This window comes from Flavobacterium sp. N3904 (assembly GCF_025947305.1).
Classification (GTDB): domain Bacteria; phylum Bacteroidota; class Bacteroidia; order Flavobacteriales; family Flavobacteriaceae; genus Flavobacterium.
On the sequence record NZ_CP110009.1, the window covers coordinates 1,614,804 to 1,730,146 of the forward strand.

The window sequence follows — 115,343 nt, forward strand, 5'->3', positions numbered from 1 at the left end:
CAAACAGGGTTACGAAAACGTGATAGTGTTGAAAACTTTGCTTTTTATATTTTTTTTTATGCGAATAATTACAATAAATAAAAAATTATGTTACCTTTATTAAGAATTGAATAGTACAACTTTAGGAATGCCATTATGAAGAAAAAAATTACCCTGAAACAGATTGCAAAAGAATTAGATGTCTCTATATCGACAGTTTCCAAATCACTCCGTAACAGCCCGGAAATAGGAGAAGAGACCAGATTAAAAGTTCAAGCGTTTGCCAAATTTTACCATTACAAACCCAACAATATTGCACTAAGCCTTAAAAACAGAAAAACCAAAACGATAGGCATCATTATCCCTGAAATAGTACATCATTTTTTCTCAACAGTCATAAACGGAATTGAACAAATCGCCAACGAAAATGGTTATAGTGTAGTTATCTGTTTATCGGATGATTCTTTTGATAAAGAAGTTTTAAATATGGAGCTTTTGGCCAATGGAAGTATCGACGGATTTATAATGTCTTTGTCTAAAGAAACACAGTTTAAAGGAGATTTTCATCATATTACCGAAGTGATAAATCAAGGAATGCCAGTGGTTATGTTTGATAGAATAACTAATGAAGTACTTTGCGATAAAGTGATTATCGACGATAAATTGGCGGCTTATGAAGCGGTCCAGAATTTAATCGACAAAGGGCGCAAGAAAATAGCGCTTGTCACTACGGTAGATTATGTAAGCGTTGGTAAACTGAGAACTGATGGTTATATCAAAGCTTTACTCGATAATGGATTGACATTTGATGAAAACTTAATTATAAAGATTGAAAATATCGATACCTGTGAAATCATAATTGGAAAGTTACTGGAAGATAAAGCGATAGACGCAGTTTTGGCTGTAAACGAAATTTTCGCAGTAACCTGTATTAAAACGGCAAATAAAATTGATTTAAACGTTCCAAAAGATTTAGCCGTAATTGCGTTTACCGATGGTATGATTTCAAAATATTCTACGCCAACCATTACTACAGTTAGCCAGAGTGGAGTAAAAATGGGAAATAGAGCGGCAAAAATTCTGATAGACAGATTAGAATCTGAAGAGGAAGATGGTGAAGAAAATTATAGTACCGAGGTGATTGAAACTTATCTTGTAGAACGAGAATCTACAGATTAATATATTTATTGATTTATAAAATTTTAAACTGGGTAGCTATAAACTATCCAGTTTTTTCATTTGAAACACATTTATAGATTAGTAGTAAAATGTAAATAAATAGCCTTATTTTATTCATAACTACAACCTTGTAGTTAAAAAAGTTGCTCATATTTTGATTTTTTTGTAAAAAAATTAAAAATTAAATTATACATTTACTCCTCGTTTACAACTTTTCTTTTACTTCGAAAACAAGATGAGTTTTTTTAAAACGATATTTTTTAAAACAGTTTATTGAAAAGTATATGGATGAAAATTCATATAACTAAAAAAATCATAATTTTTACGTTTGCTATATTAATGAATTTTGGAAAAATAATTTCATTTGATATTAATTTTAAACGATTCAATAAATTTAATCAAATTTGAATTTTATCGAAACAATTAAAAAAAATACCAGCTACGCTTTTGTCTGTCGGGTATTGGATTATAAAAAATTGTTTTTGCTTTTTAAAGTCTATTATTTTTAAAAGAAGATAGATTTAAAACTAAACTTCATTTTGTTATTTTGTATCAATTTTATTTTTTTAAATCATTAATCATTTGATAAACAGTGTGTTTGTCAAGCATAAATGCATAAATTTATTATAATGGAAAAACCGAAATTAAGCTTTTGGCAAATTTGGAATTTAAGTTTTGGATTCCTCGGAGTTCAAATTGGCTATTCTTTGCAAAATGGGAATACAAGTAGAATATTAGAAGCTTTAGGAGCAGATGTTCATAGCATTGGTTATTTTTGGTTAGCAGCACCGCTGGCAGGTTTGGTTGTTCAACCCATTATTGGTCTTTCAAGTGACAAAACTTGGACAAAATTAGGAAGACGCATCCCATTTATATTTTTTGGAGCAATTGTATCGGCATTGGCAATGTTTTTTATGCCAAATGCAGAATATTTTACCTTTTTATTGCCGCCATTATTGTTTGGAGCTGTTATGTTGTTGTTAATGGATACTTCCTTTAATGTAACAATGCAACCATTTAGAGCTCTTGTAGGAGACATGGTCAATGATGAACAACGCAATTTAGGATATTCATTGCAAAGTGCACTTATCAATTTTGGAGCAGTATTTGGTTCTTTATTGCCTTGGATTCTTGTGAAAATCGGAATGTCCAATGTTCCTGCAGCAGGCGAAAAAGTAGCAGAATCGGTTATTTGGTCTTTTTATATAGGAGGGGCAATATTATTGGGAACTGTGCTTTGGACAGTTTTTAGAACCAAAGAATACGCACCAAAAGAGCATGCTGAATACAATAAAATTGACCTTGACAGTTCTGAGAAAAAAGAAAAAACAAGTATTTTTAAATTAATCGGGAATGCACCTACAATCTTTTGGCAATTGGGAATCGTTCAGTTTTTCTCATGGTTTGCTTTGTTTTTGATGTGGGTTTATACCACAAGAGCTATTGCCAATCAAGTTTGGGGGCATGGAGTTGCTCTGGATGCAAAATCAATTGGATTTAACGAAGCAGGCGATTGGACTGGAGTAATGTTTGCGTTTTATAGTGGAGTGGCTGCAGTCTTCTCTTTATTGATCCCATCGATTGCAAAAGCAATTGGAAGAAAAAAAACATACAGTTTTTCACTCGTTTTAGGAGGATTAGGATTGATTTCTATGTTTATGGTTGAAGATAAAAACCTTTTATTACTGTCTATTTCCGGAGTAGGATTGGCATGGGCTGCTATTTTAGCAATGCCATATGCAATGTTATCTGGTTCATTGCCAGCAGACAAAATGGGAGTATATATGGGTCTTTTTAATGCAACAATAACAATACCTCAAATTGCAGCGGGTATATTAGGTAGCACATTAATTGCACTTTTTGGAGGTAATCCAATGGCAATTATCGTGATAGCCGGTGTATCAATGCTAATAGCTGGTACAGCCGTGTTTTTTGTAAAGGAAAAAACAGCTTCGATAAAATAATAACAGTAGAATTATAATGAAAAAGAGTAAAGGATTTATATTTGATTTGGACGGTGTAATTGTAGATACCGCCAAATATCATTTCTTGGCATGGAAAAAAATTGCCAATGAATTAGGAATTGATTTTACATTAGAACATAATGAATTATTAAAAGGAGTGAGTCGTGTTCGTTCCTTGGATATAATATTAGAATTGGGAAAAGTTGAGGCTTCACAAGAAGACAAAAACAAATGGCTGATTCAAAAAAACGAGGATTATCTTTCGTATTTGGTTGACATGGATGAAAGTGAAATTCTTCCCGGGGTTATGACTGTTTTGAAATTTTTAAAAGAAAATAATCAACCAATTGCTTTAGGATCGGCTAGCAAAAATGCTAGACCTATTCTGGAGAAAACAGGAACATTGCCTTATTTTGATGCCATAGTTGATGGGAATGATGTTGTCAATGCAAAACCAGATCCCGAAGTTTTTCTTCATGCTGCACGTTTATTGAATGTAGCTAATGAAGATTCAATTGTTTTTGAAGATTCTGTTGCAGGGATTCAAGCCGCAAATATCGCTAATATGGTAAGTGTTGGTATTGGTGAAGAAGCTACACTTAATGAAGCACAATATATTTTTAAAGATTTCACACACATTGACTCAGATTTTTTGGAGTCACTTATTAATAAATAACTATAAAAACAAAAAGATAGGGTTAAAAAGAGGAATGAAGCAAAGAGGTGTTTTATTCTTTTACTTCAAACCTTATACCTTAAATTTTAATAAAAAAAAATGAATCAAGATTATATAAAACCAGATAATTGGTCTATCATCGAAGAAGGATTTGATAGAGAAAGTGTTAAATCTTCCGAAAGTCTTTTCAGCATCGGAAATGGTGCGATGGGACAAAGAGCCAATTTTGAAGAAAACTATACCGGAGAAACTTTCCAGGGAAGCTATATTGCAGGAATTTATTACCCAGACAAAACCAAAGTGGGTTGGTGGAAAAACGGATATCCGGAATATTTTGCCAAAGTATTGAATGCACCAAACTGGATTGGAATCAATATCGAAATTAACGGTGAGGATTTTGATTTAAATACATGTACCGAAGTCAAAAACTTTCGTCGTGAATTGAATATGAAAGAAGGTTGGTACCATCGTTCTTTTCAGGCGACTTTAAAAAACGGTACTGAAGTTGAAGTCGATATTCGTCGTTTTTTATCTCTGGATTTAGATGAAGTTGGGGTGATTAATTATGAAATTACACCTTTAAATAAAGATGCAAAAATCATTTACAAACCTTATATTGATGCTGGTGTAACCAATGAAGATGCAAACTGGGAAGAAAAATTCTGGGAGCCTTTAGACGTTAAAAAATCAGGAAATGAAGCTTTTGTTACGGCTCAAACTTTTAAAACGCACTTTAAGGTAACGACCTTTATGCAAAATACCATTTGGGCAAAAGGCGAAAAACAAAACCTTTCTCCAATATCGGTAGATACAATAGCAGATAAAATTTTATTTTACTATGATGTAATTGTTGCCAAAGGAGAAAAATCAGCCATTCAAAAAATTGGTGGTTACACGGTTTCATTAAATCACGATGACACCATCTCAGCAGCCGAAAATATTATTCAAACTGCTTTGGCAAAAGGATACGACCAATTATTGCAAGATCAAATTGATGCTTGGGCAAAAATTTGGGAAATGTCAGACATCACAATCGATGGAGACGTAAAAGCACAACAAGGAATTCGTTTCAATATTTTTCAATTGAACCAAACCTATTTAGGAAAAGATTCACGTTTGAATATTGGACCAAAAGGATTCACCGGAGAAAAATACGGTGGTTCTACATATTGGGACACTGAGGCCTATTGTATTCCATTTTATATGGCGACCAAAGACCAACAAGTAGCCCGTAACCTTTTGACGTATCGTTTCAACCAATTGGATAAAGCGATTGAAAATGCCGAGAAAAACTTAGGTTTCAAAAACGGAGCGGCTTTATACCCAATGGTTACCATGAATGGGGAAGAATGTCATAATGAATGGGAAATCACACACGAAGAAATCCATAGAAATGGCGCCATTGCTTTTGCCATTTTCAATTATTATCGTTTTACTGGAGATTACTCTTATATCCCTGAAAAAGGATTGGAAGTGTTAATTGGTATTGCCCGTTTTTGGCATCAAAGAGCGTCATTCTCCAAAAACAAAAATCAATACATGATTTTGGGAGTAACTGGACCAAACGAATACGAAAACAACATCAACAATAATTTCTACACCAATTATATTGCCAAATGGTGTATTGATTACACCTACGAGCAAATTCAAAAAGTGTCGTTAGAATATCCTTCAGACCATAAACGTATTATGGAAAAAGTGAAATTATCAGAGACTGAATTGCTTGAATGGAATAAAGTGGCTGGAAATATGTACTTCCCAAAATCAGAAGAAATGGGGATTTACTTGCAACAAGATGGATTTTTGGACAAAGATTTGGTTCCGGTAAAAGATTTAGACCGTTCACAAAGACCAATCAACCAGAAATGGTCTTGGGATCGTGTATTGCGTTCGCCTTACATCAAGCAAGCCGACGTATTGCAATGTTTCTACTTCTTTGAAGACCATTTTTCTAAAGAAGAATTGGAACGCAATTTTGATTTCTACGAATCATTTACGGTTCATGAAAGTTCATTGTCTCCTTGCGTGCACTCGATTCAGGCCGCATTGTTGGACAAAATGGATATGGCGTATGCGTTTTATTTAAGAACATCTCGTTTGGATTTGGATGATTATAATAAAGAAGTGGAAGAAGGTTGTCATATCACATCGATGGCTGGAACCTGGATGAGTATTGTTGAAGGATTTGGTGGAATGAGAGTGAAAGGGGATACCCTGCATTTCTCTCCAAAGATTCCTAAAGAATGGTCGGGTTATTCTTTTAAAATTAATTTCAGAAATCAAATTTTAAAAATTGCGGTTGATCATACGGAAACTAAATTATCGTTGGAAGGAACCAATGAGCTTACCGTTTATGTAAATGGTTTGCCAGTTTTGGTTCAGCCAAAAAACTAGAATTTAAATTTTATAACAAACCCTTTCTTAGTTCTGCTTCGAAAGGGTTTTACAATTATAAACGAAATGAAAAAAGCAATCATCTTATTATTTTTTATCTCCACATCAATTTTTGCACAAATTGATAGAGTTGAACCTCCTTTTTGGTTTGCAGGAATGCACAATCCAGAGTTGCAAATTATGTTTTACGGAAAAAATATTGCCGAAAATGAAGTAACTGTATCTAACGCTATTGTTATAAAAGAAGTCAAAAAAACAGAAAACCCAAATTATCTTTTCGTCACTATTGATACAAAGAACACAACTGCACAAGATCTTGTTTTTTCATTTTCCAAAAATAAAAAGGTCGTATTTACTCAAAAATATGCTCTAAAACAAAGAAGAGAGAATTCTGCCGACCGCAAAAGTTACAACGCTTCAGATTTGATTTATTTAGTGATGTCGGATCGTTTTGCAAATGGTAATCCAAAAAATGACAGCGACAAATCGGTCACTGAAAAAGGAAACCGAGCACTTCCCGGCGGAAGACATGGCGGAGATATTGCTGGTATGATTCAGCATTTGGATTATATCAAAGAATTGGGAGCTACGGCACTTTGGCCAACACCTCTTTGTGAAGACAATGACAAGGCCTATTCGTATCATACGTACGGACAATCGGATGTTTACAAAATTGATCCTCGCTTTGGGACCAACGACGAATATGTGCAACTGTCAGCCGAATTGCACAAACGCGATATGAAATTAATCATGGATTATGTAACCAACCATTGGGGTGCAGAACATTGGATGATGAAGGATTTGCCTACGTACGAATGGATACATCAATTTCCGGGTTATGCTCAAACCAATTACAGAATGACAACGCAGTTTGATCCAAATGCTTCTCAGATTGATGCAAAAATGTGCATGGACGGTTGGTTTGTAAAATCAATGCCGGATTTAAATCAATCCAATCCATTGGTAAATACATATTTGAAACAAAATGCAATCTGGTGGATTGAATATGCCAATTTGGATGGTTTTCGCGTAGACACGTACTCGTATTGCGACAAGAAAGGAATTGCCGAATGGACCAAAGCCATAACCGATGAATATCCTAATTTCAATATCGTTGGAGAAGTCTGGATGCACGACCAAGCCCAAATGGCGTATTGGCAAAAAGACAGCAAAATTGCGGCTATAGAAAATTACAATTCTTATTTGCCGTCTGTTATGGATTTTACCTTAACCGAAACTTTGGCAAAAGTGTTCAATGAAGACGATAACACTTGGAATGCGGGAATGGTAAACGTTTATGAGAATTTTACAAATGACTTTTTATATCCAAATGTGAATAATCTTTTGGTTTTTGTTGAAAATCATGATACCAATCGTTTTAATGAAATCTATAAAAACGATTTCTCAAAATATCAAATGGCGATGGCATTGATTGCAACCGTTCGTGGGACACCACAAATCTATTACGGTTCCGAGATTGGAATGGCTGGAAATAAAGATAAAAATGGTGACGCAGCGATTCGCCAAGATTTTCCTGGCGGTTGGATAGGTGACAAAAACGATGCGTTTACCAATGCGGGAAGAACCGCGGAACAACAAAAATATTTTGATTTTTCGGCTAAATTATTCAATTGGAGAAAAACAAACGATGTGGTGCATTTTGGAAAAATGAAGCATTATATTCCAGATAACAATGTTTATGTGTATTTTAGATATACCGATTCAAAAGCAGTTATGGTGGTAATAAACAACAGCAAAACAACGCAAACTTTTCCAACAAACCGTTTTCAGGAAAGTATTCTGAATCACACTACAGGTCTTGATGTACTTTCGGGTAAAAATATTGATTTGAAAAGCAACATTACCATAGAAGGAAAATCAGTTTTGATTTTGGAATTGAAGTAAAAAATAAAAATTAAACCATTAAGAAATTAAGTTTCATTTAGAATAAAAACCTAACTATTGCGAATGATATAATTAGGAACAAAGCTTAATAAACTTAATGCCTTAATGGTTCAAAAATTAAATTAGCCATGAATAAAATATTTCTATTCCTTTTAATTTCAAGTTCCGCCTTTGCCCAAAACGCAAACAGGAAATTTGAAAGCTATAAAGTAGTCAAAAACACTATCGAAGTAAAAACGTCTGATGGTGCCTATTTTATAAAACCGTATTCGGATAAAATAATTGAAACTACATTTTTGCCAACCGGCGAAGTGTTCAACCCAAATTCACATGCGGTGGTTTTAGTGCCAGGTAAAGAGACTTTCAAAGTCAAACAGACACAAAACTCAATTGTTTGTTCCACCAACGGGATAATGGTTTCGATACAAAAAAGCCCATTTCAAATCACCTATTTTTATAAAAGTAAGGAGTTGGTTTCGGAAAAAAATGGCTATGTTCAAAAACCAAACAATGGAACAAGCGATAAAGAGCAGCCAAAACAAACTTTGGAATTTAATTTGGACCCATCCGAAGCACTTTATGGAGCTGGAGCTCGTGCATTGGGAATGAACCGTCGTGGCAATCGCTTGGAATTGTACAATCAAGCGGATTATGGCTATGAAACACATTCGAAAAAAATGAATTTCTCGATTCCTCTTGTAATGTCTTCAAAAATTTATGCCATTCATTTTGACAATGGGCCGATCGGTTTTTTGGATTTAGACAGTAAAAAAGACAACACTTTGGTTTATGAAACCATTTCCGGCAGAAAAACGTATCAGGTAATTGCCGGCGAAACCTGGACCGATTTGATTTCAAATTATACCGAACTTACAGGAAGACAGCCCTTGATTCCCCGTTGGGCATTGGGTAATTTTTCCAGTCGTTTCGGATACCATTCCCAAGACGAAGTGAATAAGACAATTGATAAATTTATAAAAGAGGAAATCCCTGTAGATGCCATAATTCTTGATTTATACTGGTTTGGAAAAACAATTCAGGGAACAATGGGGAATTTGGATTGGGATAAAGATAATTTTTCGGATCCGAAGAAAATGATCTCCGATTTGAACAGCAAAGGGGTCAAAACAATCTTGATTACAGAACCTTTCATACTCACAACTTCAAGTAAATGGCAGGACGCGGTAGACAAAAAAGTATTGGCAACCGATAAAGCGGGAAACCCATTTAAATATGATTTTTATTTTGGAAATACCGGATTGGTTGATGTTTTTAAACCGGAAGGGAAAACCTGGTTTTGGAATATATACAAAAACTTAATCAACGAAGGAGTTGGCGGTTGGTGGGGAGATTTGGGAGAGCCGGAAGTATTTCCTTCGGCAGCTTTTACCGCACAAGGAACTGCTGATGAAGTGCATAATATTTATGGACACAATTGGGCAAAACTGATTCGTGACGGATATAAAGCAGACTTTCCAAATGTGCGTCCCTTTATTTTAATGCGTGCTGGATATTCGGGTTCTCAAAATTTTGGAATGGTGCCATGGTCTGGCGATGTAAGCAGATCTTGGGGTGGCTTGCAATCACAACCGGAAATTGCCTTGCAGATGGGAATGCAGGGAATGGGCTATATGCACTCCGATTTAGGCGGATTTGCCGGAGATTATTTCGACAATGAATTGTATGTTCGCTGGTTGCAATATGGCGTTTTTCAGCCTATTTATCGTCCACACGCGCAAGAAGAAGTAGCCTCTGAGGCTGTTTATAAAGACATCTTGACTAAAGCCAAAGCCAAAAAACAAATCGAATTGCGTTATCAAATGCTGCCTTACAATTATACTTTGGCATTTGAAAACAACAACAAAGGATTACCTTTGATGCGTCCGTTGTTTTTTGAAGAGCCTGCAAATGAAAAGTTATTGAATTACTGCGATTCGTATTTATGGGGAAATGATTTTCTGGTGACACCAATTACAAAAGCGGGAGTTACAAGTGCATCGATTTATTTTCCTAAAAGCAGCAATTGGTACGATTTTTATACCGGAGAAAAACACCAAGCGGGAGTAACTGAAATTGTTGCGGTTTCGCCCGATAACATTCCTGTTTTTGTGCGTGGTGGTGCTTTCATTCCAATGATAAAAACGATTCAAAACACTACAAAATATTCATTGTCCAATTTTGATCTGCATTTTTACTTTGATGAAAAAGCAATTTCAAGTTCAGGAAAACTTTACAATGATGACGGATTAACACCCAATGATTTTGAAAAAGGGTCTTATGAAATTTTAAATTTCGCTAATATTTCAACACCAAAATCGATACAGATTAAAGTAAATACAGTAGTAGGAAAAGCATTTGCTAGTGCCAACAAGAGTGTTACTTTAATGGTTCATAATGTTACTGCAAAACCAACAAAAGTTACGGTAAACGGCTTGGATGTAGAATTTAAAACAATCAATAATACTCTCGAAATTCCTTTTTTAATTGAAAAAGGAGTTGAAAAAGAAATCAAAATACAATTATAAAAATGAAAAAAGGAATTCTATTATTGCCGTTTGTTTTTCTGTTGATTACGAGTCTTTCTTTTGCACAGGTAAAAAAAGAATCAAATGCATTTTCTAAAGAAAAAATACCCTTTGTATGGGAAGGAGCCAATTTATACTTTTTGATGACCGACCGTTTTTGCAATGCAGATAAAACAAATGATGTCAGTTTCAAAAGAGACAAAGCGACGGGAAAACTTCGCGGTTTTGAAGGGGGTGACATCAAAGGAATTACCCAAAAAATAGAGGAAGGATACTTTACAAAATTAGGAGTCAATGTAATTTGGTTCACGCCTGTTGTAGAACAAATTCACGAAGGTGTTGATGAAGGAACGGGTTTGAGTTATGGATTTCATGGCTATTGGGCAAGAGATTGGACGGCGTTAGATCCAAATTTCGGAACCAAAAAAGACTTGGCTGAATTGGTCAAAAAAGCACATGCCAAAGGAATTCGAATTATGCTTGATGGCGTGATTAATCACACAGGACCAGTTACGCCTATTGACTCGGTTTGGCCAGAAGAATGGGTTCGAACAGGACCAACTTGTACGTACAACACTTTTGAAAATACAACGGCCTGTACATTGGTAGCGAATTTGCCCGATGTTAGAACCGAAAGCACTCAAGAAGTTGCTTTGCCTTCTTTTTTGATTGAAAAATGGAAAGCCGAAGGAAGATACGAAAAAGAAGTGGCTTCATTGGACGCTTTTTTCAAAAGAACGGGCTATCCAAGAACGCCTAAATATTACATTATAAAATGGTTGACGGATTACATCACTGAATTTGGAATTGATGGTTACAGAGCCGATACGGTAAAACATACAGATGAAAAAGTATGGGCTGATTTCAAAACACAATGCGACTATTCTTTTGCAAATTGGAAACATAATAATCCAACAAAAGTTTTGGACAATAATCCCTTTTATACCATCGCTGAAGTGTATAATTACGGAATTAGCAGTGGCCAATTTTTTGATTTTGGAGATAAAAAAATCAATTATTATGAAAATGGCTTTAATGCGATGATTAATTTTGAGTTCAAATGGGATGCACAAAAAGACTACTCATTTATGTTCAAGAAATACTCGGATATTTTAAATAATCAATTGAAAGGCTATAGTGTTTTAAATTATTTGTCGTCACATGACGATGGAGGGCCATTTGATGCGAAAAGAGAAAAGAGTATGGAAACCGGAACAAAATTGTTGCTGACGCCAGGTATTTCTCAGATATATTACGGAGATGAATCGGCTCGTTCACTAGTAGTTGAAGGAACTCAAGGGGATGCAACATTGCGTTCTTTTATGAATTGGGAAGCCATAAAAACTGATGCAAATACCCAAAAAACACTTTTGCATTGGCAAAAATTGGGTCAATTTAGAAAAAACCATCCGGCTGTAGGAGCAGGTGTGAATGTGGAAATTTCATCAAAACCGTATGTTTGTTCCAGAACTTTTACTAAAGGGAAATATACCGATGCGGTTGTTATTGGTTTGGATTTAGCCAAAGGAAAAAAAGAAATTCCACTAGGTTCAACATTCAAAGATGGTGCTAAAATAAGAGATGCATATTCTGGAAAAATGGTAACGGTTACAAAAGGGAAAGTGATTATTGATAGTGAATTTGACATCGTATTGTTAGAAGCAAAAAAATAATTTCAAATATATTCATCAAAACGTCTTCAGAAATGAAGGTGTTTTTTTATGTTTACATTTTACTAATGGTATGGACAAAATTCTCAAAATAGGGCATCGGGGAGCCAAAGGTTACGAACCTGAAAACACTTTAATTTCGTTTGAAAAAGCAATAGAAATGGGCGCAGACGGAATCGAGTTGGATGTGTATTTGAGTTTGGATGGCCATTTGGTCGTTATTCATGACGAAACTATTAATAGAACGACCAATGGCAAAGGAATTGTAAACCAAATGACATTGCAGGAATTAAAAACGTCTCGAATAGAAAACAAATTTGAGATTCCAACATTAAAGGAAGTTTTGGATTTGGTTAATCATAGGTGTTTTATAAATATCGAATTAAAAAATCATGATACTGCTGAAAAAGTAGTTCAATTGATAGAACATTATATTTCTGATAAAAATTGGAATTACACTCATTTCATAGTTTCCAGTTTTGATTGGAACGCACTGCAGCAAGTTCGGTTTTTGAATGATGCTGTTCCAATTGGAGTTTTGACGGAGAACGATTTGGATTTGGCTATTTCTTTTGCACGATTTATAAAGGCAGAAGCAGTGCATCCCGATTTTAAATTATTGACTCCTGAAAATACAGATAGAATTCAAGAAAGAGGCATCAAAGTTTTTCCTTGGACAGTAAATGAAAAAGAAGACATTCAAAAAATGAAATGGCTTAAAGTAAACGGAATTATAACCGATTTCCTGGATCGGATTTAAAACAAACCCTCGAAAGCAATTGTTCTCGAGGGTTTGTCTTTTATTAGAATTATAGGGTTTAGAGTTTGTTTTAGCGTCTGCCTCCGAAGCCGCCTCCGCCAAATCTTCCTCCGCTTCCACCGAAGCCGCCAAATCCTCCGCCTCCGCCAAATCCTCCGCCTCCAAAGTTTCTACCTTGAAATTGTCGGCTTTGAGAATTTCCTCGATCTCTATTTTTAAATTCATTATCCATCGCTTGAGAATCAAAATCTTGTCCACCAGCTTGAGACCAGTTGCTTTTTCCGCCATCACCGTTTGCTTTGTTAGACCAATTGTTGTTATTCCCTTGTTCCCAGCCGTTTCCTGTATTTTTATATACATTACCATCGGCCGAAGCAAACATATTCCCATTTGAAGTTCTTCCTGCAGCCGCAGTTCCTTGCGCAGTAGATACGTGAGCAGTTTGTGCAGATTGGCCATGCCCATCATTAAAAACACTAGTTCCTGCTTGACCATTAGCATTGGATCCTTGTCTAGTTGCTGCGCCTGCACCTGTATATGGATTATAGGCTTGTCCTTGAGAGCGTGTTCCGTAAGCGGTAGATTCCGAAGCTCCCCTTGCATAAGTCCCTGTAGAGGGGTTGTATCTTTGTGCACCAGTTACGCTTCCGTAAGGGCCATAAGCCGTTGCACTTCGGCCATAAGCGCCAGTTGCTGGGTTGTATGAGGCATGATAAGCCATTCCACCATAACCGTAACCGTAACCATAACCATAATGCATTCCCATTCCCATTCCGATACCAACGCCAACAGCTACGCCTACTCCGAAGCCACAATAGGCATAAGGGCCATACGTACAGGCAAAAGGGAAAAGCAACGGAAAACCAATTGGCGGGTAATAGTAGAAAGGGGGATAATAAAATCCTGTACCCGAAACAATTATTGCACTAGTAGGAGTATTTATAACATAAGCCCCCATGTAGCCTGAGGTATAACTTGCTACAATGACGCCAGAATCATTAACGTTTTGAGTAACATACGTAAGGTTGTAAACAGGAGAGGTTGATGGTATTGTGTAAATTGATGCAGGTACTGAAGTAGCGACTTGCCATGGACCGTTTGCCGTTGTTCCAGTGTACCAAACTCCATTGGCACAAACGTAATATTGATTTGAATTGACTTCAATCACCTTTGAAGATGTGTTTACCGCATAGGATAAAGAAGTCGTTTCAATAGGTTTAAATTGTGGTGTTCCGGCATACGACACAGAAATATCTTGAGATGTCACTGGACTTACTTGAGTGGTTGTTGGTATTTGGGCAATCAAAACCGCATCAGCTGCTTGCTCAGTACCTGGAACAAAAGCCATGATGGACGAAGCAGGACTATCCAACGGAATCTTCAGAAAATCTGCTGGAAGATTTGGAGTTGCATATGTCCAAGGGCCATTTAAATTGGCCGCACTAAACCAACGCCCCGAAATTAGGAAATAATACAAATTTGTTGAATTAGAAAAAATAATATCACTGTCTGTATTGGTTGCAAACTTCAAAGAAGTTCCAGAGATGGTTTGATAAGTTGGATTTCCCTGAAAAAGAATCAACTCGGCCAAACTTTGCGAATAAATCACTTTTGGCATTTTGCTGTTCGGTTTCTTTAAAACGGGCACCGATCCTTTCAAATTTGTCCAAATACTATCTTTAGACAATTCAATAATACTTTTTGGAATGTCTTTTGTAAATGTCCAAGGTCCATTTGAAGCGGGTGCATTTTGCCATTCTAAACCATCATACAAATAATATTTCGAAGCGCTTGTGTCTTCAAAAAGTGGCAAACTGGAATTAATAACATATTGAAGATTTGTTTGACCGGTAGCTGCTTTTACTGGAGCTCCTTCCAGTTGTAATAATACAGAGGGAGAGGTGCTCATGAAAATTACAGGAGGATCATTATTTACTACCACCGTTGAGGCTGGTGCTTTTTTTGGTGTACAGGCAACAATTTGATCCAAAGAAACTACCAATGAATTTTCCTGATTGAAAAAAGAACGTGCCAACGCATCCATAGTTTGTGAGGTTGTAGCATCAAGCGATGGAAAATGGGTTTGATTTACCACTATATTGGACATAAAAACGGTATGATCTTGTGTGTTTGAAACTGTATTGGCTGTCATGTCCAAAACACCTAAAACTTCTTTTCCTTGATCTGGGATCATCGAAAAAGCCATTCTATAAACCAAGGTACTATAATTGTCCCAGCTCACAACCTGAGGTTGATACATGGTTAATACAGCACCCTGGCTGGTTAATTGCCTAGGAAAACTAATGTCTTGTGCCGTTCCTTTTGTAACAATTAATAATAATAAGAACAATACTTTTTTCATGCTTAAATGGGTTTGATTAGATAATCTATTTTTTATAACTTTTCTTAAAAAAGGTATATATCAAATTTAAATATAATTTTTTAAAACAGAATTAAAACAGTAACATTCTTTTGTTGAAAAGGTTAAAAACCAATACTCCAATTAGTAACTCTGATGCTTTGGAAATTTTTTAAATAAATCCATAAAAAAGGAATGCTTACCTTTGAAAACTTTAAAATAAATAAATTTCTTTTTTTATAGAATAATAAAATAAATGAATCAAAATTTTGATATAATTATAGTAGGTGGTGGAGCTGCAGGTTTTTTTGCAGCTATTAATATTGTAGAAAAAAATCCAAAATTGAAAGTTGCCATTCTCGAACGAGGTGCTGAGGTTTTGGGTAAAGTTCGCGTTTCTGGAGGTGGACGTTGCAATGTAACTCATGCCTGTTTTGAGCCTAACGAGTTGGTAAAATTTTATCCACGCGGAGAGAAAGAATTGCGAGGGCCTTTCCACCAATTTTGTTCGGGCGACACTATCGAATGGTTTGAAAAACATGGTGTTGAACTCAAAATTGAAGATGACGGAAGAATGTTTCCCGTTTCGAATTCCTCACAAACGATTATTGATTGTTTTTTGAAAGCGACTCAAAAACTTGGGATTGCTGTTCTCACAGGCCAAAGCGTACAGTCCATTTTCAAGAAAGACAATTTTTGGAAAGTAGAAACGCAGAACGAAAATTATATAGCCGAAAAATTGGTTCTTGCTACAGGAAGCAACCCCAAAATTTGGGAAATGCTTCAACAACATGGGCATGCAATTGTTAGTCCCGTTCCGTCCTTATTTACTTTTAACATAAAAGATCCCCGTATCAAAGAATTGCCTGGCGTAGCGGCACAAGTTACTGTAAAAGTCAAAGACACCAAATTGACCTCTGCCGGGCCACTGTTAATTACACATTGGGGAATGAGCGGACCTGCGATTTTAAAATTATCGGCTTGGGGAGCACGAACTTTATTCGACAAAAATTATCAGTTTACCATTTTCGTGAATTGGTTGAATGATGTCGATGCCGAAGAGGTCGAAAAAGTTTTAAAAACAATAAAAAAAGAACACGCCAAAAAAGCGGTTTCCAAAAAATCTCCTTTTGACTTCCCAAACCGATTATGGGAAAGTTTAGTTTTGGCTTCAAATATTGAGGCCGAAGCGAAATGGGCCGATTTATCTAAAGTCCAGTTGCAAAATTTAGTAAATCAGTTGACAAATTGCACGTTTCAAGTCAATGGGAAAAGTACTTTCAAAGAAGAGTTTGTAACCGCTGGCGGAATTGATCTCAAAGAAATCAACTTCAAAACAATGGAAAGCAAACTGCATGAAAACCTTTATTTTGCTGGCGAAATTGTAAATATTGATGCTATTACAGGAGGTTTTAATTTCCAGAATGCCTGGACAAGCGGGTTTATTGTTGCTCAGGCTGTTTGAAAGAATTAATTAACAAAAGATTACATCCATTCTAAGTTTTTCTTAAGGACTATTAGGATACATTTACTTTCAATAAATTCTTACTTATGAAGGTAAAACTACCTGTTGCATTATTCTTGTTTTTATATCAAGTTAGTTTTTCGCAAACTGAAAAGCCACTAAAAGGAATTCTATCAAGTGATGGTTTCCTTTTGAAAAATGTGGATGTTATCAATAAAACATCCAAAAAAAGTACCATTACAAATGATAAAGGTGAATTTGTAATTGAAGCTAAAGCGAATGATAGTCTATATTTTTATGCCAAAGAGTATTATATAAAAAGACTGAAAGTAACTTCGGAAGATATAAATCTAAACTATTTGATAGTTTCAATGTTGAAAAAGCCTGAAGAGTTGGAAGAAGTGGTAATTAGGAGAGTAGCCACCTCTGGAATTTCATGGGAAGGTGATGCGAAAAACAAGCAAGAAAAGAGAGATGATTTGGCTGCACAAAAAACAGCAAGTAAACTGAACACAGGCGTTTATGACGGGGCGATGGTAAACGGCCCTGATTTTGGTAGAATTGGAGGCATGATATTAGGTCTGTTTATAAAAGAAAAGGAGCCACCCGTAGAAAAATCTCCAGATATTGAATTTGCAGTATTAGCAAAAAAGACCTGCAATGAAAAATTTTATCTTCAAACCTTAAAGCTAAAACCAGACCAAATTGAGCTGTTTCTTCAGTTTTGCGATGCCGATCCAAAGTCCAAAACTCTTATTAAGCATAGTAATATCCTGAGTATGATGGATTTTTTAACGAATAAAAATATTGAATTTCAAAAACTTAAAAATTGATATCGGCCTATCGATTCAGCCACCAAATACTTCCATTCAAAACGGCGGCAAAACTTACCCAAAGCAAATACGGAATAAATAAATAGCCCGAAATTTTGTTGATTTTGGCAAATTGTATATAGGTTTCATAAATCATTAGCCATAAAATTATGATTTCCAGTCCTGCCAACATTGTGTTTTTAAGCCCAAAAAACAAATACGACCATAAAGCATTTAGTGCCAATTGTACAGCGAAGAAAATCAAAGCTTTTTTGACTATTTCTTTTTCAAAATCAATTCGGTTCCAAACCAATCCTGCCGCAATTCCCATCATGATATAAAGCATACTCCAAACCGGCGCAAAAATCCAATTTGGCGGATTAAAACTTGGTTTTATTAAAGTAGGATACCAAGTCGTAATTGCCGAACGACTAACCATTCCAGAGAAATAACCCACGACCAAACAAGTAGCGACGATAGCTAGAATTCGAGTAATTTTATTCATCTTTTTTTAAATTTTTTCAGAATTCAAAAATACTTAAAAACTTTCTAAGTAATGCAATAAAGAGATAAGCGATTTAACCAAAAAAAGTATCTTTGCCGAAAATTATTATTTATGTTTGAAGCCAACGATTTTATTCCATCAAAATATACGCATTCTATTGATAAAGGTAGTTTTAGTTGGAGTGCTCCCAGTAATATTGCTTTGGTAAAATATTGGGGCAAAAAAGAAAATCAGATTCCTGCAAATCCATCGGTTAGTTTTACTTTGAACAATTGTAAAACAATTACTGTTTTGACTTTCGCTAAAAAAATAAGTACTGGAAATTTTTCTTTTGATTTGTTATTTGAAGGAAAACCCAAAGAAGATTTCAAACCAAAGATTCAAAAATTCTTGGAACGGGTTGAAGTTTACTTGCCTTTTCTGAAAGAATATCATTTTACGATAGATACTCAAAATACCTTTCCACACAGTTCCGGAATTGCTTCTTCGGCATCTGGAATGGCAGCATTGGCGATGAATTTTATGAGTTTGGAGAAAGCATTATATCCAGAAATGACCGATGGTTATTTTTATGCCAAAGCTTCATTCTTGGCACGATTGGGTTCTGGAAGTGCTTGCCGAAGTGTAAAAGGCCAAGTTGTCGTTTGGGGAAATCAAGCCAATATAAAAAGGAGTTCGGATCTTTATGGAGTCGAATATCCGTATCAGATTCATGATACATTCAAGGATTTTCAAGACACAATTTTGTTGGTTGACAAAGGAGAAAAACAAGTTTCGAGTACTGTAGGTCATGATTTGATGCACGACCATCCTTTTGCCGAAAGGCGATTTGCCCAAGCGCATGAAAATCTGGACAAACTGATTCCTGTTTTTGAGAATGGAGATCTAGAAGAATTTATTAAAATAGTAGAAAGTGAAGCCTTGACTTTGCACGCTATGATGATGACTTCTTTGCCGTATTTTATTTTAATGAAGCCCAATACTTTGCAAATTATTAATGCGATTTGGAAATTTAGAAATGAAACCAAAATTCCAGTTTGTTTTACTCTGGATGCTGGTGCCAATGTACATGTTTTGTATCCAAATGAGGTTAAAGAAAAAGTGTTGCAATTTATTAAAGCAGAATTAGTTGGCTATTGCCAAAATGGTCAGTACCTTTGCGACGAAATTGGAAATGGTGCTTTGTTGAATTGATTCCTTTTTTTAGTATCTTTAATTTCTAATGCGACAATCATGGATTTGAATGGGGAGAAATTAAAATTAATTAAAAAGATAGTTAATACTAAAGATGTTGTGATTTTGAAAAAAATTATTGCCGTTTTTGAAGATCAGAAAAAAGAGATTTGGAAAGATTTAACTCCCGAGCAACAAGAAGAAATAAACATAGGCATACAAAATGAAAATCGAGGTGATGTAGTCGATTTTTAAGTTCGAAAAACACAATAGTTACCAACCCCAAATTGATAATTGATACCAATATGAAAGGACCTTTATTTTATTCAAAAATATTACTCTTTGGAGAATATGGAATCATTCGTGACTCAAAAGGATTGTCAATTCCTTATAATTTTTATAATGGAGCGCTCAAGAAAGATGCAAATCCTTCTGAAGAAGCCATAAAATCCAACGGTCATTTGAAACGTTTTGTTGTCTATCTGGAAGCATTGCAAAACGATCAACCTGATTTGGTTACTTTTGATTTAGAGACTTTAAAAAATGATGTGGCTACCGGAATGTATTTTGACTCCAGTATTCCTCAAGGATATGGAGTAGGCAGCTCAGGTGCATTGGTAGCGGCTATTTATGATAAATATGCCCAACACAAAATCACCGTTTTGGAAAACTTAACACGCGAAAAATTATTGACTTTAAAAACAATTTTTTCTCAAATGGAAAGCTTTTTTCATGGAAAAAGTTCAGGCCTGGATCCTTTAAACAGTTATTTGAGTATTCCAATTTTGATAAATTCAAAGGATAATATTGAAGCAACGGGGATTCCAACGCAAAGTTTTGACGGGAAAGGAGCTGTATTTTTACTGGATTCTGGAATCGTGGGCGAAACCGCTCCGATGGTAAATATTTTTATGGAAAATCTGAAAGACAAAGGTTTTCGTAACATGCTTAAAAATCAATTTGTAAAATATACTGATGCTTGCGTAGAAAATTTTCTAGGAGGTGATATGAAATCATTGTTTGAAAACACTAAGCATTTATCAAAAGTAGTTTTGAATAATTTCAAACCAATGATTCCGGAACAATTTCATGGTATTTGGCAAGAAGGTTTAGATTCAAATGATTATTACTTAAAATTGTGTGGCTCCGGAGGTGGAGGTTATATCTTAGGGTTTACAGAGGATCTTGAAAGAGCAAAAGCTTCGTTAAAAGATTTTAAATTAGAAGTTGTTTATCAATTTTAATTTAAAATACCGCTGTTAAAACGACAACTTATAAATACTAAACAGACTCCATGTTAAGCAGGAAGCATAAATTATTTGCATTAAAGATTGTTAGTTTGTTCTCAGTAGTTAGAGGTTATAACATTCCGATAATTGCATTAGCACAGTATCTTTCTGCTATATTTATTCTTGCTCCCGAGAAGAGGGCATTGGCAGTTCTTTTGGATTTCAATCTTTTTATTATTGTATTGGCATCCAGTCTGGCAATCGCTTCGGGTTATATAATCAATAGCTTTTATGACAGTAAAAAAGATTTAATCAACCGCCCGAATAAATCTCAATTGGATCGTTTGGTAAGTCAAAAAACAAAACTTCAGGTTTATTTCAGCCTTAATTTTTTTGTTGCCATTATTGCGTTATTTGTTTCTTTTAGAGCTGTTTTGTTTTTTTCTGTTTATATTTTTCTGATTTGGTTTTATTCCCATAAAATAAAAAAGTATCCACTGGTTGGCAATCTTATGGCCGCATTTTTAGCAGTTTTACCTTTTTTAGCTATTCTTTTGTATTACTATCTAAAGATGCCTTTGTATGAAATAGAAAACAATAAGGACAAGCTAGCCGTAATTCTTTCGCACGCCACTTTCCTCTTTTTATTAATTCTGATTCGGGAAATGATTAAAGATTTAGAGAATATAAAAGGAGATTTGGCCAATGATTACAAAACTATTCCAATTATTTATGGCGAAGGAATTTCAAAAAATAGTATTACCATATTGACTATACTTACCGTAATCCCCGTGTATTTTTTAATTGATATTTATGATGTAGGGTATATGGATATTTATTTTTACTGCAGTTTTATAGTTTTAATTTTCTTTTTGATTTATTTATGGAAATGGAATACAAAAGAAAAATATGTTTTACTTCACAATGTACTTAAATTCCTTATTGTTGCAGGCGTATTTTGTATCGTCTTGATAAATCCAAGCGTTTTGTGGCATGGAAAAAAAGTATTGATGACAATTTAGTGTCACTTTAGTCAATCAATCGCTATTGAATAAATCCTCAAAAGAGTCAATGGCCATTTAATTAAGTAGTTAACGTTTTCTAATTGCCAAAAATCGTTTCTCAATGATATAAATAGTATCTTTGCACAAATTATAGAATCTTATGAATAAGAATGACGGCAATAAAAGAGGGAGTGGACCAAGAGCAAACAGCTCGAGACCTAGTTCAAATAAGCCAAAACCTGCGATGCAAAAAAGGGCACAAGGGCCAAAAAAAGTAAAAACAATTGTAAAAGTTGCCGATACTACTGATAAAGTAGAGAAAAAACCAAATCAAGCTCCGAAAAGACCAAAAGTAAAAGATGAAATTCGTTTGAATAAATACATCTCAAACTCGGGTGCTTGTTCTCGTCGTGATGCCGATATTTATATCCAATCTGGTACTGTCAAAGTAAATGGAATTCCTGTTACAGAAATGGGTTATATGGTAAAACCTGGTGATGTAGTTAATTTTGACGGTTCTGTCTTGACACCCGAGAAAAAAGTATATATCTTGCTTAACAAACCTAAAAATTTCACTACTGCTCTTGATGAAGGTCAAGAATACCGAAATGTATTAGAATTGGTTAAAGGTTCTACCACATCAAAAATTGCTCCAATTGGCCGAATGGATAAAAATACAACGGGTCTTTTGTTGTTTACAAACGACACAGATATGATTCGTAAATTTACTTTACCAAGTCAAAAATCATCCAAAATTTATCAAGTATCTTTAGATAAAAACTTGAAGTTCGAAGATTTAGAAAAAATAAACAAAGGTCTAGTTCTTGATGGACACCGCGTTTTTGTTGAAGATGTAAGTTATATTGAAGGAGAAGCAAAAAGCGAAATCGGAATTCAATTAAGATCGGCTAACGTAAAAGTGGTTCGCTCTATATTTGAGAATTTCAGTTACGATGTTTTGAGAATTGACCGTGTAGCTTTTGCTGGTTTAACTAAGAAAAACTTGCCAAGAGGAAATTGGAGGTTACTTACAGATCAAGAAATTATTAATCTGAAGAATGTATAATACTTCTTTCGAATAAAAACTAAAATCCCTTTCACCTTAAAAATGTAAAGGGATTTTTCAATTAAAACAACAAATAGTATGACGCCAGAAAAATTACAATCAATTGCTTTTAAATGGTTTGAAGCTTTTAACAATCATAATTTGGAGCAATTATTGTCCCTTTATGATGATGAAGCAGAACACTTTAGTCCGAAATTAAAAATCCATAAACCCGAAACTCAAGGTTTAGTTACTGGGAAAGATGCTCTAAGAATTTGGTGGCAAGATGCTTTTGAACGTTTACCAAGTTTACATTATAAAGTAACTTCGCTTACCGCAAATGCAGATCGAGTTTTTATGGAATACATTCGAACTGTTGAGAACGAAGAGGATATGCTTGTTGCAGAAGTGCTTGTTGTAAAGGAAGATAGAATTGTGGCTTCACGAGTGTATCACGGATAAATTTAAGCCATTTTATAAAATTCAAACAAATCCCATTTTGCTCATGTAGTAAATTGGGATTTTTTTTTTTGGTAGAATTTTCAAAAAACGAAAAATTATTTTCAATATTTATATTCTACGAAAACGTTAAACCTATGAAAAACAATCAAATTAGTGTCTTAAAAATGAGTTCTCTAATAAATATAATTACTTTTAAAATTCATTAATAATTAAGCAATTATTAAAAAGATAAAGTTTTAAAGATAAATTATAAAAAAATGAGATTAAAAATTGCACTACTGTTAATCATTAGTTTCCTTGCTTTAGGCGTTAGAAGTCAAAATACTAATTCTGAAACAGATAAGAAAGTATCCGAATTGCTTTCAAAAATGAGTTTGGAGGAAAAAATTGGTCAGATGACTCAAATAACGGTTACCAATTTTGAGGCTAAGGGTAAACCAGGAGAATTTGATATGGCAAAATTAAATGAGGCTATTCAAAAATACCATATTGGTTCAATTTTGAATGTTCCCAACCCAGGTGCTCCAACTATTAAAAGATGGAACGAAGTAATTACTACAATAAGTAACGAAGCCAATAAAACACCTTTGAAAATTCCAGTATTGTACGGTATTGATGCCATTCATGGGTCAAGTTATACTGCTGGCGCAACCTTATTTCCACAGCAAATCGGTATTGCCGCGACTTTTAATACAGAGGTGGCCAAAAAGGGAGCCGAAATTTCGGCTTATGAAACCCGAGCTTCATCTATTCCTTGGGTGTTTTCGCCAGATTTAGATCTACCAAGAAATCCGGCTTGGTCCAGATTATGGGAGTCCTTTGGCGAAGACACTTATTTGTCTTCACAAATGGCAACCGCTTTTGTTGAGGGCTTTCAAGGAAATAATGTTGGGAGTAAGTATAATGTAGCGGCATGTATGAAACATTATATTGGATATGGCAGTACAACAACGGGAAAAGACAGAACACCAAGTATTATCCCAGAACGAGTGCTAAGACAATTTGATTTGACCATTTATCAGGCGGCAATAAAGGCTGGAGCCAAAAGTGTTATGATTAGTTCTGGCGAAATTAACGGAACGCCTGTTCATGCCAGTAAATATTTGATTACTGATGTTTTAAAAAAGGAATTAGGTTTTCAAGGTGTAGTAGTAACCGATTGGAAAGACATCATTTATCTTTATACCCGTCACAAAGTAGCTGAAAATAATAGAGATGCCGTAAAATTATCTGTAATGGCAGGAATTGATATGAGTATGGTTCCTGAAGATTATACTTTTTACAATGATTTATTGGATTTGGTAAACAAAGGAGAAGTCCCAATGTCCAGAATTGACGATGCTGTTACTAGAATTTTAAGAATGAAATACGAATTAAATTTATTTCAAACCACAGTTGCCAATTTGAAGGATTATCCAAAATTTGGTTCCCAAGAATTTATAGATGTTGCATACAATGCCGCTGCGGAATCTATTACTTTATTGAAGAATAATAATTCCGTTTTGCCTTTGAATAAAAACGAAAAAGTATTGCTAACTGGGCCAACGGCTAATAGCATGAAATATCTCAATGGAGGTTGGTCTTACAACTGGCAAGGTGAAAATTCGGACACCTACGCTGCAGACAAAATGACTATTCTAGAAGCGCTACAAAATAAAATTGGCAAAGAAAATGTTCTGTATACTCAAGGTGCAGATTTGGCTAATTTTGATGATGCCGAAATTGCAAAAACGGTAGAAATGGCTAAAGGGGTTTCGAAAATTATTTTATGCCTTGGAGAAAAAAATTATACCGAAACACCGGGAGACATAAGCAATTTATATATTACGTCTTCACAATCTAAATTGGCCTTGGCGTTGTCTAAATTAAACATACCTGTTGTTTTGGTTTTGAATGAAGGAAGACCAAGATTAATAAGTGATTTTGAAGACAATATGAGCGCTGTCGTACAGTGTTATTTACCCGGAAATGAAGGTGCAAGAGCTTTGGCCGACATACTTTATGGAGATGTAAATCCAAGCGGAAGATTGCCATATAACTATCCTAGATACCCAAATTCTTTAGAAAAATACAATCGTAAATACACCGAAAGTTTAGGTGATGAAGAGCAAAATAACGATGCTAAATACGAAAAAAGTTATTCTCCACAATTTGAATTTGGTACTGGTTTATCCTATACGACTTTCGCTTATTCTAATTTAAAATTGAGTAAAAATGAAATAACTGTGACTGATGATTTGACAGTAAGTGTTGATGTCACAAACACAGGAAAAACAGGAGGGAAAGTATCAGTATTGTTATATTTATCAGATAAAGTGGCGAGTATAACTCCAGAAGTGAAAGCTTTGAAACGTTTTGAAAAAATTAATCTTGCTCCTGGAGAAAGTAAAACAGTGGCATTTACATTGAATCAAAAAGATTTACAATTTGTGAATAATGATTTGAAATGGATTTCTGAAAAAGGGACTTTCAAAATTCAAATTGATTCACTTAGCCAAGAATTTATGTTAAAATAAGGTTGAAAAATAGTTAGTGAAAAAAGTGATAACGATTTTAGGATTGTTATCATTTTTTTTAGGTTTAATAGTCAAAAATGGAGTTGTTATATTTCTAAAGGTTTAAATATTGTCAAAACTTTATTTAGAAATTTATTTGTAAAACTTGTTGTAGTCAATTGATTAGGAATGTCATCTACTTCTTCGCAAATAAAATTAGAATATCCAAGAAGCACTCTAATACCTTCCGGAACCGTACTTAAGATTGTATTTTTTTCCTCATTTAAGGAAGATTGTATTGCTTTTACTTTTTGTTTTTCATTTTTAAAATAGGACAAAACCATCATTACAGCAAAATTTAAAATTGCAGAAGCCGTTTCGCTTTTGATGCCTATCTCATTTGAAATCATTTCAGAAATTCGCCCTTTTTTATTTCTAAAAATTAAATTTAATGGTGCAAATCCGTCTTGTTCAAAACAATAGTTAATGGTTAAAAGTTTTCCGTTTTCAAATTCGACTGATTCATAAAATTTAGAATTGCTTATAGATTCGAGCATTTTATCATAAAGAACCAAGTTGTCTATAGTATTATTGAGCCCAATAAGAACTGTACAAATACTTGTGTCAATTGATTTTCGCAATAAAATTTCGCTTTCTTCAAAGCGTTTACTGAATTTTGAAATTAGTGAAGAAGATATTACACTTCTTAGTTGATTGAGTAAAATGGGGGTCATACTTATCATTTATTAAGCAAATCCATTATTTGCATTAATTTTAAATAATCGACAAAAAGCTTTATTTTGTCGATTATCGGATAAATATATAAAAAATATAACAATGAGCAATAAAATAACATTTTTTTTATTTTATTAAAGCGATTTGATTTTTTTTAACGCTTTATTGGGTAATTTTTTTATTCCAGATAGCTTGGAAAATATTCCAATATAATGGAATCAAGAGCATGCTTGGTAAGGATTTTGTTTCGAAAACCTGAAACTGCCGGAAAATGAGTTGCTCTTTCTTTGTCATCAGGATTAAGTGAGCTGGTAAGCATTATGATTATGACTTCGCCTTTTTGTTTTTCATCCAGTTTTTGGTAGGCTTCTATAAATTCCCAACCATCCATTACAGGCATGTTTATGTCAAGCAAAATTAGCATTGGCTTTGGGAAAATGCCATCTTCTTTATGATAAATTCCTGTATTGGTAAGATATTCAATGGCTTGTTGACCGTTCAACACAGTTTCTATATGGTCTGTTATTTCGGCTTTTTTAATTAACATTTTACTCACGAAATTGGTCGCCATATCATCGTCGATTAGCAAAATAGAATTTATTTTTTTCATTTTTTTTCGTTTTTTGGTAATGTAAAATTAATTGTGCAGCCTTGTCCAATTTGAGATTCTACCCAAATGTTTCCTCCATGTAGTTCTACAATTTTTTTGCAAATGGCAAGTCCAATTCCAATTCCGGAATATTCTTCTCGATTATTAAGACGTTTAAAAATGATAAAGACTTTCTCTTTGTTTTTTTTCTCAATTCCGATACCATTATCTTGCACCGAAAACTGCCAATTATCTTTTATTAATTTGGCACTAATGGTGATAATTAATGGAATATGTTTTTTTCTAAATTTTATAGAATTTGTTATTAAATGCTGAAAGAGTTGAACAAGTTCAATAGAATATCCTTCTAATAAAGGTAACTGGTTTATTTTGATTTCAATATCTTTTTCTTCAATCAATTCGGTCAAGGAGTTAATAGCTTCATTCACTATTTCATTGCAGTCAATTTTTTTTATTTTTATTTGATTGCCAACTCTGGAATAGTCTAATAATCCTTTCACGAGTTTTTGCATTCTATCTGATGATTCGATAATAAAATACAAGTATTGATTTAAATTTTTATCTGCAACATTAGGAAATTCTTCTTTTATTAATTCCGAAAAATATTTTAGGGTCAATAAAGGTTCTTGTAAATCGTGAGAAGTAATATAAGCAAATTGTTCTAGTTCCTTGTTCTGAATTTGTAATTTAATATTTTGTTTAGAGATCTTTAATTCGTTTGATTTTCGGGTACTTATGTCCCTCATAAAACCGTCAATATGCGGAGGGTTTCCGTTCGAATAATAAATTATTCTGGCATCCATTGAGATGTGCTTTTGAAAGCCTTTTTTTGTTTTGAGAATTATTTCAAAATCTTTTACTGAGCCATTCTCTTTTAATAAATTCATTAAGGTTTGACCATCATTTATCTTATAAAAAGCAATATTTACAGATTGACCAATGAGTTCTTCTTTTGTATAATCCATGAGCTGCTGTACCGAAGGACTCAATTCTAGGATTATACCATTTATATCTGTTTGAAAAAAGATGTCTTGAACGTTTTCAAAAATATTTCTGTATTTTTCTTCGCTTTTTTTTAAGGCTACTTCCGATTTTATCCTGTCACTTATATTTATTGAAAAGATGGTAGCTCCAATAATGTCTTTATTCTCGTCTGCAATGGGGCTGCATTTTATTTCCCAATAAGTATGATTACTTTCAATGTATTTGATTTTAGTAATGCTTTCTCCAGTAAAAACTTTTTCAAAAATATTTTTTGTTTCTTCTCTGTCGTTTTGGTCTATAATGCATTGCATTATATTCATTCCTTTTGAAATTTGAACATGATTGGATTGCTTCATGTTTAAACTATGTAGTTTATTGAAACTTATATATTCATATTTTTTGTCAATAGAATAAATGCTTATGTCTTTCGGACTTTCAATTGTAGATTGTAATACATCTTGGTTTTTGCGAAGATTTTTTTCGCTGATTGTAATGATGTATTCAGCTCTATTTTGTTCGGCCAAAAGTCCTGCGAAAAAAAGACTGCAAATGGTAATAACGCTTAAAAAAAGATCTAAAAACAGTATGGAATCTTTTACATTATCTTTTACAAAAGGACCAAAGCCGTAACTTTCTATTAATATGGATGACATAGAAAATAAAACAATAATAAATGCAGTGTACCGCATTCCAAATCGATAAGCCGACCACAAAAGAAGAGGGATTAAGAGGTATGCCAATTCGGATTTTTCGAAATAAATAACTATAAAAACTATTATTATGGATAGTATTGTAGTGATAAATTCAAGTGTCTTAAATTTATTTTTTTGTTGAAAATCATTAAAATACCATACTAAAACAAATGGGGCAAATATAATAATGCCGATAGCATCTCCCAGAAACCAAGTTATAAAATTATAAAACAACGTGGCTCTATCAACCTGAGTTTCATGAGGTATATAAATTAGTCCTACTAAAGAGGAAATAATGCTAAAGGATAAAGTTCCAAATATAAGGAGGTAAAGAACATTGTTGCCGGAGTAGAGTGGGTGATTGTTTTTGCAGAATTTGGACACAACAAAAGCACTTACGGCAGTTGCTGTTGTAAACCCTACTGCACCAACAAAATTTAGGCCTACTGATAAAATAAAATGTTTGTCAGCAATGTTTACAAATGGATAAATAGGAATTATACTGGCTATAAAAGAGCCAAGAAATACTTGAGTTAATGCTTTTTGTCCATAAAGCAAGACCAAAGCCAAGCAAAATCCGGCAGCCGGGAAAACGGGTGATATATTTCCTAATGAGACGATAAAAAGAAAGCTGTTCTCTTTAAATATTCCATACAATAAAATAATAATTAAGATTACAACTGGAGTTGAACTTAATATTGATGGTTTTGTATAGTATGGGTGTAGTGTAAATTTCAAACGCATTTGCAATTCACTTTTATAAGATTAATCTTTTTATTCAAAAATAACAAGAATTATCAAGAATTATCAATCTAAGTGTAAATATTTTCTAATTGACGCACAATTGTTTAACATTATGGCTGTAGCGAATTACTACAGGACTTAAATCTTTACTTAATTATTTTTTTAGAGAAAAGCCTAAAACAAATTAATTGCTGATTTCAATAAATGTGGGATTAGAAATAAATTCTAGTTATGGTTAAAAAAAAACCCAAACATTGCTGTTTGGGTTTTGTGGTACCTCCAGGGATCGAACCAGGGACACATGGATTTTCAGTCCATTGCTCTACCATCTGAGCTAAGGTACCGTGCTTATTAGTTTACGTTTCTTCTATTTTTATAGTAGTTCGGTGAACTTGTTTGCGGGTGCAAATATAGAACCTTTTTTAAATTAAACAAGACCTTTTTTAAAAAAAATCTATTTGTACCTTCGCATTTTTAAATTGTATATTATGATTCTAACGATTGATGTTGGGAATACCAGAATTAAAGGCGCTGTTTTTGAGCAAGATATCGCTTTGGAATATTATGTTTTTTCGAATATAGAAATTCAAAAAAACATTGAAATTATTTTAAAAAAATATCCCAACATAACTCATTTGATTGTTGCTTCGGTGAGGAATATTGAAAAAAAAGTGTTTTTAGACTTCGAAAACAAGTTAAAAGTATGGTTTATTTCACATGATGATTTATTTCCTTTTACAAATGAGTATTCAACTCCAAAAACGTTGGGTATAGACAGAATGGTTCTTGCGGCAGGAGCAACCTTACTGTATCCAAAACAAAACCGCTTAGTTATTGATGCCGGAACTTGTGTTACGTATGACTTTGTAGATCAAAACGATGTATATCATGGAGGTGCTATTTCGCCAGGGTTGCGTTTACGCTATGAATCATTACATCATTATACCGAAAAACTCCCACTGTTAACATTAGAAAATTCAAATTACTTTATCGGAAAATCAACAGCAGAGTCAATTCATTCTGGGGTTGTAAACGGATTGGTCTATGAGATTAATGGTTTTGTCGATGAATATCGGGCACAATATGCAAATTTTATAATAATTTTAACGGGGGGCGACACAGATTTTTTGGCTAAACGATTAAAAAATACCATATTTGCCAATTCAAATTTTCTATTAGAGAGTTTGAACCAAATTTTTCAATATAAAATCAAAAATGATTAAAAAAATTATTGTTGCTGCCTGTTTCTTTTTTACACTTGTATCTTTTGCTCAAAGTGGAACTGCTTCCCCTTATTCTTATTTTGGAATTGGAGATGTTAGATTTAAGGGAACTTTAGAAATACGTTCGATGGCTGGAGTTGGTGTTGAGCAAGATAGTATTCATATCAATATATTGAATCCAGCAAGTTTTGCAGCTATGAGATTGACCACTTTTACAATGGGTGGTAGTTATACCGGTACTAAATTAAAGACAGATACAGAAAATGCAAAAGCAAATAGAACTAGTTTGGATTATTTGGCAGTAGCATTACCATTAGGAAAAATGGGTGTTGGTTTTGGATTATTACCATATTCATCTGTAGGATATAATATTGAATCGGTGAGCACTGACGGCAATGTAAACAATAATAGACTAACCGGTTCTGGAGGTCTCAACAAAGCTTTTTTCTCTTTTGGATACACAATTATGCCTGGTCTATTAGTCGGAGCCGATATGCAATACAACTTCGGGAGAATTCAAAATACGAATGCAGAATTCATTACTGAAGTGGCAATTGGTACTCTTGAAGAAAATGATGCTGATTTAAGAGGATTGAGTTTTAATTTTGGTGCAATGTACAAAGGTAAAATCAATTCAAAATTGAATTATTATACGAGTTTAACGTTTATGCCTCAAAGCACCTTAGTATCAAGAAACACAAGAGCAATATTTACAGTGCAATACGATTCAAATAATAACTTAGTTAAGACAGATGCCCTTCCTGTGGTAGAAACCAAAAAAGATTTATCGATAGCCAATAAAACAACATTTGGCGTCGGAATTGGCCAATCAAAAAAATGGATGATTGGATCTCAAATTATTTATCAAAACACCAGTGCTTTAGCAAATGATTTTAACACAGCCAGTAATGTCTCTTATGAAAGTAACATTAATTATAGTATTGGGGGATATTATATACCAAATTATAATGTTTTCTCAAAATATTATCAAAAAATCACTTATCGAGGAGGTTTAAAATTCAATAGAACAGGAACTATAGTTAATTCTCAATCAATTGATGAGAAAGGTATCACGATAGGATTTGGATTGCCTGCAACAAATGGAAATTTTTCTAATTTTAACATCGGTTTGGAGTTTGGTAAAAAAGGAACAACAGCAAGTGGATTGATACAAGAAAATTACGGAATATTTAGTTTGAGTTTTTCACTAAATGATAAATGGTTTAGACAAAGAAAAATCGACTAAAAGTTGTTAATTTGCATTAGTTTTTATTTGTCAACATTTAGCATATGATTTTCTTAAAAAAACATTTTTTATTTTTCAGCACCTTATTTTTGATACTAAGTATTAGTATAGGTTGTGAAAGCAATTTTAAGGAAGTGCAAAAGAATGGCTATTCTGAGTTTATTCCAAGTGGTGATGCAGATACTGTTAATTTGAAATACACAGATTCAGGCAGAATAAAATCAATTTTAGTAAGTCCAAAAATGCTGGACTATGCGAATGTAGATTTTGCATTTACAGAATTCCCAAAAGGTGTAGATGTCACAATTTATGATAACAAAGGCAAAAGAACATTCATAAAATCAAATTATGCAGTTTCTTATAAGCAAACAAATATTATTGATTTGCAGGGAAAAGTAAAAATCACTTCAGAAGCAGGACAAATGCTCGAGACAGAACAATTGTATTTCGATCAAAAAAATCAATGGTTTTATACGGAGAAGAAATTTAAATTGACTGATGCTAAAGGTGGTTCGACAGGACAGGGAATTGATTTTAGCAAAGATTTTAAAGTGGTGAATTCCCAAAGAATTGAAGGAGAAATTGAATCCTCAGAATAATTTTATACAATTGAAAACATGAATTTTTTAAAATACACCTCTTATCTTTATTTGGCTTTTGGAATCTATTTTTTATATGATGGATTTACAAAATGGAACTCAGTTACCGAAACACCTTGGTTGAGCTTCATCATTGCCGGACTTGCTATTTTTATGTTTTTCTTTAGAAGAAAGTTTTCCAAGAAGTTCGACGACAGAAACAAACAATCCTAATAAATGGAAATTAGTATTATAATATTGTGTTTAATACTATGTGCCTTTTTTTCGGGAATGGAGATAGCCTTTATCTCTTCAAATAAAATTTATTTGGAACTTGAAAAAAAGCAAGACAATTTTCTTTCAAGAATTTTAACAAAGCTTGTAGAAAAACCATCAAAATTTATTGCAGCAATGCTTATTGGAAACAATATAGCACTTGTGGTCTATGGGTTTTTTATGGGCGATTTGTTGATGAGGTGGCTTTTGGTTTTTGATTTGCATTTTTCGCATTTTTCTACTCTCTTGCTACAAACTGCAATCTCTACCTTTATTGTTTTGATAACTGCAGAGTTTTTGCCAAAAGTATTCTTTCAAATCTACGCCAATACACTTATAAAGTTTTTTGCGATTCCTGCTTATTTTTTTTATAAATTATTTTATTTCATTTCTACTTTTTTGATCTGGATTTCTGATTTTGTTCTAAAGAGATTCTTTAAAACCGAAGGAGATCAGGTACAACTTTATTTTAGTAAAATAGAATTGGGAAATTATATTACAGAACAAATGAGTACCGTTGAAGATCATGATGATGTAGATTCAGAAATACAAATATTTCGAAATGCATTGGACTTTTCTGGAGTTAAGGCCCGAGATGTCATGACGCCAAGAACAGAAATTGCAGCAATGGACTCGTCAGATTCATTAGAAGACCTGAAAAATTTGTTTATTGAAACGGGTTATTCCAAAATTGTAATTTATCAAAACTCAATGGATGATATCATTGGCTATGTGCATTCATTCGATTTGTTTAAGAAACCTTCTACTATAAAAGACATCATTATTCCTGTTGAATTTATCCCGGAAGCAATTTATATCAAAGATGCTATGAATTTGTTGACCAAAAAAAGAAAAAGTGTTGCAGTAGTATTAGATGAATATGGCGGGACTTCTGGAATGTTGACAATTGAAGACATTGTAGAGGAGCTTTTTGGCGAAATCGAAGATGAACATGACTCGGATGAGGAATTGGTTGAAAAGGACTTCGAAGATGGTACTTTTTTATTCTCGGCCCGTTTTGATGTTGAATATCTGAATCAAACGTATAAATTGGCAATACCCGAAAGTGAATCTTACGGAACTCTTGGAGGATTCATAGTAGATTTTACCAAGGAAATTCCTCAAAAAGGCGATGCTATAACTATAGAAAACTATCATTTTATAATAGAGGAAGCCACAAATAAGAAGATAGAATTGGTTAAAATGGCTATCAAAGACTGATATTTTTTTTTAAATATAAAAAAAAGCAAAAAAAAAACAGTAGTTCTATAATTATTAATTAGATAATTGTATTTTCGCAAACAAAATTTTTAAAATAAACAATAATATACAATGGCAGTTTTATCAAAAATTAGACAACATTCCGCTATAATGATTGGAGTTATTGCTCTAGCATTATTTTCATTTATAATACAAGATCTTTTTACAAAAGGAAATTTTGGTAAAAGCTCAAAGGATGTTGGAAGCATCAATGGAAAGGATATCTCATTTGAGGACTTTAGAATAAAAGTAAGCAATGTTGAGAAAAGTGGGCAAGGGATTTCTGCAACTGAAGCGTCAAAGAGAGTATGGGATCAAGAAGTTTCTGTTGCTTTACTTTCTGCCGAATTTGATAAATTGGGATTGAGAGTTGGTGAAAATCACATTCTTGACGTTTTAAAAGCAGATCCAAATATTGGTAAAAACCCAATGTTTTTGAATGCAGCTGGAATCTTTGATGTTGCTAAATTCAAAGAATATTTCAAATCAAATCCAGAACAAGCACAATATTTGAAAGACAGAGAGCAAGATGCCGAGCTTAATGCAAAATTTCAAATTTACAATACTTTGATCAAATCAGGAATTTATACAACTGATAGCGAAGGAAAGTTCAATTATGAAATGGGTGCAAACAAAGTAAATTTTGCTTATGTTGCTGGTTTATATTCTACAATTAAAGACAGTGAAGTAAAAGTTACTGACGCTGAAATTGTTGAATACATGAAATTAAATCCTAAAAAATTCAAATCTGAAGAAACTCGTAAAGTAGAATATGTTTTGATTGAAGACAAAGCATCTCCAGCAGATGAGAATGAAATCAAATCTAAAATCACGGCTTTGTTATCAGGAAGTGTAGTTTACAACCAAGCGACTGGTAAAAATGATACTGTTGCTGGATTCAGAACAACTACAAATGTAATTGACTTTGTAAATTCAAATTCAGACGTTCCTTATGATTCAACATACGTACCTAAAAATAACTTGCCGGCTGTAGATGCTGATCAATTGTACAACTTGGCTCCCGGATCAGTTTACGGACCATATATTTTTGGAAAATACTATTGCATTTCTAAATCTTTAGGTAGAAAAGCTGGTGTAAATGCAAAAGCAAGTCATATTCTTATTGGCTATGAAGGTTCACAAACTCCAAACACAAGAGAAAAAAGAACTAAAGAACAAGCAAAAGCAAAAGCAGAAGCTATTCTAGCCCAAGTAAATGCAAACCCAGACAGTTTCTTAATGTTGGCTTTTACCAATTCAGATGATTCATCTGCTCAACAAGGTGGTGATTTAGGATATTTTGGTCCAAATCAAATGGTTAAACCTTTTAACGATTTCGTGTTCAATAACGGTATTGGAAAAGTAGGATTGGTAGAAACACAATTTGGTTACCATATTATCAAAATTACTGACAAACAAGATGGAATTCGTTTGGCTACTGTAGCTCAAAAAATTGAAGCTTCAGAAGCTACATCAGATAAAGTTTTTGAACAAGCTACAAAATTTGAAATGGCTGTTGCCGACAAAGATTTTGATAAAACTGCAAAAGACATGGCACTTACTATTGCTCCAACAGTTACTGTTAAAGCAATGGATGAAAATTTTGGTTCAATTGGAAATCAAAGAACTATTGTAAGATGGGCATTTGAAAAAGATTCAAAAGAAGGAGCTGTAAAAAGATTTGAAGTGGCTAATTTAGGTCACGTAATTGCAAAAGTTAAATCTATTGATAATTCAGGGTTAGTTCCAGTGGATCAGGTAAGACCTTATGTAGAACCAATTCTTAAAAACAAGAAAAAAGCAGAATTGCTAAAAGCAAAAATGAACGGTTCTTCTTTAGAGGCTATTGCAAAAGCAACAGGTTCGACTGTACAACAAGCGACTGATGTTACTTTGGAAAATCCAGTTCTAACAGGTGGTGTTGGTCAAGAGCCAAAAGTAGTAGGAAATGCATTTGCATTGGCTGCTAATAAACTATCAGCTCCAATCGAAGGAGTTACGGGAGTTTATGTTGTAAAAAATATAAGTACTGTAAAAGCACCGGCATTGAAAAGTTATGCTCCAAATGTTGCTAAACTAAAAGCGCAAAACGCTTCGGATGTAAACAGAGTACTTCCTGCCTTGAAAGAAGATGCAGACATTAAAGACAATAGAAAAGATTTTAATTACTAAACGGTAATTATCTAAACATAAAAAACCCGATACTTCTTATTGAAAGTATCGGGTTTTTGATTTTGTATATTCTTATGATTTTACTAGTTATAAAATCATTTCATTATATGGAATTATTGTTTCATATCCTTTTGAAATGAAATAAGGTTTGGGGTCATCTTCAGAGATAGCTAAAACAAAATCGCCTCCCCAAGCACCAAGACTTTTTATCGTTCCATTAAAATCTGGAAATAATATTTCTTTAACGGTTTTGGTTTCCAGAATTGAACTTAGTTGCTTTTCATGATTTTGAAGTACTTTAGAAAAAACATCTATATTTTTTGCTTCTAAAACGGTTTCTGTTATTTGGTTTATAGCTTCTTTTTGGGTTTTCAAATTATTTTTTTTCTCTTTATACGAAGCAATAGCATTTTTACTACTTTGTTTTTGATTGAGATAAACAAAGTATAGGCTTTTTGAAAAACTAGGTTCGAAATGTACTTTATCGACAATAGGTTTTCCTTGTTCTAAATGATAAACGATTGGAAAGTCATTTTGCGCACAGGCAATATCGTAGCCACTGCCTCCAAAGCTATTTTTAAGCAGCTCAAAGGCATTTATTTCGAACCATTGAGCAATATTATTAATTAAGGTTGAAGAGGTGCCTAATCCCCATTTTCTCGGAAAGGTCAATTGGGTTGAAACAGTGTAACCTTCCGAAGAATCTATTGGTTTCGGATTTAATAGATAAGCTTCGTGCAAAATAGTAATCAATGTAGTTTTTACGGATTCTTTTTCAAGAGCTGGATTCTTTTTTATTGCTGAATATGAAATTATTTCATCAAACCAAACGCTTTCATCGGCATCATAACTGGTCCATTTTATTTCTTGATTGGAGCTTTTTTCTACAATTAAGTTTTGCCCAAATTTTGTTGGCAATGCCAATGCTTTTGCGCCATCAAGAACTAAATATTCTCCGGTGATTAATAGTTTTCCGTTGCTGTAAAATGTTTTTTTCAATGCTTTGATTTAATGACTGTTCTATGATTGGGAATTATTTTCTAAGTTGTTCAATAAAATCCACTACTGCACTATGGGAAACAATATGGTGTTTGAAATGTTTTTTTATCAAAACACGTTCTTCGTCATTGGCTTCAAACTGGTTTAGAATATTGTTCAAATGCATTTTCATGTGACCGTCTTGAATTCCGGTTGTCGTCAAGGAGCGCAATGCTGCAAAATTTTGTGCCAAGCCCGCAACAGCAACAAACTGCATTAATTCTATGGCAGAAGGTTTTTCGAGCATTTCCAATGATAATTTTACTAATGGATGCAGCGAAGTCAAGCCGCCTACAGTTCCTAATGCCAGTGGGACTTCTAGCCAAAAACTGAAAATTCCATTTTCTATTTTAGCATGAGAGAGACTCGAGTATTGTCCTTTTCTTGAAGCATATGCATGTATTCCTGCTTCAACTGCTCGAAAATCATTACCTGTAGCAAGCACAACAGCATCTATTCCGTTCATGATTCCTTTGTTGTGGGTTACCGCTCTAAAGGGTTCTACTTCTGCAATTTGAACAGCTTGAATAAATTTTTCTGCAAATTCTTGTGGGTTCTCAATGTGCTTTTCGACCAGATCTTCAACAGGACAAGAAACTTCGGCCCGAACAATACAATTGGGAACATAATTGGAAAGAATGCTCATGACAACTTCGATAGCTTTTTCTTCTTTCGAAAAAAGATCATAAACAAGTGCTTTTTCCTTTAATGTTTTGGCAAACTGCTCCAAACAAGAATTTATAAAATTGGCTCCCATGCTATCTTTGGTTTCAAAAGTAGCGTGCAGTTGATAGTAATTTGGGATTAGATTGGTTTTGTCCTTTAAAACAATATCCAATATTCCTCCGTCTCTTTTTTGCATATTTTTTGTAATGCTTTCAGTGTCTTCAAAAAAAGTAGTTTTATATTGTGCAAAAAACAGAACCAATTTGGATTTGTCACCTTTAAAAATAAAATGAACTTGGCCTATTTTTTCAGTATCAAGTACAGTGGCTTTAAAACCACCGCGAGTTGACCAAAATTTAGCAGCTTTTGCGGCAGCGGCAACCACAGAACTTTCTTCAATTGCCATTGGTATTGTGCTATACTTGCCATTAATCAGGAAATTGGGAGCAACGCCCAACGGAATATAAAAATTTGAAATGGTGTTTTCTATAAATTCATCGTGAAGTTTTTGAATTTTCTCGTCAGAATTCCAATAGTTTTTAAGTAATGCAATTGCTTCATTTGGAGTTGAAAAATAGTGATTGGCAATCCAGTTTATTTTTTCTTCTTTGGATAATTTAGAAAATCCAGCAACAGCGTTGTTCATGTTTTTTATATTAAAGAGTAACTAAAACAAAGATACACATTCCTTTTCATTGTGTTTTTCTAATTTCATTTGTATTTTGAACCAGAAAGGATTTAATTTGTATTTCAATCATTTTTGAAATTAAATTTAGATACAATAATGGAAGTACATCATCACGGACACATCGAGCATAATACTTTATGGAAGCAATATTTGTCACAATTTTTAATGCTTTTTTTGGCTGTTTTTTGTGGGACTTTGGCCGAATATTATTTAGATCATAATCTGGAAAATGAAAAAGAGGAACAATATGCCGTATCAATGATTCAGGATCTTGATGAGGATCTTGTAAATATTGATGTCGATTTAAAAAACAAAACTGATAGAATTCACAATGCAGATTCTTTGACTGCATTACTGTTTTCTGGAAATAAAAATAACAATGCTAAAATCTATTATTTGGCGAGAAAGATATCTGTTTTGGGCAAAAGCTATATAATGACCGACGGAACTTTGATGGAATTGAAAAGTTCCGGAAATCTTCGATTAATAAAAAGTAAAGCTTTGGTTGACAGCATTCAGTCTTATTACAATATATATCAACAATTTCAAAAAAGTCAAATTTTTGCAATGGAAGAGCTCAATTATTACAGAGAGCAGATGATTCAGGTTTTTGATGTAAGGGTTTTTGACACCATGATAAATCGTTTTCCGGAAATCGATATGCCAAAAGGAAATCCTGCACTTTTCAATACCGATCCAATTTTAATGAATCGATTTTTAATGCGAGTTGAATTGGCCAAAACCAGTGCGACTTTGAATGTACAGACTTTAAAAAAATTACGGGCAAGTGCTGTAAAGTTAAGAGCTGTTTTGAATAATAAGTATAATGTAGAGTGAGGATTTGTTTTTTTGAATAAATTGACGAATACCATTATTTGTATTTATATCTCAATGTTTTATTATGTAATATTTAAAGTTAGACGAACTACAGTGCGAATTGTTTGATTGTTTAACTTTTTTTATTTTAGAATAATTTAAAATGAGTTAAAAAATAGTTTTTTATAACATTTAACACATCAAAAGTGTTTTATATGTAAATTTTTCACTAAAATTGTGACTTTTATAACTCAATCTATATTATGAATTCAAGCAAGCTTACTACGTTACTTTTGTTCTTGTGTTTTACTGTTTTTGGACAACAAAAAATAACTGTTGATGCCATTTTTACAGGCGCTTTTCGTCCCAAAGGAATGGAAGAGTTGCAGTCAATGAAAAATACCAATCAATATACGGTATTGAATTTTGATAGAGCTTCAAAAAGTATGCAAATCGATCTTTATGATTTTGCAACATTAAAAAAAGTGTCAACACTTATTGATACAAAAGACCACAAAGAGTTGCCAATGATTGAAAGTTATACTTTCGACGCTGAAGAAAAGCTGATTTTATTGGCTTGTAACAATAATCAAATCTATCGTCATTCCTTTACTGCCGATTATTATTTATACAATACCACAAACAAGGAACTTACCAAGTTATTTGATTTTCAGGTTCAGGAGCCAACCTTTTCGCCAGACGGCAAAAAGATTGCTTATGGAAAAGAAAATAATTTATTTGTGTATGATATTGCTTCAAAACAATCTATAGCCATTACTACTGATGGGAAAAAGAATGCAATAATTAATGGAATTACGGATTGGGTTTACGAAGAAGAATTTGCTTTTGTTAGAGCATTTGATTGGAGTAAAGACAGTAAAAAGATAGCCTTCGTCCGTTTTGATGAAAGCGAAGTTCCTGAATTCTCAATGTCTATTTTTCAAAAAGATTTGTATCCAACAATCGAGACATTCAAATATCCAAAAGCTGGAGAAAAAAACTCTCTTGTTTCTTTGCATTTATATGATGTAACTACTAAAGCGGTAAAAAATGTAGATTTAGGAAAATATAATGATTTTTATATTCCAAGAATAGAATGGACCAACGATGCAAACGTTTTGTGTGCCAAAATATTAAATCGCCATCAAGATAATTTGGATTTGTTGTTTGTTGATGGAACTACTGGAGCAACAAAAGTTATTTTGAACGAAACCGAAAAAGGATATATTGATTATATTGATACTGATAACTTAACGTTCTTAAAGGACAATAGCTTTATTTGGACCAGCGAAAAAGATGGTTTCAATCACATTTATGTTTATGATAAAACTGGAAAACTTAAAAATCAAGTTACCAAAGGAAACTGGGAAGTAACTTCCTATTATGGTTTTGACGAAAAAACAAATACTGTTTTTTATCAATCTACAGAGAATGGTTCAATCAACAGAGATGTGTATCGCATTAATTTGAATGGAAAAAACAAAGTGCGTTTGTCTCAAAATACAGGAACAAATGGCGCTACTTTTAGTCCTAATTTTCAGTTTTTCATCAATTCTTTTTCTAGTGCCATTGCACCACCAACCTACACTTTGAACGATTCGAAAGATGGGAAACAAATTCAGGTTATTGTAAATAATGATGCATTGGTAGAAAAGTTAAAAGCCTATAATTTGCCTTCAAAAGAGTTTTTTGTTTTAAAAACCGACAAAGGAAATGAATTAAACGCATGGATGTTGAAGCCTAAAGATTTTGACGCATCAAAAAAATATCCGGTTTTTATGTACCAATATTCTGGTCCGGGATCGCAACAAGTAAACAATGATTGGAATGGTGCCGATGATTATTGGTTTATGATGTTAACCCAACAAGGATATATTGTGGCTTGTGTAGATGGAAGAGGGACAGGTTTTAAAGGTGCTGAGTTCAAAAAAATGACCCAAAAAGAATTAGGAAAATACGAAGTGGAAGACCAAATTGATGCTGCCAAAGTTATTGGAAATTATCCTTACGTTGATAAATCTAGAATTGGAATCTTTGGTTGGTCTTACGGAGGATTTATGGCGTCCAACTGTATTTTCCAAGGAGCAGATGTATTTAAAATGGCAATTGCGGTAGCTCCAGTAACCAACTGGCGTTTTTACGATAGCATTTATACAGAAAGATACATGCAAACACCACAAGAAAATGCAAGTGGTTACGATAATAATTCCCCAATAAATCATGTAGATAAATTGAAAGGTAAATTCTTGTTGATACACGGATCTGGTGATGATAATGTACATGTGCAAAATTCTATGCAAATGATGGAGGCTTTAATTCAAGCAAACAAGCAATTTGATTCTCAAATTTATCCAGATAAAAACCACGGTATTTATGGTGGAAAAACCAGAATTCAACTGTATACCAAAATGACTAACTTTATCAAAGAGAATTTATAACCCAAATCACAAATACCAAATCAAAACCAAAAACAAAAAATGACAGAAATTCAAACAAAAACAGCACATCCAAAAGGACTTTGGGTGCTATTTGGAACCGAAATGTGGGAACGTTTCAACTTTTATGGAATGCGAACTTTATTGGTTCTTTTTCTTGTAAATTCCTTAATGATGAAAGAAGAAGATGCTTCCTTAATTTATGGAGGTTTTCTAGGTCTTTGTTATTTGACTCCAATGCTTGGAGGTTTTATTTCAGATCGTTTTTTTGGAAATAGAAATTGTATTATGCTCGGTGGATTGATGATGGCTGTTGGGCAATTATTGTTATTTACCAGCGCAAGTGTCTTTGGAGAAAATCTTGGTTTAGCAACAACCATTATGTATTCTGGACTAGGAGTTATTATTTTTGGAAACGGATTTTTCAAACCTAATATTTCGAGTATGGTAGGTAGTTTGTATCCAAAACAGGAAAAAAGCAAATTGGATACTGCCTTTACTATTTTCTATATGGGAATTAATTTAGGGGCTTTCTTGGGTCAATTCATTTGTCCTTTGATTGGAGATGTTAAAAGCGTAGGTGGAGTCCGAGATATTCACGCTTTTAAATGGGGATTCCTTGCTGCTGCAATCGCGATGCTCCTTGGAACTTTGGTGTTTTACTTTTTGAAAAATAAATATGTGGTTACTCCAGAAGGGAAACCATTAGGGGGATTGCCTTCTAAAAATGTGTCTTCAGATTACGAAGAAGGAGAGGCTCAAAGCGCTGTTTTCACTCATAAATCTTTAATAGTATCAGTAATTGCTTTTGTTGGTTTGTTTTTATTGTTCCATTTTTCTGTAGATGGTGAAAATGTAGTTAAAACGATTATTTATCCAATAATTTACGCAAGTGGTATTACATTGGCAGGTTTGATTTTGTCGGACAGTTCATTGACAAAAGTAGAAAGAGACAGAATTATTGTAATTTATATAATTTCCTTCTTTATTATATTCTTCTGGGCTGCTTTTGAACAAGCAGGTTCATCATTGACTTTTATTGCCGATAACCAAACTGACAGGAACTTTTTCGGTTGGCCAATGCCGGCTTCTATGGTGCAAATTTTCAACGGATTATTCGTTGTTGCTTTAGCGGTTCCATTCAGTATGTTGTGGGATAAATTAAGAGCGAATGATAAAGAACCTATTTCTCCAGTAAAATTAGCTTTGGGATTATTATTAATTACGGTGAGTTTCTTTATGATTGCTACTCAAGTAAAAGATCTTGGAACTTCTGGGTTGTTGGCTATTAAATGGTTAATCCTATTATATTTATTGAATACTTGTGCAGAATTATGTTTATCACCAATCGGTTTGTCATTGGTTGGAAAATTATCCCCAAAACGTTTCTCTTCTTTATTATATGGAGTGTTTTTCTTGTCTAATGCATCAGGATATGCCTTAGCTGGAACTTTGGGTTCTATATTGCCAGCAACTGGAGATAAATTCAATAAAGCAAAAGAATTAGGAATAGATTTGCAGGCAGTATTGGATAAAAAAATAACACTAACAACAGAACAAATTCAATTATTGGATACGAATCAAATCATGGATCATAATCCAATTTTTGCAGGTTTTGAAATTCATAATTTATTCGAATTCTTTATGGTATTTGTTATTTTGACAGGACTTGCAGCGTTAATTTTATTCGCACTAACTCCATTTTTGAAAAAAATGATGCACGGTGTTCGATAATTTAATGATATAAAAATATTGTAAAACATCATCTTTTTGATTCAATCAAGAAGATGATGTTTTTTATTTACGTACTTAAAATAATTATAATGGAACAAAATTTAAGTTTAGAGCAAATACAAAATTTTAAAGGAAAATATCCCAAACAATTGTGGTATTTGTTTTTTAGCGAAATGTGGGAGCGTTTTTGTTTCTACGGAATGCGAGGAATGTTGGTTGTATTTATGGTGGGTCAATTGGGGATGAACGATAGAATTGCCAACTTGCAATATGGAGCTACTCAAGCATGGGTGTATGCATTTACATTTATCGGTGGTTTGTTTGCCGATAAGATTTTAGGCCTACGAAAATCGCTGTTCTGGGGTGGAATTTTAATGATAGTCGGTAGCGTTATTTTATCAATCGATCCCAAAAGTTACTTTTTTATAGGTATTGGATTTACGATTGTGGGAACAGGTTTTTTCAAACCCAATATTTCATCCATGGTCGGACAATTGTACAAAGAAGGTGATCCCAGACGGGATGCCGGTTTTTCGTTTTTTTATATGGGAGTGAATCTTGGTGCATTAATTGGAGGATATATTTGTATTGCAGTTGCTGAGGGGTCCATGTGGCAATCTATGGTTCCGGAACATCTGCGTTGGAATGTTGGTTTTGGTTTTGCTGCAATTGTAATGATTATTAGTCTTTTGACTTTTACACAAACGCAAAAATCCTTAGGTACAATAGGTCTTTCTCCATTAGCTGATATCGAAGCTTCTAAACGAAAAAAATCGGAAGTATTAACGTATGTTGGTTCCTTGTTGATTATTCCTGTAATTATCATCATGGTTGCCAATACGGTTTATACAGATTATTTTATGATGTTTATCGGGCCTGCTTCAATTTTGTATTTATTGTATGAAATGAAAAACTTTTCAGCAGCCGAAAACAAGAAATTATTTGCTGCTTTGGTTTTCATCATATTTTCCATTTTCTTTTGGGCGTTTTTTGAACAAAGCGGAGGTTCATTGAGTCTTTTCGCCGTGAATAATCTTAACAATACTATTCTTGGGGTAAAATTAAGTCCAAATGGGGTAAATAATTCTGCGAATTCTTTCTTTGTAATTGGTTTTGCTGCCTTGGTAGGATTGGTTTGGTTGTGGATGGCTAAAAGAAAAATTGAACCTAATACGGTTATTAAATTTGGTTTGGCATTTTTGTTTCTAGCTGCCGGTTTTTGGATTTTTTATTACACTAAATTTTTCGCAGGAGCAGATGGTAGAACATCTTTGGGATTGTTTACTTTCGGTTGGTTCATTATCACTTTTGGGGAACTATGTTTATCACCAATTGGAATGTCTGCCATGACAAAATTGTCTCCTTTGAAAACCCAGGCGGTTATCATGGGAATGTGGTTTCTGGCCAGTGCTTACGGCCAATATTTTGCAGGACTATTAGGTGCCAATATTGCAGAAGCATCAGAGCATGCTACCAATCTTGAAAAATTAAATGTATATGCAGATGGGTATAAACAATTGGGTATTTATGCTTTGATTGCTGGGATAGTTTTAATAGTTATTTCTCCGTTAGTTAAGAAATTAATGCAAGAAGTAAAGTAGCAGACAAATTTTGGTATTATTTTTGTTTAGATTTGTAAATAAAATAACCATTAGGAAGCTAACATGATGAAAATTTTACCTTTTTGCAACCCTAATTTTACGTAAAAATTAATAAATACAGAAGATGAAAAAAATATTTTTAATCACATTATTCTTTATAGGAATTAGTGTAATTCAAGCTCAAGAACTAAAATGGTACACCGATGTGAAAGAAGCAATTACGGTTTCAAATAAAGAAAAAAAACCGTTAATGCTATTTTTTACAGGTAGTGATTGGTGTGGATGGTGTATTCGTTTGCAAAATGAGGTACTCAAAACTCCTGAGTTTAGCAAATGGGCCAAAGAAAGTGTTGTACTTGTAGAATTGGATTTTCCTAGAAGAACCGCTCAACCAGAAGAAATTAAAAAGCAAAACAATGAATTGCAACAAGCCTTTGGGGTTCAGGGTTTCCCAACGGTTTTCTTTGCAAATGCAACCGTTAAAGATGGAAAAGTAAATTTTGAAGGATTAGGAAATACAGGATACGTTGCTGGCGGACCAACGGCTTGGTTGGCAGTTGCAGAACCTTTTGTAAAAAAACCGACTTTGAGTCCAGAACCTGCAAAAACAAAAAAATCTAAAAAGTCATAATCTAAGACCATTAGTTAATTTTATAGAATCCCTTTTCACTTGTTGCGTGAAAAGGGATTTTTTGTTCAGTACAAGTGGCCTTCCAGCGTTTTTGAATAGTTTTGAAATTGGATCCATCAGCAATTACAATTTTCGGTTTCAAAGTTTGTAAAAGTCGATCTAGATTGATTTTTGTTGATTGTGTGAGCAGGACAATATCAGGCTGTATTGTTTGAGTATAAACCTTTGAACTGTCGATTATCAAGATTTTATTTCCTTTGAAATAAACCAAATTTTTTAAACTTTTCTTATCATTTACTTTACTAAAATTTCCGGTGAGATAGGAAGAGATTAAGATGTTGTTTTTTGCATTTTTCAAAAGACTGTCGTTGGCATATAATAAAACTTTGTCTCCTTTTCGCTCTGTGATTAAAGTACTCCTTTTAGAATTAAACACTACAAATTCTTCTTGATTTTGGATGTCCCATTTTGTTTTTATGTTCCCTATTTGGAACAGTATAATTGCTGTTAAAACATATGCGAGCCTTTTGAAACTTGGTTTTTTGAACCAAAGAACTACAGCAATAATCAATAAATAAGTTATAATTAATAATGATAAATTCAAAGGGATGTCTTTGATTATAAATTGCTCTAATGAGGCTATGGAGTTGATTATTTTATCCAAAAAATGAATGCTTAATTCTAATGCTTTAGCAGGGTAAAAGGGTACCCAATTGAAAGCCGCAAAGATCATAACCAAACTTCCCAAAGCCATAATGATACTCAGAAACGGAATCACAATTAAATTGGTCACAAAAAATAATCCAGGGAATTGATGAAAATAATAAATACTTAAGGGTAGGGTTCCTATTTGAGCCGCAAATGAAACCGTCAGGATGTCCCAAATGTATTTAAAAAAAAAGTTATTTGGAGTCCAGACTATTGCCAAAAGAGGTTGCAGCCAGATTATAAAAAATAAAGCAACATAACTCAATTGAAACCCTACATCAAACAAAAAGGAAGGCTGAAAAAGTAAAATAAGCAAGACGGATGCGAGCAATGTATGATAGATGTTGACGCTTCGCCTTAAATAGTTCCCAATGGCAACAAAAGAAAACATCGTAACAGAACGCACAACAGATGGAGCCAATCCAGCCAAGATTCCAAAAAGAAATAGCGAACTAAGTATGATTGTTAATTTGATTAATGAACCTCGTTTGGAGTTTGGAAAAGGTTTGAGTATAAAGGTTACAAACAGTAAGATAAAACCAATGTGTAAGCCTGAAACAGATAAAATATGTACGGCTCCTGCATATTGGTAATCCTTAATTATTTCTGGAGAAATGTCTTGTTGCTGTCCCATGATTAATGCGACTGCAACGTTTAATTCTTTTTTGTGAAATCTACTTTTCTCTAAATTTTGAATAATATGCGTTCTTAACTGTGAAGTATAATACCAAATATCTTTTTCAATTGTTGGTCTTACTTGTATTTCATTTTGGTCGGCGTAGAGTTGGGCGTAAATTTGTTTGTTCTCTAGGTATTTTTGATAATCAAATTGATTTGGATTTTTTTGTGGTGTGTTTTTGTATAAAGAGGCTTCAATTTTTAATTGGTTGCCAATTTCAAAATTATGATTTAAACTGTCTTTGCGAATGTTGAGAATAATTCGTCCCGAATAATTTTTTTGATCTATGGAATTTACTAAAGCAATATAGCGTTCATTTGAATTGGAACTTTTTAACTTTTCTCTTAAAGTAACGGTAAAAGAGTGTTTTTTGTCAAAGAGATCTTTGGAATGAGTGTAGTTATTTTTCTGAAAAGAATCGGTATGAACTATTTGAGTAGTGGCTCCAATGGATAAGGCAAGCAGAAAAGTTGCTATTCCAAAAAGCATCGAAAATTTTGATTTTAAATTTGTCGAAAAATAAATTACACTAAAAATAAAAGTAGCTATTGAAAGAAAAGTAAATGCAACAAAAGGAATTGGATTTATAAAATAGGCTAATAGAATACCTAAAATAAAAGCTGCTGTAATTCTGATAAGTGGGAATTGTAATACTTTCATCGAACTAAAATACAATTATTTTGTAAGAAATAAGATTTTATCAATAAAAAATTGATGACTATGTGTGTAAATGATTAGATTTTTTAGGATGTGTTTATGTATTAGTTTTCGTGCGTGAAGGATAGAAGCGAGCTACCGAAGTAGCGCGGATAGCCTGACCGTATAAAGAAAAGAGGCCGACTAAGCGCGATGCTAAGTTGGCCTCTTTTCTTTATGGGGGCACGCCCAAAGATTTTGAAATTACTTTATTGCGTTAACAATTAAATGAGCAGTTTTTTTGCTGGCACCAATTCCGCCAAGTTTATCTTCCAGTAAATCGTAGTTTTCGAGTAGCGTTTTGCGGTAATTGGGTTCTAGGATTTTGGTCAGTTCTTCTCGAATGCGTTTGGTAGAACAATCGTCTTGAATTAATTCGGTCACCACTTCTCTGTCCATAATTAGGTTGACAAGCGAAATGTATTTTAGTGTAATGATACGTTTGGCGATTTGGTACGATGCCCAACTGCCTTTGTAGCAAACCACTTCGGGAACTTTGAAAAGTGCCGTTTCTAGGGTTGCTGTCCCAGAAGTAACCAATGCCGCAGTTGAATTGCGCAATAAGGCGTAGGTTTTATTTGAGATGAATTTTATGTTTTCGCCTGAAATGAATTGCTGGTAAAAAGAACGTTCCTGACTTGGTGCTCCTGCAATTACAAATTGATAATCGGGAAAATCGTTGACAACACTGAGCATTACAGACAGCATTTTGCTGATTTCCTGTTTTCGGCTTCCAGGCAAAATGGCAATAATTGGTTTTTCGGACAAATGATTTTCTGCTCTAAAAGTATTGGCGTCAATACCAGCTTGATTGTGAATAGCATCAATCAATGGGTGTCCGACAAATTCAACTGGAAATTTATGTTTGACTTCGTAAAAATCTTTTTCGAAAGGCAAAATAACATACATTTTGTCTATGTCATGCTTGATGGCTGTGATTCGGTTTTCTTTCCAGGCCCAGATTTGTGGCGAAATATAGTAGTGGTTTTTATATCCGATTTCTTTGGCCCATTTGGCAATTCGCATATTAAAACCTGGGTAATCGATATAAATAATTACGTCAGGATTGAATTGCAAAATATCATTTTTGCAAATTTTGATATTGTTTAAAATAGTTTTTAGATTGAAAAGCACTTCAATAAAACCCATAAAAGCCAATTCGCGATAGTGTTTTACCAGTGTACCACCTACATTTTGCATCAAATCTCCACCCCAAAAACGGATGTCGGCACTCGGGTCTTCCTCATAGAGTGCTTTCATTAAATTGGAACCGTGTAAATCTCCGGAAGCTTCCCCAGCAATAATGTAGTATTTCATTTTCTTTCATTTATTTAATCAAACAAATATAATATTAAATAAACAAAGTTATAATGGTCAATACAATGACTGCCAAAACGACACCTCTTGCCATTAGCTCTTTGTTGAATTTTAATAATAGGCCAAAAGCCAGTAAATCTAAAATTGAGCCTAAGGTTACGATTTTGCCAAGTTTGCCTTCGGTTTTCATTAATTGAATGCCTGTCATAAAATCTAAATGAACAATAAGTGTAAGGTATAGGAACATTCCCAAAAAAGAAGCCAGAATTCCTATTACAAATCCGATGAGTAAGTCTATTTTATTCATGAGTGAATACTATTTTTTTAATTGAAGATTGTATTCTATTTTTATATTTTATTTTTTATTAGGAATGCTGTCAATGTCATTCCATTGCCATTTATTAAGGTTTTGAATTGCATGATGTGCGGTTAGGTCAAATTGTACGGGAACTATTGATACATATCCATTTTCGAGTGCCCATTCATCAGTATCTTCGCCTTTATCCTGATTGACAAATTCTCCCGTAAGCCAGTAATAATCTTTGCCTTGTGGCGTTTGTCTTTTATCGAATTTTTCCATCCAGAGGGCATTCGCTTGACGGCAAATTTTTATTCCTTTAATTTGCTTTTCTTTTAATTTTGGAAAGTTGACATTCAAAATAACACCTTCTGGGAGTTTGTTTTTTATAACTTCGAGTGTAATTGTTTTGACATACGATTTGATCTGCTCAAAGTCGGCATTCCAATCATAATCCAATAATGAGAAACCAATTGCTGGAATTCCCTCTATTCCGGCTTCTACAGCGGCGCTCATGGTGCCCGAATAGATTACATTTATAGAAGAATTGGAACCATGATTGATTCCGGAAACGCATAAGTCAGGTTTTCTTTTCAAAATTTCATTCACGGCTATTTTTACGCAGTCAACAGGAGTTCCAGAGCAACTGTATTCTGTAATTTCATCAGAATCTTTAGAAATTTTATTTAAATGCAAGGTATTATTTATCGTAATTGCATGACCCATAGCGCTTTGAGGCTTGTCTGGCGCCACGACAATTACTTCGCCAATTTCAGACATAACGGCGATTAATGCTCTTATGCCGGGAGCCGAAACACCATCGTCATTCGTTATTAGTATTAAAGGCCTTTCATTTTTCATTTTATGTTTTTTAAAAATTAGAATTGTTGAAAAAAAATGTCTTTTTGAACAAATGTACTAACACAAAATCTTATATTGCAAACATATAAAATATATTTTTCGGGCTCTTTTGGTCTTACAAAAAATCTAGTTTTGTATGTTTAACAAAAAATTATGTAGTGATCTAGGGGGTTGGCATAGTTTTTAATGTAACTTAGATAAAAAAATTGATGAATTCTATTATTAGCTTTATGAAAAGAAATTATAAAATACTCATAGTAATAGTATGCCTTTCGGCTACTTTATTTGCCTTTAATATAAATACAAAAAAGACAGTAGATCCCGAAAGAGATAAATTACTATTGGAGTTATTGACATTTGTAATTGAGAAAGGGCATTATAACCCAGCCATAATTGATGATAATTTCTCAAAAGGGGTGTATAAAGATTACATAGCCGCTTTGGATCCTTCCAAACGTTTTTTCTTGCAGTCTGATATTAATGAGTTTTCTAAATTCGAATTGGAGTTAGATGACCAATTAAACAATAAGGATTTGACTTTCTTTAATCTTACATACGACCGTTTAATGCTTCGCATGGAAGAAAGCAAAAAAATATTCAAAGACATATTAAGTAAACCTTTTGATTATAAAATCGAGGAAGATTTTAATGTAGATTATGATAAGGCTCCGTATGCAAAAAATTCAACAGAATTGAAAGAAAGATGGAAAAAACAAATAAAATTATCTACACTATCTTCTTTTACAGATAAGCAAAAATTAGAAGAGGATAAAAAAGTAAAAGATCCAAAGTATGTCGAAAAAACGGATATAGTATTGGAAAATGAAACCAGAGAAAGTTCATTGAATTCATTGAATGAATCTTTTGGGTTTATGAATGAGTTAAAAAGAGACGATTGGTTTACACTATACATCAATTCCATCATGTCACAATTTGACCCGCATACTTCTTACTTCGCACCCGAAGAAAAAGAGCGTTTTGATGTGAGTATGAGCGGAAAACTTGAAGGTATTGGTGCCAGATTGCAAAAGAAAAATGATTATACAGAGATTTCAGAACTTATTTCTGGAGGGCCTGCATGGAGAGGAAAACAACTGGAGGCAGGAGATTTAGTCATGAAAGTGGCTCAAGCCAATGGCGTTGCGGTAGATGTAGTAGGGATGCGCTTAGATGATGTTGTTAAGAAAATAAAAGGACCGAAAGGCTCTGAAGTGCGTTTGACTGTAAAAAAAGTTGACGGGACTATACAAGTTATTTCTATCATAAGAGATATTGTTGAGATAGAAGAAACGTATGCTAAATCTAGCGTTGTAGAGAAAAATGGTTTGAAATACGGAGTGATTTATTTACCGAAATTTTATATAGATTTCGAAAATAAAGATGGAAGAGACGCCGGAAAAGACATTGCTCTAGAAGTTGATCGTTTGAAAAAAGCTGGAGTAAATGGTATTGTATTAGACGTCCGTGATGATGGTGGTGGATCTTTGTCTACCGTTGTAGATATAGCTGGATTATTTATCGAACAGGGGCCTATCGTTCAGATTAAATCGGCAGGTAAGAAAAAAGAAATTTTGTATGATACTGATAAAAAAATCGAATGGGATGGGCCACTTGTAATTATGGTAAATGGCTTTTCGGCTTCGGCTTCAGAGATTTTGGCGGCTGCTATTCAGGACTATAAAAGAGGAGTTATTATTGGAAGCAAACAAACCTATGGTAAAGGAACGGTTCAAAATGTAATAGACTTGAACCAATTTGTACGCAATAGTGCTGCAGGTGATTTAGGAGCATTGAAAACAACGACTCAAAAATTTTATAGAATTAATGGTGGTTCGACACAATTAGAAGGGGTGAGTAGTGATATAGTTATGCCAGATCGATATGCTTATCTCAAGATGGGGGAACGTGATGAAGCACATGCAATGCCATGGGACAAAATAGATCCGGCTCCTTACGCTGTTTGGAAAGACAATTCAAAATTTGATCAAGCTATCGCTAATAGTAAAAAAAGAATTGAACAGAATATTCAATTTAAATTGATTGAAGAAAACGCAAAATGGATTGATAGCAGAAGTGCCGAGAATACATACAGTTTGAATATTGATAAATTCAAAGTAGCGCAAAATGAAATAGAAAATATTGCTAAAAAATATAAACCTATTGTTGATTACAAAAACAATTTAAAATTTACTTCTTTGCCTTATGAATTGGAAGGAATGAGCAAAGATCCTTCTTTGAAAGAAAAAAGAGAAAGATGGCACGAAAGTTTATCAAAAGATATTTATGTAGAAGAAGCATTAAATGTTTTGGATGATTTACAGCCAAAATCTATCGTTAAAAACAATATACCTGAAATCAAAAAAGGGAAATTGGTTAAATCCTAAAATTTTCAATTTTTTACAAACAAGAAACGCTTCAATATTTTTTGAAGCGTTTTTTTTGACTCTATAATGCCTAAAAATCAGCATGAAAGGTATATTAACATGATTTTTTAAGTTAAAAAAGCAAGTTTATTTTTTTTATAAAAAATTATCTAATATACTATCGAGTTGACAGAGATTTTGATATAATTTAGAATTATATTTGACGGATTCTAATTTTATATTAGGAAATAAGATACTTTAAAATTGGCAGTAATTATTAAAGAAGATATGCGAATTACATATTCAAATAAAAACAATATTATCCACAGATGAAAAAAAACTTCGTAAAACTAATTGCAATAGTATGTCTTTCGACTTCATTATTCGCATTTGCTGTAAATACCAAGAAAAGAGTAGATCCTGAAAGAGATAAACTACTTTTGGAGTTATTGACATTTGTAATTCAAAAAGGGCATTACAATCCAGCAGTAATAGATGATAATTTTTCTAAAGGTGTTTATAAAGATTATATAGCCGCTCTAGATCCATCAAAACGATTTTTCTTGCAGTCCGATATTAATGAGTTTTCCAAATACGAATTGGAATTAGACGACCAGTTGAATAACAAAGACTTAATTTTCTTTAACCTAACTTACGATCGATTGATGTTTCGTATGGAAGAAAGCAAAAAAATATTTAAAGATATTTTAAGCACTCCATTTGATTATAAAATTGAAGAAGATTTTGATGTAAATTATGATAAAGCTGCTTATGCAAAAAATACTGCAGAACTTAAGGATAGATGGAGAAAGCAAATAAAGATATCTACACTATCTGCCCTTACAGATAAGCAAAAAGTTGAAGAAGCCGAAAAAATAAAAAACCCAAATTATGTTTCAAAATCAGATTTAGATTTGGAAAAAGAAACAAGAGAGAGTTCATTAAAATCATTGAATGAGTCTTTTGGGTTTATGAATGATTTAAAAAGAGAGGATTGGTTTGCATTATACATCAATTCCATCATGTCACAATTTGATCCGCACACTTCTTATTTTGCACCCGAAGAAAAAGAACGCTTTGATGTAAGTATGAGCGGCAAATTTGAAGGGATTGGAGCTCAATTGCAAAAGAAGAATAATTACGTTGAGGTTTCGGAACTTATTTTTGGCGGACCTGCTTGGAGAGGAAAGCAATTGGAAAAAGGAGATTTAATTATCAAAGTAGCTCAATCAAATGGTGTTCCAGAAGATGTTGTGGGAATGCGTTTAAGTGATGTTATAAAAAAAATAAAAGGACAAAAAGGATCTGAGGTGCGTCTTACAGTTAAAAAAGCAGATGGTACTATACAAGTTGTCCCCATTATTAGAGACATTGTGGAAATCGAAGAAACGTATGTAAAATCAAGCCTAGTAGAGAAAAATGGGTTGAAATATGGTATTATTTATTTGCCTAAATTTTATAAGGATTTAGAAAATATTGAAGGTGATGGAAGAGATGCTGCCAAGGATATAGCTATTGAAGTAGACCGTTTGAAAAAAGCTGATGTTAATGGTATAGTATTAGATGTTCGTGACGATGGAGGAGGTTCTTTAGCTACAGTTGTTGATATTGCTGGTTTGTTTATAAAAGATGGACCTATTGTTCAAGTCAAATCTGGAGACAAAAAAGAAATTTTGTATGATACTGATAAGAAGATTGAATGGGATGGACCACTGGTAATTATGGTAAATGAATTTTCAGCATCAGCTTCGGAAATTTTGGCGGCAGCTATTCAGGATTATAAAAGAGGAATTATTGTTGGTAGCAAACAAACGTATGGTAAAGGGACAGTACAAAGAGTTTTGGATCTAAATCAATATGTACAGAACAGTACTCTTGGGGATTTAGGAGCTTTGAAATTAACCATTCAAAAATTTTATAGAATCGATGGAGGTTCAACGCAATTGGAGGGAGTAAGAAGTGATGTAGTTATGCCAGATAGATATGAATATTTAAAAATGAGAGAGCGTGACGAAGCACATGCAATGTCATGGGACAAAATTGATGCTGCGCCTTATACGGTTTGGAATGACAATGCAAAATTTGATCAGGCTATTGCTAATAGCAGAAAGAGAATTTCAGAAAACTTTCAATTTAATTTGATTGAAGAAAATGCTAAATGGATTGATAGTAGGAGCAATGACAATACTTACAGTTTAAATATAGATAAATTCAGAGTGGAGCAGAATGAAATTGATGCCATTGCAAAAAAGTATCAGCCTATTGTAGATTATAAAAATGATTTGAATTTTACTTCTTTGCCTTATGAATTGGAAGGAATGAATATTGATCCTTCTTTAAAAGAAAAAAGAGAAAGATGGCATGAAAGTCTGTCTAAAGATATTTATGTAGAAGAAGCGTTAAATGTATTGGACGATTTGCAACCGAGATTAATCGTAAAACACAATATGCCTGAATTTAAAAAAGGCAAATTAGTTAAATCCTAATACGTTAATCACTGTGAGAAATGCTTTAAAAACATTTTGAATGTTTCTTTTTGCAAAAAATAATTTTATAAAAATGAGATCTCTACGTTTCCTGATTTTTATTTTGGTGTTTACTCTTTTTTTTATTTGCTGCAAGGACAATAATTTTGATAACAATGCTTTTGTCAAAAGAGAACAAAAAGTGGTTAACTCAAGCAATGTTTTACTTTCTAAAGAGCAAAGGAACCAAAATAGTTCCTCAGATTATTTGCCAACTTCAACAACAAATCAAATTATAGACCACCAGTTTTATACCTTATCGTATAGTGAAAAGTACGAGCAAGCAGAATGGGTGGCTTATCGACTTCATATAAATAAGAAAAGAAATCATTTCAAAAGACCATTTTTTATTGAAGATCCAAAAGTAGCAACGGGTTCTGCAGATTGGAAAAACTACAAAAATTCCGGTTATGACAAAGGACATCTTTGCCCTGCAGGTGATATGAGTTTTGATAAGAACGCTTACTATGATACTTTTTTTACTTCAAATATTTCACCTCAATTGCATGAATTCAATGATGGAGTTTGGAATAGATTGGAAGAAAAAGTGCGTTATTGGGCTGAAAAATATGATGGTCTTTATGTAGTTACAGGAGGTGTGTTATCGAATTCATTATCAACAATAGGAAAAGAAAAAGTAGCTATACCAAACTATTTTTATAAAATTATTTTAAATAGTTCTAACGGGAATTATAAAATAATTGCATTCTTGATACCTAATAAAAAAAGTGATAAGTCTTTATACAGTTTTGTTGTTTCAGTTGACAGTATAGAAAAAATGACAGGAATTGATTTCTTTCCTAAATTGGAGGATTCCATCGAAAACAAGTTGGAAAAAACAAATGATTACAAAGAGTGGAGTTTTAATTAGTGCACTTTTTTACCATTCATTTACTTTATTGGCGTCCATTTTTATAAAAATAAATAATAAAATAGTAAAACCCCAAAGTCCGGAACCTCCATACGAAAAGAAAGGCAAGGGAACACCAATGGTCGGAAATATTCCAACAACCATAGCAATATTTACAAAAAAGTGGGTAAATAATATTCCGGCAACACAATAGCCATAAACTCTGCTAAATTTCGTTTTTTGTCTTTCGGCAAGATAAATTACACGAAGGAACAGTCCTACAAATAATCCAATTACAACCAAAGAACCAACAAAACCCCATTCTTCACCTACTGTTGTAAAAATATAATCGGTATGTTGTTCTGGTACAAAACCACCCTTGGTTTGAGTGCCTTCAAGAAAACCTTTTCCAAGCCAACCCCCAGAGCCAATTGCAATTTCAGATTGATTGGTATTGTATCCAATACCTTTCATGTCTACTGCTTTACCCAATAAAATATTAAATCGATCGCGATGATGCTGTTTGAAAACGTGAGTAAACACATAATTTACAGACAACACAAAACCGGAAATAGCTGCAAAAAGAATACCGCTTAGTACTACATTTCGATCACCTAATCGTGATTTGTAATGAATAAATACTAAAACGATAAGCGCAATTAAAATTACATATTGCGGCTCTAAAACCAATGTTAATACAAATAGTAGAATAGTGATAAATCCTGTCCAGACATACCAAGAAGGTAATCCTTCCCGATACAAAACAATTATAAAAACACTATAGATTAAGGCACTTCCCGGGTCGGGTTGCGGCAAGATCAACATTACGGGCAAAAACACAATGGCTAATGCTTGAATTTGTCGATTGACATCTTTTAAATTAATCTGAGTGTCACTGAGATATTTTGCCAAGGCTAATGCTGTAGCGGCTTTTGCAAATTCGGAAGGTTGTAATGTGAAGCTTCCAAAGGCATACCAACAGCGTTGACCTGCAATTACTTTACCAAATAAAAATAAACCTGCCAATGATAATAAAGAGAAGCCAAATATAATACTGGCATATTTTTCATAAAATTTACCGTCAATGTATAGTAAAATAAAAATAAGCGGGATTGTTAAAGCGATAAATATGGCTTGTTTTTCATATGTGCCTTCTGTGGAAGAATAGGATGAAGAATAGATATTCAACCAGCCTAAAAATACAAGTGCAATATAGATAATGATACATATCCAATCAATATTGTTTGATAAACTTTGATTTTTCATTTGATATGAATGTATTATTTTTTGGTTTTAGTAGAGTCTATCTTTAGAGCAGTTGCTTTTGTTTTACTTTGTAAAATAGAATCTTTTATCCTTAATTCTTTTTTAATTTCTTCAGAAAGGCCACCTAGTTTTGCGTATTGTCCTTGTAAACTTGAATTTAATACTCTAGTTTCTAAGTCGGTTCTTGTGATTTTTTTCCTAAGGTATTTTTCAATCATTAAACTCGCAATAGGGCCTGCAATTGTTGAGCCAAACCCTCCATTTTCAACCAAAATGGCTATCGCTATTTTAGGATTGTCTTTTGGGGCAAAAGCGACAAAAATCGAGTGATCTTTAAGTTGAACTCTTTTACCATCAATTTTAGCAAAATTTTCAGCAGTTCCTGTTTTTCCACAAATATCAATTCCTTCTACTCTTAAGGCATAAGCCGTTCCTTTATTATAAACATCGAATAGTCCACTAATCATAGGTGGGAAATATTTTTTGTCAATAGTAGTTACGTGTTTTGTTGTGAATTTTGGATCAATTTTTTCTCCTTTAATCTTTTTGATGATATGAGGAGTATAATAATAGCCCTCATTGGCCACGGCCGACATCATGTTGGCCAATTGAATGGGAGTCATTAATACTTCTCCTTGCCCAATGGCATTAGAAATTATAGTGGTTCCTCTCCAGCCGCCATTAGGATATATTTTTTTATATGTTTTAGAGCTAGGAATATTTCCTTTTTTTCCGGTAGGTAAATCATAACCCATAAATTGACCTAATCCAAAACTCTTTACGTGATTACTCCAGACATCAACTGAATAGGCAGGTTTTGCATATTTGGCGATAGTTCTTAAGTAAACATTTGAGAAATAGGCGTTGCAAGATTTATAAATGCCAACATGTAAATCGCGAACACCACCACCACAGTGGCATCTCTGAAATCGCCCTCTAGCATAAGCAAAACCATGATTGCACATAAATGTAGTTTCTTCCTCTACAACTTGCTCTTGAAGTCCAACTAAGCCAGTTAGAATTTTAAACGGAGACCCTGGAGGATATTCTGCAAGTAACCCTCGGTCATAAAGTGGTTTTGCAATAGAATCGTGATACAGTTTTGTGTAATTTTTGGATCTTTGACGGCCTACTAATATTCCTGGATCATAGGAAGGTGCTGTGACTAGGGCTAGAATTTCACCAGTTTTGGGTTCAATCGCTACAATACCACCTCTTTTATTAACCATTAATTCTTCACCATATTTTTGCAGAGCAGCGTCAATTGTTAGATTTATATCCTCGCCCTGAACAGCAATAGTGTCGTATTTCCCTTCTTTGAAAGCCCCAATTTCTCTATTGAATTTGTCTTTTTGAAAATATTTCACCCCTTTTATACCTCTCAGTGTTTTTTCATAACTTTCTTCAACACCTTGTTTCCCAATTAAATCACCACTTTTGTAGTATGGATTTTTGGCAATAAGTTTCTCATTGGCCTGCGTGATAAAACCAAAAATATTGGCACCATAATTTACTTCATAATCGCGTAGAGAACGCTTTTGAAAATAGAAACCTTCAAACTTTCTGATTTTTTCCTGAAATGCCGCAAATTCACTTTTGTTTAATTGTGCCAAAAAAACAGAAGGTAATCGTGGACTATAAACTTTTGCTTTTTCAATTTTTTTTATAAAATCTTCTTTGGTAATATTTAATAACTGACAGAATTCTAAGGTATCGGTGTTTTTTAACTCTCTTGGAATTACCATGATGTCATAAGAAGGCTGATTGGCAACCAACAAAACACCGTTCCTGTCATAAATATAACCGCGTTCAGGATAATCATACTTAATTTTAATAGCATTATTGTCGGACTTAAGTTTATAAGTGTCATCAATAATTTGCAAATAAAATATTCGGAGGATTAATAAAGAAGCGCCAATTATAATTAAAGCTGGCAACAGGACTTTTCTCATCTTTTATTTGGCTTTATAAGGTAAATCAGAATGATACAACAAATGATGGTAAATACTGTACTTAAAATAGTTCTAAGTAAAACATCGAAAAAGAAACTTATTTGAAAAGATTCTAATAAAAACAAGGTAAAATTATGAGTGACAACCGAAAGTAAAATAAAAGAGAATCGTTCGGGTGTTAAGACATCATTTAATTTTACAGTTTGATATTCATAACTGAGTCCAAATGAAAATTTAAAAAAGAAAGGTCTAAAGTAGGCAAGAAGTAAACAAGCGGTAGCATGTACTCCTCCCGAATTACAAAATAAATCCATTATCAAACCTAGTAAAAAACTGGACATCAGTAATCCAGCTCTATTACCATTTACTGGATACAAAATGATAAAAAGAATATAAGGAAATGCACTTATATAACCCCAAAAATTCATGTTATTAAAAACTAGAATTTGTAAGGCTAATAAGGAGATAAATCGAAAAATGTTCACCAAAAACGTGCTATTCATCTTTACCTTGTTTTTCTAAATTTTTAATTTCTTCGCTGTTCCCAGATTTTATAATGTAAACATGGCCCAAATTGGTCATATCGTTAAATAGTTTTACTGTTATGGTATAATAATGCGTTTCAGTATCTGTTTCCAATTTAGAAATAGTTCCAATCCCTATGTTTTCTGGAAATATAACTGATTGTCCACCAGTAACAATTGTGTCACCTTTTTTTACCGTAGCCAATCTAGGGACGTCTATCAACTGAACGTAACCTGTACTTTTTCCATTCCAATTCAAGGAGCCAAAGTGATCGGAATTTTTGATTTTGGCATTGATTTGTGATTTAATATTCAAGATACTTATAACAGTAGAATAATTGGCCGATACATTGTCAGTAATTCCAACAATTCCAAGACTGTTTACAACACCCATATCAGGTTTCACCCCTTTTTTAGAACCTGCATTCAGAGTTAAAAAGTTTTCGTATACATTGAAAGAGTTATGAATAACTTTGGCAACTACAATGTCTTCTGGTTCAACTCCTTTTAGATTTTCTAAATCAGGAACTTTGGTACTGTCTTGAGTTTTAAAAAGTAAACTTTTTAAATTGGCATTCTCCATGGCGAGTTCATCATTTTGCTCTTTTAGATGAAGGTATTCATCGAAAGCATTGATTTGTTCATAGACACCGCCACTCAAAAAATTGGCAGAACTAATGACTTTACTCCTGTGAAATGAATGGGATTGAATAGTGAGCGATAACGAAATACCCAAAAGCAGCAAAAACAGCAATCTATTACTGTTTTTTATAATAAATGAAAATATTTGCTGCATTTTTTAAATTTAAAAATTTAAAAAATTCCAAATACCAAATTAGATAAAATCTAACTTGGTATTTGGGATTTTTTTTAGTTACTATTTTATAAGAATGTTTTTGAACTTTGCTATATTCTTAAGTGCCATTCCAGTTCCTCTTACAACAGCTCTTAATGGATCTTCTGCAATATAAACGGGTAAGTCTGTTTTTTGAGAAATTCTTTTATCAAGTCCTCTCAACATTGAACCACCACCTGCAAGATAGATACCTGTATTATAGATATCGGCAGCTAATTCTGGTGGAGTTTGAGATAAAGTTTCCATTACTGCATCTTCAATTCTTTGTATGGATTTGTCTAATGCTTTAGCAATTTCTCTATAAGATACTTCAACCTGTTTTGGTTTTCCAGTCAATAAATCTCTTCCCTGAACAGACATATCTTCTGGAGGAGTTTCTAGATCTTCTATAGCTGCTCCAATTTGAATTTTTATTTTTTCAGCTGTACTTTCTCCAACAAATAAGTTGTGTTGCGTACGCATATAATACACAATGTCATTTGTAAAAACATCACCTGCAATTTTCACAGATTTGTCACATACAATTCCACCTAATGCAATTACTGCAATTTCAGTCGTTCCACCACCTATATCAACAATCATGTTTCCTTTAGGTTGCATAATATCGATTCCGATACCAATTGCTGCAGCCATAGGCTCATGTATCAAGTACACTTCTTTTCCATTTACTCTTTCGCACGATTCTTTTACCGCTCTCATCTCTACTTCGGTAATTCCAGAGGGAATACAAACTACCATTCTCAAAGCAGGTGTAAACATTCTCTTTTTTAATGCCGGTATGCTTTTGATAAACATACTGATCATTTTTTCAGAGGCATCAAAATCTGCAATTACACCATCTTTTAGAGGCCTAATTGTTTTAATATTTTCATGCGTCTTCCCCTGCATCATATTGGCTTCTTTTCCAACTGCAATTATTTTGCCAGATATTCTATCACGAGCAACTATAGACGGACTGTCAATTACGACTTTGTCATTGTGAATGATTAAAGTGTTTGCTGTACCAAGGTCTATCGCAATATCCTCGGTCATGAAATCAAAAAATCCCATATGTCTTTTTGGGGTTAAAAAGTTATAAATATATTACGCACAAAGTTAAACAAATTAATGTTTAAAATGACGCGTTCCTGTAAATACCATTGCAACATTATTTTCGTTGCAATAATTAATGCTCAATTCGTCTTTTATTGATCCTCCAGGTTGAATTACTGCTGTTATTCCAGCTTTTTTTGCAATTTCAACACAATCTGGAAATGGGAAAAAAGCATCGCTTGCCATAGAAGCTCCTTCTAAGCTAAATCCAAAAACTTTCGCTTTTTCGATAGCTTGCAACAATGCATCTACTCTTGAAGTTTGTCCTGTTCCAGAAGAAATTAAAGTACCGTTTTTGGCAAATACAATTGTATTTGACTTAGTGTTTTTACAAACTTTGGATGCAAAAATCAAATCTTCAATTTCTTGTTCTGTAGGTGCAGTTAATGTAACGGTTTTTAAGTCTGCTTTAGTATCAGTGATGTTATTTCTTTCTTGAATCAGTAATCCATTCAAACACGTTCTTACTTGTTTTTGAGGCAACTCAACATCATTTTGGATTAAAATAATTCTGTTTTTCTTTTCCTGTAATATTGCTAATGCTTCTGCATCATAAGAAGGAGCGATAACTACTTCACAAAACAACTTGTTGATTTCATTGGCAGTTGCCACATCAATTGTTGTGTTGGCGATTAATACACCTCCAAAAGCAGAGGTAGGATCACAAGCCAACGCCACATTGTATGCTTCGCTAATGGTTTTTCTTGTTGCCAATCCGCAAGCGTTGTTGTGTTTTAAAATACCAAAAGTTGGTCCGTCTGTTTTAAATTCATGGATCAAATTAACGGCAGCATCAACATCTAGCAAATTGTTATATGACAATTCCTTGCCGTGAACTTTGGTAAACATAGCATCAAAATCGCCAAAGAAAAATCCTTTTTGATGTGGATTTTCTCCGTAACGCAACACTTGTCCATTTTCTATACTGGCTTTATAAATCGTTTCGTCAGTATTAAAATAATTGAAAATGGCGCCATCGTAATGAGAAGAAACATGAAAAGCTTTTGTAGCCAATAGTTTTCTGTCGGCTAATGTTGTAGCTCCATTTTGAGTAGTAATCATATCCAAAAACAAACCGTATTGATCCATTGACGAAACAATTACCGTGTCTTTGAAGTTTTTTGCAGCAGCGCGAATCAATGAAATACCACCAATATCTATTTTTTCGATAATATCTTCTTCGCTTGCGCCAGAAGCAACTGTTTTTTCAAAAGGGTATAAATCAACAATTACCAAATCAAGTTGCGGAATGTTGTATTCCTGCATTTGCTGCATATCGCTTTCGTTGTCCTGACGATTTAGGATTCCTCCAAAAACCTTTGGATGTAGTGTTTTTACTCTTCCGCCTAAAATAGAAGGATACGAAGTTACATCTTCAACGGGAATAACGGGTATTCCTAAATTTTTAATGAATTCCTCGGTGCCTCCTGTAGAATAAAAAATTACATTTTGCTCGTGCAATTTTCTTACAATTGGTTCAAGGCCTTCTTTTGAAAAGACCGAAATTAATGCTGATTGGATTGTTTTTGTTGTGTTCATCGAGGTAGTTATGATTATAAAGTGCAAAAATAGTTTTTTTCTATAATATAATTCAATAAAAAAATGTAACAATCTCTTAAAATAACATACCAATTGTTAAATGTATTTTTTTTAGGATTTTGAAAAAAAAAGATAGAATTTTACAGTAACACAAATTTAAAAACTATGTTAGTTTACCTACGATTATTAAAAGAGAGTTTTGGTTTTGCCATGAATGCTTTACGCAGTAATAAATTGCGAACATTGCTTTCTTTATTGGGGGTTACTATCGGTATTTTCTCAATAATTGCGGTACTTGCCGCAGTAGACTCTTTGGATAGAAAAATCTCTAAGGATTTAAGCAGCCTTGATAAAAATACTATTTATTTATTGAAATTTTCCTTCGGACCTTCGGATATACCACAATGGAAAAGAGAACAATTTCCTAATGTAAAATATTCGGAATATGTCTATTTGAAAGGAGCAATGACACATACCGATCAATTGGGGTATCAAATATTTACGAAAAGCGAATCAATTAAATACGAATCCAACACTGTTAGCGCAGTGAATATTGTTCCAGTTTCTTATGAATTTATTGATATTCAGGGATTGGAATTTGAAAAAGGACGTTTTTATAATGAATCGGAAGCAAATTCGGGCTCGACTGTAATTGTACTTGGAAATGAAATTGCAAAATCTCTTTTCGAAGATGCTGAACCTATTGGAAAAAATGTGAGATTGTATGGGCAACGCTTTACTGTTATTGGGGTTTTGAAAAAACAAGGGTCCAGTATGTTTGGAGATAGCGATGATTCATCTGCTTTTATACCTGTTAATTTTGTTCGAAGATTGTACGGAGATAATAATCCGAATTTAACGAATGTTATTATATTCAAACCCGAAAAAGGAGTGGATATGGAGGAATATAAAAGTGAAATTTCACAAAAACTTAGAAATTTTAGAGGATTGAAAGCGGGAGAAATAGACAATTTTTTTATTAATGTCTTTGCTGGTTTTCTAGATCTTATTGATGGTATAATTGGTCAAATGAATGTGGTGGGATGGATTATCAGTGGTTTTTCTTTACTGGTGGGCGGTTTTGGAATTGCAAATATTATGTTTGTGTCCGTAAAAGAACGCACCAATCTTATAGGAATTCAAAAATCTTTGGGCGCTAAAAACCGATTTATATTGTTTCAATTTTTATTCGAAGCTATAATTCTTTCTGTATTGGGCGGAATTATAGGATTGTTTATGGTTTGGATTATAGCACTGGTTTTGACTAATGCATTAGATTTTGAATTTGTTCTTGGTATGAAAAATATTCTTTTAGGAACCGGATTGGCTGCTATAATTGGATTGATTTCAGGAATCCTTCCTGCCATTGCAGCTTCAAAGCTTGATCCTGTTGAAGCGATCAGAACCGGAATGTAGTATGTCACTATAGATTATTTTATTGTAAATTTTGAGAGATATGAATATTTAGGTATTTTTGAGTAAAATTTGCATTATAATTATTAAAAAATAAATAGATGAGTTTTATTTTAAAGCCAGTTGATACAGTTGAATCAATTACCAGAGATGATTTTAAAAAAAACTATTTAGTTAAAAGAAAACCTTTAATTATAAAGGGACTGACTAAAGATTGGCCAGCTAGAGAAAAGTGGTCGACAGATTATTTCAAGCAAATTGCCGGAGATATCGAAGTTAAGTTAGTCGATAATTCAAAAGCAGATCCTTCTAAAGTTATAAATGCGTCAATCGCCAGTATGAAGTTCGGGGAATATTTAGATCTTATAAAAAGAGAGCCAACAGAATTGCGTATTTTTTTCTTGAACCTATTCAAACACAATCCCGAATTAATTGATGATATAAAAATCCCAAAAGACTTAATGGGTGGTTTTATAGAAAGTATGCCAGCGATGTTTTTTGGTGGTTCAAGTGCAATCACTTTTTTGCATTACGATATTGATTTGCCTCATCTTTTTCATACTCATTTTGGAGGACGAAAACATATTATATTGTTTGATAATAAATGGAAAAAAAGACTTTACTGTATTCCTAATACCACTTATGCACTTGAAGATTATGATGTTGCCAATCCCGATTTTGAAAAATTCCCGGCACTAAAAGGAGTAGAAGGATATGAAGTTTTTCTAGAGCATGGAGATACATTGTTTATGCCAACAGGAATGTGGCATTGGATGCGCTATATTGATGGTTCTTTCTCCTTGACACTTCGCGCATGGGATAAATCTATAACCAGAAAAATGGCCAGTGTTTGGAGTCTGTTTATGCATGGCGCAGTAGATAGTGCTCTTAAAGTAGTTTTTAGAGTTCGTTATGCAAAATGGAGAGAAAAATTGGCTTTTACAATTGCCAAAAAAGAATTAAAAAACGGAAAACCAAGAGTTTAATTAAAAGAGATTTTTTAGCTCCACAATTTTTTGTTCTGTACTGTTTACATTGATCATTCCTCTTCTGGGTCTGTCTAAATTTAAAATTATAAAGACCGTAAAGACTACAGTTATTGAAAACACAATCGCCAAAAGATGGTTTTTTTGTTTCTCGATGTTGGTATATCCTACTGTAAAGCTAGCTAGTAAAACAGCAATAAATAAAAGATATAATACCAATTTTGGTACTTTTGCAGTTATAATGGCATCTCTAGAAGCAACCACATTTATCATTTTATTTAAAGCTGGAATCATTTGTTGAGAACGGATTAGGTGCTCCGGATTTTCAGCATCCTTGATGACTGCAGTCCATATTTTTTTGAACACTTGATTTGAATTGCGTTTGGCCAAATCGATTTTTTGCTCATTTATGTCAGCAGTATAATAGGTGATTCTAAAATCTACGTATTTTTCTAATTCGGTTAGAAGATTTTTTTTCAAAGCTTCGGGATACATATCAGTGCATAAAATAGCTGTTCTAATGCTATTTGCTTCTTCAACAATAACTGCTCTTCTATTGTCATATCTGACGGCTGCCATATTAAAAGTAAAAGAAAGAAGTAATGCTACCAAACCAAAAAAAGAGGCTTGAATTGGGTTTAAGCCATCATTAGAAATTACATCATTTTTTTTTATTTCAAACACTCTGAAGAGATAACCCAATCGGTAGGTTAAAAACATTAAAATCAGCAAAACAATAATTATGATGTAAGCTGGAGTTTGATTTAAAAGAGTTTCATCCATGATTCAATTTTTTCCATTTGATATAAATATAAAAAAAAATCCTGATTTCTCAGGATTTTCAATTATCTAATTGGATTGTTTTGAATTAAATCAAGGTATAGGTTAATCTTATTTTTCAACTCTTTTCTGGCGGTGATAAAGTCCAAGAAACCATGTTCGAGTAGAAACTCCGCGGTTTGAAATCCTTCTGGGAGATCTTTACCGGTAGTGTCTCTTACTACACGAGGCCCTGCAAATCCTATTAAAGCACCTGGTTCAGAAATATTAATATCTCCTAGCATGGCGTAAGATGCTGTTGTTCCTCCTGTTGTTGGATCTGTACAAAGTGAAATGTAAGGCAGTTTTGCTTCGGCGAGTTGTGCCAATTTTACAGATGTTTTTGCCAATTGCATCAAGGAATAAGCAGCTTCCATCATTCTGGCACCACCCGATTTTGATATCATTACAAAAGGCAATCTGTTTTTGATAGCATGATCTATTCCTCTTGCAATTTTTTCTCCTACAACTGCTCCCATCGATCCGCCAATAAAGGCAAAATCCATGCAACATATAACTACGTCTTTTCCTTTTGATTTTCCAACTCCTGTTCGAACCGCATCCTTAAGTTGCGTTTTCTCCATAACCTCTTTCAATCGGTCTGCATATTTTTTTGTATCAACAAAATGCAAAGGATCTTTTGATGTCATGTTTTTGTCCAATTCAACAAATTCATTGTTATCAAACAAAATATCAAAATAGGCAGCACTTCCAATTCGTACATGAAAACCATCTTCGGGGCTTACAAATAGATTACGAGCCAATTCATCAGCATCAATAATTTTTCCTGTAGGTGATTTGTACCAAAGTCCTTTTGGAATATCCATTTTGTCTTCAGTAGCCGTAGTAATTCCTTTTTCGTGTCGTTTAAACCAAGCCATTTATTTTATTTTAGATATAAAATTTTAGATTTTAGATTTCCTCGTGAAACCTAAAATCTAAAATTCAAAATATTATAGAGTATTCACATTGTTTAAGTCAGCAAATGCTTGCTCTAGTCTTGTAATGAAAGTAACTTCACCTTCGCGCAACCATTTTCTTGGATCGTAATATTTTTTGTTTGGAGCATCTGTACCAGTTGGATTTCCGATTTGAGTTTTAAGGTATTCAATATTGTTTACCATAAAATCACGTATTCCTTCAGTAAAGGCAAATTGTAAGTCTGTATCAATGTTCATTTTTACAACACCATAACTAATTCCTTCTCTGATTTCTTCCAAAGTAGAACCTGATCCACCGTGGAAAACAAAATCAACAGGATTTGGTCCAGTTTTGAATTTGTCTTGAACATAATCTTGAGAATTTTTTAAGATTTTTGGAGTTAATTTTACGTTACCTGGTTTGTAAACACCGTGTACATTTCCAAAAGATGCAGCGATTGTAAATCTTGGGCTTACTTTTGATAATTCTTCGTAAGCATAAGAAACTTCAGAAGGTTGAGTGTATAATTTTGAGCTATCTACATCAGAATTATCAACACCATCTTCTTCACCACCGGTGATTCCAAGTTCGATTTCCAATGTCATTCCCATTTTACTCATTCTAGTCAAATATCCTTTGCAGATTTCGATATTTTCTTCGATTGATTCTTCAGAAAGGTCAATCATGTGAGAAGAGAATAATGGTTTTCCTGTTGCAGCAAAATGTTCTTCTGATGCGTCCAATAATCCATCAATCCAAGGTAATAATTTTTTGGCACAGTGGTCAGTATGCAAAATAACAGTTGCTCCGTATGCTTCTGCCAATGTGTGTATGTGTTTTGCACCTGCAATACCTCCAGCAATAGCGGCTTTTTCACCTGCATTAGAAAGTCCTTTTCCTGCGTTAAATTGTGCACCACCGTTTGAAAATTGAATGATAACTGGTGCGTTTAATTTTGCAGCAGTTTCAAGAACTCCATTGATAGTGTCTGATCCAATAACATTTACTGCAGGAAGCGCAAATCCTTTTTCTTTTGCATAATTGAAAATTTCTTGTACTTGATCGCCTGTAGCTACTCCGGGTTTAATATTGTGTGCCATTGTAATTTCTTTTAATTGTTTTTTTTAGTTTTTAGATTATAGTTTGCAAAAATAAGAATTAATTAGCATTAGAACGGGTAATTTATACCAAAATTAAAAACAGAATTTGCAAAATTATATTGGGTAAACCATCTTTGACCAATTTCGTTGGCGGGATTATAGGTTTTGAACCCCATATCAACGCGAACAACAAAAAAACTCAAGTCGTATCGAATTCCAAATCCAGTTCCCAAAGCAATTTCGCCTAAGTCACTCAGACTTGTAAACTTTGCAGGTTCATAAGTAACATCGTCGTAAACATTCCAGATATTCCCTGCATCTGCAAATAAAGCACCATTCCATCTGCCTACTATTTGAAAACGAAATTCGGCACTAAGTGCAATTTTCATGTTGGCTTCATTAAAGTCATTAGAAAAAGAACTGCTTCCCGGACCCAAACTATAAGGTTGCCAAGCTCTATTGTCATTTGATCCTCCGCCATAATAACTTTTTGAAAACGGAATAGAATTTGAATTTCCGTAAGGAATGGCAATCCCAAAAAACGATCGTACAGCAAAGACTTTTCCTTTGTTCAAATTCCAATGTTTGATGTAATCAAACTCAGTTTTGATATATTCTGAATATTCTAAATTAAAAATTTCATAATTTCCATTATCGTTTTTAGGAAGGTTTCCAATATTTGAAATGGCGGACAGTATAGTTCCGGCTGATTCTACTTTTGTTCGAAATATGTAGTAATCATTATCCTGTAAATCTTTTTTGGTGGTTTTTGTGAAAGTAATATTGGTAGCCAATATAAAATCATTATCGGTAAGTCTAATTCTTTGTTGCTCAATACTGTTTACATCCTGATAATCTGGGTCATTTGGTGTTAAAGCTGTTTGTTCAGACAGAACTTCATTCGTAAATCCAGTTGTACCACTTTCAATTATTAAGTTTCCAAATTTATCAACATTTTCAGAATTTATATTGTAGGTTTGTGCAATAGCGTTCAGCGCATCATAGGAACTGCCATAAACATTAAAATAATTTTCTGGGTTCAGATTTCGTACAAATTGAAAATTTAGAAGATCCAATCGCGTTGTATTGTTCCTTTTTGGCGTCCAATTATAGGAAAATGAGCCGGTAAAATTTTCTTTGTCTAATCCGATGTTTGTTTGTTTTGAAAGCCCCAAACTCATTACGGTAGAAGGAATCATACTCTTCGGAATGATTTTTTCAGTTTTAAACGGGAATATAATTCGAGGAAAGTTAAGTTTTGCATCCACTCCATATTCCGAAACATTAAAGAAACTATCTCTGGCATCGGCTATGTCATTTGAGGCGCCAATATTTCCTCTTGCTGAAAGTTCTAATGTTTCAGCTCCATTAAAAACATTTCTGACGGTCTCTGTGATGCTGCCGGTAATACCAAAATCTTCTATGTTGGAGTGCGTGACATCCAGTGTATATCCAAAACTATACTTTTTCCTTGGTGTCAAGTAAATGTTGGCTATTAAAGATTGCGCGGTACTGTCTCTTTTGTCTACTTCGTATTGTATCGAAGGATAATTAAAGATTTTAAGATTATTCAAATACCGGGTTGATAATACTGTTTTATAATCTGCAAATGTTGTTCCTTTTGTAATGAAAACCGCATCGGTTATGGCGTGAGGCGTGTATTTTATTTTGTCATAAGCATACAAATGCATATTATTATAGGAAACACTGTCTTTTATTGTTGAACTGTGATTGGCAGCAGAGTAGTCTGTATAAATATTAATATCGCTTATTTTATACAATTTAAAGGGTTCAGTTTTAGTAGAATCGTTTTCTTGATATAAATAATTGCCAATATTCAAATTCACATTTGCTTTGTCTTTTTTGTTGATAGTATCAATATCAAAAGTTACATAATTGGACTGAAAACGGTATGCACCATTATTTCTAAACAGCGTATTAATTCTGTTTTTCTCATTTTCAAAGTCTTCTGTTTTGTATTGATTTCCCGAAACAATCAGTGATTTTGACGTTTTATAAAGAGAATCCAAAACGGGAGTCAGAATGGTGTTTTTTATCGTGTCTAAAAAATAAGGATTTCCTGTGGTTAAATAATATTTTACTTCCGCTCTTTTGGGCGCCAATGAATCTAATTTATAAGAAGCTTTTACATTAAAATAGCCATTGTTAAAATAATAACTTTTAAGACGGGTTAATGATTTTTTTGACTTTAAAGTATCAGCAATAACCGGAGCTTCTCCCGTTTCTTTCAAAAACTCATGTATTCCGTGGTACCAAAATGATTTGCGAAGTCTTTCTACTTGTTTTGCAGAGAGCCATTTGACTTCTCTGTCGTATTTTTTTTGCTTGTTTAAATATTTTAAATTGAATGTTGAATCTGGATTTGGATTGGCCAAATTATAAATATTCAGCTGCATGCGATATCCAAGTATAGAGCTATTTGGTTGTTGATACAGTTGATCATAAATGGTTTGATTCTTTGTCAGTTTGCCATTTTGAATAATTTCATTCTTAACCAGAAGTTGTTTTCTGGCCGGAACTCTTTTTTCTGAATTACAGGCCAAAATAAATATTGCAATTAGACTAAATGCTGCTATTTTTGTATAATTCTTTTTCTTCTGAAAAAGCATTGTTCGTCCAAGGTAATTTGGAACCCACTTTTTTATTTTAAAGAAAGAAAGCTTTTTGTGCATGTGGGGTTCAATTGTTATAAAAATATTAAATCAAAAGTACATTTTTTTATGCTTAGTAAAAACCAAATAAAGCTTATATCGAGTTTACAACAAAAAAAACATCGTTTTGCAAATCAGCTGTTTTTTGCCGAGGGTGTAAAAGTAATTCAAGAATTACTAAAATCAAATTTTGAGTTGGAACATCTTTACGCCATTAAGCCAGATTTTGATGAAGTACAAAGTATAAAGAAATCAATTGTTTCAGAAAGTGAGTTGAAAAAAATTAGCGCTTTGGCAACGCCAAATACGTGTCTGGCTGTTTTTAAAATTCCTTCAAATGAAAAAATCATAGAATCGGGTTTGATTGTGGCTCTTGATTCTGTAAGAGATCCGGGTAATTTAGGTACAATATTAAGGTTATGCGATTGGTTTGGAATTCAGCAATTAATCTGTTCAAATGAAACAGTAGATATTTATAATCCAAAAGTCATTCAGGCAACTATGGGTTCTATTGCACGGGTAAATGTTAATTATATTGATTTAAAATCTTTTATATCAAAAACGCATCTGCCAGTTTTTGGAACATTTATGGATGGTGATAATATTTATAAAACCACTTTACCTCAGGAGGGTATAATCGTAATGGGGAATGAAGCCAATGGGATTTCAGAAGAGTTGGAGTTAATGATTCAAAATAGATTAACCATTCCCCGTTTTGGAGATCTTCAAAAAACCGAAAGCTTAAATGTAGCTACAGCAACTTCAATTATTTTAAGTGAATTTAAAAGGAGAAGTTAAGTTTTAATTAAATTTAATGAAAAGTAAAATTAATTAAAACTGCTCTTGACTTCATAGATTCAATATTCCCGGTCCAAGGACTGTTTGGGTCTTTGTCACGAATTAATTCGTCTGAAATGCCAAAAGAACCTCTTATCGATGGCGAAAATATAAAGTACTCTGAGAAAATATCGATTCCAAAACCCAATTCATAATTAGTTGTCCAGGTTTTTACTCTAAATCGTTCTTCAAGATTATCATCTAGGGATTTTGCATTACTGGATAAATTTAAATTTGCCGAAACACCACCCAAAAGATATGGACGAACATTGCCAGTTCTAAGAGAAGAGAATTTTAATAATAAAGGGAAATTGATATAAGTGCTGTTTACTTCCCTGATTGCATCACTTGAAGAGTTAAAACTTGCATTGGGAGGATAATGCAAAATCCTATTGGCATAATACAAACCGGGTTCAAAACGTAAATCCAAATACTCCATAAGTCTGACATTGGTTACCAATCCAACATTGAATCCTACTGATTTGTCAACTTGGATATCTGGCCCGACAGTTTTGTAATCAATTTTGAAATCATAAGAGTTGACTCCTAAAAAGAAACCAAAATAGACATATTTTTTTTGCCAGTTTTCAAGATTTATTATGGGGTCTTTACTGAATATTCCCTTTGACTGGGCATTTCCTTTTACAGCCAAAGCTAGAAGAACTATTACAATTATTTTTTTCATATAGATGCTGAATATTTTCAGTATTAACTTTTAGAGGCAGAGTATATAGTAGCTACTCCAAATGTTTGTGGCATAGCTTCAACATTTATAAACCCAGTTTTTCTCAAAATATTGTTTAATGCTTCGCCATAAGGGAAAGAAGCAGCAGATTCAGACAAATAGCCATAGGCGACATCATCTTTTGAAAATAATTTTCCTATAATGGGTAATATGTTGTTACTATAAAAATGATAACCTTGTTTATAAGGAGTTTTGTCAGGAACCGAAGTTTCTAAAATGACGAAAATCCCTCCAGGTTTTAAGACTCTTAAAATTTCCGAAAGCCCTGTTTCCAGATGCTCAAAATTTCTAACACCAAAGGCAACAGTAATTGCATCAAAATAATCATTTTCAAATGGCATGTTCTCAGAATCACCCAAGACCATTTCTATAGTTTTAGAAAGATTTTTTTCTCGAATTTTGTTTACACCAATTTCCAGCATTCCCGATGAAATGTCTAGTCCAATAATTTTTGAGGCTTTTGTTTGGGCTAGCAAAATAGCTAAATCTCCCGTACCAGTTGCAATATCCAAAATAGTATCAGGATTTGTTCCTGCCACTAATTGTAAAACTTTTTTTCTCCATTTAATATCTATCCCAAACGAAATGACACGGTTTAGATTGTCATAATTCCCGGATATGTTATCAAACATAGTTGCAACTTGTTCTTTTTTACTTAGAGTCGAATTTTTATAAGGTGTGATTTCTTTTGGCATTTTTTTAATTTGTACAAATATAACATAAACTATAAGAACTATAAATGTGTTTTTTGAAATGGAGAAATTTATTTTAAAGAAAGCAAAAAAAACACGAGGAAGTAAAATTTTCTTTGAATTTTCCGAGCAGTAAATTTTTTAAAAGTAAGAAAAAAACGAATAATACTTTCGAATAGCCTGTATTCGTTGAGAAAATACAAAATTTATTTAAAGTAAAAATAATTGAAATATCACCAAAAGTGGGTATTGTGGATGCTATAATTATTGTAGATGTTTGTACTTTAAAATTTAAATATTTTATAAATGATTAGTAGGGAATTAATGACCCAAATCAAATGGATAATTTTTGCGCTCTTTATCTCATTTGTTCTTGTGATTTTTTTTGAAGGTACTATCAGTAACGGTAGTATTAATTTAAAAGCGCAAAATACGTTCTTAGGATTAAATTTGTTTTTGGAAATTTTAATTTTCTTTGCCTTTAGTACCTTTGTGGTATTTGGTACTAAAGGCTTTTTTGAGTTGTACTCTCAAAAAATATCAAATACTATCGTCTTCATTTCTGGAGTGATATTGATATTTGTAATTTGTATACTATGTTATCAAATTTTAGCACAAGAGTAGGTCATTCCTCTAATCATTATCAAAAAACATCTCTCAAAAAAGAGATGTTTTTTTTTGCTATTTTTTAGCAAAAGTTTGGTAGGTATAATCAAAAAGATGCTTGTCGTCTTTGGGATTAAATTCAGTTTGAACTTGAGTCCATTCGTCAGTATTTATTGCAGGAAAAAAGACATCAGCTTCAAAATTATGATGTACTCTGGTAATTTCCAATTTATCAGTATAGGGAAGTCCTAAATTATAGATTTCACCTCCACCAATTATAAAAGAAATTTCATTTTCGGGACAAATTGCAATTGCATCTTCCATGCTTTCAACAACAATACAACCTTCTGGATTATAATTTTTTTGTCGAGTTATTACAATATGTGTTCGATTTGGGAGCGGCTTAGGGAAGCTTTCAAATGTTTTTCTTCCCATTATAATATGATGGCCAGTTGTTAAGGATTTGAATCTTTTGAAATCGTTGGGCAAGTGCCAAACGAGTTCGTTATTTTTCCCAAGTGCATTATTTTCTGCAACTGCAGCAATCATAATTATCATATTTCGAGATTTTATTTTTTAGTTGTATCCTCTTCAATTTTGGACTCTAATTGCGCTATTTTTTTTTGCTGTAATGTAACAAGACGATTTATTTGGTCTCTTTCCCAATATTTATTCATAAAACGATCGGTTATAAAGACTTTTATAAAATGTAAAACAAAAAGGAATAACCATAATGTAATAATCCAAATACACCAATTGGTATCTATACCAATATCAAAAAAGCGATGTGCAGTAAATATAAATAAGCTTGTTAAGGTAAAGAGAACAAAATGATAATAGAGTCTTTTCTTTTGTTTTAAACGTCTTCTTGCATATTCGTATTGTTCGTGTAACTCTTTTTCCATGGCTAATTTTTTGCTTATAAAGATAAAATTTATTTCTTAATGCGACTAATCTGATTATTGATTATTTATACTGAAAACGATTTCTTAATTTGAATTCAAAATTTAAAGGATTCAATTTCTTTATATAATTAAAAAAGGGGGATGTTTATTGCTATTATGCTAAAAATTTACCTGGTTGATGAAATCTAAAATTAATTCAGTTACTTTGTTATAACTTTAAAAATGAAATAGTTATGTCTATCAAGAAACAATTTATAAAAACTAAGCCTGTTTGTAAAGTTACTTTTAGTGTAGAAGCAAAAGAGGCAAACGAAGCATCGGTTATTGGAGATTTTAATAATTGGAGTGTTGAAGAAGGGGCTTTGAGTAAGCTGAAAAATGGTACTTTTAAAGCTACTTTCGATCTGAATAAAGATGCAACTTATGAATTTAAGTATGTCATAGATGGTAAATTTGTAAATGAGCCAGAAGCTGATTCCTTCAAATGGAATGATTTTGCAGGTGCAGAAAATAGTGTATTAGCAATATAGTTGGTGCAGAAAAAAATCCGCTTTTTAGCGGATTTTTTTTTTTAAACGGCTACATTCCCTTTAATCAAGGCATGTGGTTCATAACTTTCTAATGTAAAATCATCAAAATCAAAATCGAAGATGTTTTTTATCGCAGGATTTAAGATCATTTTTGGCAATGGTTTTGGCTCACGTGTCAGTTGCAACTCAAGTTGTTCAAAATGATTATTGTAAATGTGTGCATCACCAAAAGTGTGTATAAATTCACCAACTTCCAGATTGCAAACTTGTGCAATCATCATGGTTAGCAAGGCGTAAGAGGCTATATTGAAAGGAACTCCCAGAAATATATCGGCACTGCGTTGGTACAATTGGCAGGATAATTTTCCTTTAGTTTCTCCTTTGGTTTCATCTGCTGATGTTACATAAAACTGAAAAAACGCATGGCAAGGAGGCAGAGCGGCTTTGTTATTGGCTACATTTTCCTCAAATGATTTTGTGGTGTCTGGAAGTACTGATGGATTCCAAGCTGAAACTAGCATTCTTCGACTGTTTGGATTCGTTTTCAGTTCTGTAATTAGTTCTGAAATTTGATCTATTTCTTCACTATTCCAATTGCGCCATTGGTGACCATACACAGGACCCAAATCTCCATTGCTATCTGCCCAGGCATCCCAAATTTTAACACCATTTTCTTGTAGGTATTTTATATTGGTATCGCCTTTTAAAAACCAAAGCAATTCGTAAATTATCGATTTAAGATGTAATTTTTTGGTGGTCACCATTGGAAATCCTTCACTTAAATCAAAACGCATCTGGTAACCAAATACACTTTTTGTTCCGGTACCGGTACGATCTCCTTTTTGACAACCGTTGGTCATAACATGTTGGACTAAGTCTAGGTATTGTTTCATTTATGTTTAATAGTTAAACTGTTTAATCGTAATTTGTAAGTTTGCTTAACGATAAACAGTTCAACAAATCAACGATTCAACTATTTTAATTAGGATTCTCTCTTAGAAATTTCGTCACGGATTTTTGCAGCTTTTTCGTAATCTTCATGTTCCACAGCTTGATCCAATAATTCATTTAATTCAGACAAACTGTGCTTTGAATAGGTGTTTCCCGATTCGTTGCTTTCTTCGTTATGTCCAAAAGTCTCTGGATTTGAAAGTATATCGTCTATTTCTTGCGATGCCGCATCAGCTTCCAGAGGATTTGCTTTTAAATAGATTCCGGCTTTGTCTAAAATATTTTTATAAGTAAAGATTGGAGCATTGAAACGCAAGGCCAATGCAATAGCATCGGAGGTTCTGGCATCAATAATTTCCTCAATTTTATCTCTTTCACATATTATACTGGAATAAAAAACACCATCCACTAGTTTGTGGATAATAACCTGCTTTACAACAATGTCAAATCGTTCTGCAAAATTTTTGAATAAATCATGCGTTAACGGACGAGGCGGTTTAATTTCTTTTTCTAATGCAATAGCAATCGATTGAGCCTCAAAAGCGCCAATGACAATGGGTAATTTTCGTTCGCCATCAACCTCATTCAAAATCAATGCATAGGCACCGTTTTGGGTTTGACTATATGAAATTCCTTTTATGGATAATTTAACTAAGCTCATGTTGATATAATAGAAAGTACAAAGTACCTTATTAATGGTGTAAATGTCAATTTTAAAATATAGTGCAATTTTAGTCAAAATTTATCGAACAAAAAAGCCGTCTAAAGCAAAGATACGATTATCTTGTTTTTAGGCGACTTAATTTATAAGAGAAATTTATTTTTAAGAATGTTGCTCTTTGAATGCTTTTAATTTGGTTATTAATTGTGGGACAATTTCAAAAGCATCTCCAACAACTCCGTAGTCTGCTACTTTGAAGAAAGGCGCTTCTGGATCACTATTGATGACAACTTTTACTTTAGATGAATTGATACCGGCGATATGTTGTATTGCTCCAGAAATTCCTATGGCAATATACAAGTTGGTAGCTACAGGTTTTCCTGTTTGTCCCACGTGTTCGCTATGAGGTCTCCAGCCTAAATCGGATACCGGTTTTGAACAGGCAGTTGCAGCTCCTAGAACGCTAGCCAATTCTTCAATCATTCCCCAGTTTTCGGGTCCTTTTAGACCGCGACCTGCAGAAACAACAATATCAGCATCTGCTATAGAAACTTTACCTGAAACTTTTTCTACAGACACCACTTTAACTCCAAAATCTGCATCTCCGATGGTTGGATTGAAATCTTCTTCTGTTAATGCAGAAGCACTTTCAAATATACCGTAAGAGTTTTTAGCAAGAGCCAATACTTTTACATCTGTACTGATTTCTGTGATATTGAACGCTTTGTTTGAAAAAGCATTTCTTTTTACTTGAAAAGGAGCAGTGCTTACCGGTAACCCAACAACGTTTGAAGCAAAGCCAGCTTCTAATGCAACAGCAACCAATGAAGACAAGTAAATGCTATCTGTTGTTGAGGAAAGCAAAACTACTTTAGCCCCTTCTTTTTGAGCTGCTTGTTTGATTACATCGGCATAAGCTTTGGCAGTAAAACCGGCTAATTTATCGTTGTTTACTTTTAAAACTTTGTCTACACCGTATTTTGACAATTCAGAAACATCTCCGGTGTTTATTGTTACTGCTGTTACGGTTGTTCCCAAAGATTCAGCAACTTTTTTTGCATAAGAAGCAAGTTCTAACGCTACTTTTTTGAATTTTCCTTCTGCAGATTCTGCGTATATTAATATTGACATGATTTTTTGTTTAAGAGTTTAAAGTTTAAGGTTTAAAGTTTTACAACTGAAAACTGTAACTGAAAACGGATTACTAGATTACTTTCGCTTCGTTGTGTAATAAATTGATTAACTCGTCCAGATTATCTGGTGAAATCAATTTCACTGCCGATTTTGGAGCTGGTTTTTCAAATTTTACCGCTTTAGTATTTATTGCTGCATCAACAGGCTCAAGGATTGTTAATACTTTAGTTCTTGCAGTCATAATTCCTCTCATGTTTGGAATACGCAAATCCTTTTCTTCTACAAGTCCTTTTTGACCACCAATGATTATTGGCAAAGTTGTGCTTACGGTTTCTTTACCTCCATCAATTTCGCGTACTGCAGTGACATTTGTACCGTCAACGGTAATGCTGGTGCAAGAGTTTAGAAAATTATATCCCAAAATACCTGCAATCATACCCGGAACCATTCCACCATTATAGTCTAATGATTCTTTTCCTGCAATTACAATATCGTAACCACCATTTTTAATGACTTCGGCTAGTTGTTTAGCAACAAAAAAACCATCGGTAGGATTTGCATTGACACGAATAGCTTCGTTTGCTCCAATTGCCAATGCTTTTCTCAATGTAGGTTCAGTATCTGGTCCGCCAACATTTACTATGGTTACAGTAGCACCTTGTTGCTCTTGGAACCAAATAGCACGGGTAAGACCAAATTCGTCATTTGGATTAATTACATATTGAACCCCATTGGTATCAAATTCAGCGTCTCCGTTTGTGAAGTTGATTTTTGAAGTAGTATCAGGAACGTGACTGATGCAAACTAATATTTTCATAATTATATATTTAAATTCTTTTTTTCTTGGACAAATTTAAAATAATAAATTGAATAATATACTATGCATGCATAACATTTTTGACAACTATTACGATTTCGTCAGTTATGATCGATTATGATAGGTTTTAATCAGAATTATTATAAATAATCGGGATGATTTTGTGAATTAGTTCCTGTTTTTTGATTTTGCCTTTGATTTGCAAGTAGTTTCAATTTCGAAAATTTCCTTTTTTGCACTGATATTTTAGCCCGGATAGTAGCGGCATCCTTCTTGTGGTCCCGTTTTTTCTAACGGGATTACAAGAAGATATAGCGAATAGCCGGAAACAGCTCCTAAAAAAAAACAATAGCATAAATCGGTGTTATTTTAAAGTATTTTATGCTTTTAAGTAATTTAAAATAATTATTTTTGCGGTTCTAAAAATTACACACAGACAATATAATATGAGAACGATACAATTTAGAGAGGCCATTTGCGAAGCGATGAGTGAAGAAATGCGTCGCGATGAGTCCATATACTTAATGGGTGAAGAGGTAGCAGAGTACAACGGTGCCTACAAAGCATCGAAAGGTATGCTTGCCGAATTTGGTGAAAAAAGAGTAATAGACACGCCAATCGCCGAACTTGGTTTTACTGGAATTGCAGTAGGATCGGCAATGAATGGTTGTCGCCCGATAGTGGAGTATATGACTTTCAACTTTTGTTTGGTTGGAATTGATCAAATTATAAATAATGCCGCCAAAATGCGTCAGATGACAGGTGGGCAATTTAATGTGCCTATCGTTTTTCGTGGTCCAACTGCTTCGGCAGGACAATTGGGAGCGACACACTCTCAAGCTCTTGAGAACTGGTTTGCAAATACTCCAGGTCTTAAAGTGGTAGTTCCATCGAACGTATATGATGCCAAAGGTTTGTTGAAATCGGCTATTCGTGATAATGACCCAGTTATTTTCATGGAATCTGAACAAATGTATGGTGACAAAGGGGAAGTGCCGGATGGTGAATATACTATTCCTATTGGTGTTGCCGATATCAAACGTGAAGGAACTGATGTAACTATCGTTTCTTTCGGAAAAATTATCAAAGAAGCTTATATCGCTGCAGATGAATTGGCCAAAGAAGGAATTTCGTGCGAGATTATCGATTTGAGAACAGTGCGCCCAATGGATAATGAAGCGATTTTAACTTCGGTTAGAAAAACAAATAGGTTGGTGATTCTTGAAGAAGCTTGGCCTTTTGCAAGTGTATCTTCAGAGATTGCTTTCTTGGTTCAAGAGCAGGCATTTGATTTTCTGGATGCGCCAATTCAACGTATTACGACAGCTGATACTCCAGCACCTTATTCTCCAGTATTATTGAAAGAATGGTTGCCAAATGCTGCCGATGTTGTGAAAGCAGTTAAGAAAGTATTATACAAATAATTGAATATTACTATTTGAAAAGCTTCATCATGATTCCATTTGATGAAGCTTTTTTTTATATATTATGAAAAGAAAGCTGTCCGTTATTTTATTTTTTTTGTTTGCTTTTGCAAATTCCATTTTTGGCCAAACAAAAGTGAGCGGTATTGTGGTTGATAAATCCAACCAGCCTATTCCTTTTGCTAATGTAGTTTTTAAAAATTCCAGCGAAGGCACAGTAACCAATGAAGACGGTCGGTTTTATTTTGAATCTCCAAAAACATATAAAACACTTGTAGTTTCTTCGGTTGGATTTTCGGAAAAAGAAATTACGCTTACAAAATCAGTCAATTATAATTTCAGTATTGTTTTAAACGAACAGGAAAGTTTGAAAGAAGTTGTTATTTTTACTGGTAAAACTTCAAAAAAAAACAATCCTGCACTTGATATTCTTAGAAAAATTTGGGAAAAGAAACGTAAAAACGGCTTGTATCAATTTGACCAGTACCAAATGGAAAAATATGAGAAAGTAGAATTTGACATCAATTCTATTGACAGTGCCTACATGAAACAAAAAATATTCAAAGGCATGGAATTTATTTTTGACCATGTTGATACCTCCAAAATTACAGGAAAAACCTATTTGCCTATTTTTGTAAACGAAGCATTGGTCGATGTGTACGGCGACAATAAAACAGGAAAAATAAAACAGATAACAAAAGCCAATAAAACATCTGGATTTGATGGGAATCAACAAATTTTGTCTTTTATAAAGGATTTGTATTCAGACTATAATATTTATAATAATTACATTGCCTTATTCGACAAAAGTTTTACCTCTCCACTCTCTACAACAGGAATTGATGTGTATAATTATGTTTTGAGAGACAGTACATTTATAGATAACAAATGGTGTTATAATATTGTTTTTTATCCAAGAAGGAAAAACGAACTGACTTTCAAAGGTGATTTTTGGGTAAATGACACCACGTTTGCCATCAAAAAAATCAATATGGCCGTTACCAAAAGCGCCAACATCAACTGGGTTAAGGACATCTATGTTGAGCAGGAATTTGATGTTTTGAATGATTCAGTTTTTTTGCTGACCAAGGATTATCTTATGTCTGATTTTGCTTTAAACAAAAAAGAAAAATCGCCTGGAGTTTATGGAAAGCGAACCACCTATTATCAAAACCATAAATTCAATATTGAAAAGCCTGCTAAATTCTACAAAGAAGAAGTCAATTTTGTCGATAACGAAGTATATAAAAAGAGTGACGAGTATTGGGAAGAAAACCGTTTTGAAAAACTGAGTAAAGACGAGATCGGGGTTTATAAAATGCTGGATACGTTGCAAAATGTAAAAGCATTCAAACGACTTACTGATATCGTTACCGTTTTGGCAAGTGGTTACATTAATTACGGCAACTTTGATTTGGGCCCAATTTTTTCCACGTTTGGATACAATGAAGTCGAGGGATTTAGGGTGCAATTGGGAGGGCGAACGTATTTTGGTCCCAATGATCCTTGGCGAGTACAGGCCTTTACCGCTTATGGCTTTCAGGATCAAAAGTTTAAATATGGTTTTGCAGGCAAATGGATGATTGAAAAGAAAAACCGAGTTATTATTTCGGGAGGAAATAGGCGCGATATCGAGCAATTGGGTGCCAGTTTGACCACGACCAATGATATTTTGGCTAGAAACTACGGATCGACAGCATTTTTTACGACAGGATCAAACGGAAAATTGACCAATGTAGCGCTGACAAATGCCTATGTTGCTATCGAACCAATCAAAAATCTGACTTTTCAGACAGGAGTGACCTACAAGACATTAGAATCGGCTTCGCCAGTTTTTAGCCTTGATTATTATACCACATTACCAAGTGCTGCAAACCCTCAAGGGGTAATAAGCGGGAAAGTGGTTCAATCAGAATTTAACATCCAAGCCGAATATACTCCAAAACGCAGAACTATTGCCTATGGCGTCGAACGCAGTATTGCCAATAGCCCCTATACCACACTTTTTGTCAATTATAGTCAGGGTTATAAAGGAATTATAAACAGCGATTTTGATTATAAAAAAATTGAAATTTATTATAAACAGCCCATCATTATTGGTCCGCTAGGTCGTTCGAACATAATAATGGAACTGGGAAAAACGTATGGGACAATTCCGTTGGGCTTATTGAGTATTGTGCCTGGAAACCAGACTTATTTTACTATCGAAAATGCTTTTAGTAATCTTAATTACTACGAATTTGTAACTGATCAATATGCGTTGTTGCAATGGAATCATGATTTCAATGGAAGGTTATTTGCCAGAATTCCTTTTATGAGGAAACTCAATTGGAGGGAAATCATTGGAGTAAAAGCAGTTTATGGAACCGTTTCAGATGCTAATAGAGCTATAAATGCCTCTGGCCTACAATATGTCGCTCCAGAGAATGTGTATTGGGAATACAACGCAGGAATCGGAAATATTTTCAAAGTATTTCGTTTGGATTTTTCGTGGAGAGGCAATTATCTAAACACACCGGGAGTAAATCCATTTACTGTAAAAGGATCGTTTGGATTCTATTTTTAGGAGCTATTCCAGCTGTACACTATATCCACGCCCAAAAGCGTGGGATGCCGTTTTCATCTGTGCTAAAAAATTAAAACATGCAACAAGCCATCGACCATCTTTTTCAAAAAAGCCCTATATTCAAACAGATTATAGATACATACGGATTTCCGACCATCCCCGTAAGACCTCAGGGATTTGAAACTTTGGTATTGTTAATTTTGGAACAACAGGTTTCGATAGATTCGGCAAAAGCCACTTTTTTAAAAATAAAAGCAAATCATGCCACCTTCAATCCAGAATTATTAATCCAAGTTTCAGATGAAGATTACAGGACTTTTGGTGTAAGTCGGCAAAAAACGACTTACATCAAAGCATTGGCCGCAGCAATATTGAATAAAGAAATTGATCTGGAGAGTTTGCCTCACAAATCGGCGCAAGAAGTTCGTGAAGAACTCATAAAAATAAAAGGAATTGGTAATTGGACTATCGATATTTATCTGATGTTTTGCCTGGAAGAGCCTGATTTACTGCCGCTGGGGGATATTGCTGTGGTCAACACCATAGAAGAACTGCTCGATATCCATGACAAAGCCATAATGGAAACCCATACCATAAATTGGAGCCCATATCGCTCATATGCTACTTTTTTGCTTTGGCATTATTATCTAAAAAAACGCAAACGCATAATAGTGTATTAAAGTGTCATTTTTACGAAAACGTTATAGTTATATATTGTCTTTTTTTATTGTAAAAAAGTATTGTTTGTGTACTTTTGCAGTCGCTAATAAATTAAGAAAAGATAAAGAATAATGACTGCAGACAAATTAAAAACTTTTGATGTATTAATCGAAATACCAAGAGGAAGTAGAAATAAATACGAGTATGATTTTTCGATAAAAAGAATGCGTTTCGATAGAATGTTATTCTCTTCGATGATGTACCCAGCTGATTACGGTTTCATCCCTGAAACATTAGCTTTAGACGGTGATCCATTGGATGTTTTGGTTTTGATAAACGAACCAACTTTTCCTGGTTGTGTAATTGAAGTAAAACCTATTGGAGTTTTTCACATGGCTGATGATAAAGGACCAGACGAAAAAGTAATCTGTGTGCCGGTTTCTGATCCGATTTGGAATTCATTGGAAAATTTATCCGATATCAACCCACACTTATTGAAAGAAATTGAGCATTTCTTCCAAGTATATAAAGACTTGGAGAACAAAGTAGTAGATGTAGAAGGATGGGGAGATGTAAATGAAGCTTTTGCAATCATTAAAGAATGTACAGAACGTTTCGATCAAATCGAGAATAAACCAGAAGGATTATTTAGCATTAAATAATTTTTACCTCTATTTTTTATAAAAAAAGCAATACTCTTAATTGAGTGTTGCTTTTTTTGTTTAAATTGCTATCGATTACATTTTTTTATATTAACAAACCAAAAAGAATATTTATGAATTCAATTATGATTTATGTGCCAATTTTTATGGCAATAATAGGGCTTATTTTTATGTCCATCAAACGATCTTGGGTCCTAAAGCAAGATGCTGGAGATGGCAAAATGAAGGAGATATCAGATTATATATATGAGGGAGCTTTGGCTTTCTTAAAGGCTGAATACAGATTATTGGCTGTCTTTGTTGTAATAGCTAGTGTTGTATTGGCAGGTATCACTTTTATTCCAGGAGTTAAAACCAATATATTAATAGTAGTTGCATTTGTTTTTGGCGCATTTTTCTCTGCTTTGGCAGGAAATATGGGAATGAAAATAGCAACAAAAACTAATGTTAGAACTACCCAAGCCGCTCGTACGAGTTTGCCGCAAGCTTTGAAAGTTTCATTTGGTGGCGGAACTGTAATGGGATTAGGTGTAGCCGGTTTAGCTGTTTTAGGATTGACTGGTTTTTTTATTGTTTTCTTCCAAATTTTTATGAAAGGACAATGGACTTCTACAGAAGACATGACGGTTGTTCTGGAAACATTAGCAGGTTTTTCTCTTGGAGCTGAATCCATTGCTTTGTTTGCCCGTGTGGGTGGAGGAATTTATACTAAAGCAGCCGATGTAGGTGCTGATTTAGTTGGTAAAGTCGAAGCTGGGATTCCAGAAGATGATCCACGTAATCCAGCTACAATCGCTGATAATGTTGGTGATAACGTAGGTGACGTTGCCGGAATGGGTGCCGATTTATTTGGTTCTTATGTAGCAACCGTCTTGGCAGCAATGGTACTTGGAAATTATGTGATAAAAGATATGGGTGGAAACATTCAGGATGCTTTTGGCGGAATAGGACCTATTTTATTGCCAATGGCAATTGCCGGTTTCGGAATTTTGTTTTCTATAATTGGTACTATGCTCGTTAAAATTACCGATGAAAATGCTAAAGAAGCACAAGTACAAAAGGCTTTGAATATTGGAAACTGGGTTTCTATTGTATTAACCGCTATTTCATGTTACTTCTTAGTGCAATATATGCTTCCGGAAACCATGAGTATGACTTTCTTCGGTGAAGGTTCAATGGATATTTCATCAATGAGAGTATTTTATGCTACACTTATTGGTTTAGTTGTGGGTGGAGCTATTTCATCTGTAACAGAATATTATACAGGATTAGGAACAAAACCAGTTATGGCGATTGTTCAAAAATCGAGTACCGGTGCAGGAACCAACGTAATTGCTGGTTTGGCAACAGGAATGATTTCTACTTTCCCAACGGTATTATTGTTTGCTGCAGCGATTTGGTCTTCTTACGCTTTGGCAGGATTTTACGGGGTGGCATTAGCAGCTTCTGCAATGATGGCAACTACAGCAATGCAATTGGCAATCGATGCTTTTGGTCCAATATCTGACAATGCAGGTGGAATTGCCGAAATGAGTGAATTACCAAAAGAAGTGCGTACGAGAACCGATATTTTGGATTCAGTAGGAAACACTACAGCAGCAACTGGAAAAGGTTTTGCAATTGCTTCGGCAGCTTTAACCTCTTTGGCTTTGTTTGCAGCTTATGTAACTTTCACAGGCATAGATGGAATCAATATTTTCAAAGCACCAGTATTGGCGATGTTATTCGTTGGTGGAATGATACCAGTTGTATTTTCTGCTTTAGCGATGAATTCTGTAGGTAAAGCCGCGATGGATATGGTATACGAAGTACGTCGTCAGTTTAAAGAAATTCCGGGAATTATGGAAGGAACCGGAAAACCAGAATACGCAAAATGTGTTGATATTTCGACTAAAGCCGCTTTGCGCGAAATGATGTTGCCAGGGATTTTGACTATTGGTTTTCCAATTGCAATTGTTCTTTTAGGGAAATTAGTTTACGGAAGTAACAATCAATTAATCGCCGAAATGTTGGGTGGTTATATGGCTGGAGTTACTGTTTCTGGAGTACTTTGGGCAGTTTTTCAAAATAATGCCGGTGGTGCTTGGGACAATGCCAAAAAATCATTTGAAGCAGGTGTTATGATCAATGGAGAAATGACATACAAAGGATCTGATGCTCACAAAGCAGCCGTTACAGGTGATACTGTTGGAGATCCATTCAAGGATACTTCTGGACCATCAATGAACATCTTGATTAAATTGACATGTTTGATTGGACTAGTTATGGCGCCGATTTTAGGAAGCGGAAGCAGTACTATTGAGACAAAAGGTGCTTGTCCTATGAAAGAAATCCGAATCAAAAAATGCACCATGGGTGAAGGTGCAATGATGATGGGCAAATGCGATATGGACAAATGCGCAAAAATGACTAAAGAAGAATGTGCAAAAATGTGCGACAGCCTAAAATGTACTCCTGAGCAAAAAGAAATGTGTTTGTCTCATTATGATAAAGATGGAAAATTTGTTGCTCCAAAAGGAAAAGCATGTTGTGCCAAAAAGCCAATGACTATGAGCAATGAAATAAGAATTGAAAAATCAAATGTTAACGGAAAAGTAACGGCTACTGTAACAAAAACGGTAAATGGTAATTCAGTAGTTAAGCAATTTCAAGGAACAGATGCTGAAGTTCAATCACAGATTGATGCTTTGAAATAGGAATGAATCATTCTTTTATTAAATTGAAAATGCCTCACAATTTGTGAGGCATTTTTTTGTTATCTGTGTAAATCTGTGAAGTCTGTTTTCCTAAAACAACCCATTCAATTCAGCATCAATTCGATTGATGATATTTCCTAAATCTTCTGGATTATCAACAAAATTAATATTGTCCACATCGATAATCATAATTTTTCCTTTGGTATAAGTATGAACCCATGCTTCGTAACGCTCGTTGAGGCGGCTTAAATAGTCAATGGAGATCGTGTTTTCGTATTCACGTCCACGTTTGTGAATTTGCCCTACTAAGTTGGGTATAGAACTTCTTAAGTAAATCAATAAATCCGGTGCTTTGACAAGAGATTCCATCAATTCAAAAAGAGAAGAATAATTTTCAAAATCACGATGCGTCATCAATCCCATCGCATAAAGGTTGGGAGCAAAAATATGGGCATCTTCGTAAATGGTTCTGTCCTGAATGATTTTTTTACCGCTTTCACGAATTTGCATTACTTGACGAAAACGACTGTTCAGGAAATAAATCTGCAAATTAAACGACCAACGTTCCATTTGATGGTAAAAGTCATCCAAGTAAGGATTGTCAACTACTTCCTCAAAATGAGGTTCCCATTTAAAATGTTTGGCTAACAAACGTGTTAATGTTGTTTTTCCTGATCCTATGTTTCCTGCTATAGCTACGTGCATTACGGTGTTGCGATTTTAGATTTGGTGAAATTTGAGGTTGTAAAAATAGATAAAATTTGGTCTTTGTAATACTATTTATTGAACGATTTTAAAATATTAATTTTTGATTTTGATTTTTTTTTAAAACGAAATTTTTTCCAATAAAAAGACTTAGTGATAGCTTCTTAAAAATAAAGAGCTGTAAAGTCATTTTTTAGAGCACTGTATATTAAACCATAGCGTATAATTAGGGTCTAATAATTTGTCAGACAATAAATGGTATCTGTCTATGCATTTTAACAACAGGTATATTTAATTTTAAATAAAGGCATATTGATGCTATCTTTGGAATAAGTATTCTAATTTTAAGAAATGAAATTCCATATTCCTATAAAAATAAAAAATCATCTACTAATGAAAAAACTAATTCTCACTTTCGCGTTAATCACAACAGTAATCCAAATAAATGCTCAGGAATTTCAAGGAATGGCGGTTTACGAATCAAAAACCAGCACTTCGGATTTTAAAAATCGTATGCAAGGCAATAAGGACATCACTCCCGAAATGCAAAAAAACATGGAAGAAGGTATGAAAAAAATGTTCGAAAAAACATTTATACTCAACTTCGATAAATCTGCATCAATTTATAAAGAAGAAGAAAAACTCGATGCTCCAACACAGGGCGGTGGTTTTGGAGGAATGCGTATGATGAGTTCTATGATGGGAGGCGGCGGAACTTTTTATAAAAATGTAAAAAGCAAATCCTATACTGTTGATAAGGAATTTATGGGAAAAGAGTTTCTGGTAAAAGACTCTTTACCCAATTTAAAATGGAAAATGGAAACCGAAACAAAGGTAATCGGTGGATACAATTGTTTTAAAGCAACTGCCGTTCGACCGGTAAGTAAATCTGATTTTAGAAATTTTAGACCCAAAAAAGAAGAGAAAACAGAAGTTGTAAAAACAGATGACAAAGAGAAAAAAACATCTTTTATGTCAGAGATTGAAATGCCAAAAGAAGTAACTATAACCGCATGGTACACACCAGAAATCCCAGTCAATCAAGGGCCTGAAAGCTATTGGGGGTTGCCTGGTTTGATTTTGGAAGTCAACGATGGAAAAACAACGGTTTTGTGTTCTAAAGTCGTTTTGAACATTAAAGACAAAGCCGAAATCAAAGAAGCTACAAAAGGAAAAGTGGTTTCTCAAAAGGAGTATGACGATATTGTGGTTAAAAAAATGGAGGAAATGAGAGAAATGAGAGAAAGAAACGGAGGCGGAATGCCAATGCGAATTGGAGGGTAATTATATCAAACACTAATTTTAGAAATAATTCTAAATGAAAAAAATACCATGCTTTATTTTGTTGCTCCTAACTTCTATTTCGTTTTCTCAAAATATTAGATTTGATGGTGTCATTCTGGACAATAACAAAAATCCTTTAAAGATGGCCAATGTTATGGCTATAAATAACGAAGCCAAAACAATGGATTCTTATGCTATTACCAACGACAAGGGAAAGTTTGTTTTGAATTTAAAGCCAAATACCAATTATTCGATCAAACTGAGTTATCTTGGAATGAAGAATAAGGAAATTACAGTGTCTACTTCCAGTCAAAATATGACGCAAAGTATAGTGATGGATTCCGGAGGTATAGAGCTCGAAGGGGTTGAAATTGTACGGGAAATGCCTGTTTCTATAAAAGGGGATACAATTGTATATAATGCCGATTCCTTTAAATCAGGAACTGAGCGAAAACTTGAAGATGTTTTGAAAAAACTCCCTGGAGTCGAAGTAAATTCAGACGGACAAATTGAAGTGGAGGGGAAAAAAGTATCCAAATTAATGGTGGAAGGAAAAGACTTTTTTGACGGGGACACAAAGCTTGGCGTAAAAAACATTCCAGCCGATGCGATTGATAAAATTCAGGTGCTTAGAAATTACAACGAAGTGGGCGCCTTGAAAGGGTTGGAAAACAATGAAGAAAATGTGGCCATGAACATCAAACTCAAAAGCGGAAAGAAAAACTTTTGGTTTGGAGATATAAATGCAGGTGCTGGTCCAGACGAAAGATATGTTGTGAATCCGAAATTGTTTTATTATAATCCGAAATACAGTGTCAATTTCATTTCAAATTTTAATAATATTGGGGAATTGCCTCTTACGATGCAAGATTATTTTAAATTCACTGGTGGTTTTAGGAGCATGATGAAAAAAGGAGGAAGCAACTTTAATGTTTCTTCCAATGATTTAGGGATTTCAATTTTAAAAAATAATCGCGCCAAAGAAATAACTACTCAATTCGGAGCAACAAATTTTGCTTACAATGTTACTAAATCCTGGAGTTTAAGTGGTTTTGCTATTTTATCCGAATCACAAACCGTTTTAGAAACCAAATCACAGACAAATGTTTTGGATCCCAATTCTACCACCGTGTATTCTACAGAAAATAGGGAAGATGATACCAACCAAAAAAGTCATTTGGGATTGTTTAAAGTAAGTTCTACTTATAAACCGAATACTAGATTCCAGTTTGATTATGATTTTTTGGCTAAATTGTCCAAACAAGATGAGGTGAGTGCTATTCTAAGCCAATCGATAGATGCTACAGGAATTAGCATTCAAAATATTGATACTCATAAAATTCAAAATCCAACCTCATACAATCAGAATATCAGTTTGTATTATACCCAAAGCGACAAAAATGTTTTTGCGTTCGAAATGCAAAATTTATACCAAGATGAAGATCCTTTTTACAATGCCATTTCGCAGTACCAACCTTTTGTTTTGCCAGGTTATGTTCCCGGACAAAGCAGCAATGACATTAACCAAAACCGATTTGTAAAAACCAATAAAGTGGATGCAAAGCTGGATTATTATTATATGATAACTCCAAAGAGCAACCTTAATTTTACTTTTGGGAATACGTATTCGTATCAAAATTTCAATTCCAGTATGTTTCAGATATTGGATAATGGAAACACGAATAATCTTGTGGATCCTGCAGATAATAATACAGTTAATTATAGTTTTAATGATGCTTTTATGGGATTGCATTATAAAATTTTGACGGGTAAATTGACCATCACGCCGGGAGTGAGTTTTCACTATTATGATATGACCAATACACAATTGGGAGTCAGTTATACAAACAATTTTACTCGAGTTTTACCCGATTTATATGCTTTGTATCAAATAAAAAAGGCCGAAACATTGACCTATAATTTAATTTTCACCAATGATTTTACAGACATTAATAAGTTGGCTGAAGGTTATGTTTTAAATAATTACAACAGTTTATTTAGTGGAAATAGCAGATTATCAAATGCCACTTCCCAAGTGCATTCCTTGCGCTATTTTAAATACAATATGTTCAATTTCGAGAATATTTTCGCCAACATAAATTACTCCAGAGTTGTTGATGCTGTAAAATCGAATGTGATTTTTGATGGGACAAACCAGACTTCTACACCTTATAATTCAAATGATTTGGATCAGACCATTTCTGGAAATGGAAGCTACGGACGCTCTTTTTTGAAAAACTATAAAGCATTGGCCAATTTGAGTTTGAACTGGTCAAAATACAATAATATTCAAAATGGTATTAAGGCGGCATCTGAGAGTTTTACTCAAAGTTATACCGTAAAAGTAGCGACAAACTATAAAAATTTACCCAATCTAGAAATAGGTTACAATGCCGTTATAAATAATTTTGACAGTGATATTTTTTATACCGATAAACCGTTCGCAAAATTGGACTACTATTTTTTAAAGAGTTTTTCATTTGTTACAGAATATGAGTATTACCACTATTACAACAACAATAAAACAGTAAACAATCAATATGATTTTTTGAGTGCGAGTTTGATTTATCAAAAGAAAGACAGCAAATGGGAATATAAAGTTTCTGGCACCAATTTACTGAACACAGCATCATTAAATGACGATAGTTTTTCTGAATTTTCTACCAGAACATCAAAATATACTGTGCAACCGCGATATATTGTTTTTTCTTTGAAATACAATATATAGGAATAGAAGTTAATACTGCTTTTTTTGAATTAAATTGTATTTGTTTAGTAATTAATTATTTGTTCATAATTCAAAAAAAGGCTTCTATTCTTTACAAAAAAACCATTCGGAATACGAATGGTTTTTTTATGAAATATTTTTTTAGATTATTACAATCCAAAAGCAGTTTTTACTTCGTTTACAAAGTCTAATTTTTCCCAAGTAAACAAATCAACAGTTACAGTTTTAGTTAAACCACCAGGAGCGGAAAACGTTTTGGTTACAGTTTCAGGAGTACGTCCCATGTGTCCGTAAGCCGCAGTTTCGCTATAGATTGGGTTTCTTAATTTCAAACGTTGTTCGATAAAGTAAGGACGCATATCAAAAATAGCTTCTACTTTTTTGGCAATTTCACCATTGGTCAAATTCACTTTTGATGTTCCGTAAGTATCAATAAAAATACCCATTGGTTTTGCAACTCCAATTGCATACGAAACTTGAACTAAAATCTCATCAGCAACACCAGCTGCAACAAGATTTTTAGCAATGTGACGAGTCGCATAAGCAGCACTTCGGTCAACTTTACTCGGATCTTTTCCAGAGAAAGCACCACCACCATGGGCTCCTTTTCCACCGTAAGTATCTACAATGATTTTTCTTCCTGTCAATCCAGTGTCTCCGTGAGGTCCTCCAATTACGAATTTACCAGTTGGATTGATATGGTATTGAATTTTATCATTGAATAAATGAGCGTGAGCAGGATTTTTTGCAATGATTCGAGGAATCAATATTTCGATAATGTCTTTTTTGATTTTTGCAAGCATAGTAGCTTCTTCGTCAAAATCGTCATGTTGTGTCGAAATTACGATAGCATCAATACGTGTTGGCTTGTTGTCATCGCTATATTCTAAGGTTACTTGAGATTTTGCATCAGGACGTAAATAAGTGATTTCGTTGTTTTCACGTCTTAAAATGGCTAATTCCTGCAATAATTTATGTGATAAATCAAGTGCCAGTGGCATGTAATTGTCAGTTTCATTTGTTGCATAACCAAACATCATTCCTTGGTCACCAGCTCCTTGCTCTTCTTTACTTGCTCTGTCTACTCCTTGATTAATATCTGCAGATTGTTCGTGAATTGCTGAAAGAATACCACAAGAATTGGCTTCAAACATGTATTCACTTTTGGTGTAACCAATTTTGCGAATTACTTCACGAGCAATTTGTTGTACATCCAAGTAAGTATTTGACTTTACTTCACCAGCCAAAATTACTTGACCAGTAGTAACCAAGGTTTCACAAGCTACTTTTGAGTCAGCATCAAATGCCAAAAAGTTATCAATTAATGCATCTGAAATTTGATCTGCAACTTTGTCTGGGTGTCCCTCACTTACAGATTCTGACGTAAATAAATAAGCCATAATAATTATAAATTTTAAAAATTAATCGAGAAAAAAATAATTGCTGGAAAGGCTAAAGGAGAGTTTCTGCTTTAGCATTTTTTCTACTGAAAATTTTTCAGCATCCATAATGAATCCGGTTCATTATGAAGAGGTTGCAATCAGTTCAAATTTTTCCTCTTGTATTCGGGTGCAAATGTATGAAACCATTTTGAATTGCAAATTATTCTTTTGTTTTTTTTAATTAATTAAGAGGAATTTAACAAGTTCTATTAATTCTATAGAATTTATAAAAATAAATTGATTTTTGCTTGGTGGTTTAAAAAATAGTTTGCAATTTTGTCCCGCCGAAATAGGATTAATTAGAAATAAAATTAATGATTTCAATATTTGTTGTATGATATGTGTTGTGGAAAGCTTCCTGAGAGCATAGTATGTTATGTTGTTCTTTTTGTTTTTAAAAATCCATTACTCACCATTGCTATTGTATTATTAGGTTTGGTCGCCAAATTATTTTGAAAGTCAATTCATTCAAATTGGTAAGAGTTCTTGTTTTTGACCTAATTTTTAGTTTTAAATCTATTTATATGAGAAATTTTTGTTAAATAAAAGACAGTAAAATTTAGAATTAAGAGCTTTTGTTTTTATAATAATCTCATTTTTAATATGTTCTAATTTTAATTATTTGTTTTGTAAGTGTTAAATTTTGTGTTTAGTATTAGGATTATTAAAAAAAAGTTTGGATATTTGTAAAACAGAAATAAAAAAGTAAGAAATGAAGTTTAATGTATGCAATATGTCAAAAAAAGCCATTCAGGATGAATCCTGTGGGGAGTGTGTATAGCTTAATTTTAAATTCAAAAATATATAGCAAAAACCTCCCAAAAATACGGGAGGTTTTTTTTTGTCATTTTCAAGGTTAAAAAAACGATAACAATAAGTAAAAAAATAATAAAGCATGCCCCAACTCTACACGTTTAAAACTACCATTTGCAAGGCAAATAAGATTATGATGTGCATATGCGCCATGGTGTGTGTTTGTGTCTGTTGATTCCAAAAGTATAAGTTTATCATACAACTTAAAACCCTTTTGGATACGTATCTAAAAGGGTTTTTTGTTTTTCTGTCCTCAAAGGATAAGAAAATCAGAATTAAAAAATAAATAGTAAAGCCAAATAAGCTTAAAATAAAAATTAAAAAAAAGAAATTATGAGTTCAAATAAATTTGCAACGAATGCATTGCACGCAGGACATGATGTAACAAAACACGGTGGTACACGAGCAGTGCCTATTTATCAAACGACTTCTTATGTATTTAATAATTCAGAACATGCTGCCAATTTATTTGGTCTTGCCGAAGCTGGATTTATATATACCCGATTGAATAACCCAACCAATGATATTTTAGAGCAACGTTTGGCGGCTTTGGAAGGCGGTATTGGAGCAGTGGTAACGGCATCTGGAACAGCGGCTATTGCAACTACATTATTGGTTTTGTTAAAAACTGGAGACCATATAGTAGCTTCCAACAGTTTGTATGGAGGAACCTATAATTTATTGAGTGCTACTTTACCGAGATTGGGAATCACAACCACATTTGTGGATCCGTCAGATTCGGCAAATTTTACCAAAGCTGCCAAAGAAAATACAAGAGTATTTTTTGCAGAAAGTTTGGGAAATCCAAAATTAGACGTTCTTGATCTTAAAGCCATTTCGGAAGAAGCCAAAGAGTATAATGTTCCTTTCATTGTAGATAATACGGTTCCGTCACCTTATTTATTGAATCCAATTGAGTATGGAGCCAACATAGTGATACACTCCCTTACCAAATATATTTCTGGAAACGGGACTTCACTGGGAGGAGTTGTTATTGATGCAGGAACATTTGACTGGAGCAGTGGTAAGTTTCCTGAGTTTACAGAACCGTCACCGGGATATCACGGATTAGTGTATCACGAAGCACTCGGAAATGCCGCTTTTATTGCCAAAGTAAGAATCGAAGGATTGCGAGATTATGGTGCGGCACTTAGTCCATTTAATGCTTTTCAGATTATACAGGGATTGGAAACCCTGCCTGTTCGAGTCCAGAAGCACAGCGAAAACGGATTGGCATTGGCTCAGTGGTTGGAAAAACAGGAAGCCGTAGCTTGGGTCAATTATCCCGGTTTGAAGTCGAGTAAATATTATGATTTGGCTCAGAAATATTTGCCAAAAGGACAAAACGGATTGCTGACATTTGGTTTAAAAGGCGGATTTGAAGCAGCTAAGAAAGTAGCTGATGAAACAAAGCTGTTTTCACTTTTAGCCAATATTGGAGACACCAAATCCTTGATTATCCATCCGGCCAGTACAACGCATCAGCAGTTGTCCGATGCAGAGCAGGTCGCCACGGGAGTAACCAAAGATTTGATTCGACTCTCAGTAGGATTGGAAGATATTGAAGATTTAAAAGCCGATTTAGCAGCCGTTTTTGCAGAATTAACAGTAAAAGTATAAATGCACAATTGATTTTTTAGGAAACGAAACTCATTGTGCTATAAAAAAAAACAGAATGTTGCAGAACATTTGAAATATAAGCCATAAAACAAACATTAATTACAAAAATAAAGTATCATGAAAACTATAACATATATCACAAGCAAAGTAGAGTTACTAAAAAATATAATTTTGAAATCAATAAAAGTAGAACCTTTTAATCTTATGAAAGAGTTGGATCACACCAGGTTTCATGTAGACGAGAACTTCGATTTGAAAGCAAAAAAAGGCAACACCTCTTTATTGTTTCATATGTACTCTAAAGAAAATGAAACTCTTTTTATATAAGTTAAAGAGAAGTATCACAGGAAATGTGTAGGTAAAAATTATTTGCCAAGAATTGCACGGATAAAAACACGAAATGTTCTTTTTTGAATGGAAAGAAACACGTGAGAATTAGTGCGATTCTTGGCAATTTTTTAATTGACGAGCGACAATTGTTTCAAAGATGAATTGAATAATAATTTGGTTGTTTCATAAAATTGTAGTTAATTTGCACCTTTAAGTTCAGAAACGTATTGAAATGTTATAAAGAAAGGCAGAGGGATTAGACCCGATGAAGCCTTAGCAACCCTTCGATTTATCGAAGAAGGTGCTGCATTCTACCACGCCAAACGTGGAAAGATAACACAAAGAATTCAACTAGTTTTTTCTAGCTTTCTTCATAATATTTCCAGGTACAAATCAAAAAATCAAAATAGATTTGAAATTGGAAAATATACCAACCACAATTACAATACAAAATTTTACTACCGAAAGTGGTGCTTTTTATGCTGCCATCAATTTGAGTTATCAGCTTTTTGGTCCAGCATTGCATACGGCACCTATCGTTTTGGTCAATCACGCATTAACAGGGAATTCACAAGTGGTGGGTTTGAAAGGATGGTGGAATGTACTTATTGGCGAAAACAGAACCATAGACACCAACAAATATACCATACTCGCTTTTAATGTGCCTGGAAATGGTTTTGACGATACTATAATCGATAACTATTTGGATTTTACGGCCAGAGATGTGGCTAGACTTTTTATAGAAGGACTTAAAATACTTCAAATTAAGCAATTGTTTGCGATTATTGGAGGTTCTGTAGGTGGCGGAATAGCTTGGGAAATCGCTGCTTTGTCACCACAAATCACAAAACATTTAATTCCGATTGCAACCGATTGGAAATCTACTGATTGGTTGATTGCCAATTGTTTTTTGCAAGAACAAATTTTGAATAATTCGGCAAAGCCAATTGAAGACGCTCGCATTCACGCGATGTTGTGTTACCGAACACCGGAGTCTTTTAAAGCAAAATTTGATCGAACAACCAATGAAGAATTGGCCGTTTTTAATATCGAAAGCTGGCTGAACCATCACGGGGAGAAGTTGCAAAAAAGGTTTCAGCTTTCGGCGTATAAATTGATGAATCAATTATTGAAAACGATAGATATTTCTAGAAACAGAGATTCTTTTGTTGCTGTCGCGTCACAAATTGAAGCAGATATTCATATTATTGGAATTAATTCAGATTTGTTTTTTACGGTAAATGAGAACAAAGAGACCTACGAAATATTGAAAAAACACAAAGAGAATGTGACGTTTCAAGAGATTGATTCCATTCACGGACACGATGCTTTCTTGATTGAATATAAACAATTGGATAATTTGTTGAAAGGAGTTTTTAAGTTAGAAAAAAATATATCAAAATGAAAATATTAAAATTTGGAGGAAAGTCTTTGTCAAATGGAGACGGAATCAATAAGGTAGTGGCAATTATTGCCGGAAAGGTAAATAATGGAGAGCAGATTGCTGTGGTGGTTTCTGCACGTGGGAACGCAACGGACGAATTGGAAGAAATATTGGCTTTGGCTTCTAAAAACGGAGATTACAAACCGCTTTTTGAAGATTTTAAGAGTTATCAGCAAGACGTTTATGAGGATGTGGATTTGTCTGAAGAGTTCAATAAATTGGAAAAACTTTTTGAAGGAGTAAGCCTGATTGGAGATTATAGTGTAAAAATTAAGGATGAAGTGTTGTCTAAAGGCGAGCTGATTTCGGCTAAATTACTGACGGCTATTTTAATAAAAAACGGTATAAATGCTCACTTTGCAGATACAAGAGAGTTGATAAAAACCGACTCGAATTATGGTGATGCGCAACCAGTTGAGCAATTGTCTAAGAAAAATGTGGTGGCTTATTTTAAGGCACATAATGGTACAACGGTTAATGTTGTGACAGGTTTTATTGGTTCGAATAGTAAAAATGAAGCGACAACATTAGGTAGAAACGGTAGTAATTATACCGCTTCATTGTTAGCGAATTATCTGGATGCAACGGAACTTCAAAATTACACACACGTTGACGGAATTTATACAGCAAACCCTGATTTGGTTTTGGATGCCAAAAAAATAGATCATTTGTCTTTTAACGAAGCGAATGAGTTGGCCAATTTTGGAGCAACTATTTTGCACGCAAAAACTATTATTCCTTTGTTGGAAAAAAATATTCCGCTTCGAATTTTGAATACATTCAATCACGAAAATCAAGGAACATTAATTACTTCCAGAGCAGATAAAGAAGGAATCAAAACACTTTCTGTTCTTGAAAATGTAGCTTTGGTTAATCTGGAAGGTCGAGGATTACTTGGAAAAACCGGAGTTGACGCCCGTATTTTTAAGGTAATGGGAGATAACGAAATTAGCGTTAGCATAATTTCACAAGGTTCGTCTGAAAGAGGAATCGGGCTCGTGGTTGATGCTGACAAAGCGACGAAGGCGATGATCGAACTCGAAAGAGAATTTGAAAATGATTTTTATTCGAAAGATGTCAATAAAATTACGGTTACCGATAATGTTTCGGTAATTTCGATTATCGGACAGGATTTGAGTACGTTTCATAAACCGTATACGGCTTTGATCAAAAACAAAATTGTTCCAATCCTTTTCAACAACACGGTGACGGGTAAAAACGTTAGTTTGGTGGTGAAAAAATCGGAGTTGAACAAAGCGTTGAATGTGATTCATGGAGAGATTTTTGGAGTTTCGAAGAAAATAAATATTGCAATTTTTGGTCACGGATTGGTAGGAGGAACGTTGATTAATCAAATTTTAGAATCGGCTGGAGCTATCGAAAAACGCAAAGGAATCAAACTGAATGTTTTTGCTATTGCCAATTCCAAAAATGTGCTTTTGAATAAAAATGGAGTCTCGCCAAATTGGAGAAATGAAATTCAAACCAACGGAACTTCATACACAATCGAGGATGTTATTGCTTTTGCCAATGAGCATCACTTGGAGAATTTGATTGCTATTGACAATTCGGCATCTACTACTTTTGTTGAAAATTATATCAAATTGGCCGAGAACAGTTTTGACTTAATTTCGTCCAATAAAGTGGCGAATACGTTGAGTTATTCATTCTACAAACAGTTGAGACAAGTATTGGAAGACAATCAAAAAACCTACCTTTATGAAACCAATGTTGGCGCGGGTTTACCATTGATTGATACCATAAAATTATTGCACCTTTCGGGTGAAAATATCACTAAGATAAAAGGAGTTTTCTCAGGAACTTTGAGTTACTTATTCAATAATTTCTCTGCGAAAGACGCTCCTTTTAGCGAAATACTAAAAGAAGCCATCGATAACGGCTATACAGAGCCAGACCCAAGAGAGGACCTTTGCGGAAACGACGTGGGTAGAAAATTATTGATTTTGGCGAGAGAATTGGATTTGCAAAATGAGTTTGAGGAAATTAATATTCAGAATTTAATTCCGGAACATTTGCGTGAAGGTGATGTTCCTGATTTCTTGAACAAATTGACAGAGTTTGATCCCATTTATGCTAAAATCAAAGCAGATCAACAACCCAATCACGTGTTGCGATACATTGGAGAATTATCGGGTGATTTGCAAAACGATAAAGGAAATCTGGAAGTGAAATTGGTTTCGGTACCAAAAGAAACTGCTTTGGGTGGATTGAAAGGTTCAGATTCGTTCTTCGAAATTTACACAGAATCTTATGGAGATCGACCAATTGTAATTCAAGGTGCAGGAGCAGGTTCGGCAGTTACGGCTAGAGGGGTTTTTGGTGATATTTTGAGATTATCGGATAAAGGGTAAAAAAAGTAATCAGTGATCAGTTTTTAAATAAAAAATCCGTTGAATCCGCGTTAGAAAATCGCATTATTAGCATTTAAAATAATAGTTATGGTAGAAGTTTTTAGTGGGTCATATTTTGAAGCAATGAATGTTAGAAATTTATTAGAAGGAAAAGAAATTTCAGTTTTTACCCAAAACGAATATATGTCAAATATTGAGCCTTGGGTTGTTGCTTCGGGAGGTTTAAATCCTGTAAAACTTCAAGTTGATGAGCTGGATTTTGATGCATCAAAAATAATAATTGAGGATTATTTAAATGGCAATAATAATTTAGAAACTGAAGATCAATAAAAAAATCTGCTGAATCTGCGTTTGAAAATCTGCATCATCAGCGTTTAAAAAAGATAATAATGAAAATAACACTTAACAGAGTAAACGACAACTTCCATTTCGAAATGAAAAACGAACGTGGAATGGTTGTAAATGTAGATAGCCGTCCAGAATTTGGTGGTAATGACATGGGGCCAAGCCCAATGGAATTGGTATTAATGGGTGTTGCAGGATGTAGCGGAATTGATATGATTTCGATTCTAAAGAAACAGCGTCAGGAAATCACTTCTTTCAAGGCTGAGGTAGAAGGCGAACGCGTGCAAGTTGGTGAAGCAAAACCATTCAAAGATATTCACGTTGTGTTTTATTTGGAAGGACCAATCAACGGAGAAAAGGCGTTGAAAGCAGCACAACTTTCTTTCGAGAAATATTGTTCGGTTTCCAAAACACTAGAACCAACCGCAACAATACATTATAAAGTAGTTTTGAACGGAGAAGAATTAGCGAAAATCTAAATTCATCAACTTTTGAACTTTAATATTAAATAATTATAAAGCCTTTTATTTACAAATCTCAAGAAAAAACTTTGCGAATCTTTGCTTTTTCTTTGTGAATCTTCGTGATATAGCTTTAAAAATAAATAACAATGAACGAACAAGAATTTGGTTTTGAAACGCAAGCCATACGTACCCAATTAGAAAGAACGCAATTTCAAGAGCACTCAGTGCCTTTATACTTAACATCTAGTTTTGTATTTGAAGATGCCGAAGATATGCGTGCTTCATTTGCAGACGAGAAAGATCGAAATATCTATAGCCGTTACAGTAACCCCAATACTAACGAATTTATAGAAAAAATTTGTAAAATGGAAGGTGCTGAGTCGGGATTTGCCTTTGCTTCGGGAATGGCAGCCGTGTATTCAACTTTGGCGGCTTTGTTGAACTCCGGAGAACATATTGTTTCGGCAAGCAGTGTTTTTGGAGCAACACATTCGTTATTTATCAATTATTTTCCAAAATGGGGAATTGAAACATCATATTTTGATATCGATAAACCCGAAACCATTGAAAGTTTTATAAAGCCAAACACAAAGATTCTTTTTGCCGAATCGCCAACCAATCCAGCAGTAGATATTATTGATTTGGAATTGTTAGGAGCTATTGCCAAAAAGCACAATTTGATTTTAATTATCGACAACTGTTTTGCTACACCGTATTTACAGCAACCGATAAAATGGGGCGCACATTTGGTGGTACATTCAGCAACAAAATTAATAGATGGACAAGGTAGAGTTTTGGGTGGGATAACAGTTGGAGATGCTGAATTAATTCAGAAAATCTATTTATTTTCTCGACTTACCGGTCCTTCCTTATCCCCATTTAATGCCTGGGTATTATCAAAAAGCTTAGAGACTTTGGCTATTCGTTTAGACAGACATTGTGAAAACGCCTTGAAAGTGGCAGAGTTTCTGGAAAGCCATCCTCAGGTTAATAAAGTAAAGTATCCTTTCTTAAAATCACATCCACAATACGAAATTGCCAAAAAGCAAATGAAATTAGGAGGCAATATAGTTGCTTTTGAAATCAAAGGCGGAATTGAAGCGGGAAGAGCTTTTTTGGATAAAATAAAATTATGTTCGTTGTCACCAAATTTAGGCGATACGAGAACAATCGTTACGCATCCGGCCTCTACAACTCACAGTAAATTGACTATTGAGGAGCGTTTGGCGGTGAGTATTACTGATGGATTGGTACGCGTTTCTGTAGGTTTGGAAACTGTAGAAGATGTTATTGCCGATTTAACGCAGGCCTTATCGTAAGTAAAGATTTTAGTTGATTTTTCTTAAATAAAAAAGATTATATTTGTAAGAAATCAAAATAGTCATAATCAATTAGAATTAATTTTAGATATGAAAAACACTACTTATTATTTAGACGAAAAATTATTAGCATCAAGTGGAACTAGGTTTATGAATTATATTTTAGACTTAGTTTTTTATATAATCGTAATTGTTTTTATTGCTTTTATAGGAGCTATAGTTGCTGCGTTATTGGGTTTGTCAAATTTACTTCTTTGGATGCAAAATATTTCGGACTTACAATCCAACTTAATAGCTATTGTTGTGATGATAATTTATTACACTCTAACGGAAGGTTTTTTAGGTAGGTCTTTTGCTAAATTTATAACCGGAACTATAGTGGTAGATGAAAATGGTGAAAAGCCATCATTTGGGATTCTTTTTCAAAGAACGCTTTGTCGCTTAATTCCGTTTGAAGCTTTTTCTTTTTTAGGTAGTTCCGGAAGGGGTTGGCATGATTCCATTTCAGATACTTATGTTGTCGACAAAAAAGGATTGGAAGAAAGTCTAAGATTATTTCATGAAGTGGATCAAATAGGGGAACTTTCATAAAGAGGCCTAAATATAGCAATAGCCCACGGTTTTAATCGTGGGTTTTGTGTTTAATAGGGTTGATGTTATTGTTGATTTGGAACAAAATAAATCTGTTTTGATTTGTTAAAATTGTAAATTTGGTTTTGTAACATCACAAACAAATGAAATCAAGATTAATCATTTTATCGGATTTATGGGGAAAAGAAAAATCTGATTGGGTTTCAGTCTATGTTGAATTATTGAAGGATAAATTCGAAATTCAATATTATGATTGTTGTGATTTGGGAGCAATAGATAAAACTCTTTATACCGAAGAAAATCTTCACACTCAGTTTGTTAATGCAGGAATCGAAAAGGCAGTTGAGCAACTTTTGAAAGAAGAAAAGAATGAAATTGATGTTCTAGCCTTTAGTATCGGTGGAATAATTGCTTGGAAAGCAACTTTGAAGGGATTGACTGTTAAAAGTCTATTTGCAGTTTCATCGACAAGATTACGATATGAGAATGAAATTCCGAATGGAACAATAAAGCTTTATTATGGAGAAAATGACAGCAATAGACCAAATGATAATTGGTTTGAAAAACATCCCATAAATTCCGAAATTATAAAAAATAAGGAACACAATTTTTATACGGAAAAACATTTTGCAGAATCGATTTGCAAGGAAATTTTAAAATAGTTTCATACAATTTGCTAAAAAAAGGATAAAGTTTGTAGTTTCGTAATCAGATAAAAATCAAAAATAAGTTCCGATTGCTATCGGGATTAATCCACAATCTTAAATCACAATGCTTTCAAAGAAAACAAAATACGGAATAAAAGCACTGACTTTTTTGGCTCGACAAGAAGATAATTCGCCCGTTCAAATTGCCGAAATTGCAAAAAGCGAAAACATTTCGATTAAATTTTTGGAAAGTATTTTATTACTCCTAAGATATTCTGGTTTTTTAGGAGCCAAAAAAGGAAAAGGTGGTGGTTATTATTTGATAAAAGATCCTAAAGATATCAATATGGCTCAAGTATATCGAATACTGGAAGGACCTATTGCACTTTTACCTTGTGTGAGTCATAACTTTTATGAGCCCTGCGAGGATTGTATTGACGAAGCCAATTGTTCTGTACATAAATTAATGACAGAAGTTCGCGACAATACTTTGATGATTTTAGAAAATAATTCCTTAGCAGATATTGCTTTTTAAAAGATTATCGAAAATTCACAAATTTTAGAATATTTAACATTCTTTTATTTTATGAATTTGCTTTTTTTACAAATTAGTATGGATGCTTAGGACTATTTTTTGAAAACAGCTTAGATTTTTAATCTAAACAGACTTCTTTTGGCTAAAAAACCAATTTATATCCTACGAAAAATAACATTATTGCAATGGCATTTCTAAGAATTAAATCTGGTACTTTTCCGCTCAACATACTTCCAACATAGATTCCTGGGAGAGATCCCATTAGCAACTGTCCTAATAGACCTAAATCTAAATTTCCCATCGAGGCATGTCCTATTCCTGCAACAAGAGTTAAAGGAACAGCATGAGCGATTTCGGTTCCAACCAATCGTGGAGTAGGCAAAAGTGGGTATAAGAAAAATAAAGTAACCGTACCCAAAGCACCAGCTCCAATTGAAGTTAGTGTAACGGTGGCTCCCAAAAGTACTCCAATAAGAATCGTTAATACATTTTGAGTTTTACTCTCACTATGAAATTTATCACCAGCATGTTTTTGTGAAAATACGAGTAGTTTCTTTTTGAATAAAATGGCAATTGAAGTAAAAAGTAATGCCCAACCCAAGCTGTATTTTATAATTGTATTTATAGTAGTAATATCTGTTTTTATACTATGTAAAATCCACAAAGTTAGCATTGCGGCCGGAACACTGCCTAAAGAAAGCCAACCTGTGATGGCCCAATTGATATTCTTTTTTTTGTGATGTACAAATACACCTCCCATTTTGGTAAATGCAGCATATAATAAATCGGTGCCCACTGCTGTTGTTGGTGGAATTCCAAACCACAATAAAATAGGTGTCATCAAAGAACCGCCACCAACTCCGGTTAATCCCACTACAAATCCAACTGTCAAACCTGCTACTACTAATCCTATTTGGAAATCCATGATATTTTAAAATTTTGACAAAAATACATATTTTTTACAATACTCCTATAGGAGTAGTAGAATTTATTATTTATTATTTTTTAATATAAAAAGTCAAGGTATTATTTTGATATATAGAAATAAGTAGTATTTTTGCATTTTAATCTAGTATTCCGATAGGGTAATAGATTTACAAAATACAGACATAAATATGAGCACAGCGATAGTAAATACTTTATTGGAAAAAACGGCAGATTTCACGATTGAGGAAACTTTGGCTTTTTTGGCTAATGAACACAAAGGGAAAGTGGTTTTTTCAACTTCATTTGGCCAAGAAGATCAGGTTATAACTGCATTAATTGCTAAGGATGATTTGCCTATCAATATATTCACACTTGACACGGGAAGATTATTTCAGGAAACGTATGATGTTTTTCATAGAACAATAAAAAAATACAAAGTTGCGATTCAGACGTATTTTCCTGAAGCTAGTGATGTAGAAAATTTGCTGAATAAAAAAGGACCAAACAGCTTTTACGAATCGGTGGAGAACAGAAAAGAATGTTGTTTTATTCGAAAAGTAGCGCCGTTGACAAAAGCTTTGAAAGGAAATGAAATTTGGATTACGGGTTTGCGTGCCGAACAATCCGAAAACAGAAATGATTTGGCAGCTTTTGAATACGATGCACATTTCAATATTATAAAATTCAACCCATTGTTGAAATGGACTTTAGAAGACGTCCAAAAATACATTGATGATAATAATGTACCACAAAACGCTTTACACAAAAAAGGGTTTGTAAGCATTGGTTGTGCGCCTTGTACCAGAGCGATTGCCGAAGGAGAGGACATCAGAGCAGGAAGATGGTCGTGGGAATCCAGTCATAAAGAATGTGGATTGCACCAGAAGTAAGGTAAGAGATTAGAAAATAGAAGTTAGAAAAAAGAAAAAAATAATAATAGTTTGAAGATTTAATACAGGGGACAACCTTAAACTTTTAAACTTTAAACTTTTAAACTAAAAATAATGAGTTCAGTTTTAAAAACAAATGCTTTAGAAAGCGAAGCAATTTACATATTCAGAGAAGTGATTTCTCAATTTGACAAACCCGTTTTGCTTTTCTCAGGCGGTAAAGATTCCATTACATTAGTGCGTTTGGCACAAAAAGCATTTTTCCCAGCGAAAATTCCTTTTCCATTATTACATGTGGATACAGGCCACAACTTTCCGGAGACTATTGAATTTAGAGACCGATTGGTAGCTGAATTGGGATTGGAATTAATCGTTCGTAATGTGCAGGATGCAATTGATGAGGGGAAAGTGGTTGAAGAGTCTGGTAAATATTCCAGCCGAAATAGCTTGCAAACCACTACATTATTAGATGCTATCGAAGAATTTAAATTTGACGCTTGTATTGGTGGAGCGCGACGTGATGAGGAAAAAGCAAGAGCCAAAGAACGTATTTTTTCTGTTCGTGATGATTTTGGTCAATGGGATGAAAAAAACCAACGTCCCGAATTGTTTGACTTATTGAACGGAAAAATTGAAAATGGCCAAAACGTACGTGTTTTTCCAATTTCAAACTGGACAGAATTAGATGTTTGGAGTTATATCGAACAAGAGCAAATCGAAATTCCATCGATTTACTTTTCACACAAACGTAAAGTTTTTTTGAGAGACGGTTTAATTTGGTCGCACTCTCCTTTTGTGTACCAAGAAGAAGACGAACAAATCGAAGAACGAATTGTTCGCTTCAGAACCGTTGGAGATATGAGTTGTACTGCCGCAGTTGAATCGTATGCCGCAACCATTCAGGAAGTAGTTGGGGAGATCCGTACTTCGACTATTTCTGAAAGAGGAGCCAGAATCGATGACAAACGTTCTGAAGCTGCTATGGAGAAAAGAAAACAACAAGGTTATTTTTAGAATTTAATTTTTAGAAATTTATAAAGTAAGTATAAAAACATAAGAAGTTTATAAGCGAAGTTTTCAAAACGTGAAACGGTAAACTTTTAAACTTTAAACAAAAAATAAGGATGGAAGTTTTAAAAATAGCAACAGCAGGAAGTGTAGATGACGGAAAGAGTACTTTAATAGGGAGATTATTATACGATACACAATCGTTAACTACTGATAAATTAGAAGCAATAGAAAAAAGCAGTAAGCAAAAAGGATATGATTATCTAGATTTTTCTTTGGCTACCGATGGTTTGGTTGCAGAGAGAGAACAAGGAATTACGATAGATGTAGCACATATTTATTTTTCGACAGCGAAAAAAAGTTACATAATTGCCGATACTCCAGGTCACGTAGAATATACACGTAACATGGTTACCGGAGCTTCGACTTCACAAGTGTCCATCATTTTAATCGATGCCCGTAAAGGCGTGATTGAGCAAACATACCGTCACTTTTTCATCAATAATTTATTGAGAGTAAAAGACGTGATTGTTGCGGTAAACAAAATGGATTTGGTTGATTATTCGGAAGAAGTGTACAACAAAATCAAAGCCGATTTCCAAGCATTAAATGCAAAAAGCGCCTACAAGGAACAAAACGTAAGTTACATTCCATTGAGTGCTTTGACAGGAGATAATGTGGTAGAAACATTAGGAAAAATGCCTTGGTATACTGGACAAACTATCCTGCAACATTTGGAAAATTTAGAAGCAAAAGATGTTTACGATAATGGACAAGCACGTTTTCCGGTTCAAACAGTTATTCGTCCAAAAACGGAAGAATATCACGATTTTAGAGGTTATGCCGGAAAACTATACGGTAACAATATCAAAGTAGGAGATGCGGTAACGGTTCTTCCTTCTTTGACAGAATCTACAGTGACCAATATTCACTTTTTCGATAAACAATTTGATGAGGCGAGCGTTGGTTCTTCCATAACAATCGAATTAGAAAATGATATCAATGTAACGAGAGGTGATATGATTGTAAAATCAAATGAGCTTCCTAGAATTGAAAAAGACATCACAACAACGGTTTGTTGGATGGACAGCAAAAAATTAGTGGCAGGCGCAAAATATTTTGTGCAGCACAACACTAACAGAGTTTTGGCAAAAATTGATAGTGTGAAAAACGTAATCGCTACCGATTATTCTGGAGTAACACCAGCAACTCAATTGGCCATTAATGAGATCGGAGAGGTAACCATTAAATTGAGCAAAGCCATTTATTTTGATGCTTACAATGACAACAAATCTAACGGAGCTTTCATTTTGATAGATTCAGCAACCAACACAACAGCAGGTGTTGGATTTATAAAATAGTTTTTAGTTTTTGCTAAAGAATTAAAGGAATTAAAAAGATATCGATTAACAGCTAAGAGCCAGTGCTAGTAGCCTAAAACCATACAAAATGCAAAGTTTTAGAACCGAAATAGAAGACCCGATTGTTCAAAAAGACATTATCGATTTAGAAAGAAAAATTGCTTTATTCCGTGATGGAAAAATCGATGACGAACGTTTTCGCAGTCTTCGTCTAGCAAGAGGAATATACGGTCAGCGTCAGGAAGGCGTGCAAATGATTCGCATCAAATTGCCTTATGGAAAAGTGACAAGCGAACAATTGCACCGTATTTGTAAAGTTTCGGATGAATATTCAACTGGACGCTTGCACATTACAACGCGCCAGGATATTCAAATTCACTATGTAAGTTTGGATAGAACTCCTGAACTTTGGGCTGAGTTAGAAAAAGACGATGTTACTTTGAGAGAAGCTTGTGGGAACACCGTAAGAAATATTACGGCAAGTGAAACGGCCGGAATCGATGTTGATGAGCCTTTTGACGTATCGCCTTATGCGCATGCTTTGTTTCAATTTTTGTTGAGAAACCCAGTTTGTCAGGAAATGGGACGTAAATTCAAAATGGCATTTTCTTCTTCGGATAAAGATACCGCTTTGAGTTATTTACATGATTTAGGATTTATTCCAAAAGTGGTAAACGGAGAAAAAGGATTCAAAGTAATGCTTGGAGGAGGTTTAGGATCTCAACCACATCATGCCGAATTATTGTCTGAATTTATTCCAGTAAATCAAATTATACCAACAACTGAGGGGATTCTTAGAGTGTTTGACCGTCATGGAGAAAGAACCAAACGATTGAAAGCACGATTGAAATTTTTAGTAAAAGAGTTAGGTAGAGACGAGTTTTTAAGATTGGTAGAGGAAGAGAAAAAAGCCTTGTCTTGCCAAACTTTTGAAATCGATACCACTGCATTTGAAGGAGCTATTCCAGCACCTTTGTTGGCAGCACCAAAAGTTGTTATTGAAGACACTGCAGCTTTTGAAGCTTGGAAAAAATCAAATGTATTTGCTCAAAAACAAGCTGGATATGTAGCGATCGGAATCAAAGTGGTTTTGGGTGATTTTTATACAGACAAAGCGAGACTATTAGCTGATTTAATCAAAAATTATGCTACGAATGAATTGCGTTTTTCATTAAGACAAAATATAGTTCTTCGTCATATTAGGGAAGAAGATTTGCCATTTTTCTATCAAGAATTAGCCAAACTGGATTTTGTAACTTTAGGATACGATACTATTGGTGATATTACAGCTTGTCCTGGTACTGATACCTGTAATCTTGGAATTGCAAGCAGTACTGGAATTGCAGTAGAGCTAGAAAGAGTTTTGGCAACAGAATATCCACAATACAGCAACAATCAAGGAATCACTATCAAAATTAGTGGGTGTATGAATGCTTGCGGACAACACAATATGGCCGAAATTGGTTTTCAAGGGATGTCCATCAATTCCGGAAAATTGGTAGCTCCAGCACTTCAAGTATTGTTGGGTGGTGGAAATTTAGGAAATGGTCAAGGTCGTTTTTCAGATAAAGTTATAAAAATTCCTAGCCGAAGAGGACCAGAAGCTTTGCGTTCTATTCTAAATGATTTTGAAGCAAACGCAAACGGATTATCCTTTTTGAATTACTATGATGCCAAAGGAGAGAAATATTTTTTCGAATTATTGAAACCGCTTTCGGATATTACGAATTTAACAGAAGCCGATTTTGTAGATTGGGGAAATGCAGACAACTACGTAAAAGCAATTGGAGTTGGAGAATGTGCTGGTGTTGTTATTGATTTAGTTGCTACTTTAATCTTTGAAGCAAAAGATAAACTAACATTTGCTAAGGAAGCTTTTGATGACAAAAAATGGTCAGATGCTATTTATTTGGCTTATGCAGGATTTGTAAATGGAGCCAAAGCATTATTATTGGCCGAAAACGAAAAAACAAACCACCACGCAGGAATAATCGATTTGTTTGATACGGTTTTTATAGAAAGCAAAAAAATTGAGTTGGATTCAAGCTTTAAAGATTTGGTTTATCAAATCAAATCAAATGAACCATCTGAAGCCTTTGCACTAAAATACATTCAAGAAGGAGTTGTCTTTTTTGATAAAATAGAAACATACAGAGCCAAAGATTTAGCCGATGCTTAATACAATTCAACCCAAAGTAACTTTAGTAGGTGCAGGTCCTGGCGACCCAGACTTGCTTACTCTAAAAGGTGTAAAAGCACTTGCTGAAGCGAATGTGGTTTTGTATGATGCCTTGGCCAATGAAGAAATAATGAATCACGCTCCTCAAAATTCCATAAAAATATTTGTGGGGAAAAGAATTGGTTGTCACGAATATTCGCAAGATCAAATCAACCAATTGATTGTTGATAATGCGCTTACTTACGGGCACGTGGTTCGGTTAAAAGGTGGAGATCCATTTATCTTTGGAAGAGGAAGCGAAGAAATTGAATTCGCAGAAAGTTTTGGAATCCCTACCTTTGTAGTTCCGGGAATTTCATCGGCAATTGCAGTTCCTGCTTATCAGGGAATTTCATTGACCAAAAGAGGAACTTCCGAAAGTTTTTGGGTAATCACAGGAACTACTTCCAACAGAAATTTGTCTAGTGATATCGCTCTTGCAGCAAAATCATCAGCAACTGTTGTGATTTTGATGGGAATGAGTAAACTATCACAAATTGTTAGTTTATTTCAAAAAGAATCAAAAGGAGAAACTCCCGTTGCGATTATTCAAAACGGAACAACACCAAATGAAAAAATAGGTGTAGGAACAATTGATACCATTCAAGAAGTGGTTGCCGAAAAGAATTTAAGTTTGCCAGCAATTATCGTAATTGGAGAAGTGGTCAAAGAAAGCAATAAATTAAAAGGGTTTTACGAAGAATTTGTAGCTGCTGAAATAAAATCATAATGGAAAGAAACGAATTATATCCTATTTTTTTAAAACTGAACAACCTCAATGTACTTATTGTGGGTGGGGGAAATGTAGGGTTAGAAAAGTTATCTTTTATGTTGAAATCCAGTCCCAATGCCAATGTTGAAGTGGTAGCGCCAAAGTTCTTACCGGAGTTGGAAGCTTTAGTCGAAAAACATCCTTCTGTAAAGTTGACCCAAGCGAAGTTTAAGAAAAAAATGCTCAAGAAACGTAACATGGTCATTGCCTGTACGGATGATTTGAAAGTAAACAAGCGAGTATATGATTTGTCCCGAAAAAGATATCTCATCTGCAATATTGCCGACACTCCAGATTTATGTGATTATTATTTGGGTGGTATTGTAACCAAAGGAAACGTAAAAATTGCCATTTCGACCAATGGAAAATCACCAACAACGGCCAAAAGATTGCGCCAGTTTTTTGAAGAAGTAATTCCGGAAGACATCAATAAAATGGTAGAAAACCTCAATGAATATCGTAAAACACTGAAAGGTGATTTCGAAGAAAAAGTTCAAAAGATGAACGAAATCACAGAGTCATTGAAAAAAGAATAAGTAGATTTAATAGACAAAAAAAGAATAAATAAAAACAGAACTCAACCCAATATCTTCTTTCTTAGAGGGGTTGGAGGGAGAAAAATTTAAACACGATGATTAAAACAGACATACTTATTATTGGAGCAGGACCAACAGGTCTATTCGCCGTTTTTGAAGCAGGATTATTAAAATTAAAATGTCATATTCTGGATGCTTTGCCACAACCAGGGGGGCAATTGTCAGAGTTGTATCCAAAGAAACCGATCTATGATATTCCGGGATTTCCAGAAGTATTGGCTGGTGATTTGGTGGATAATTTAATGGAACAAATCAAGCAATTCGAACCAGGATTTACTCTGGGAGAACGTGCAGAAACGATTGATAAGCTAGAAGACGGAAGTTTTATTGTAACATCTAATAAAGGAAAAAAATTCCATGCTTCGGTAGTAGCCATTGCGGGTGGTTTAGGAAGTTTTGAACCAAGAAAGCCTTTAATTGAAGATATTGCATTTTATGAAGATAAGGGAATCAAATATTTTATCAAAAATCCAGAGAAATTTAGAGACAAAAGGGTCGTAATATCCGGAGGTGGAGACTCCGCTTTGGACTGGAGTATTTTCTTGTCGAATGTGGCTTCAGAGGTAACTTTGATTCACCGCAGAAACGAGTTTAGAGGAGCTTTAGATTCTGTAGAAAAAGTACAGGAATTAAAAAATGCCGGAAAAATTAAAATGATTACGCCAGGTGAAGTTATCGGTTTAAACGGAGCAGAACATTTAGAGTCTGTTGATGTAGATATTGACGGAGCGCACAGAAACATACCAACAGATTATTTCATTCCGCTTTTCGGTCTTACACCAAAATTAGGTCCTATCGCCGATTGGGGATTGGAAATCGAAAAAAATGCAATCAAAGTGAACAACGCTTTAGATTATCAAACAAATATCCCTGGAATTTTCGCCATCGGTGACGTAAATACTTATCCGGGAAAACTAAAATTGATTCTTTGCGGATTCCACGAAGCCACATTAATGTGTCAAGCGGCTTACCAAATTATCAATCCAGGTAAAAAATATGTAATGAAATACACTACCGTTTCGGGAGTTGACGGATTCGATGGTACTCGTAAAGAAGCGCCAAAAGCAGTGGTGAAAGCTATTGTGTAGTTTCGTTTAATAAGTTTAAAAGTTTAAATTGTTTAAAAGTTTAGGTGTTGCGTCTGTTCGGCGACAATCTTAAACAACTTTAAGCAATTTAAACTTTTAAACAATTTAAACTTTTAAAAAAAACTTGCAATTGTTGGCGCTATGTCGTTTCTTTGCACTGTTCCTATTTTTATTGAAAGTTATCACGAAAGGCGGAGGGAAAAGACCCGATGAAACCTTAGCAACCCTTTACTTTTTTAAAGAAGGTGCTACATTCTACCACGCATTGCGCGGATAGATAACACAAGAATACATCCCCGTATTCCTCAAACCTTTTCCTGACAACATATCGATATTTTTTTTAGAGCGAATTATTGGCGCATTTTTTGCAGTCAACGTTCCCGCTTTCCGTTGCAATCTTTTTTGTTTTTAAAGAAAAAACAAAAAAGGATTTTCATTGCAATCGGGGCTAAAGAGCCGAAAATAGTGATTTTTTGGAAATAATAATCAGCTTAGCGCCTTTGTGCCTTTGCGAGAAATAAAAAAATATGTCAACAATTCAAGAAGAAATAAAAAAGAGAATACTCGTGCTCGATGGAGCAATGGGGACAATGCTGCAACGTTATAATTTCTCCGAAGAAGATTTTCGTGGCGAACGATTCAAAGATTTCCCGCATCCGCTAAAGGGGAACAATGATTTATTGTCTCTCACGCAACCACAGGCCATAAAAGCCGTGCACGCCGCCTATTTTGAGGCAGGAGCTGATATTGTGGAAACCAATACTTTCTCAGGAACCACTATAGGAATGGCGGATTATCACTTGGAGGATTTAGTTTATGAATTGAATTACGAATCGGCCAAACTAGCCCGTGAAGTAGCCGATGAATTCACAGCCAAAAATCCAAACCAGCCTCGCTTTGTTGCCGGTTCAATTGGACCGACAAACCGTACGGCAAGTATGTCACCGGACGTAAACGACCCGGGATACAGAGCCGTAACTTTTGATGATTTACGTACCGCCTACAAACAACAAGTCGAAGCCTTAATGGACGGCGGGTGCGACTTGCTTTTGGTAGAAACAATTTTTGATACGCTAAATGCCAAAGCGGCACTTTTCGCCATCGAACAAGTAAAAGAAGAACGCAATATTGATATTCCAATTATGGTTTCGGGAACTATTACCGATGCTTCGGGAAGAACACTTTCTGGGCAAACGGTTGAAGCCTTTTTGGTTTCAGTATCGCATATTCCGTTGTTGAGCGTAGGATTCAATTGTGCCCTTGGTGCCGATTTATTGAAACCGTATTTGCAAACTTTGTCGCATAACACTTCTTTCAACGTGTCGGCGCATCCAAATGCTGGATTGCCAAACGCTTTTGGGGAATACGATGAAACACCGGAAGAAATGCAAGCCCAAATTAAAAGTTATTTAGACGATAATTTAATAAACATAATAGGCGGTTGTTGCGGAACAACTCCAAACCATATTAAATTGATTGCTGATATTGCCAAGGATTACAAGCCTAGAGTTTCGACTGCGGTGATGTAAATTGATAAAATTGTAATAGTTCCAAGATGAAATTTGAGTTTAGTGATAAATAAATTTTTTTAAAACCAATGTATTATTTTGTTTTAATAACGATAGTTCTTTTGACGAACTATTTTATATATAAAATATTAAAGAAAAAGGATGGTTTAATTGAATTACTAGGATATTGCATCTTTATTTTTTTTGGTATTATATTAATAACAAAAATTTATGATTTTACTATTCATATAGCTAGTATGCCTAAAAGTCAAAGCATTTTTATTTTTTTAAGTTTTAGTTGGGGCATATCTATAATGAATTTAATAAAAAAATATAATAACAGGAGAGTTGACATTTATAAGCAACTTAATTTGGTAGAATATTTTGGGGAAATTACATTTCTGAAATTTTTTTCTATACTTATAACTGTTTTTCAGATATATTTAATTTTTTCAAAAATAGTTTATGAACTAAATTAATAATGAAACAGATATGACGGATTTGCAATCCGTGCCCGCAAAGAGAGTCAAATAAAAGGTTTTGGAAAAAACTAAAAGTTGATTTATAGCACAATGCCCGCGTGAGGGATAGAAGTGGAGCTTTTTTATTGATTTTTTCATCAAGAAAAAAAGCGGGAACGTATAGCCCGACCCGACCTTTTTTGGAGGGTCACGCCCAAATAAAGTTGAAATTAAAATAAAATATAGCTGCAGTTTTTTGGACCGTAGACAAAATAATAAAAACTTAGAACCTAATTCACATAGGAACTTAGTAACTCAAAATAAAAAAATGGGACACAATAAACATAGAAGAAACCTGGTATTGTCGGGATTGGAGCCTTTAATCATTACGCCGGACAGTGTATTTGTGAATGTTGGGGAAAGAACCAATGTAACAGGTTCTAGAAAGTTCCTTCGATTGATCAAGGAAGAAAAATACGAGGAAGCACTGGATATTGCGAGACAGCAGGTAGAAGGAGGCGCGCAAATTATCGATATTAATATGGATGAGGGGATGCTTGACGGCGTTTATGCGATGACCAAATTCCTGAATCTGATTGCCGCCGAGCCGGATATTTCTCGTGTGCCCATTATGATTGACAGCTCGAAGTGGGAAATCATAGAGGCTGGTTTGAAAGTGGTTCAGGGAAAATGTGTGGTAAACTCGATTTCGCTAAAAGAAGGAGAGGAAGCTTTTATACACCATGCCAAATTAATCAAACGTTACGGTGCTGCTGCAATTATTATGGCTTTTGATGAGGTGGGACAAGCCGATAATTTTGA

General features: G+C 33.9%; 93 protein-coding genes, 1 tRNA gene and 2 riboswitches (1 of these 96 only partly in view). Of the genes, 61 read left to right on the plus strand and 33 right to left on the minus strand.

The genetic code is table 11. The features are described from left to right. Positions 1 to 135 precede the first annotated feature (135 nt). From OLM57_RS06640 to OLM57_RS06675, 8 genes are all read left to right on the plus strand, one after another. Positions 136 to 1,158 (plus strand): LacI family DNA-binding transcriptional regulator, encoded by a 1,023-nt coding sequence (locus tag OLM57_RS06640; RefSeq protein WP_264566443.1) that lies wholly within the window; start codon positions 136 to 138, stop codon positions 1,156 to 1,158. 629 nt (positions 1,159 to 1,787) lie between these two features. Then, the gene (locus tag OLM57_RS06645) at positions 1,788 to 3,122 is read left to right on the plus strand and encodes an MFS transporter (protein WP_264566444.1); all 1,335 of its coding nucleotides are present in this window, start codon (positions 1,788 to 1,790) and stop codon (positions 3,120 to 3,122) included. A 16-nt stretch (positions 3,123 to 3,138) separates the two neighbouring features. Continuing rightward, complete coding sequence (pgmB, locus tag OLM57_RS06650; RefSeq protein WP_264566445.1) at positions 3,139 to 3,798, plus strand: beta-phosphoglucomutase; 660 nt, start codon at positions 3,139 to 3,141, stop codon at positions 3,796 to 3,798. A 99-nt stretch (positions 3,799 to 3,897) separates the two neighbouring features. Then, positions 3,898 to 6,192, plus strand: coding sequence for a glycoside hydrolase family 65 protein (locus OLM57_RS06655; protein ID WP_264566446.1), 2,295 nt, complete (start codon positions 3,898 to 3,900; stop codon positions 6,190 to 6,192). A gap of 66 nt (positions 6,193 to 6,258) precedes the next feature. After that, positions 6,259 to 8,097 carry a glycoside hydrolase family 13 protein gene (locus tag OLM57_RS06660; protein ID WP_264566447.1) on the plus strand — a complete coding sequence of 613 codons (1,839 nt, stop codon included), beginning with the start codon at positions 6,259 to 6,261 and terminating at the stop codon, positions 8,095 to 8,097. Between the two features lie 128 nt (positions 8,098 to 8,225). After that, on the plus strand, positions 8,226 to 10,622 hold the full coding sequence (locus tag OLM57_RS06665) for a TIM-barrel domain-containing protein (RefSeq protein ID WP_264566448.1): 2,397 nt from the start codon (positions 8,226 to 8,228) through the stop codon (positions 10,620 to 10,622). Positions 10,623 to 10,624: 2 nt separating this feature from the next. Further along, positions 10,625 to 12,295: an alpha-amylase family glycosyl hydrolase gene (locus tag OLM57_RS06670; RefSeq protein WP_264566449.1), complete on the plus strand. Its 1,671-nt coding sequence runs from the start codon at positions 10,625 to 10,627 to the stop codon at positions 12,293 to 12,295. Positions 12,296 to 12,365: 70 nt separating this feature from the next. Beyond that, positions 12,366 to 13,052, plus strand: a complete 687-nt coding sequence (locus tag OLM57_RS06675) for a glycerophosphodiester phosphodiesterase (RefSeq protein ID WP_264566450.1) — start codon at positions 12,366 to 12,368, stop codon at positions 13,050 to 13,052. Between the two features lie 70 nt (positions 13,053 to 13,122). Here OLM57_RS06675 and OLM57_RS06680 read toward each other — a convergent pair whose 3' ends face one another. Beyond that, positions 13,123 to 15,414 carry a hypothetical protein gene (locus tag OLM57_RS06680; protein WP_264566451.1) on the minus strand — a complete coding sequence of 764 codons (2,292 nt, stop codon included), beginning with the start codon at positions 15,412 to 15,414 and terminating at the stop codon, positions 13,123 to 13,125. A gap of 253 nt (positions 15,415 to 15,667) precedes the next feature. Between OLM57_RS06680 and OLM57_RS06685 the strand changes: the two genes are divergently transcribed. Both OLM57_RS06685 and OLM57_RS06690 read left to right on the plus strand, forming a co-directional pair. After that, positions 15,668 to 16,876: an NAD(P)/FAD-dependent oxidoreductase gene (locus OLM57_RS06685; RefSeq protein ID WP_264566452.1), complete on the plus strand. Its 1,209-nt coding sequence runs from the start codon at positions 15,668 to 15,670 to the stop codon at positions 16,874 to 16,876. Positions 16,877 to 16,962: 86 nt separating this feature from the next. Then, a complete protein-coding gene (locus OLM57_RS06690; RefSeq protein ID WP_264566453.1) occupies positions 16,963 to 17,709 on the plus strand; it encodes a hypothetical protein in 747 nt (248 codons plus the stop codon). Positions 17,710 to 17,716: 7 nt separating this feature from the next. On the opposite strand, the gene OLM57_RS06695 is transcribed toward OLM57_RS06690, so the two are convergent. Beyond that, positions 17,717 to 18,193: a TspO/MBR family protein gene (locus OLM57_RS06695; protein WP_264566454.1), complete on the minus strand. Its 477-nt coding sequence runs from the start codon at positions 18,191 to 18,193 to the stop codon at positions 17,717 to 17,719. Between the two features lie 111 nt (positions 18,194 to 18,304). Here OLM57_RS06695 and OLM57_RS06700 point away from each other — a divergent pair, with 111 nt between their 5' ends. From OLM57_RS06700 to OLM57_RS06730, 7 genes are all read left to right on the plus strand, one after another. After that, positions 18,305 to 19,387 (plus strand): diphosphomevalonate/mevalonate 3,5-bisphosphate decarboxylase family protein, encoded by a 1,083-nt coding sequence (locus tag OLM57_RS06700; protein ID WP_264566455.1) that lies wholly within the window; start codon positions 18,305 to 18,307, stop codon positions 19,385 to 19,387. 39 nt (positions 19,388 to 19,426) lie between these two features. Then, on the plus strand, positions 19,427 to 19,621 hold the full coding sequence (locus tag OLM57_RS06705; protein ID WP_264566456.1) for a hypothetical protein: 195 nt from the start codon (positions 19,427 to 19,429) through the stop codon (positions 19,619 to 19,621). A gap of 50 nt (positions 19,622 to 19,671) precedes the next feature. Further along, positions 19,672 to 20,610: a mevalonate kinase gene (locus OLM57_RS06710; protein ID WP_264566457.1), complete on the plus strand. Its 939-nt coding sequence runs from the start codon at positions 19,672 to 19,674 to the stop codon at positions 20,608 to 20,610. Positions 20,611 to 20,660: 50 nt separating this feature from the next. Further along, the gene (locus OLM57_RS06715) at positions 20,661 to 21,617 is read left to right on the plus strand and encodes a geranylgeranylglycerol-phosphate geranylgeranyltransferase (protein ID WP_264566458.1); all 957 of its coding nucleotides are present in this window, start codon (positions 20,661 to 20,663) and stop codon (positions 21,615 to 21,617) included. Positions 21,618 to 21,759: 142 nt separating this feature from the next. After that, on the plus strand, positions 21,760 to 22,665 hold the full coding sequence (locus OLM57_RS06720; protein ID WP_264566459.1) for a pseudouridine synthase: 906 nt from the start codon (positions 21,760 to 21,762) through the stop codon (positions 22,663 to 22,665). A 78-nt stretch (positions 22,666 to 22,743) separates the two neighbouring features. Then, a complete protein-coding gene (locus OLM57_RS06725; protein ID WP_264566460.1) occupies positions 22,744 to 23,106 on the plus strand; it encodes a nuclear transport factor 2 family protein in 363 nt (120 codons plus the stop codon). A 257-nt stretch (positions 23,107 to 23,363) separates the two neighbouring features. Beyond that, a complete protein-coding gene (locus tag OLM57_RS06730) occupies positions 23,364 to 25,622 on the plus strand; it encodes a glycoside hydrolase family 3 N-terminal domain-containing protein (protein WP_264566461.1) in 2,259 nt (752 codons plus the stop codon). Positions 25,623 to 25,708: 86 nt separating this feature from the next. Here OLM57_RS06730 and OLM57_RS06735 read toward each other — a convergent pair whose 3' ends face one another. The 4 genes from OLM57_RS06735 to OLM57_RS06750 all read right to left on the minus strand — a co-directional run bounded on the left by OLM57_RS06735 (position 25,709) and on the right by OLM57_RS06750 (position 29,710). Further along, a complete protein-coding gene (locus OLM57_RS06735; protein WP_264566462.1) occupies positions 25,709 to 26,335 on the minus strand; it encodes a DUF937 domain-containing protein in 627 nt (208 codons plus the stop codon). A gap of 179 nt (positions 26,336 to 26,514) precedes the next feature. Next, positions 26,515 to 26,946, minus strand: a complete 432-nt coding sequence (locus OLM57_RS06740) for a response regulator (protein ID WP_264566463.1) — start codon at positions 26,944 to 26,946, stop codon at positions 26,515 to 26,517. After that, positions 26,943 to 29,366, minus strand: coding sequence for an MASE1 domain-containing protein (locus OLM57_RS06745; protein WP_264566464.1), 2,424 nt, complete (start codon positions 29,364 to 29,366; stop codon positions 26,943 to 26,945). Before OLM57_RS06745 ends, OLM57_RS06740 begins: the two co-directional genes overlap by 4 nt. A gap of 271 nt (positions 29,367 to 29,637) precedes the next feature. Beyond that, a tRNA-Phe gene (locus OLM57_RS06750) sits at positions 29,638 to 29,710 on the minus strand. Positions 29,711 to 29,854: 144 nt separating this feature from the next. Here OLM57_RS06750 and OLM57_RS06755 point away from each other — a divergent pair. The 6 genes from OLM57_RS06755 (at position 29,855) to OLM57_RS06780 (ending at position 36,121) form a co-directional block, all read left to right on the plus strand. After that, positions 29,855 to 30,589, plus strand: coding sequence for a type III pantothenate kinase (locus OLM57_RS06755; RefSeq protein WP_264566465.1), 735 nt, complete (start codon positions 29,855 to 29,857; stop codon positions 30,587 to 30,589). Then, positions 30,582 to 31,835: a hypothetical protein gene (locus OLM57_RS06760; protein ID WP_264566466.1), complete on the plus strand. Its 1,254-nt coding sequence runs from the start codon at positions 30,582 to 30,584 to the stop codon at positions 31,833 to 31,835. The genes OLM57_RS06755 and OLM57_RS06760 overlap by 8 nt, the downstream gene beginning before the upstream one ends. A gap of 89 nt (positions 31,836 to 31,924) precedes the next feature. Continuing rightward, on the plus strand, positions 31,925 to 32,434 hold the full coding sequence (gene lptC / locus OLM57_RS06765) for an LPS export ABC transporter periplasmic protein LptC (RefSeq protein WP_413614342.1): 510 nt from the start codon (positions 31,925 to 31,927) through the stop codon (positions 32,432 to 32,434). A gap of 18 nt (positions 32,435 to 32,452) precedes the next feature. Continuing rightward, positions 32,453 to 32,647 carry a hypothetical protein gene (locus OLM57_RS06770; protein ID WP_264566468.1) on the plus strand — a complete coding sequence of 65 codons (195 nt, stop codon included), beginning with the start codon at positions 32,453 to 32,455 and terminating at the stop codon, positions 32,645 to 32,647. A gap of 3 nt (positions 32,648 to 32,650) precedes the next feature. Continuing rightward, entirely contained in the window at positions 32,651 to 33,910 is a 1,260-nt protein-coding gene (locus OLM57_RS06775) for a hemolysin family protein (RefSeq protein WP_264566469.1), read from the plus strand. 111 nt (positions 33,911 to 34,021) lie between these two features. Then, the gene (locus tag OLM57_RS06780; RefSeq protein WP_264566470.1) at positions 34,022 to 36,121 is read left to right on the plus strand and encodes a peptidylprolyl isomerase; all 2,100 of its coding nucleotides are present in this window, start codon (positions 34,022 to 34,024) and stop codon (positions 36,119 to 36,121) included. An 87-nt stretch (positions 36,122 to 36,208) separates the two neighbouring features. On the opposite strand, the gene OLM57_RS06785 is transcribed toward OLM57_RS06780, so the two are convergent. Continuing rightward, complete coding sequence (locus OLM57_RS06785) at positions 36,209 to 37,120, minus strand: GYDIA family GHMP kinase (RefSeq protein ID WP_264566471.1); 912 nt, start codon at positions 37,118 to 37,120, stop codon at positions 36,209 to 36,211. A 34-nt stretch (positions 37,121 to 37,154) separates the two neighbouring features. Further along, entirely contained in the window at positions 37,155 to 38,471 is a 1,317-nt protein-coding gene (locus OLM57_RS06790; RefSeq protein WP_264566472.1) for a hydroxymethylglutaryl-CoA reductase, degradative, read from the minus strand. A gap of 138 nt (positions 38,472 to 38,609) precedes the next feature. On the opposite strand from OLM57_RS06790, the gene OLM57_RS06795 reads away from it, so the two are divergent. From OLM57_RS06795 to OLM57_RS06815, 5 genes are all read left to right on the plus strand, one after another. Next, on the plus strand, positions 38,610 to 39,350 hold the full coding sequence (locus tag OLM57_RS06795) for a hypothetical protein (RefSeq protein ID WP_264566473.1): 741 nt from the start codon (positions 38,610 to 38,612) through the stop codon (positions 39,348 to 39,350). Between the two features lie 242 nt (positions 39,351 to 39,592). Continuing rightward, positions 39,593 to 41,767, plus strand: coding sequence for a S9 family peptidase (locus tag OLM57_RS06800; protein WP_264566474.1), 2,175 nt, complete (start codon positions 39,593 to 39,595; stop codon positions 41,765 to 41,767). Between the two features lie 39 nt (positions 41,768 to 41,806). After that, positions 41,807 to 43,498 (plus strand): peptide MFS transporter, encoded by a 1,692-nt coding sequence (locus OLM57_RS06805; protein ID WP_264566475.1) that lies wholly within the window; start codon positions 41,807 to 41,809, stop codon positions 43,496 to 43,498. Positions 43,499 to 43,587: 89 nt separating this feature from the next. Next, positions 43,588 to 45,099, plus strand: a complete 1,512-nt coding sequence (locus tag OLM57_RS06810) for a peptide MFS transporter (RefSeq protein ID WP_264566476.1) — start codon at positions 43,588 to 43,590, stop codon at positions 45,097 to 45,099. A 124-nt stretch (positions 45,100 to 45,223) separates the two neighbouring features. After that, the gene (locus OLM57_RS06815; RefSeq protein ID WP_264566477.1) at positions 45,224 to 45,730 is read left to right on the plus strand and encodes a thioredoxin family protein; all 507 of its coding nucleotides are present in this window, start codon (positions 45,224 to 45,226) and stop codon (positions 45,728 to 45,730) included. Between the two features lie 10 nt (positions 45,731 to 45,740). Here OLM57_RS06815 and OLM57_RS06820 read toward each other — a convergent pair whose 3' ends face one another. From OLM57_RS06820 to surE, 4 genes are all read right to left on the minus strand, one after another. Next, positions 45,741 to 47,777, minus strand: coding sequence for a ComEC/Rec2 family competence protein (locus tag OLM57_RS06820; RefSeq protein WP_264566478.1), 2,037 nt, complete (start codon positions 47,775 to 47,777; stop codon positions 45,741 to 45,743). 240 nt (positions 47,778 to 48,017) lie between these two features. Further along, positions 48,018 to 49,130, minus strand: a complete 1,113-nt coding sequence (gene lpxB / locus OLM57_RS06825) for a lipid-A-disaccharide synthase (RefSeq protein WP_264566479.1) — start codon at positions 49,128 to 49,130, stop codon at positions 48,018 to 48,020. Between the two features lie 34 nt (positions 49,131 to 49,164). Further along, positions 49,165 to 49,437: a hypothetical protein gene (locus OLM57_RS06830; RefSeq protein WP_264566480.1), complete on the minus strand. Its 273-nt coding sequence runs from the start codon at positions 49,435 to 49,437 to the stop codon at positions 49,165 to 49,167. 48 nt (positions 49,438 to 49,485) lie between these two features. Continuing rightward, positions 49,486 to 50,289, minus strand: a complete 804-nt coding sequence (surE, locus tag OLM57_RS06835; RefSeq protein WP_264566481.1) for a 5'/3'-nucleotidase SurE — start codon at positions 50,287 to 50,289, stop codon at positions 49,486 to 49,488. Between the two features lie 209 nt (positions 50,290 to 50,498). On the opposite strand from surE, the gene OLM57_RS06840 reads away from it, so the two are divergent. The 3 genes from OLM57_RS06840 to OLM57_RS06850 all read left to right on the plus strand — a co-directional run bounded on the left by OLM57_RS06840 (position 50,499) and on the right by OLM57_RS06850 (position 56,048). After that, complete coding sequence (locus OLM57_RS06840) at positions 50,499 to 52,673, plus strand: carboxy terminal-processing peptidase (protein ID WP_264566482.1); 2,175 nt, start codon at positions 50,499 to 50,501, stop codon at positions 52,671 to 52,673. Between the two features lie 308 nt (positions 52,674 to 52,981). Continuing rightward, positions 52,982 to 55,138, plus strand: a complete 2,157-nt coding sequence (locus tag OLM57_RS06845) for a carboxy terminal-processing peptidase (protein ID WP_264566483.1) — start codon at positions 52,982 to 52,984, stop codon at positions 55,136 to 55,138. 73 nt (positions 55,139 to 55,211) lie between these two features. Continuing rightward, a complete protein-coding gene (locus OLM57_RS06850) occupies positions 55,212 to 56,048 on the plus strand; it encodes a DNA/RNA non-specific endonuclease (RefSeq protein ID WP_264566484.1) in 837 nt (278 codons plus the stop codon). 9 nt (positions 56,049 to 56,057) lie between these two features. Here OLM57_RS06850 and rodA read toward each other — a convergent pair whose 3' ends face one another. From rodA to purH, 6 genes are all read right to left on the minus strand, one after another. After that, on the minus strand, positions 56,058 to 57,293 hold the full coding sequence (gene rodA, locus OLM57_RS06855; protein WP_264566485.1) for a rod shape-determining protein RodA: 1,236 nt from the start codon (positions 57,291 to 57,293) through the stop codon (positions 56,058 to 56,060). Between the two features lie 14 nt (positions 57,294 to 57,307). After that, positions 57,308 to 59,245: a penicillin-binding protein 2 gene (gene mrdA, locus OLM57_RS06860; RefSeq protein ID WP_264566486.1), complete on the minus strand. Its 1,938-nt coding sequence runs from the start codon at positions 59,243 to 59,245 to the stop codon at positions 57,308 to 57,310. Continuing rightward, positions 59,242 to 59,748, minus strand: coding sequence for a rod shape-determining protein MreD (locus OLM57_RS06865; protein WP_264566487.1), 507 nt, complete (start codon positions 59,746 to 59,748; stop codon positions 59,242 to 59,244). The genes mrdA and OLM57_RS06865 overlap by 4 nt, the downstream gene beginning before the upstream one ends. Then, positions 59,741 to 60,565 (minus strand): rod shape-determining protein MreC, encoded by an 825-nt coding sequence (gene mreC, locus OLM57_RS06870; RefSeq protein ID WP_264566488.1) that lies wholly within the window; start codon positions 60,563 to 60,565, stop codon positions 59,741 to 59,743. The genes OLM57_RS06865 and mreC overlap by 8 nt, the downstream gene beginning before the upstream one ends. A gap of 81 nt (positions 60,566 to 60,646) precedes the next feature. Further along, positions 60,647 to 61,675 carry a rod shape-determining protein gene (locus tag OLM57_RS06875; RefSeq protein WP_116764027.1) on the minus strand — a complete coding sequence of 343 codons (1,029 nt, stop codon included), beginning with the start codon at positions 61,673 to 61,675 and terminating at the stop codon, positions 60,647 to 60,649. Between the two features lie 54 nt (positions 61,676 to 61,729). Further along, a complete protein-coding gene (purH, locus tag OLM57_RS06880; protein ID WP_264566489.1) occupies positions 61,730 to 63,256 on the minus strand; it encodes a bifunctional phosphoribosylaminoimidazolecarboxamide formyltransferase/IMP cyclohydrolase in 1,527 nt (508 codons plus the stop codon). 165 nt (positions 63,257 to 63,421) lie between these two features. Here purH and OLM57_RS06885 point away from each other — a divergent pair, with 165 nt between their 5' ends. Together OLM57_RS06885 and OLM57_RS06890 are read left to right on the plus strand one after the other, a co-directional pair. After that, positions 63,422 to 64,672 carry an ABC transporter permease gene (locus OLM57_RS06885; protein ID WP_264566490.1) on the plus strand — a complete coding sequence of 417 codons (1,251 nt, stop codon included), beginning with the start codon at positions 63,422 to 63,424 and terminating at the stop codon, positions 64,670 to 64,672. A 98-nt stretch (positions 64,673 to 64,770) separates the two neighbouring features. Then, the gene (locus OLM57_RS06890) at positions 64,771 to 65,655 is read left to right on the plus strand and encodes a cupin-like domain-containing protein (RefSeq protein WP_264566491.1); all 885 of its coding nucleotides are present in this window, start codon (positions 64,771 to 64,773) and stop codon (positions 65,653 to 65,655) included. Here OLM57_RS06890 and OLM57_RS06895 read toward each other — a convergent pair whose 3' ends face one another. The 4 genes from OLM57_RS06895 to OLM57_RS06910 all read right to left on the minus strand — a co-directional run bounded on the left by OLM57_RS06895 (position 65,656) and on the right by OLM57_RS06910 (position 71,188). Beyond that, positions 65,656 to 66,438, minus strand: coding sequence for a hypothetical protein (locus OLM57_RS06895; RefSeq protein ID WP_264566492.1), 783 nt, complete (start codon positions 66,436 to 66,438; stop codon positions 65,656 to 65,658). It abuts the gene before it with no gap. Between the two features lie 62 nt (positions 66,439 to 66,500). Then, entirely contained in the window at positions 66,501 to 67,355 is an 855-nt protein-coding gene (accD, locus tag OLM57_RS06900) for an acetyl-CoA carboxylase, carboxyltransferase subunit beta (RefSeq protein ID WP_264566493.1), read from the minus strand. A 72-nt stretch (positions 67,356 to 67,427) separates the two neighbouring features. After that, positions 67,428 to 68,495, minus strand: a complete 1,068-nt coding sequence (gene fbaA, locus OLM57_RS06905; RefSeq protein WP_264566494.1) for a class II fructose-bisphosphate aldolase — start codon at positions 68,493 to 68,495, stop codon at positions 67,428 to 67,430. Between the two features lie 68 nt (positions 68,496 to 68,563). Continuing rightward, a complete protein-coding gene (locus tag OLM57_RS06910; RefSeq protein WP_319800274.1) occupies positions 68,564 to 71,188 on the minus strand; it encodes a BamA/TamA family outer membrane protein in 2,625 nt (874 codons plus the stop codon). 48 nt (positions 71,189 to 71,236) lie between these two features. On the opposite strand from OLM57_RS06910, the gene OLM57_RS06915 reads away from it, so the two are divergent. Then, entirely contained in the window at positions 71,237 to 71,965 is a 729-nt protein-coding gene (locus OLM57_RS06915; protein WP_264566495.1) for a TrmH family RNA methyltransferase, read from the plus strand. 13 nt (positions 71,966 to 71,978) lie between these two features. Here OLM57_RS06915 and OLM57_RS06920 read toward each other — a convergent pair whose 3' ends face one another. From OLM57_RS06920 to OLM57_RS06935, 4 genes are all read right to left on the minus strand, one after another. Then, positions 71,979 to 72,689, minus strand: coding sequence for a porin family protein (locus tag OLM57_RS06920; RefSeq protein WP_264566496.1), 711 nt, complete (start codon positions 72,687 to 72,689; stop codon positions 71,979 to 71,981). Positions 72,690 to 72,712: 23 nt separating this feature from the next. Continuing rightward, entirely contained in the window at positions 72,713 to 73,444 is a 732-nt protein-coding gene (gene ubiE, locus OLM57_RS06925) for a bifunctional demethylmenaquinone methyltransferase/2-methoxy-6-polyprenyl-1,4-benzoquinol methylase UbiE (RefSeq protein WP_264566497.1), read from the minus strand. Positions 73,445 to 74,122: 678 nt separating this feature from the next. Further along, positions 74,123 to 74,605 carry a dihydrofolate reductase gene (locus tag OLM57_RS06930; RefSeq protein ID WP_264566498.1) on the minus strand — a complete coding sequence of 161 codons (483 nt, stop codon included), beginning with the start codon at positions 74,603 to 74,605 and terminating at the stop codon, positions 74,123 to 74,125. Between the two features lie 11 nt (positions 74,606 to 74,616). Next, positions 74,617 to 74,952 (minus strand): 2TM domain-containing protein, encoded by a 336-nt coding sequence (locus tag OLM57_RS06935; RefSeq protein WP_264566499.1) that lies wholly within the window; start codon positions 74,950 to 74,952, stop codon positions 74,617 to 74,619. 233 nt (positions 74,953 to 75,185) lie between these two features. Here OLM57_RS06935 and OLM57_RS06940 point away from each other — a divergent pair, with 233 nt between their 5' ends. Continuing rightward, complete coding sequence (locus tag OLM57_RS06940; RefSeq protein WP_264566500.1) at positions 75,186 to 75,482, plus strand: isoamylase early set domain-containing protein; 297 nt, start codon at positions 75,186 to 75,188, stop codon at positions 75,480 to 75,482. Positions 75,483 to 75,523: 41 nt separating this feature from the next. Here OLM57_RS06940 and OLM57_RS06945 read toward each other — a convergent pair whose 3' ends face one another. From OLM57_RS06945 to OLM57_RS06960, 4 genes are all read right to left on the minus strand, one after another. Beyond that, entirely contained in the window at positions 75,524 to 76,375 is an 852-nt protein-coding gene (locus OLM57_RS06945) for a thymidylate synthase (protein WP_264566501.1), read from the minus strand. A gap of 89 nt (positions 76,376 to 76,464) precedes the next feature. Next, a complete protein-coding gene (locus tag OLM57_RS06950) occupies positions 76,465 to 77,094 on the minus strand; it encodes a bifunctional nuclease family protein (protein WP_264566502.1) in 630 nt (209 codons plus the stop codon). 162 nt (positions 77,095 to 77,256) lie between these two features. Beyond that, entirely contained in the window at positions 77,257 to 78,225 is a 969-nt protein-coding gene (locus OLM57_RS06955; protein ID WP_264566503.1) for an electron transfer flavoprotein subunit alpha/FixB family protein, read from the minus strand. Positions 78,226 to 78,298: 73 nt separating this feature from the next. Further along, positions 78,299 to 79,045, minus strand: coding sequence for an electron transfer flavoprotein subunit beta/FixA family protein (locus tag OLM57_RS06960; protein ID WP_264566504.1), 747 nt, complete (start codon positions 79,043 to 79,045; stop codon positions 78,299 to 78,301). A gap of 446 nt (positions 79,046 to 79,491) precedes the next feature. On the opposite strand from OLM57_RS06960, the gene OLM57_RS06965 reads away from it, so the two are divergent. The 5 genes from OLM57_RS06965 to OLM57_RS06985 all read left to right on the plus strand — a co-directional run bounded on the left by OLM57_RS06965 (position 79,492) and on the right by OLM57_RS06985 (position 87,053). Continuing rightward, complete coding sequence (locus OLM57_RS06965; protein ID WP_264566505.1) at positions 79,492 to 80,469, plus strand: pyruvate dehydrogenase complex E1 component subunit beta; 978 nt, start codon at positions 79,492 to 79,494, stop codon at positions 80,467 to 80,469. Between the two features lie 64 nt (positions 80,470 to 80,533). Then, positions 80,534 to 83,035, plus strand: a complete 2,502-nt coding sequence (locus OLM57_RS06970) for a DUF5686 and carboxypeptidase-like regulatory domain-containing protein (protein WP_264566506.1) — start codon at positions 80,534 to 80,536, stop codon at positions 83,033 to 83,035. Between the two features lie 77 nt (positions 83,036 to 83,112). Beyond that, a complete protein-coding gene (locus OLM57_RS06975; protein WP_264566507.1) occupies positions 83,113 to 83,715 on the plus strand; it encodes a DNA-3-methyladenine glycosylase family protein in 603 nt (200 codons plus the stop codon). Between the two features lie 111 nt (positions 83,716 to 83,826). After that, positions 83,827 to 84,357, plus strand: a complete 531-nt coding sequence (locus tag OLM57_RS06980) for an inorganic diphosphatase (protein ID WP_264566508.1) — start codon at positions 83,827 to 83,829, stop codon at positions 84,355 to 84,357. A gap of 113 nt (positions 84,358 to 84,470) precedes the next feature. After that, positions 84,471 to 87,053 carry a sodium-translocating pyrophosphatase gene (locus OLM57_RS06985; protein WP_264566509.1) on the plus strand — a complete coding sequence of 861 codons (2,583 nt, stop codon included), beginning with the start codon at positions 84,471 to 84,473 and terminating at the stop codon, positions 87,051 to 87,053. A 90-nt stretch (positions 87,054 to 87,143) separates the two neighbouring features. Here the strand turns inward: OLM57_RS06985 and OLM57_RS06990 are convergent, their stop codons facing one another. Then, positions 87,144 to 87,758: a deoxynucleoside kinase gene (locus OLM57_RS06990; protein WP_264566510.1), complete on the minus strand. Its 615-nt coding sequence runs from the start codon at positions 87,756 to 87,758 to the stop codon at positions 87,144 to 87,146. 393 nt (positions 87,759 to 88,151) lie between these two features. Between OLM57_RS06990 and OLM57_RS06995 the strand changes: the two genes are divergently transcribed. After that, a complete protein-coding gene (locus OLM57_RS06995) occupies positions 88,152 to 89,042 on the plus strand; it encodes a GLPGLI family protein (RefSeq protein ID WP_264566511.1) in 891 nt (296 codons plus the stop codon). Positions 89,043 to 89,076: 34 nt separating this feature from the next. Continuing rightward, a complete protein-coding gene (locus OLM57_RS07000; RefSeq protein ID WP_264566512.1) occupies positions 89,077 to 91,770 on the plus strand; it encodes a carboxypeptidase-like regulatory domain-containing protein in 2,694 nt (897 codons plus the stop codon). A 149-nt stretch (positions 91,771 to 91,919) separates the two neighbouring features. Here the strand turns inward: OLM57_RS07000 and metK are convergent, their stop codons facing one another. Continuing rightward, complete coding sequence (gene metK / locus OLM57_RS07005) at positions 91,920 to 93,170, minus strand: methionine adenosyltransferase (protein WP_264566513.1); 1,251 nt, start codon at positions 93,168 to 93,170, stop codon at positions 91,920 to 91,922. A gap of 1,188 nt (positions 93,171 to 94,358) precedes the next feature. On the opposite strand from metK, the gene OLM57_RS07010 reads away from it, so the two are divergent. The 10 genes from OLM57_RS07010 (at position 94,359) to OLM57_RS07055 (ending at position 103,692) form a co-directional block, all read left to right on the plus strand. Then, on the plus strand, positions 94,359 to 95,645 hold the full coding sequence (locus OLM57_RS07010) for an O-acetylhomoserine aminocarboxypropyltransferase/cysteine synthase family protein (protein ID WP_264566514.1): 1,287 nt from the start codon (positions 94,359 to 94,361) through the stop codon (positions 95,643 to 95,645). Between the two features lie 117 nt (positions 95,646 to 95,762). Further along, entirely contained in the window at positions 95,763 to 95,972 is a 210-nt protein-coding gene (locus OLM57_RS07015) for a hypothetical protein (RefSeq protein ID WP_264566515.1), read from the plus strand. A 235-nt stretch (positions 95,973 to 96,207) separates the two neighbouring features. Beyond that, positions 96,208 to 96,315, plus strand: a riboswitch (SAM riboswitch). Between the two features lie 78 nt (positions 96,316 to 96,393). After that, on the plus strand, positions 96,394 to 97,380 hold the full coding sequence (locus OLM57_RS07020; protein WP_264566516.1) for an alpha/beta fold hydrolase: 987 nt from the start codon (positions 96,394 to 96,396) through the stop codon (positions 97,378 to 97,380). Next, on the plus strand, positions 97,377 to 99,791 hold the full coding sequence (gene thrA / locus OLM57_RS07025) for a bifunctional aspartate kinase/homoserine dehydrogenase I (RefSeq protein ID WP_264566517.1): 2,415 nt from the start codon (positions 97,377 to 97,379) through the stop codon (positions 99,789 to 99,791). The genes OLM57_RS07020 and thrA overlap by 4 nt, the downstream gene beginning before the upstream one ends. An 87-nt stretch (positions 99,792 to 99,878) precedes the next feature. Beyond that, positions 99,879 to 100,121, plus strand: a complete 243-nt coding sequence (locus OLM57_RS07030; RefSeq protein WP_264566518.1) for a DUF2007 domain-containing protein — start codon at positions 99,879 to 99,881, stop codon at positions 100,119 to 100,121. Positions 100,122 to 100,180: 59 nt separating this feature from the next. Next, positions 100,181 to 100,615, plus strand: a complete 435-nt coding sequence (locus OLM57_RS07035; RefSeq protein ID WP_264566519.1) for an OsmC family protein — start codon at positions 100,181 to 100,183, stop codon at positions 100,613 to 100,615. 131 nt (positions 100,616 to 100,746) lie between these two features. Next, on the plus strand, positions 100,747 to 101,919 hold the full coding sequence (locus tag OLM57_RS07040; protein ID WP_264566520.1) for a trans-sulfuration enzyme family protein: 1,173 nt from the start codon (positions 100,747 to 100,749) through the stop codon (positions 101,917 to 101,919). A gap of 90 nt (positions 101,920 to 102,009) precedes the next feature. Further along, a complete protein-coding gene (locus OLM57_RS07045) occupies positions 102,010 to 102,510 on the plus strand; it encodes an RDD family protein (protein WP_264566521.1) in 501 nt (166 codons plus the stop codon). A gap of 143 nt (positions 102,511 to 102,653) precedes the next feature. Beyond that, entirely contained in the window at positions 102,654 to 103,172 is a 519-nt protein-coding gene (locus tag OLM57_RS07050; protein WP_264566522.1) for an alpha/beta hydrolase, read from the plus strand. Positions 103,173 to 103,281: 109 nt separating this feature from the next. Next, complete coding sequence (locus OLM57_RS07055; RefSeq protein WP_264566523.1) at positions 103,282 to 103,692, plus strand: RrF2 family transcriptional regulator; 411 nt, start codon at positions 103,282 to 103,284, stop codon at positions 103,690 to 103,692. 142 nt (positions 103,693 to 103,834) lie between these two features. Here the strand turns inward: OLM57_RS07055 and OLM57_RS07060 are convergent, their stop codons facing one another. Then, positions 103,835 to 104,617: a sulfite exporter TauE/SafE family protein gene (locus OLM57_RS07060; protein WP_264566524.1), complete on the minus strand. Its 783-nt coding sequence runs from the start codon at positions 104,615 to 104,617 to the stop codon at positions 103,835 to 103,837. Positions 104,618 to 104,807: 190 nt separating this feature from the next. Between OLM57_RS07060 and OLM57_RS07065 the strand changes: the two genes are divergently transcribed. From OLM57_RS07065 to metH, 9 genes are all read left to right on the plus strand, one after another. After that, positions 104,808 to 105,509 carry a phosphoadenylyl-sulfate reductase gene (locus OLM57_RS07065; RefSeq protein ID WP_264566525.1) on the plus strand — a complete coding sequence of 234 codons (702 nt, stop codon included), beginning with the start codon at positions 104,808 to 104,810 and terminating at the stop codon, positions 105,507 to 105,509. A gap of 114 nt (positions 105,510 to 105,623) precedes the next feature. Next, entirely contained in the window at positions 105,624 to 106,523 is a 900-nt protein-coding gene (gene cysD, locus OLM57_RS07070) for a sulfate adenylyltransferase subunit CysD (RefSeq protein WP_077373562.1), read from the plus strand. A gap of 110 nt (positions 106,524 to 106,633) precedes the next feature. Beyond that, positions 106,634 to 107,878 (plus strand): sulfate adenylyltransferase subunit 1, encoded by a 1,245-nt coding sequence (locus OLM57_RS07075; RefSeq protein WP_264566526.1) that lies wholly within the window; start codon positions 106,634 to 106,636, stop codon positions 107,876 to 107,878. An 88-nt stretch (positions 107,879 to 107,966) separates the two neighbouring features. Beyond that, on the plus strand, positions 107,967 to 110,057 hold the full coding sequence (locus tag OLM57_RS07080; protein WP_264566527.1) for a nitrite reductase: 2,091 nt from the start codon (positions 107,967 to 107,969) through the stop codon (positions 110,055 to 110,057). Continuing rightward, on the plus strand, positions 110,050 to 110,826 hold the full coding sequence (gene cobA, locus OLM57_RS07085; RefSeq protein WP_264566528.1) for a uroporphyrinogen-III C-methyltransferase: 777 nt from the start codon (positions 110,050 to 110,052) through the stop codon (positions 110,824 to 110,826). The genes OLM57_RS07080 and cobA overlap by 8 nt, the downstream gene beginning before the upstream one ends. After that, entirely contained in the window at positions 110,826 to 111,404 is a 579-nt protein-coding gene (locus OLM57_RS07090) for a bifunctional precorrin-2 dehydrogenase/sirohydrochlorin ferrochelatase (RefSeq protein ID WP_264566529.1), read from the plus strand. The genes cobA and OLM57_RS07090 overlap by 1 nt, the downstream gene beginning before the upstream one ends. 95 nt (positions 111,405 to 111,499) lie before the next feature. Continuing rightward, a complete protein-coding gene (locus tag OLM57_RS07095) occupies positions 111,500 to 112,552 on the plus strand; it encodes an NAD(P)/FAD-dependent oxidoreductase (RefSeq protein ID WP_264566530.1) in 1,053 nt (350 codons plus the stop codon). Between the two features lie 176 nt (positions 112,553 to 112,728). Next, a riboswitch (SAM riboswitch) is annotated at positions 112,729 to 112,836 on the plus strand. A 243-nt stretch (positions 112,837 to 113,079) separates the two neighbouring features. After that, the gene (locus tag OLM57_RS07100; RefSeq protein WP_264566531.1) at positions 113,080 to 114,081 is read left to right on the plus strand and encodes a homocysteine S-methyltransferase family protein; all 1,002 of its coding nucleotides are present in this window, start codon (positions 113,080 to 113,082) and stop codon (positions 114,079 to 114,081) included. A 768-nt stretch (positions 114,082 to 114,849) separates the two neighbouring features. Further along, positions 114,850 to 115,343, plus strand: partial view of a methionine synthase gene (metH, locus tag OLM57_RS07105; protein WP_264566532.1) — the 5' portion only. 2,188 nt of this gene lie beyond the right edge of the window; the window shows 494 of its 2,682 coding nt (coding positions 1-494); it begins with the start codon at positions 114,850 to 114,852; its stop codon lies off the right edge, out of view.

Bases quoted from the DNA above. Each gene is read 5' to 3' on its own strand.
- OLM57_RS06640 (WP_264566443.1), top strand. From the start codon at position 136: ATGAAGAAAAAAATTACCCTGAAACAGATTGCAAAAGAATTAGATGTC.
- OLM57_RS06645 (WP_264566444.1), top strand. From the start codon at position 1,788: ATGGAAAAACCGAAATTAAGCTTTTGGCAAATTTGGAATTTAAGTTTT.
- pgmB (WP_264566445.1), top strand. From the start codon at position 3,139: ATGAAAAAGAGTAAAGGATTTATATTTGATTTGGACGGTGTAATTGTA.
- OLM57_RS06655 (WP_264566446.1), top strand. From the start codon at position 3,898: ATGAATCAAGATTATATAAAACCAGATAATTGGTCTATCATCGAAGAA.
- OLM57_RS06660 (WP_264566447.1), top strand. From the start codon at position 6,259: ATGAAAAAAGCAATCATCTTATTATTTTTTATCTCCACATCAATTTTT.
- OLM57_RS06665 (WP_264566448.1), top strand. From the start codon at position 8,226: ATGAATAAAATATTTCTATTCCTTTTAATTTCAAGTTCCGCCTTTGCC.
- OLM57_RS06670 (WP_264566449.1), top strand. From the start codon at position 10,625: ATGAAAAAAGGAATTCTATTATTGCCGTTTGTTTTTCTGTTGATTACG.
- OLM57_RS06675 (WP_264566450.1), top strand. From the start codon at position 12,366: ATGGACAAAATTCTCAAAATAGGGCATCGGGGAGCCAAAGGTTACGAA.
- OLM57_RS06680 (WP_264566451.1), bottom strand. From the start codon at position 15,414: ATGAAAAAAGTATTGTTCTTATTATTATTAATTGTTACAAAAGGAACG.
- OLM57_RS06685 (WP_264566452.1), top strand. From the start codon at position 15,668: ATGAATCAAAATTTTGATATAATTATAGTAGGTGGTGGAGCTGCAGGT.
- OLM57_RS06690 (WP_264566453.1), top strand. From the start codon at position 16,963: ATGAAGGTAAAACTACCTGTTGCATTATTCTTGTTTTTATATCAAGTT.
- OLM57_RS06695 (WP_264566454.1), bottom strand. From the start codon at position 18,193: ATGAATAAAATTACTCGAATTCTAGCTATCGTCGCTACTTGTTTGGTC.
- OLM57_RS06700 (WP_264566455.1), top strand. From the start codon at position 18,305: ATGTTTGAAGCCAACGATTTTATTCCATCAAAATATACGCATTCTATT.
- OLM57_RS06705 (WP_264566456.1), top strand. From the start codon at position 19,427: ATGGATTTGAATGGGGAGAAATTAAAATTAATTAAAAAGATAGTTAAT.
- OLM57_RS06710 (WP_264566457.1), top strand. From the start codon at position 19,672: ATGAAAGGACCTTTATTTTATTCAAAAATATTACTCTTTGGAGAATAT.
- OLM57_RS06715 (WP_264566458.1), top strand. From the start codon at position 20,661: ATGTTAAGCAGGAAGCATAAATTATTTGCATTAAAGATTGTTAGTTTG.
- OLM57_RS06720 (WP_264566459.1), top strand. From the start codon at position 21,760: ATGAATAAGAATGACGGCAATAAAAGAGGGAGTGGACCAAGAGCAAAC.
- OLM57_RS06725 (WP_264566460.1), top strand. From the start codon at position 22,744: ATGACGCCAGAAAAATTACAATCAATTGCTTTTAAATGGTTTGAAGCT.
- OLM57_RS06730 (WP_264566461.1), top strand. From the start codon at position 23,364: ATGAGATTAAAAATTGCACTACTGTTAATCATTAGTTTCCTTGCTTTA.
- OLM57_RS06735 (WP_264566462.1), bottom strand. From the start codon at position 26,335: ATGACCCCCATTTTACTCAATCAACTAAGAAGTGTAATATCTTCTTCA.
- OLM57_RS06740 (WP_264566463.1), bottom strand. From the start codon at position 26,946: ATGAAAAAAATAAATTCTATTTTGCTAATCGACGATGATATGGCGACC.
- OLM57_RS06745 (WP_264566464.1), bottom strand. From the start codon at position 29,366: ATGCGTTTGAAATTTACACTACACCCATACTATACAAAACCATCAATA.
- OLM57_RS06755 (WP_264566465.1), top strand. From the start codon at position 29,855: ATGATTCTAACGATTGATGTTGGGAATACCAGAATTAAAGGCGCTGTT.
- OLM57_RS06760 (WP_264566466.1), top strand. From the start codon at position 30,582: ATGATTAAAAAAATTATTGTTGCTGCCTGTTTCTTTTTTACACTTGTA.
- OLM57_RS06770 (WP_264566468.1), top strand. From the start codon at position 32,453: ATGAATTTTTTAAAATACACCTCTTATCTTTATTTGGCTTTTGGAATC.
- OLM57_RS06775 (WP_264566469.1), top strand. From the start codon at position 32,651: ATGGAAATTAGTATTATAATATTGTGTTTAATACTATGTGCCTTTTTT.
- OLM57_RS06780 (WP_264566470.1), top strand. From the start codon at position 34,022: ATGGCAGTTTTATCAAAAATTAGACAACATTCCGCTATAATGATTGGA.
- OLM57_RS06790 (WP_264566472.1), bottom strand. From the start codon at position 38,471: ATGAACAACGCTGTTGCTGGATTTTCTAAATTATCCAAAGAAGAAAAA.
- OLM57_RS06795 (WP_264566473.1), top strand. From the start codon at position 38,610: ATGGAAGTACATCATCACGGACACATCGAGCATAATACTTTATGGAAG.
- OLM57_RS06800 (WP_264566474.1), top strand. From the start codon at position 39,593: ATGAATTCAAGCAAGCTTACTACGTTACTTTTGTTCTTGTGTTTTACT.
- OLM57_RS06805 (WP_264566475.1), top strand. From the start codon at position 41,807: ATGACAGAAATTCAAACAAAAACAGCACATCCAAAAGGACTTTGGGTG.
- OLM57_RS06810 (WP_264566476.1), top strand. From the start codon at position 43,588: ATGGAACAAAATTTAAGTTTAGAGCAAATACAAAATTTTAAAGGAAAA.
- OLM57_RS06815 (WP_264566477.1), top strand. From the start codon at position 45,224: ATGAAAAAAATATTTTTAATCACATTATTCTTTATAGGAATTAGTGTA.
- OLM57_RS06820 (WP_264566478.1), bottom strand. From the start codon at position 47,777: ATGAAAGTATTACAATTCCCACTTATCAGAATTACAGCAGCTTTTATT.
- lpxB (WP_264566479.1), bottom strand. From the start codon at position 49,130: ATGAAATACTACATTATTGCTGGGGAAGCTTCCGGAGATTTACACGGT.
- OLM57_RS06830 (WP_264566480.1), bottom strand. From the start codon at position 49,437: ATGAATAAAATAGACTTACTCATCGGATTTGTAATAGGAATTCTGGCT.
- surE (WP_264566481.1), bottom strand. From the start codon at position 50,289: ATGAAAAATGAAAGGCCTTTAATACTAATAACGAATGACGATGGTGTT.
- OLM57_RS06840 (WP_264566482.1), top strand. From the start codon at position 50,499: ATGAATTCTATTATTAGCTTTATGAAAAGAAATTATAAAATACTCATA.
- OLM57_RS06845 (WP_264566483.1), top strand. From the start codon at position 52,982: ATGAAAAAAAACTTCGTAAAACTAATTGCAATAGTATGTCTTTCGACT.
- OLM57_RS06850 (WP_264566484.1), top strand. From the start codon at position 55,212: ATGAGATCTCTACGTTTCCTGATTTTTATTTTGGTGTTTACTCTTTTT.
- rodA (WP_264566485.1), bottom strand. From the start codon at position 57,293: ATGAAAAATCAAAGTTTATCAAACAATATTGATTGGATATGTATCATT.
- mrdA (WP_264566486.1), bottom strand. From the start codon at position 59,245: ATGAGAAAAGTCCTGTTGCCAGCTTTAATTATAATTGGCGCTTCTTTA.
- OLM57_RS06865 (WP_264566487.1), bottom strand. From the start codon at position 59,748: ATGAATAGCACGTTTTTGGTGAACATTTTTCGATTTATCTCCTTATTA.
- mreC (WP_264566488.1), bottom strand. From the start codon at position 60,565: ATGCAGCAAATATTTTCATTTATTATAAAAAACAGTAATAGATTGCTG.
- OLM57_RS06875 (WP_116764027.1), bottom strand. From the start codon at position 61,675: ATGGGATTTTTTGATTTCATGACCGAGGATATTGCGATAGACCTTGGT.
- purH (WP_264566489.1), bottom strand. From the start codon at position 63,256: ATGAACACAACAAAAACAATCCAATCAGCATTAATTTCGGTCTTTTCA.
- OLM57_RS06885 (WP_264566490.1), top strand. From the start codon at position 63,422: ATGTTAGTTTACCTACGATTATTAAAAGAGAGTTTTGGTTTTGCCATG.
- OLM57_RS06890 (WP_264566491.1), top strand. From the start codon at position 64,771: ATGAGTTTTATTTTAAAGCCAGTTGATACAGTTGAATCAATTACCAGA.
- OLM57_RS06895 (WP_264566492.1), bottom strand. From the start codon at position 66,438: ATGGATGAAACTCTTTTAAATCAAACTCCAGCTTACATCATAATTATT.
- accD (WP_264566493.1), bottom strand. From the start codon at position 67,355: ATGGCTTGGTTTAAACGACACGAAAAAGGAATTACTACGGCTACTGAA.
- fbaA (WP_264566494.1), bottom strand. From the start codon at position 68,495: ATGGCACACAATATTAAACCCGGAGTAGCTACAGGCGATCAAGTACAA.
- OLM57_RS06910 (WP_319800274.1), bottom strand. From the start codon at position 71,188: ATGCACAAAAAGCTTTCTTTCTTTAAAATAAAAAAGTGGGTTCCAAAT.
- OLM57_RS06915 (WP_264566495.1), top strand. From the start codon at position 71,237: ATGCTTAGTAAAAACCAAATAAAGCTTATATCGAGTTTACAACAAAAA.
- OLM57_RS06920 (WP_264566496.1), bottom strand. From the start codon at position 72,689: ATGAAAAAAATAATTGTAATAGTTCTTCTAGCTTTGGCTGTAAAAGGA.
- ubiE (WP_264566497.1), bottom strand. From the start codon at position 73,444: ATGCCAAAAGAAATCACACCTTATAAAAATTCGACTCTAAGTAAAAAA.
- OLM57_RS06930 (WP_264566498.1), bottom strand. From the start codon at position 74,605: ATGATAATTATGATTGCTGCAGTTGCAGAAAATAATGCACTTGGGAAA.
- OLM57_RS06935 (WP_264566499.1), bottom strand. From the start codon at position 74,952: ATGGAAAAAGAGTTACACGAACAATACGAATATGCAAGAAGACGTTTA.
- OLM57_RS06940 (WP_264566500.1), top strand. From the start codon at position 75,186: ATGTCTATCAAGAAACAATTTATAAAAACTAAGCCTGTTTGTAAAGTT.
- OLM57_RS06945 (WP_264566501.1), bottom strand. From the start codon at position 76,375: ATGAAACAATACCTAGACTTAGTCCAACATGTTATGACCAACGGTTGT.
- OLM57_RS06950 (WP_264566502.1), bottom strand. From the start codon at position 77,094: ATGAGCTTAGTTAAATTATCCATAAAAGGAATTTCATATAGTCAAACC.
- OLM57_RS06955 (WP_264566503.1), bottom strand. From the start codon at position 78,225: ATGTCAATATTAATATACGCAGAATCTGCAGAAGGAAAATTCAAAAAA.
- OLM57_RS06960 (WP_264566504.1), bottom strand. From the start codon at position 79,045: ATGAAAATATTAGTTTGCATCAGTCACGTTCCTGATACTACTTCAAAA.
- OLM57_RS06965 (WP_264566505.1), top strand. From the start codon at position 79,492: ATGAGAACGATACAATTTAGAGAGGCCATTTGCGAAGCGATGAGTGAA.
- OLM57_RS06970 (WP_264566506.1), top strand. From the start codon at position 80,534: ATGAAAAGAAAGCTGTCCGTTATTTTATTTTTTTTGTTTGCTTTTGCA.
- OLM57_RS06975 (WP_264566507.1), top strand. From the start codon at position 83,113: ATGCAACAAGCCATCGACCATCTTTTTCAAAAAAGCCCTATATTCAAA.
- OLM57_RS06980 (WP_264566508.1), top strand. From the start codon at position 83,827: ATGACTGCAGACAAATTAAAAACTTTTGATGTATTAATCGAAATACCA.
- OLM57_RS06985 (WP_264566509.1), top strand. From the start codon at position 84,471: ATGAATTCAATTATGATTTATGTGCCAATTTTTATGGCAATAATAGGG.
- OLM57_RS06990 (WP_264566510.1), bottom strand. From the start codon at position 87,758: ATGCACGTAGCTATAGCAGGAAACATAGGATCAGGAAAAACAACATTA.
- OLM57_RS06995 (WP_264566511.1), top strand. From the start codon at position 88,152: ATGAAAAAACTAATTCTCACTTTCGCGTTAATCACAACAGTAATCCAA.
- OLM57_RS07000 (WP_264566512.1), top strand. From the start codon at position 89,077: ATGAAAAAAATACCATGCTTTATTTTGTTGCTCCTAACTTCTATTTCG.
- metK (WP_264566513.1), bottom strand. From the start codon at position 93,170: ATGGCTTATTTATTTACGTCAGAATCTGTAAGTGAGGGACACCCAGAC.
- OLM57_RS07010 (WP_264566514.1), top strand. From the start codon at position 94,359: ATGAGTTCAAATAAATTTGCAACGAATGCATTGCACGCAGGACATGAT.
- OLM57_RS07015 (WP_264566515.1), top strand. From the start codon at position 95,763: ATGAAAACTATAACATATATCACAAGCAAAGTAGAGTTACTAAAAAAT.
- thrA (WP_264566517.1), top strand. From the start codon at position 97,377: ATGAAAATATTAAAATTTGGAGGAAAGTCTTTGTCAAATGGAGACGGA.
- OLM57_RS07030 (WP_264566518.1), top strand. From the start codon at position 99,879: ATGGTAGAAGTTTTTAGTGGGTCATATTTTGAAGCAATGAATGTTAGA.
- OLM57_RS07035 (WP_264566519.1), top strand. From the start codon at position 100,181: ATGAAAATAACACTTAACAGAGTAAACGACAACTTCCATTTCGAAATG.
- OLM57_RS07040 (WP_264566520.1), top strand. From the start codon at position 100,747: ATGAACGAACAAGAATTTGGTTTTGAAACGCAAGCCATACGTACCCAA.
- OLM57_RS07045 (WP_264566521.1), top strand. From the start codon at position 102,010: ATGAAAAACACTACTTATTATTTAGACGAAAAATTATTAGCATCAAGT.
- OLM57_RS07050 (WP_264566522.1), top strand. From the start codon at position 102,654: ATGAAATCAAGATTAATCATTTTATCGGATTTATGGGGAAAAGAAAAA.
- OLM57_RS07055 (WP_264566523.1), top strand. From the start codon at position 103,282: ATGCTTTCAAAGAAAACAAAATACGGAATAAAAGCACTGACTTTTTTG.
- OLM57_RS07060 (WP_264566524.1), bottom strand. From the start codon at position 104,617: ATGGATTTCCAAATAGGATTAGTAGTAGCAGGTTTGACAGTTGGATTT.
- OLM57_RS07065 (WP_264566525.1), top strand. From the start codon at position 104,808: ATGAGCACAGCGATAGTAAATACTTTATTGGAAAAAACGGCAGATTTC.
- cysD (WP_077373562.1), top strand. From the start codon at position 105,624: ATGAGTTCAGTTTTAAAAACAAATGCTTTAGAAAGCGAAGCAATTTAC.
- OLM57_RS07075 (WP_264566526.1), top strand. From the start codon at position 106,634: ATGGAAGTTTTAAAAATAGCAACAGCAGGAAGTGTAGATGACGGAAAG.
- OLM57_RS07080 (WP_264566527.1), top strand. From the start codon at position 107,967: ATGCAAAGTTTTAGAACCGAAATAGAAGACCCGATTGTTCAAAAAGAC.
- cobA (WP_264566528.1), top strand. From the start codon at position 110,050: ATGCTTAATACAATTCAACCCAAAGTAACTTTAGTAGGTGCAGGTCCT.
- OLM57_RS07090 (WP_264566529.1), top strand. From the start codon at position 110,826: ATGGAAAGAAACGAATTATATCCTATTTTTTTAAAACTGAACAACCTC.
- OLM57_RS07095 (WP_264566530.1), top strand. From the start codon at position 111,500: ATGATTAAAACAGACATACTTATTATTGGAGCAGGACCAACAGGTCTA.
- OLM57_RS07100 (WP_264566531.1), top strand. From the start codon at position 113,080: ATGTCAACAATTCAAGAAGAAATAAAAAAGAGAATACTCGTGCTCGAT.